This window comes from Deinococcus wulumuqiensis R12 (assembly GCF_011067105.1).
GTDB lineage: Bacteria > Deinococcota > Deinococci > Deinococcales > Deinococcaceae > Deinococcus > Deinococcus wulumuqiensis.
Genome location: NZ_CP049357.1, coordinates 2,135,001 through 2,248,495, shown reverse-complemented (window position 1 = coordinate 2,248,495; position 113,495 = coordinate 2,135,001). Strand labels below are relative to the sequence as shown.

At 66.7% G+C, this 113,495-nt stretch carries 104 protein-coding genes, 1 tRNA gene and 1 riboswitch (2 of these 106 cut by a window edge); of the genes, 53 read left to right on the top strand and 52 right to left on the bottom strand.

What is annotated here, in order from left to right; all coding sequences use genetic code 11:
- From G6R31_RS10890 to G6R31_RS10880, 3 genes are all read left to right on the top strand, one after another.
- Positions 1-712 carry the 3' portion of a YdcF family protein gene (locus G6R31_RS10890; protein ID WP_017869685.1) on the top strand. The gene continues 116 nt to the left of window position 1, outside the view, so only the last 712 of its 828 coding nucleotides appear in the window; the start codon falls outside the window, past its left edge; it ends in the stop codon at positions 710-712.
- 221 nt (positions 713-933) lie between these two features.
- Complete coding sequence (trmFO, locus tag G6R31_RS10885; protein WP_029732931.1) at positions 934-2,334, top strand: methylenetetrahydrofolate--tRNA-(uracil(54)-C(5))-methyltransferase (FADH(2)-oxidizing) TrmFO; 1,401 nt, start codon at positions 934-936, stop codon at positions 2,332-2,334.
- Positions 2,335-2,396: 62 nt separating this feature from the next.
- Positions 2,397-2,618, top strand: a complete 222-nt coding sequence (locus G6R31_RS10880; protein ID WP_017869687.1) for a hypothetical protein — start codon at positions 2,397-2,399, stop codon at positions 2,616-2,618.
- Positions 2,619-2,640: 22 nt separating this feature from the next.
- Here G6R31_RS10880 and G6R31_RS10875 read toward each other — a convergent pair whose 3' ends face one another.
- The 4 genes from G6R31_RS10875 to G6R31_RS10860 form a co-directional block, all read right to left on the bottom strand.
- Positions 2,641-3,357, bottom strand: a complete 717-nt coding sequence (locus G6R31_RS10875) for a Dph6-related ATP pyrophosphatase (protein WP_017869688.1) — start codon at positions 3,355-3,357, stop codon at positions 2,641-2,643.
- 9 nt (positions 3,358-3,366) lie between these two features.
- Complete coding sequence (locus G6R31_RS10870) at positions 3,367-4,284, bottom strand: ABC transporter ATP-binding protein (RefSeq protein ID WP_017869689.1); 918 nt, start codon at positions 4,282-4,284, stop codon at positions 3,367-3,369.
- A gap of 87 nt (positions 4,285-4,371) precedes the next feature.
- Positions 4,372-5,283 carry an ABC transporter permease gene (locus G6R31_RS10865; protein ID WP_152423511.1) on the bottom strand — a complete coding sequence of 304 codons (912 nt, stop codon included), beginning with the start codon at positions 5,281-5,283 and terminating at the stop codon, positions 4,372-4,374.
- Positions 5,280-5,996 carry an ABC transporter permease gene (locus G6R31_RS10860; RefSeq protein WP_017869691.1) on the bottom strand — a complete coding sequence of 239 codons (717 nt, stop codon included), beginning with the start codon at positions 5,994-5,996 and terminating at the stop codon, positions 5,280-5,282. The genes G6R31_RS10865 and G6R31_RS10860 overlap by 4 nt, the downstream gene beginning before the upstream one ends.
- A gap of 488 nt (positions 5,997-6,484) precedes the next feature.
- Here G6R31_RS10860 and G6R31_RS10855 point away from each other — a divergent pair, with 488 nt between their 5' ends.
- Entirely contained in the window at positions 6,485-7,234 is a 750-nt protein-coding gene (locus G6R31_RS10855; protein ID WP_017869692.1) for a DUF937 domain-containing protein, read from the top strand.
- A gap of 148 nt (positions 7,235-7,382) precedes the next feature.
- On the opposite strand, the gene G6R31_RS10850 is transcribed toward G6R31_RS10855, so the two are convergent.
- Positions 7,383-7,844: an Lrp/AsnC family transcriptional regulator gene (locus tag G6R31_RS10850; RefSeq protein ID WP_017869693.1), complete on the bottom strand. Its 462-nt coding sequence runs from the start codon at positions 7,842-7,844 to the stop codon at positions 7,383-7,385.
- A gap of 119 nt (positions 7,845-7,963) precedes the next feature.
- Between G6R31_RS10850 and G6R31_RS10845 the strand changes: the two genes are divergently transcribed.
- The 6 genes from G6R31_RS10845 (at position 7,964) to G6R31_RS10820 (ending at position 13,365) form a co-directional block, all read left to right on the top strand.
- Positions 7,964-8,254, top strand: a complete 291-nt coding sequence (locus tag G6R31_RS10845) for a YbaB/EbfC family nucleoid-associated protein (protein ID WP_017869694.1) — start codon at positions 7,964-7,966, stop codon at positions 8,252-8,254.
- Positions 8,255-8,644: 390 nt separating this feature from the next.
- Positions 8,645-9,244, top strand: a complete 600-nt coding sequence (recR, locus tag G6R31_RS10840; RefSeq protein ID WP_017869695.1) for a recombination mediator RecR — start codon at positions 8,645-8,647, stop codon at positions 9,242-9,244.
- Between the two features lie 19 nt (positions 9,245-9,263).
- Positions 9,264-9,878: a GNAT family N-acetyltransferase gene (locus G6R31_RS10835; protein ID WP_025567583.1), complete on the top strand. Its 615-nt coding sequence runs from the start codon at positions 9,264-9,266 to the stop codon at positions 9,876-9,878.
- Between the two features lie 29 nt (positions 9,879-9,907).
- A complete protein-coding gene (locus G6R31_RS10830; RefSeq protein WP_017869697.1) occupies positions 9,908-11,806 on the top strand; it encodes an aminodeoxychorismate components I/II in 1,899 nt (632 codons plus the stop codon).
- Positions 11,807-12,511, top strand: coding sequence for an aminotransferase class IV (locus tag G6R31_RS10825; protein WP_017869698.1), 705 nt, complete (start codon positions 11,807-11,809; stop codon positions 12,509-12,511).
- Positions 12,512-12,669: 158 nt separating this feature from the next.
- Positions 12,670-13,365 (top strand): zinc metallopeptidase, encoded by a 696-nt coding sequence (locus tag G6R31_RS10820; protein ID WP_017869699.1) that lies wholly within the window; start codon positions 12,670-12,672, stop codon positions 13,363-13,365.
- A 58-nt stretch (positions 13,366-13,423) separates the two neighbouring features.
- Here G6R31_RS10820 and G6R31_RS10815 read toward each other — a convergent pair whose 3' ends face one another.
- From G6R31_RS10815 to G6R31_RS10805, 3 genes are all read right to left on the bottom strand, one after another.
- A complete protein-coding gene (locus G6R31_RS10815) occupies positions 13,424-13,771 on the bottom strand; it encodes an FUN14 domain-containing protein (protein WP_017869700.1) in 348 nt (115 codons plus the stop codon).
- Positions 13,772-13,780: 9 nt separating this feature from the next.
- Positions 13,781-14,458 (bottom strand): NUDIX hydrolase, encoded by a 678-nt coding sequence (locus G6R31_RS10810; RefSeq protein ID WP_017869701.1) that lies wholly within the window; start codon positions 14,456-14,458, stop codon positions 13,781-13,783.
- A 159-nt stretch (positions 14,459-14,617) separates the two neighbouring features.
- Complete coding sequence (locus G6R31_RS10805) at positions 14,618-17,104, bottom strand: amylo-alpha-1,6-glucosidase (protein WP_017869702.1); 2,487 nt, start codon at positions 17,102-17,104, stop codon at positions 14,618-14,620.
- A gap of 138 nt (positions 17,105-17,242) precedes the next feature.
- On the opposite strand from G6R31_RS10805, the gene G6R31_RS10800 reads away from it, so the two are divergent.
- Complete coding sequence (locus G6R31_RS10800; protein ID WP_029732799.1) at positions 17,243-18,418, top strand: M48 family metallopeptidase; 1,176 nt, start codon at positions 17,243-17,245, stop codon at positions 18,416-18,418.
- A gap of 209 nt (positions 18,419-18,627) precedes the next feature.
- On the opposite strand, the gene G6R31_RS10795 is transcribed toward G6R31_RS10800, so the two are convergent.
- Positions 18,628-19,515, bottom strand: coding sequence for an SDR family oxidoreductase (locus G6R31_RS10795; protein WP_017869704.1), 888 nt, complete (start codon positions 19,513-19,515; stop codon positions 18,628-18,630).
- Between the two features lie 356 nt (positions 19,516-19,871).
- On the opposite strand from G6R31_RS10795, the gene G6R31_RS10790 reads away from it, so the two are divergent.
- Positions 19,872-21,458: an APC family permease gene (locus G6R31_RS10790; protein WP_017869705.1), complete on the top strand. Its 1,587-nt coding sequence runs from the start codon at positions 19,872-19,874 to the stop codon at positions 21,456-21,458.
- 333 nt (positions 21,459-21,791) lie between these two features.
- Here G6R31_RS10790 and G6R31_RS10785 read toward each other — a convergent pair whose 3' ends face one another.
- Complete coding sequence (locus G6R31_RS10785; RefSeq protein WP_017869706.1) at positions 21,792-22,550, bottom strand: enoyl-CoA hydratase/isomerase family protein; 759 nt, start codon at positions 22,548-22,550, stop codon at positions 21,792-21,794.
- Positions 22,551-22,769: 219 nt separating this feature from the next.
- Here G6R31_RS10785 and G6R31_RS17040 point away from each other — a divergent pair, with 219 nt between their 5' ends.
- Positions 22,770-23,861: a collagen-like domain-containing protein gene (locus G6R31_RS17040; protein ID WP_017869707.1), complete on the top strand. Its 1,092-nt coding sequence runs from the start codon at positions 22,770-22,772 to the stop codon at positions 23,859-23,861.
- 509 nt (positions 23,862-24,370) lie between these two features.
- Here G6R31_RS17040 and accC read toward each other — a convergent pair.
- The 5 genes from accC to G6R31_RS10755 form a co-directional block, all read right to left on the bottom strand.
- Entirely contained in the window at positions 24,371-25,708 is a 1,338-nt protein-coding gene (gene accC, locus G6R31_RS10775; protein WP_017869708.1) for an acetyl-CoA carboxylase biotin carboxylase subunit, read from the bottom strand.
- 224 nt (positions 25,709-25,932) lie between these two features.
- The gene (gene accB, locus G6R31_RS10770) at positions 25,933-26,442 is read right to left on the bottom strand and encodes an acetyl-CoA carboxylase biotin carboxyl carrier protein (RefSeq protein WP_017869709.1); all 510 of its coding nucleotides are present in this window, start codon (positions 26,440-26,442) and stop codon (positions 25,933-25,935) included.
- A 169-nt stretch (positions 26,443-26,611) separates the two neighbouring features.
- Positions 26,612-27,169 (bottom strand): elongation factor P, encoded by a 558-nt coding sequence (gene efp / locus G6R31_RS10765; RefSeq protein WP_017869710.1) that lies wholly within the window; start codon positions 27,167-27,169, stop codon positions 26,612-26,614.
- A gap of 106 nt (positions 27,170-27,275) precedes the next feature.
- Entirely contained in the window at positions 27,276-28,361 is a 1,086-nt protein-coding gene (gene dprA, locus G6R31_RS10760) for a DNA-processing protein DprA (protein ID WP_017869711.1), read from the bottom strand.
- Positions 28,362-28,565: 204 nt separating this feature from the next.
- Positions 28,566-29,723 (bottom strand): tetratricopeptide repeat protein, encoded by a 1,158-nt coding sequence (locus tag G6R31_RS10755; protein ID WP_017869712.1) that lies wholly within the window; start codon positions 29,721-29,723, stop codon positions 28,566-28,568.
- A gap of 143 nt (positions 29,724-29,866) precedes the next feature.
- Here G6R31_RS10755 and G6R31_RS10750 point away from each other — a divergent pair, with 143 nt between their 5' ends.
- On the top strand, positions 29,867-30,718 hold the full coding sequence (locus G6R31_RS10750; RefSeq protein ID WP_017869713.1) for a metalloprotein: 852 nt from the start codon (positions 29,867-29,869) through the stop codon (positions 30,716-30,718).
- Positions 30,719-31,051: 333 nt separating this feature from the next.
- Here the strand turns inward: G6R31_RS10750 and G6R31_RS10745 are convergent, their stop codons facing one another.
- Together G6R31_RS10745 and G6R31_RS10740 are read right to left on the bottom strand one after the other, a co-directional pair.
- On the bottom strand, positions 31,052-31,651 hold the full coding sequence (locus G6R31_RS10745) for a phosphoribosylanthranilate isomerase (RefSeq protein WP_017869714.1): 600 nt from the start codon (positions 31,649-31,651) through the stop codon (positions 31,052-31,054).
- Complete coding sequence (locus G6R31_RS10740) at positions 31,644-31,928, bottom strand: hypothetical protein (RefSeq protein ID WP_051056470.1); 285 nt, start codon at positions 31,926-31,928, stop codon at positions 31,644-31,646. The genes G6R31_RS10745 and G6R31_RS10740 overlap by 8 nt, the downstream gene beginning before the upstream one ends.
- Before the next feature lie 224 nt (positions 31,929-32,152).
- Between G6R31_RS10740 and G6R31_RS10735 the strand changes: the two genes are divergently transcribed.
- On the top strand, positions 32,153-32,569 hold the full coding sequence (locus G6R31_RS10735) for a CBS domain-containing protein (protein ID WP_017869716.1): 417 nt from the start codon (positions 32,153-32,155) through the stop codon (positions 32,567-32,569).
- A 236-nt stretch (positions 32,570-32,805) separates the two neighbouring features.
- On the opposite strand, the gene G6R31_RS10730 is transcribed toward G6R31_RS10735, so the two are convergent.
- The 8 genes from G6R31_RS10730 to G6R31_RS10695 all read right to left on the bottom strand — a co-directional run bounded on the left by G6R31_RS10730 (position 32,806) and on the right by G6R31_RS10695 (position 42,066).
- Complete coding sequence (locus G6R31_RS10730; protein WP_017869717.1) at positions 32,806-33,312, bottom strand: GNAT family N-acetyltransferase; 507 nt, start codon at positions 33,310-33,312, stop codon at positions 32,806-32,808.
- Between the two features lie 60 nt (positions 33,313-33,372).
- On the bottom strand, positions 33,373-34,302 hold the full coding sequence (locus G6R31_RS10725; RefSeq protein WP_017869718.1) for a DnaJ C-terminal domain-containing protein: 930 nt from the start codon (positions 34,300-34,302) through the stop codon (positions 33,373-33,375).
- Between the two features lie 30 nt (positions 34,303-34,332).
- The gene (locus tag G6R31_RS10720; RefSeq protein ID WP_051056468.1) at positions 34,333-35,121 is read right to left on the bottom strand and encodes a VF530 family DNA-binding protein; all 789 of its coding nucleotides are present in this window, start codon (positions 35,119-35,121) and stop codon (positions 34,333-34,335) included.
- 81 nt (positions 35,122-35,202) lie between these two features.
- Entirely contained in the window at positions 35,203-35,856 is a 654-nt protein-coding gene (locus G6R31_RS10715; RefSeq protein ID WP_026138697.1) for a nucleotide exchange factor GrpE, read from the bottom strand.
- A gap of 111 nt (positions 35,857-35,967) precedes the next feature.
- Positions 35,968-37,854, bottom strand: coding sequence for a molecular chaperone DnaK (gene dnaK / locus G6R31_RS10710; protein WP_017869721.1), 1,887 nt, complete (start codon positions 37,852-37,854; stop codon positions 35,968-35,970).
- A 171-nt stretch (positions 37,855-38,025) separates the two neighbouring features.
- Entirely contained in the window at positions 38,026-39,207 is a 1,182-nt protein-coding gene (gene hemW, locus G6R31_RS10705; protein WP_017869722.1) for a radical SAM family heme chaperone HemW, read from the bottom strand.
- Between the two features lie 121 nt (positions 39,208-39,328).
- Complete coding sequence (locus G6R31_RS10700; RefSeq protein WP_017869723.1) at positions 39,329-41,083, bottom strand: E3 binding domain-containing protein; 1,755 nt, start codon at positions 41,081-41,083, stop codon at positions 39,329-39,331.
- A gap of 182 nt (positions 41,084-41,265) precedes the next feature.
- Complete coding sequence (locus G6R31_RS10695) at positions 41,266-42,066, bottom strand: polyphosphate kinase 2 family protein (RefSeq protein WP_017869724.1); 801 nt, start codon at positions 42,064-42,066, stop codon at positions 41,266-41,268.
- A 304-nt stretch (positions 42,067-42,370) separates the two neighbouring features.
- On the opposite strand from G6R31_RS10695, the gene G6R31_RS10690 reads away from it, so the two are divergent.
- Entirely contained in the window at positions 42,371-43,279 is a 909-nt protein-coding gene (locus tag G6R31_RS10690; protein ID WP_017869725.1) for an EamA family transporter, read from the top strand.
- Between the two features lie 664 nt (positions 43,280-43,943).
- On the opposite strand, the gene G6R31_RS10685 is transcribed toward G6R31_RS10690, so the two are convergent.
- Genes G6R31_RS10685 through queF form a run of 3 tightly spaced genes read right to left on the bottom strand, consistent with a single transcriptional unit; the run spans position 43,944 to position 45,313 of the window.
- Entirely contained in the window at positions 43,944-44,297 is a 354-nt protein-coding gene (locus tag G6R31_RS10685; protein ID WP_017869726.1) for an ArsC/Spx/MgsR family protein, read from the bottom strand.
- Between the two features lie 57 nt (positions 44,298-44,354).
- A complete protein-coding gene (locus G6R31_RS10680; RefSeq protein WP_017869727.1) occupies positions 44,355-44,861 on the bottom strand; it encodes a VUT family protein in 507 nt (168 codons plus the stop codon).
- Positions 44,858-45,313 carry a preQ(1) synthase gene (gene queF, locus G6R31_RS10675; protein WP_017869728.1) on the bottom strand — a complete coding sequence of 152 codons (456 nt, stop codon included), beginning with the start codon at positions 45,311-45,313 and terminating at the stop codon, positions 44,858-44,860. Before queF ends, G6R31_RS10680 begins: the two co-directional genes overlap by 4 nt.
- 451 nt (positions 45,314-45,764) lie before the next feature.
- Here queF and hflX point away from each other — a divergent pair, with 451 nt between their 5' ends.
- The 4 genes from hflX (at position 45,765) to G6R31_RS10655 (ending at position 52,649) form a co-directional block, all read left to right on the top strand.
- Positions 45,765-47,474: a GTPase HflX gene (gene hflX / locus G6R31_RS10670; RefSeq protein ID WP_017869729.1), complete on the top strand. Its 1,710-nt coding sequence runs from the start codon at positions 45,765-45,767 to the stop codon at positions 47,472-47,474.
- Between the two features lie 273 nt (positions 47,475-47,747).
- Positions 47,748-51,668, top strand: a complete 3,921-nt coding sequence (locus G6R31_RS10665) for a beta strand repeat-containing protein (RefSeq protein ID WP_020381052.1) — start codon at positions 47,748-47,750, stop codon at positions 51,666-51,668.
- 92 nt (positions 51,669-51,760) lie between these two features.
- The gene (locus G6R31_RS10660) at positions 51,761-52,516 is read left to right on the top strand and encodes a TatD family hydrolase (RefSeq protein WP_017869730.1); all 756 of its coding nucleotides are present in this window, start codon (positions 51,761-51,763) and stop codon (positions 52,514-52,516) included.
- 56 nt (positions 52,517-52,572) lie between these two features.
- A tRNA-Arg gene (locus G6R31_RS10655) sits at positions 52,573-52,649 on the top strand.
- Positions 52,650-52,712: 63 nt separating this feature from the next.
- On the opposite strand, the gene G6R31_RS10650 is transcribed toward G6R31_RS10655, so the two are convergent.
- From G6R31_RS10650 to G6R31_RS10640, 3 genes are all read right to left on the bottom strand, one after another.
- Positions 52,713-54,566 (bottom strand): type ISP restriction/modification enzyme, encoded by a 1,854-nt coding sequence (locus G6R31_RS10650; protein ID WP_164993980.1) that lies wholly within the window; start codon positions 54,564-54,566, stop codon positions 52,713-52,715.
- Positions 54,463-55,446, bottom strand: a complete 984-nt coding sequence (locus G6R31_RS10645) for an IS4 family transposase (RefSeq protein ID WP_164994000.1) — start codon at positions 55,444-55,446, stop codon at positions 54,463-54,465. Before G6R31_RS10645 ends, G6R31_RS10650 begins: the two co-directional genes overlap by 104 nt.
- A gap of 209 nt (positions 55,447-55,655) precedes the next feature.
- Positions 55,656-57,017 (bottom strand): N-6 DNA methylase, encoded by a 1,362-nt coding sequence (locus G6R31_RS10640; protein WP_017871300.1) that lies wholly within the window; start codon positions 57,015-57,017, stop codon positions 55,656-55,658.
- Between the two features lie 47 nt (positions 57,018-57,064).
- On the opposite strand from G6R31_RS10640, the gene G6R31_RS10635 reads away from it, so the two are divergent.
- Entirely contained in the window at positions 57,065-57,559 is a 495-nt protein-coding gene (locus tag G6R31_RS10635; RefSeq protein WP_152423736.1) for a hypothetical protein, read from the top strand.
- A gap of 42 nt (positions 57,560-57,601) precedes the next feature.
- Here the strand turns inward: G6R31_RS10635 and G6R31_RS10630 are convergent, their stop codons facing one another.
- From G6R31_RS10630 to G6R31_RS10615, 4 genes are all read right to left on the bottom strand, one after another.
- Positions 57,602-60,349, bottom strand: coding sequence for a valine--tRNA ligase (locus G6R31_RS10630; protein WP_017871302.1), 2,748 nt, complete (start codon positions 60,347-60,349; stop codon positions 57,602-57,604).
- Positions 60,350-60,443: 94 nt separating this feature from the next.
- Entirely contained in the window at positions 60,444-60,956 is a 513-nt protein-coding gene (locus G6R31_RS10625) for an NUDIX domain-containing protein (RefSeq protein ID WP_017871303.1), read from the bottom strand.
- A 359-nt stretch (positions 60,957-61,315) separates the two neighbouring features.
- Positions 61,316-61,735 carry a YybH family protein gene (locus G6R31_RS10620; protein WP_017871304.1) on the bottom strand — a complete coding sequence of 140 codons (420 nt, stop codon included), beginning with the start codon at positions 61,733-61,735 and terminating at the stop codon, positions 61,316-61,318.
- 168 nt (positions 61,736-61,903) lie between these two features.
- Positions 61,904-62,431 carry a DUF4388 domain-containing protein gene (locus G6R31_RS10615; RefSeq protein ID WP_017871305.1) on the bottom strand — a complete coding sequence of 176 codons (528 nt, stop codon included), beginning with the start codon at positions 62,429-62,431 and terminating at the stop codon, positions 61,904-61,906.
- Positions 62,432-62,574: 143 nt separating this feature from the next.
- Positions 62,575-62,789, top strand: a riboswitch (FMN riboswitch).
- A 36-nt stretch (positions 62,790-62,825) separates the two neighbouring features.
- Here G6R31_RS10615 and ribD point away from each other — a divergent pair.
- The 11 genes from ribD to G6R31_RS10560 all read left to right on the top strand — a co-directional run bounded on the left by ribD (position 62,826) and on the right by G6R31_RS10560 (position 74,579).
- Positions 62,826-63,911, top strand: a complete 1,086-nt coding sequence (gene ribD, locus G6R31_RS10610; protein WP_017871306.1) for a bifunctional diaminohydroxyphosphoribosylaminopyrimidine deaminase/5-amino-6-(5-phosphoribosylamino)uracil reductase RibD — start codon at positions 62,826-62,828, stop codon at positions 63,909-63,911.
- 186 nt (positions 63,912-64,097) lie between these two features.
- Positions 64,098-64,766 carry a riboflavin synthase gene (locus tag G6R31_RS10605; RefSeq protein ID WP_017871307.1) on the top strand — a complete coding sequence of 223 codons (669 nt, stop codon included), beginning with the start codon at positions 64,098-64,100 and terminating at the stop codon, positions 64,764-64,766.
- On the top strand, positions 64,763-65,980 hold the full coding sequence (locus G6R31_RS10600) for a bifunctional 3,4-dihydroxy-2-butanone-4-phosphate synthase/GTP cyclohydrolase II (RefSeq protein WP_017871308.1): 1,218 nt from the start codon (positions 64,763-64,765) through the stop codon (positions 65,978-65,980). The genes G6R31_RS10605 and G6R31_RS10600 overlap by 4 nt, the downstream gene beginning before the upstream one ends.
- Positions 65,981-66,131: 151 nt before the next feature.
- Positions 66,132-66,983 carry a hypothetical protein gene (locus tag G6R31_RS10595; RefSeq protein WP_152423737.1) on the top strand — a complete coding sequence of 284 codons (852 nt, stop codon included), beginning with the start codon at positions 66,132-66,134 and terminating at the stop codon, positions 66,981-66,983.
- Between the two features lie 183 nt (positions 66,984-67,166).
- Entirely contained in the window at positions 67,167-67,841 is a 675-nt protein-coding gene (locus tag G6R31_RS10590; RefSeq protein WP_017871310.1) for a CsgG/HfaB family protein, read from the top strand.
- Between the two features lie 118 nt (positions 67,842-67,959).
- Positions 67,960-68,454, top strand: coding sequence for a 6,7-dimethyl-8-ribityllumazine synthase (ribH, locus tag G6R31_RS10585; protein ID WP_017871311.1), 495 nt, complete (start codon positions 67,960-67,962; stop codon positions 68,452-68,454).
- A 241-nt stretch (positions 68,455-68,695) separates the two neighbouring features.
- Complete coding sequence (locus G6R31_RS10580) at positions 68,696-69,727, top strand: Glu/Leu/Phe/Val dehydrogenase family protein (RefSeq protein WP_017871312.1); 1,032 nt, start codon at positions 68,696-68,698, stop codon at positions 69,725-69,727.
- On the top strand, positions 69,724-70,356 hold the full coding sequence (gene udk, locus G6R31_RS10575) for a uridine kinase (RefSeq protein WP_025567460.1): 633 nt from the start codon (positions 69,724-69,726) through the stop codon (positions 70,354-70,356). The genes G6R31_RS10580 and udk overlap by 4 nt, the downstream gene beginning before the upstream one ends.
- Positions 70,357-70,559: 203 nt before the next feature.
- The gene (locus G6R31_RS10570; protein ID WP_229659292.1) at positions 70,560-72,431 is read left to right on the top strand and encodes a DUF5693 family protein; all 1,872 of its coding nucleotides are present in this window, start codon (positions 70,560-70,562) and stop codon (positions 72,429-72,431) included.
- Complete coding sequence (csaB, locus tag G6R31_RS10565; RefSeq protein WP_017871315.1) at positions 72,428-73,408, top strand: polysaccharide pyruvyl transferase CsaB; 981 nt, start codon at positions 72,428-72,430, stop codon at positions 73,406-73,408. Before G6R31_RS10570 ends, csaB begins: the two co-directional genes overlap by 4 nt.
- A 271-nt stretch (positions 73,409-73,679) precedes the next feature.
- Positions 73,680-74,579 carry an endo alpha-1,4 polygalactosaminidase gene (locus G6R31_RS10560; protein WP_017871316.1) on the top strand — a complete coding sequence of 300 codons (900 nt, stop codon included), beginning with the start codon at positions 73,680-73,682 and terminating at the stop codon, positions 74,577-74,579.
- A 64-nt stretch (positions 74,580-74,643) separates the two neighbouring features.
- Here G6R31_RS10560 and G6R31_RS10555 read toward each other — a convergent pair whose 3' ends face one another.
- Positions 74,644-76,629 (bottom strand): S9 family peptidase, encoded by a 1,986-nt coding sequence (locus tag G6R31_RS10555; protein WP_017871317.1) that lies wholly within the window; start codon positions 76,627-76,629, stop codon positions 74,644-74,646.
- A 51-nt stretch (positions 76,630-76,680) separates the two neighbouring features.
- Between G6R31_RS10555 and G6R31_RS10550 the strand changes: the two genes are divergently transcribed.
- Positions 76,681-76,935 (top strand): acyl-CoA-binding protein, encoded by a 255-nt coding sequence (locus G6R31_RS10550; RefSeq protein WP_017871318.1) that lies wholly within the window; start codon positions 76,681-76,683, stop codon positions 76,933-76,935.
- A 54-nt stretch (positions 76,936-76,989) separates the two neighbouring features.
- On the opposite strand, the gene G6R31_RS10545 is transcribed toward G6R31_RS10550, so the two are convergent.
- Complete coding sequence (locus tag G6R31_RS10545) at positions 76,990-77,361, bottom strand: hypothetical protein (protein ID WP_017871319.1); 372 nt, start codon at positions 77,359-77,361, stop codon at positions 76,990-76,992.
- Positions 77,362-77,620: 259 nt separating this feature from the next.
- Positions 77,621-79,057 carry an IS4 family transposase gene (locus G6R31_RS10540; protein ID WP_081608361.1) on the bottom strand — a complete coding sequence of 479 codons (1,437 nt, stop codon included), beginning with the start codon at positions 79,055-79,057 and terminating at the stop codon, positions 77,621-77,623.
- A 49-nt stretch (positions 79,058-79,106) separates the two neighbouring features.
- Here G6R31_RS10540 and G6R31_RS16780 point away from each other — a divergent pair, with 49 nt between their 5' ends.
- On the top strand, positions 79,107-80,204 hold the full coding sequence (locus G6R31_RS16780) for an IS1 transposase (protein WP_152423749.1): 1,098 nt from the start codon (positions 79,107-79,109) through the stop codon (positions 80,202-80,204).
- A gap of 46 nt (positions 80,205-80,250) precedes the next feature.
- On the opposite strand, the gene G6R31_RS10530 is transcribed toward G6R31_RS16780, so the two are convergent.
- Positions 80,251-80,472, bottom strand: coding sequence for a helix-turn-helix domain-containing protein (locus G6R31_RS10530; protein ID WP_017871398.1), 222 nt, complete (start codon positions 80,470-80,472; stop codon positions 80,251-80,253).
- Between the two features lie 125 nt (positions 80,473-80,597).
- On the opposite strand from G6R31_RS10530, the gene G6R31_RS10525 reads away from it, so the two are divergent.
- The 4 genes from G6R31_RS10525 to folK all read left to right on the top strand — a co-directional run bounded on the left by G6R31_RS10525 (position 80,598) and on the right by folK (position 83,240).
- On the top strand, positions 80,598-81,389 hold the full coding sequence (locus tag G6R31_RS10525; RefSeq protein WP_017871397.1) for an ImmA/IrrE family metallo-endopeptidase: 792 nt from the start codon (positions 80,598-80,600) through the stop codon (positions 81,387-81,389).
- Entirely contained in the window at positions 81,386-82,270 is an 885-nt protein-coding gene (gene folP / locus G6R31_RS10520; protein ID WP_017871396.1) for a dihydropteroate synthase, read from the top strand. Before G6R31_RS10525 ends, folP begins: the two co-directional genes overlap by 4 nt.
- A 119-nt stretch (positions 82,271-82,389) precedes the next feature.
- Complete coding sequence (gene folB / locus G6R31_RS10515; RefSeq protein ID WP_017871395.1) at positions 82,390-82,746, top strand: dihydroneopterin aldolase; 357 nt, start codon at positions 82,390-82,392, stop codon at positions 82,744-82,746.
- Entirely contained in the window at positions 82,743-83,240 is a 498-nt protein-coding gene (gene folK / locus G6R31_RS10510) for a 2-amino-4-hydroxy-6-hydroxymethyldihydropteridine diphosphokinase (protein ID WP_017871394.1), read from the top strand. Before folB ends, folK begins: the two co-directional genes overlap by 4 nt.
- A 77-nt stretch (positions 83,241-83,317) precedes the next feature.
- On the opposite strand, the gene prfB is transcribed toward folK, so the two are convergent.
- A protein-coding gene (prfB, locus tag G6R31_RS10505) for a peptide chain release factor 2 (protein ID WP_152423748.1) occupies positions 83,318-84,413 on the bottom strand; the annotation gives its coding sequence in 2 pieces (ribosomal slippage) (positions 83,318-84,367 and positions 84,369-84,413; 1,095 coding nt in all).
- A gap of 317 nt (positions 84,414-84,730) precedes the next feature.
- On the opposite strand from prfB, the gene rplM reads away from it, so the two are divergent.
- The 5 genes from rplM to G6R31_RS10480 all read left to right on the top strand — a co-directional run bounded on the left by rplM (position 84,731) and on the right by G6R31_RS10480 (position 88,382).
- Complete coding sequence (rplM, locus tag G6R31_RS10500) at positions 84,731-85,171, top strand: 50S ribosomal protein L13 (RefSeq protein WP_017871392.1); 441 nt, start codon at positions 84,731-84,733, stop codon at positions 85,169-85,171.
- 2 nt (positions 85,172-85,173) lie between these two features.
- Entirely contained in the window at positions 85,174-85,575 is a 402-nt protein-coding gene (rpsI, locus tag G6R31_RS10495; RefSeq protein WP_010886821.1) for a 30S ribosomal protein S9, read from the top strand.
- Positions 85,576-85,654: 79 nt separating this feature from the next.
- Positions 85,655-87,055 (top strand): D-alanyl-D-alanine carboxypeptidase/D-alanyl-D-alanine-endopeptidase, encoded by a 1,401-nt coding sequence (locus G6R31_RS10490; protein WP_025567306.1) that lies wholly within the window; start codon positions 85,655-85,657, stop codon positions 87,053-87,055.
- A 60-nt stretch (positions 87,056-87,115) separates the two neighbouring features.
- Entirely contained in the window at positions 87,116-87,715 is a 600-nt protein-coding gene (gene rdgB, locus G6R31_RS10485) for an RdgB/HAM1 family non-canonical purine NTP pyrophosphatase (protein ID WP_017871391.1), read from the top strand.
- Between the two features lie 91 nt (positions 87,716-87,806).
- Positions 87,807-88,382: an RNA polymerase sigma factor gene (locus G6R31_RS10480; RefSeq protein ID WP_025567304.1), complete on the top strand. Its 576-nt coding sequence runs from the start codon at positions 87,807-87,809 to the stop codon at positions 88,380-88,382.
- A gap of 275 nt (positions 88,383-88,657) precedes the next feature.
- On the opposite strand, the gene G6R31_RS10475 is transcribed toward G6R31_RS10480, so the two are convergent.
- Positions 88,658-90,124, bottom strand: a complete 1,467-nt coding sequence (locus tag G6R31_RS10475; protein ID WP_017871389.1) for a glutamate synthase subunit beta — start codon at positions 90,122-90,124, stop codon at positions 88,658-88,660.
- Between the two features lie 127 nt (positions 90,125-90,251).
- On the bottom strand, positions 90,252-95,069 hold the full coding sequence (locus G6R31_RS10470; RefSeq protein ID WP_017871388.1) for a glutamate synthase-related protein: 4,818 nt from the start codon (positions 95,067-95,069) through the stop codon (positions 90,252-90,254).
- A 440-nt stretch (positions 95,070-95,509) separates the two neighbouring features.
- Between G6R31_RS10470 and G6R31_RS10465 the strand changes: the two genes are divergently transcribed.
- From G6R31_RS10465 to xseA, 3 genes are read left to right on the top strand one after another with little or no spacing between them, the layout of a single operon-like run.
- Entirely contained in the window at positions 95,510-96,343 is an 834-nt protein-coding gene (locus tag G6R31_RS10465) for an enoyl-CoA hydratase/isomerase family protein (RefSeq protein ID WP_017871387.1), read from the top strand.
- A 38-nt stretch (positions 96,344-96,381) separates the two neighbouring features.
- On the top strand, positions 96,382-96,762 hold the full coding sequence (locus tag G6R31_RS10460) for a fluoride efflux transporter FluC (RefSeq protein WP_017871386.1): 381 nt from the start codon (positions 96,382-96,384) through the stop codon (positions 96,760-96,762).
- Positions 96,759-98,012 carry an exodeoxyribonuclease VII large subunit gene (gene xseA / locus G6R31_RS10455; RefSeq protein WP_017871385.1) on the top strand — a complete coding sequence of 418 codons (1,254 nt, stop codon included), beginning with the start codon at positions 96,759-96,761 and terminating at the stop codon, positions 98,010-98,012. Before G6R31_RS10460 ends, xseA begins: the two co-directional genes overlap by 4 nt.
- Before the next feature lie 13 nt (positions 98,013-98,025).
- Here the strand turns inward: xseA and G6R31_RS10450 are convergent, their stop codons facing one another.
- The 4 genes from G6R31_RS10450 to G6R31_RS17100 are packed head-to-tail and all read right to left on the bottom strand — an operon-like array spanning position 98,026 to position 99,732.
- Positions 98,026-98,631, bottom strand: a complete 606-nt coding sequence (locus G6R31_RS10450) for a SanA/YdcF family protein (protein ID WP_017871384.1) — start codon at positions 98,629-98,631, stop codon at positions 98,026-98,028.
- Positions 98,628-99,137 (bottom strand): GNAT family N-acetyltransferase, encoded by a 510-nt coding sequence (locus G6R31_RS10445; protein ID WP_017871383.1) that lies wholly within the window; start codon positions 99,135-99,137, stop codon positions 98,628-98,630. The genes G6R31_RS10450 and G6R31_RS10445 overlap by 4 nt, the downstream gene beginning before the upstream one ends.
- 35 nt (positions 99,138-99,172) lie before the next feature.
- Positions 99,173-99,592 carry a TlpA family protein disulfide reductase gene (locus G6R31_RS10440; protein WP_318825953.1) on the bottom strand — a complete coding sequence of 140 codons (420 nt, stop codon included), beginning with the start codon at positions 99,590-99,592 and terminating at the stop codon, positions 99,173-99,175.
- On the bottom strand, positions 99,502-99,732 hold the full coding sequence (locus G6R31_RS17100) for a hypothetical protein (RefSeq protein WP_318825952.1): 231 nt from the start codon (positions 99,730-99,732) through the stop codon (positions 99,502-99,504). The genes G6R31_RS10440 and G6R31_RS17100 overlap by 91 nt, the downstream gene beginning before the upstream one ends.
- An 89-nt stretch (positions 99,733-99,821) precedes the next feature.
- On the opposite strand from G6R31_RS17100, the gene G6R31_RS10435 reads away from it, so the two are divergent.
- The 4 genes from G6R31_RS10435 (at position 99,822) to G6R31_RS10420 (ending at position 103,423) form a co-directional block, all read left to right on the top strand.
- Complete coding sequence (locus tag G6R31_RS10435; protein WP_017871653.1) at positions 99,822-101,060, top strand: aminopeptidase; 1,239 nt, start codon at positions 99,822-99,824, stop codon at positions 101,058-101,060.
- A 26-nt stretch (positions 101,061-101,086) separates the two neighbouring features.
- On the top strand, positions 101,087-101,659 hold the full coding sequence (locus G6R31_RS10430) for a peptidylprolyl isomerase (protein ID WP_017871652.1): 573 nt from the start codon (positions 101,087-101,089) through the stop codon (positions 101,657-101,659).
- 94 nt (positions 101,660-101,753) lie between these two features.
- Positions 101,754-103,001: a class I SAM-dependent RNA methyltransferase gene (locus G6R31_RS10425; protein ID WP_017871651.1), complete on the top strand. Its 1,248-nt coding sequence runs from the start codon at positions 101,754-101,756 to the stop codon at positions 102,999-103,001.
- Complete coding sequence (locus G6R31_RS10420; RefSeq protein ID WP_017871650.1) at positions 103,001-103,423, top strand: hypothetical protein; 423 nt, start codon at positions 103,001-103,003, stop codon at positions 103,421-103,423. Before G6R31_RS10425 ends, G6R31_RS10420 begins: the two co-directional genes overlap by 1 nt.
- A gap of 163 nt (positions 103,424-103,586) precedes the next feature.
- Here the strand turns inward: G6R31_RS10420 and G6R31_RS10415 are convergent, their stop codons facing one another.
- The 5 genes from G6R31_RS10415 to G6R31_RS10395 all read right to left on the bottom strand — a co-directional run bounded on the left by G6R31_RS10415 (position 103,587) and on the right by G6R31_RS10395 (position 108,750).
- Entirely contained in the window at positions 103,587-104,405 is an 819-nt protein-coding gene (locus G6R31_RS10415; RefSeq protein WP_017871649.1) for a Cof-type HAD-IIB family hydrolase, read from the bottom strand.
- 171 nt (positions 104,406-104,576) lie between these two features.
- Positions 104,577-106,520 carry a biosynthetic arginine decarboxylase gene (gene speA / locus G6R31_RS10410; RefSeq protein WP_017871648.1) on the bottom strand — a complete coding sequence of 648 codons (1,944 nt, stop codon included), beginning with the start codon at positions 106,518-106,520 and terminating at the stop codon, positions 104,577-104,579.
- Positions 106,521-106,883: 363 nt separating this feature from the next.
- Positions 106,884-107,717: a peptide chain release factor N(5)-glutamine methyltransferase gene (gene prmC / locus G6R31_RS10405; protein WP_017871647.1), complete on the bottom strand. Its 834-nt coding sequence runs from the start codon at positions 107,715-107,717 to the stop codon at positions 106,884-106,886.
- Positions 107,718-107,723: 6 nt separating this feature from the next.
- Positions 107,724-108,305 (bottom strand): Jag family protein, encoded by a 582-nt coding sequence (locus tag G6R31_RS10400; RefSeq protein WP_017871646.1) that lies wholly within the window; start codon positions 108,303-108,305, stop codon positions 107,724-107,726.
- 49 nt (positions 108,306-108,354) lie between these two features.
- Entirely contained in the window at positions 108,355-108,750 is a 396-nt protein-coding gene (locus G6R31_RS10395) for a 4'-phosphopantetheinyl transferase superfamily protein (protein ID WP_017871645.1), read from the bottom strand.
- A gap of 94 nt (positions 108,751-108,844) precedes the next feature.
- Here G6R31_RS10395 and G6R31_RS10390 point away from each other — a divergent pair, with 94 nt between their 5' ends.
- A complete protein-coding gene (locus G6R31_RS10390) occupies positions 108,845-109,582 on the top strand; it encodes a HepT-like ribonuclease domain-containing protein (protein WP_017871644.1) in 738 nt (245 codons plus the stop codon).
- Here the strand turns inward: G6R31_RS10390 and G6R31_RS10385 are convergent.
- Positions 109,562-110,557 (bottom strand): aldo/keto reductase, encoded by a 996-nt coding sequence (locus G6R31_RS10385; protein ID WP_017871643.1) that lies wholly within the window; start codon positions 110,555-110,557, stop codon positions 109,562-109,564. The genes G6R31_RS10390 and G6R31_RS10385 overlap by 21 nt on opposite strands.
- 81 nt (positions 110,558-110,638) lie before the next feature.
- Between G6R31_RS10385 and G6R31_RS10380 the strand changes: the two genes are divergently transcribed.
- A complete protein-coding gene (locus G6R31_RS10380) occupies positions 110,639-112,624 on the top strand; it encodes an ABC transporter permease (RefSeq protein ID WP_017871642.1) in 1,986 nt (661 codons plus the stop codon).
- Positions 112,624-113,495: the 5' portion of an ABC transporter permease gene (locus G6R31_RS10375; RefSeq protein WP_017871641.1), read on the top strand. Its footprint extends 40 nt past the window's final position; only the first 872 of its 912 coding nucleotides appear in the window; it begins with the start codon at positions 112,624-112,626; the stop codon falls past the right edge of the window. Before G6R31_RS10380 ends, G6R31_RS10375 begins: the two co-directional genes overlap by 1 nt.

The following is a 113,495-nucleotide window of genomic DNA, read 5'->3' as shown; positions in this document are numbered from 1 at the left end:
ACTCCGGGCGACGGGGCCGCTGCTGCTGACCGTGCTGGGGCTGGGGGGGCTGGCGGGGGCATTTTCGCTTTCCCGGCGCCTGCTGCTCGGCGGGGCGGGGGTGCTGGCGGGTGTGCTCGCCGCGTGCCTGCTGACCCCGGTGCTGCGCGGGCCGCTCTCGGCGCTCGTCGTGTCGCAGCCGCCCGTGAAGGCCGACGCCATCGTGGTGCTGGGGGCGGGGATTCAGTGCGGGACGGGCAGCATGAACGGCGCGAGCCTCTCCCGCCTGACGCGGGGGCTGGAACTGTGGCGGGCCGGGTACGCGCCGCTGCTGACGGTTTCCGAGCAGTCGGGGCGGCTGGGACCGAGGGACTGCCCCAAGCTCAGCACCCTGCAACGCGCCGAAGTGGCCGCGCTGTACGGCGACCAGGGGCCGAAGCTGCTGACCCTGCCCAGCGTGACCACCACCCGCGACGAGGCCGCCCGCGTGCGCGGCCTGGCGCGGCAAAACGGCTGGCGGCGGGTGCTGCTGGTCACGTCGCCCTGGCACTCGCGCCGGGCACAGGCGCTGTTTCGGGGCTACGGCGTGGACGCCGTGAGCGTTCCGGCGCGGGAAACGGGCTTCGACCTCACCCTGCCCACGCCCGCTGACCGCCTCTACGCCTTCCGGGTGCTGACCTACGAGGGGCTGAGCCGGGTCAAGGCGGCGCTGGGCGGCACGCCGGAAAGGTGATGGACGACGGAAAAAGAGAGGGAAAGCGGCGGCTTTTACGGATTCCGATTGAATCTGGTAGTTTCAGATTCAATCCGAGCGGATGCGAGTAGGAAAAAATACGGATTCTGCGATATGGATGCACAGGCGGCGCTTTCCCGACTGTGCAGGAATGAAGCGGAATCCGTATTTGGCATCTGCCTCGCCCTCTCTTTTCCCCTCTCCCCTCTACACTTCCCAGCATGACTGACCTCCCCACCATTTCCGTGATCGGCGCGGGGCTTGCAGGCTCCGAAGCGGCGCTGGCCGCCGCCCGCCTCGGCGTACGCGTGCGACTGTTCGAGATGCGCCCGCAGAAGATGACCCCCGCGCACCGCACCGCGAACTTTGCCGAACTTGTCTGCTCGACCAGTCTGGGCGGCGAGGGCGAGATGCAGAGCAAGGGCCTGCTGCAAGCCGAAATGCGCTCGGTGGGCGCGGCCATCGTGACCTCCGCCGACGAGAGCCGCGTGCCCGCCGGAAACGCGCTGGCGGTGGACCGTGACGCCTTCAGCGAGCGCGTGACGGCGCGGGTCAGGAACCATCCCCTCGTCGAGGTGGTGGAGGGCGAGGTGGAGGCCGTGCCGGAAGGCATCTGCGTCGTCGCCTCCGGGCCGCTGACCTCGGACGCGCTTGCCGCCGATCTCATCCGGCTGACCGGCAGCGAGCGCCTGAGTTTCTACGACGCCGCCGCCCCCGTCATCGACGTGGACTCTATCGACATGAGCGTGGCGTGGCGGGCCGGGCGCTACGACCAGAGCGCCGATTACATCAACTGCCCCTTTACGAAGGAAGAGTATCTGGCGTTTTTCGGGGCGCTGGAACAGGCCAGGAGCCACACGCCGCACGACTGGGAAAAGCTGGAATTCTTCGAAGGCTGCATGCCGATTGAGGAAATCGCCCGCCGGGGGGTGGACACGCCGCGCTTTGGCCCGATGTCGCCCAAAGGTCTGGACGACCCCAGGACCGGGCGCTGGCCCTACGCGGTGGCGCAGCTCCGGCAGGAGGACAAAGAGGGCCGGATGTGGTCGCTGGTGGGCTTTCAGACCGGGCTGAAATGGGGCGACCAGCAGACCGTGGTGCGGCTGATTCCGGGCCTGCAAAACGCCGACATCGTGCGCTACGGCGTGATGCACCGCAACACCTACCTGAACGCGCCGGAAGTGCTCGACTCTACGCTGCAACTCCGCGCCGACCCGCAGAAACTGGTGGCGGGCGTGCTGGCGGGCACCGAGGGCTATCTGGAATCGAGCGCGACGGGTTGGCTGGCGGGCACGAACGCGGCGCGTTTGGCGTTGGGGCTGGCGCCGCTGACCCCACCCGCAGAATCCATGCTGGGCGGCCTGACGCGCTACCTCGCTTCAGCCAACCCCAGGGGCTTCCAGCCGATGAACGTGAACTGGGCGCTGGTGCCCGAACTGCCCGCCGAACTCAACCCCAGAACAGGCAAGCCCAAAAAACTCGGCAAGCGCGAGAAGCGTCCGCCCCTCTTTCGCCGGGGCCTCCAGGCCTTTATGACATGGGCAGGGGAAGACATGGGCCTGGAGGTCACGCCGCCCGCCGTGCCGCAGCACCCAAGTGACGAGGTGCCCGCGATTCGGTGACAGGCCGGGAACCTGTGGCGGGGCGAGCGCGTACTGGCTGCACAGGACAAAGGAGGCCAGAAATGAACGTTCTGCTGTGGTTCGCTTTGCTGATGCTGGTGCTCGGAATCCTCATTTTTCGCGCGTTGGGCCGCACTGCTCGCCCACGCGTGCCGGTCAGAGGTAAGCGGGGCGCCGGGGACATGGAGATGGCGAACGTCTTTCTCTTCAGTGCCGCCGACACTTCCGCAAGCTGCGACATGTCCCAGGGCAGCGCAGGCAGCTGTGACACTGGGAGCAGTTGATCCCCCCCGCTTTTCCTGAAGCCTACCGACTCCTGAACCCTGGGCCAGCACCGGAGAACGGCAGCTGGCTCAGCTTCACCTCCAGCGTGGTCATGGCCCAGTCGCCTTCGCCGCTGCGCGAGGTGGCCCCAGGCTGGAGCCGCAGCGGGGCGCTGAACAGCGGGTGGGCATAGAGAACCGTGTGGTACTCGCCGTTCTCGCCGCAGGGGTCGGCCCCCAGGCGTTCGAGTTCGCCCAGCAGCGGCGCGTCCAGCGTGCGGCCCAGCAGGTCGGCGGGCAGGGAAGCGTCCCGCACGGCGACAATCATGGCCCGCAGGCCGAGGCGCAGCCCTTCTTCCACCAGTTCGCGGCGTGGGCGTTCCCACAGCGGCAGATGGACGGTGAGTCCAGCGGCCCCGCAGACCCGTTCCTCCCAGGCGCGGTGCTCGGCGAGGTCTATGTCGCCAAACACGACCTCGGTGGCGCCTGCTTCCCGGCCCCGCCGCAGCAGCGCCGAAAATGCCTCCTCGTAGCCCGTCCAGCCCGCGCGCCCCTGCCACAGCGGAACGCCGAGGGCCGCCGCCTGCGCTTCGAAGATTTCGGGCCGCAGACCGTGTGCCCCGGAGCGTTCTCCCGTCTCGTTGAGCATGCTGATGAGCGCGAGGGGCCGCCCAGTCCGGCAGGCGTGCCAGTAGGCGAGGGCGCTGTCTTTGCCGCCGCTCCAGGAGGTCAGAAAAAGGGGCGCAACGGGTGTGGACATGGCCCGATGCTACGACGGCGTGTGAAGCAGTCCGCCCTCGTAAATCCGCCGAATGGTGGCCTCTATGTCCGGCTCCCGCACCGTGATGTCGCGCACGGGGGCCAGCGCCGTGACCCGCGCAATCGGCTCCGCTGCTGGCCCACGAAAGCCGTAGCGGAGGCGGGGGCCGCAACTGGCGAGCACCCGCAACCCGGCCACATCGGAACGGGCGGGGGTTTGCTCGAACTCCACCCACAGCTCACGCTCGCCGCCGTACTGCGCTTGCAACTGCGCCAGCGGCCCGTCGAACAGCAGCCGCCCCACGTCGATCATCATCACCCGCCGCGAGAGCCGCTCCACGTCCCCGAGGTCGTGGGTGGTGAGCAGCACGGTCACGCCGCGCTCGGCATTGACCGCCCGGACGAACTCGCGGATGCGCTCCTTGGCGACCACGTCCAGCCCCACCGTCGGTTCGTCTAAAAAGAGCAGTTCGGGGTCGTGCAGCAGCGCGGCGGCGAGGTCGGCCCGCATCCGCTGGCCCAGCGAAAGCGAGCGGGCAGGCGTGCCCAGAAACGGCCCCAGCTCCAGCAGTTCGGTAAAGTGCGCCAGATTCTCGGCAAAGCGGCCAGCGGGCACGCGGTAAATGTGTCGCAAAAGCGCCAGCGACTCCTGAACGGGCAGGTCCCACCACAGCGTCGTGCGCTGCCCGAACACCGCGCCCAGCCGCGCCACATGCTGCCGCCTCTGTTTCCAGGGCACCAGCCCGCCCACCGTCACCGCGCCGGAATCGGGCACCAGCAGCCCCGTCAACACCTTGATGGTGGTGGATTTCCCCGCCCCGTTCGGCCCCAGATACCCCACGATTTCGCCGCGTGGGATGGTGAAGGAAACGTCCTCGACGGCAACTTTGCGGGCGAATCGTTTGTGGAGATGGTGGACTTGAATCATGGGTGGCTCCTTTCAGTCGCCGCAGAGGGCGGATGGCAGATGGCTTTTGGCCTTCTGCCATCTGCCATCTGCCATCTGCCTTCTGCATCAACTTCCCGTGCCCACATACCGCCGCACCCCCAGCCGCCAGAACGCGAAGGCCAGCGACAGCACCAGCAGGCCGGCGGGCAGGGGCAAAAAGGCCGCCCAGTGGGGTAAACCGTCGGGCAGGGGGCGGCCCAGCAGGTGCAGCACCGGAAAGCAGGAGAGAAAGGCGGCGGGCAGCACGTAGGTAAAGGTCTTGCGGAGAAACGCGCCGTAAATATCCATCGGGTACGAAATCAGCGAGCGGCCCCCGTAGGTCAGCACGTTCATGGCCTCCACGCTGTCCACCGTCCAGAAGGTCAGCGTGCCGCCGACGACGAACAGGCCGCCGAAAAAGGCAATCAGACCCAGCAAAGACCCCAGGAGCAGCCCCACCGTTTCCGGCGTGAAAGGCAAGTGCAGGCCGCTCAGCGCGTAACCGACGATGCCCAACGCCAGCAGCACACGGGTCACGCGCCGCAGCGCGAAGTCCGACCCGAACACTTGCAGCGCCAGCGGCGCGGGCCGCAGCAGAAAGGTGGAAAAACTGCCCGTGCGGACGTGCTGGGACAGGTTGGGCGCGTCGAAGCCGCCGAACAGCAGGTCCATGACCACGAAGCCCAGTTCCGCCAGCCCGTACAGCAGCGAAATCTCGGGCAGGGACCACCCGCCCAGGCCCCCGAAACGTGGCAGCACCAGCACGAACGCCATGTACTCGGTAAAGGTGATGAGCGCGGCGGCGAGCGCGTCCAGCGCGAAAGACACCCGGTAGACCTGCTGAGAACGCATCTGGGCGCGCAGGAGCAGGAAGTAGAGGTGCAGATGGCGGATGGCCGATGGCAGAAGGCGTTGTTGCTCCCTCCCCACCTGCGGGGGACTCGTATGAGCTGCTTGCAGAGGGTCGGGGAGGGGGGGCGACCCGGAAACCTTCTTCATCCTCCGGCCACCTCCAGACGTCGCAGCCCGCGCCGCAGCACCCACGCGCACAGCCCGAACAGCGCCAGCGTCCAGCCCGCTTGCAGGGCGAGCGCCTGCCAGACTTCCGCGCCCATTTTCAGGCCCAGCCACAGTTCCACCGTCGTATTCAGCATGTGCGGAAAAGGCGTGTAGGCCAGCGCCGCTTGCAGCGGGTCGGGAAACAGGCGCAGCGGCATCAGAAAGCCGCAGCCCAGCCCCAGCAGCACCCAGGCAAAGCGCCCGATGCCCACCGCGTCGGGGGACCAGAAGGCCGCGCAGTTGACCAGAAAGCGGTAGCCGAAGCCGCAGGCCCACGCCAGCACCGCGCTCAGCGCCGTGGGCAGCGGGTCGGCGGGCAGCCTCGCGTCCCACAGCAGCGCGAACAGCAGCAGCATCGGCACCCCGCGCAGCACGAACTGTCCCGCCGCCCGCCCCGCGTCCTGCGCGGTCCAGAACCCCAGCAGCGGCAGCGGGCGCAGCAGGTCGGTGGCGACCTCGCCCCGGTGAATCGTCCGCATCAGGTCGGACCAGCCGAACAGCGCGAACGACGCGATAAAGGTCTGCGTCAGGGCCACATACGTGACCGCGTCCGCACCCGTCAGCCCGGCCACTTGTGGCCTGCCGTCAAAGAGGGCCAGCAGAATGGAAATTCGCAGCGCCCCGAAAAACAGGTTGGTGACCAGCCCCCACACCGCCGCTTGCAGATAGGCGAACTGCCGCCGGAATCCCAGCCGAAAAAGTGCGGCGTACAGTGCCGAAGGGCCTACATCCAGAGCATTCAGAATCCACCTCCACCCCGTTATGCCGAACAGGAGAGGGGAGGATAGAGGCCAGCGGCGGCGCGGCGGTATAGGCACAATGGCGGAAGGCTGAAGGCCAATTGCAGATGGCAGATGGCTTGCCTCAGCTGGAGCCAGAGCGGGCCATCGGTCCTCTGCCCTCCGCCTCTAATACGGATTCCGCTTAATTCCTGCACAGTCGGGAAAGCGCCGCCTGTGCATCCATATCGCGGAATCCGTATTTTTTCCTACTCGCATCCGCTCGGATTGAATCTGAAACTACCAGATTCAATCGGAATCCGTATAAACAAACCCGCAACCCGGCCTGGGCCGTTTCGGTCCGGTTGTGACCTAGCCTGAACACCACTTCACCCAGAGCGTCACCCAGGAGGACACCCACCATGATGGACATTTTCAACATGCTCGGCGGTATGGGCCAGGCCCAGCAGCAGGTCAGCAACCAACTCGGCACCGACCCCCGCCAGACCGAATCGGCCCTCGAAGCCGCCGTGCCCCTGCTTCTGGGCGCGATGACCCGCAACGCCGCGCAGCCCGGCGGCCTCGACGCGCTCGCGGCGGCGGTCAACCAGCACGACGACAGCGCCATCCTCGGCTTTCAGCAGGGCCAGATGCCTGACCTCAACGAAGGCCAGAAGATTCTGGGCCACGTGTTCGGCGGCCGGCAGCAGGCGGCGGCCAACGCCCTGAGCCAGCGTGCCGGCATCAACCCCCAGATGGCGATGCAGATTCTGATGATGGTCGCCCCCCTGATCCTGAGCTACCTCAGCAACCGCTCCCGCGCCCAGGGCGGGCAGATGGGCGGCAACATGGGCGGTCAAATGGGCCTGCCCGGTGGCATGGGCGGCCAGATGGGTGGCCTCGGCTCCATCCTCGGCGGACTGCTGGGCGGGATGCTCGGCGGCGCTCAGCCCCAGGGCCAGCCTTACCAGCAGACTCAGCCCTACCAGCAGCCCCAGAGCAGCGGCGGGGCCATGTTCCCCGGCTTCCCCGGCGGGCAGGCGCAGCCCCAGATGGGCGGGCAGATGGGACAGGCGGGCGACCTGCTCGGCACCCTCAACCGCACCCTGGACCGTGACGGCGACGGCAACGCGCTGGACGACCTGATCGGGATGTTCGGGGGACGCCGGTAAGGGCAGATGGCAGAGAGCAGATGGCTTAAAAGCTTTTGCTTGATGCCGCTGCTCTGAGCTTCACCCCAAAGTCAAAGGCTCTTTGGTCTACGTGCGACTGGAGAGCCTTCAGCTTTTTGCCATCAGCCATCGGCCTTCTGCCATCCGCCTACTGCGGCGGCAACAGCAATTTCCCCTCCAGCGGCGTGCTCAGCACGATGGACGTGTCGCAGGTAAAGCCCAGGTCGATGAGTTCGCCCAGCAGTTCTTCCAGTTCGGCCACGTCGGACACGGCCACCTTGAGCATGCAGGAGTTGTCGCCCGTGACCGAGTGGCATTCGAGCACGCCGTCGCGGTCTTTGGCCCAGCGAATCAGCGCGGGGTCGTTGCGGCCCGAGTCCTTGACGCCGATAAAGGCGCTGATGGAGCGGCCCAGCGGCTTGGTGGCGACGCGCACGCCGTAGCCCAGAATCACGCCGGCGTCTTCCATGCGGCGCACCCGCTCGGTCACGGCGGGGGCCGACAGCCCGATGCGCCGCCCGAGTTCGCGCATGCTCAGGCGCGAGTCCTGCTGCAATTCCTGCAAGATTCGCTCGTCGAGGGCATCCAGACTGTAGGCCAGGGACTTCATCCCGCTCAGCTTAGCATTTGACAGGTCAGGCGCGGTCTCGGGTTTCACTTGCGGTCCCGGCCCAACCGTGCTGTGTGTCCTGCCGGCAGGGGAGAGCAGCCGCTAGACTGTGCGGACGTATGGACATGAAGAAGCTGATGAAGCAGATGCAGCAGGCGCAGCTCGCCGCCACCAAGATTCAGGACGACCTGGCCGCGCAGACGGTGGAAGGCACCGCCAGCGGTCTGGTGACGGTCACCATGAACGGCCACGGCAAGGTGCAGACCCTGAAAATCAAGCCTGAAGCCGTGGACGGCGACGACGTGGAAGCTCTTGAGGACCTGATTCTGGCCGCCATCAACGACGCCGCCGAGAAGGCCGAGGGCCTGCAACGCGAGGCGACGGCGGGCCTGGGCATTCCCGGCTTCTGAGCACTCGCTGACGCTCGGCTGTCTAAGGGTCTAGAGCATTTGACAAAAAGACGCAACGTCTTTTTGGCGAGCGGAGCGAGTGCAAAACACTGAGCAGGGCGGACTTGCAAAGCTCCGCAGGAGAGAATGCAGTGATGCGGGGTGCCGTTCCGCGCATCACGTAATTCGGAGAACTGCTCTAGGAGTCTAAGGGTCTAAGAAGACTTCCCTTAGACTCTTATACGGATTCCGATTGAATCCAGAAATCTGCTGGATTCAATCCGACTGAAAGGAGTAGGAAAAGATACGGATTTCGCGATATGGATGCACAGGCGGCGCTTTCCCGACTGTGCAGGAATTAAGCGGAATCCGTATTAGACCTTTAGACCCTTCGACCTTCAGAGGCAAACCATGAAATATCCTCCTTCCCTCGTTTCGCTCATCCGTGAACTCTCGCGCTTGCCGGGCATCGGCCCCAAGAGTGCGCAGCGGCTCGCCTTTCACCTGTTCGAGCAGCCGCGTGAGGACATCGAGCGCCTCGCTTCGGCGCTGCTGGAAGCCAAACGTGACCTGCACGTCTGCCCCATCTGCTTCAACATCACCGACGCCGAGAAATGCGACGTGTGCGCCGACACCAGCCGCGACCAGCAGACCATCTGCGTGGTGGAAGAACCCGGCGACGTCATCGCCATCGAGCGCAGCGGCGAGTACCGGGGGCTGTACCACGTCCTGCACGGCGTCCTGAGTCCGATGAACGGCGTCGGCCCCGACAAGCTGCACATCAAGCCGCTGCTGCCGCGCGTGCAACAGGGCATGGAAGTGATTCTGGCGACGGGCACGACGGTGGAAGGCGACGCCACCGCGCTTTACCTTCAGCGCCTGCTCGAACCGCTGGGGGCCGACATCAGCCGCATCGCCTACGGGGTGCCGGTGGGCGGCTCGCTGGAATACACCGACGAAGTCACGCTGGGCCGCGCCCTGATGGGCCGCCAGAAGGTGAGCCGGACCTGACCGGACCTATCCTGGGGACATGCTGCCTGCCCATCCCGCTCCCGCCCAGGAATGGACGCGCCCCATAGAGATGCGGGGCCGCTTCGTTGTCCTGGCGGCCCTGACCACCGCCCACGCCGCACGCATGGCCGCCGCTGCCGACACGCAGACGGTGGAATTTCTGGCGCGGGGCGGCCCGCAGCAAAACACGCCCGAGGCGTGGGCCGAGCACATCGAGCGGCTGAACGCGGCGCCGCACCGCGTGAACTGGGCGGTGCTGGGGCCAGCGGGCGAGGTGCTGGGGCGCATCAGCTACAGCGAGGCCCGGCCCGACGACCGCTGGGTGGAGGTCGGGACCATGCTGCTGCCGCCGGGCCAGGGCACCTTCGCCAACCCCGAGGCCAAACTGCTGCTGCTCACCCGCGCCTTCGAGGTGCTGGGCGCGGGCCGGGTGCAGTTCAAGGTGGACAGCCGCAACGCCCGCAGCCTCCGCGCGGTGGAAAAGCTGGGCGCGGTGCGTGAAGGCACACTGCGCCAATACCAGGTGCGGCCCGACGGCTACGCCCGTGACTCGGTGGTGTTCAGCGTCCTGAGCAGCGAGTGGGCCGGGGTCAAGGCGGGGTTGGAGCGTCGGCTGACCCCTGACGGAAGCTGAGGCCGGGGCCTACCCCTTACCCTTGCTCTGTGCTTTCCCCCGCCGACGTTCTCCTGCGCCTGCGCGCCGCTGGCCTGCCCGGTCTCGCCCTGCTCGAATCGCTGGGGCCGGTGCTGCCCTACGCCCGCTTTTCGTTCCTGAGCGCTGCTCCTACCCTAATCCAGCACACCCTCCCCGAACGGCCTGACACGGGCACCTTTTTTCCCGCGTGGCTCGGTGGCCTGAAGTACGAAGCCGCCCGCGAGTTCGGGCTGGCCGCGCACCCGCCTTCGGGGGCGGCGCAGTGGTGGGGCTGGTATCCCTCGGGGCTGGTCTGGGACCGGGAAGCCGGGACGCTGGAAGTCGTCGGGGAGCCGCATCTGGACTGGGACGCCCTGCTGAAAAGTGCCCCTGCACCCCGGCCCACGCTGACGGTGGGCGACTTCGGCGCGGACGACGTGGACTACGTGAGCGGCGTGCGGCAGATTCAGGAACTGATCCGGGCGGGCGAGGTGTATCAGGTCAACCTTTCACGCGGCGTGGCGGCCCCGGCGCAGGGCGACCCGCTGGCGGCGTATCTGCGGCTGCGCGAGGTCAATCCCAGCCCGTTCATGGCCTTTTTCGACCTGGGCGCAGAAGTGGTGGTGTCGTGCAGCCCGGAGCGGCTGGTGGACTGGGAGGAGGGGAGCATCAGCGCCCGCCCGATTGCCGGAACGCGGCGGCGCGGGGACACGCCCGCCGAGGACGCCGCCTTTGAAACCGAGTTGCGCGGCAGTCCCAAGGAAGTGGCCGAACACACCATGCTGGTGGACCTCGTGCGGCACGATCTCGGCGCGGCGGCGGCCCCCGGCACGGTGCATGTGCCCGACCTGATGCTGGTGGAGCGTTACAGCCACGTCATGCACCTCGTTTCCGAAGTGCGGGCGCGGGCGCGGCCAGGGCTGACCCTGCGCGAACTGCTCGCCGCCACCTTTCCCGGCGGCACGATTACGGGTGCGCCCAAAGCCCGCGTGATGGACGCGATTGCCGCACTCGAACCGGGACTGCGCGGCTGGTACACGGGCGGCGTCGGGCTGGTCAGCGGGCGGCGGGTGGACGTGAATATTCTGATTCGGACGGCGGGGTTTGTGGCGGATGGCAGAAGGCGGATGGCAGATGGCCTTGAGTCCCTCCCCACCTGGACGGTTACTGTCCGGGCGGGCGGGGGCACCGTCATAGATGCCGACCCCGCCCGCGAAGCCCGCGAGACGGTCCACAAGGCGCAGGCCCTCCTGAGCGTGCTGGCGGGGGTGCCGGGCAGACCGGCGCAGGCGGGGCAGCCCCCGGTGCCGGGTGTGCCCTGGCACTCGCCTCCCGCGCCTGCGCGAACGCCGCTGCGGGTGCTGCTGCTCGACAACCGCGATTCGTTTACCTGGAATCTCGCCCACGACCTGCTGGCGCTGGGGGCCGAGGTGGACCTGCGCTCCCAAGACGAAGAGGCTGACGCGCTGCTTGCCAGCCACCCAGACGCGGTTCTCGTCGGCCCCGGCCCCGGTACTCCGCAGACGAGCGGCTGCACGCTGGACCTGACCCGGCAGTGTCTGGAACGCGGCGTGCCGCTGCTGGGCGTGTGCCTGGGGCATCAGGCGCTGGGCGAGGTGCTGGGCGGGCAAGTCGAGCGGGCCGGGCCGGTGCATGGTCGGCCCGAGCGCGTGCAGCACGGCGGCACTGGACTCTTTGCGGGAATCGAACCCGGCGCGGCTTTCGGGCGCTATCACTCGCTGGTGGTGCGCGGGCTGCCGGAGGAGCTTGTCACCGCCCGCAGCGGGGACGGCGAAGTCATGGCGCTGGCGGTGCCCGGCAAACCCGCCTGGGGCGTGCAGTTTCACCCCGAAAGCGTGCTGAGTCCGGCGGGGCGGGTGCTGCTGGGCAACTGGCTGCGGCTGGCTCGGGAAGGTACGGAGAGCTGAGTGTTTTCCCTCCCTCCCAACCTCCAGACGCCCGCTGCCCTGCACGGCGCTTCCGCCTTCACCACTGTCCGCGTTCAGGGCGGCGCGGCGCTGCTCTGGCCCGAACACTGGGCGCGGCTGTCCGGGACTTGCGCGGTTCTGGGGCTGCCTGACCCCGCTTCCGAACTTCCTGCCTTTCCCCCCGGCCTGCACCTGCTGCGTGTCACCGTGACCGACGACGGCACCTTTCACAGTGTCCGGCCCCTGAACCCCGGCCCCCGGCCCGCAGGCGGCGTGTCCGTCGTTCTCACCGACTGGCAGACGCACCCCCAGCTCGCCGCGCACAAGACCGGGAATTACCTGCCCTACCGACTGGCGGGGGCGCAGGCACAGGCGGCGGGGGCCTTCGAGGGGTGGCTGACGGACGCGGGCGGGTTTCTGACCGACGGCTCGCGCACCTCGCCTGTGTTGGAGATTGCTGGGCAGGAACTCGGTGGGCGGCTGGTGGTGCCTGTGGGCGGACTGCCGGGAACCACACGCTCTCTCTGGCTGGCCGGGCAACCCCACACCGAGCGGCCCGTTCACGTCTCCGAACTGCCGCAGGTCACGCGGGCCTGGATCTGCGGGGCGGGGGTGGGGGTGGTGCCGGTTTCCGAACTGAATGGGCGAGCGTTGCCGGTTCACTGGCCCGCCGTCACCCATCCGGCGCTGGGGTGGCCGGAATAAACCCTGAATCAACCGGCCCGGGGTTTTTCTCACCGGAGTTGAGTGGGGGACGCTAAGATTTCAGTGTCTCCTCGACCCGTCTGGGGGAGGAACGCCTTTCTGACTCGTCAACTCGCTGAGTTGCCTGAATCTCTGGCCCCCGAAGGAGGCTTACCGGTATGGACATGTTCGCTTTCATGGGGCCTTACGGCCCACTGATTCTGCTTATTTTCGTCGCCTCGATGCTGATTCAGGGCTACCTGAGCAGCACCTACAGGAAGTGGGGCAACATTCGCAACCCCCGCAACCTGACCGGCGCCGAAGTCGCCCGGATGATGCTGGACGAAAACGGCCTGCACAACGTCCCGGTCGAGATGGTGCCGGGGCAGCTCAGCGACCACTACGACCCGCGCCAGAAGGTGGTGCGGCTGTCCGAATCCACCTACGGCGTGCCCAGCATCGGCGCGATAGCGGTGGCGGCTCACGAGGTCGGTCACGCCGTGCAGGACAAGGTGCGGATGCCCGCGCTGGTGCTGCGCGGCCAGATGGCCGTGCCGCTCAGCCTCGGTATGAACCTCGCGCCGCTGCTCCTGATGGTCGGCGTGGTCATCAAGATGTCGGGCCTCATCTGGCTGGGTGCGGTCCTGTTCGGCGCGGCGCTGCTGTTTCACCTCGTGACCCTGCCGGTAGAGTTCGACGCCAGCCGCCGGGCGCTTCAGTACCTCAAGGAGCGCGGCATCAGCGGCGGCGGCGAAGCCCAGGCCGGAGCGCAGAAGGTGCTCACTGCCGCCGCCCTGACCTACGTGGCGGGCTTTGCGATGGCGCTGGCGCAGTTCCTGAACGTGCTGGGCATCGCCCGCAGCAGCGACGACTGAACCGGCAGACGAGGAAGGAGGCCGAGGCAACACGCTTCGGCCTCCTTCTTTTGCCCCCTTACCTCATCCGCAGGCCCAGCAAAAACCCCACCGCGAACGACCCGGCAAAGGGCAGGTTGGCGAGAAACACGCGCGAAAACCATTCTCCCAGTCCTTCGCGGCCCTGGCGAAACCAGGGTTCGGTCAGCGTCTGAAGTTGCAGCCAGTCCACCGTGACGATGCCGAAGTGCGCCAGAAGCTGCACGAGGATAAACGCGAGGCCGATGACCAAGAGGGCCACGCGGCCCACCACCCGGACGGCGTAGCCCGCCGCCACGCCCAGCAGCCCCCCGAGGCCGATGTCGGGCAGCAGGCTCTGAAATCCGGAGGCCACCTGGCCAGCGGGGTCGTCGACGGGGGTGCTCACCGGCCCATGCTACAGCGCCGCCGTGCGGGTGCCCTTGGCGCGGCGGTAGAGCTGAGCGGGTCGGCCCACGCCGCTGCGACGCTCGCCGCAGGGGGTCAGGATGCCGGCCGCCAGAATGCGTTTGCGGAAGTTGCGCTTGTCGAGTTCGCGGTGCCCGATGGCCTCGTAGACCGTTTGCAGTTCGGGCAGGGTAAAGGTGTCGGGCAGAAATTCGAGCGCGAGGTTGGCGTATTCGAGTCGCAGTTGCAGCCGTTTGATGGCGCGGTCCAGAATCGCCTGGTGGTCGAACGCCAGCGCCGGGGGCGTGTGCGCGGCCAGCCACTCGGCCCCCACCGTGTGCCCCCCGGCCCGCGCCTGCACCGTGCCGTGTGGCAGCACCGCCAGATGCGCCACGCTGACGATGCGCCCACGCGGATCGCGGCCCACCTCGCCGAAGGTAAAAAACTGCTCCAGGTGCCGGGGTTCCAGGCTGACGCTCGTTTCGGTGCGCAGTTCGCGCAGCGCCGCCTCGTGAAGTTCCTCGCCCGGCTGCACGAAGCCGCCCGGCAGCGCCCAGGTCTGGGCGTGGGGCAACTCGCCGCGCCGGATCAGCAGCACCTGCAACTCGCCCGCGTGCATGGCGAAGGCCGCCACGTCCACCGCCAGCCCCACCTGGGTGGCCTGCGGGGGAAGAATGAGGGGAGACATCCAGGCGATGCTAGGGTTGGTGTCCCGGCGACGTCAAGAGAATAAGTGTCCCGGCCTGCCCGGAAAAAAGGCCACCGGACGCTTTTCCCTCAGCGGCTTTGTGTTTTTCGGTGTTTACCGGCGTTGTGTTTACCGGCTCTGTGTTTACCGGCGTTGTGTTTATCGGCTCTGGGTCTGCCCGGCGAGCCTCTGGCGGGCTTCTTCCTGCACCTGCATCTCACTGAGGCTGACCAGCACGTGCGCCCGCAGCAGTTCGGCCACGCTCCAGGCCTGAAAGGGACAGCCGCCCGGCGCGAGCGTGTCGCCGCTGAACACCTCCGAAACGTGCCCGATGCCCGCTTCCCAGACGTGCCCGGTCAGCCCGGCGAGCGCGGCGCGGGCGCGGTTGATTTCGCCCCGTGAAAGCAGCAGCTCGACATAGGACGCCAGCGGCCAGGGCCACACCGTTCCCTGGTGGTAGGCGGCGTCGCGCAGCAGTTGCGGGCCGCCGTAGTTGCCCAGATAACGCGGGTCGTGCGGCGAGAGGGTGTGCAGGCCCACCGGGGTGAGCAGTTCGCGCTCGGTCTGCGCCAGCACCGCGTCGAGCTGCTCGTCCACCACCGGGGTGTCGGCCAGCGCCAGCGCGATGACCGCGTTGGGCCGCACGGCGAGGTCCTGTTCGCCCCCCGCGCCCACCACGTCGGCGAGCACCGCTGGCTGAGCAGGGGCCGTGCCGGGGCGCTGGCCTACGCCCAGCCCGTTGCCCCCGGTCACGGCCTGGCCTGGCCCGGAGAGTGACCCAGGGAGTGGCCCGGACACGGGAGTGGGCGCCGAGGAGGGGGCGGTGGTCAGCAGGGCACCCGACGACGAATCGCGCAGCAGGTCGTCTTCCAGCACGAAGTCGCCGCTCAGGGCGTCACTCAGCGCCCCGCCGAGCGAGGTGCCGAGCTGTCCCAGGCCCAGCAGCGTGGCGGTGGGGGCGGCGGTCAGGTCCGCCGAGTGGTTCCAGAACTGCGCCTTGAACGAGTGGTGGGCGCGTTCGAGCACCTCGGCGTAGCGCGGCGGCTCGCCCAGGGCCTGCGACAGCCGCAGCTCGGCCCCCAGCGCCGCGAGCCACAGCGCCTGAATCTCCACCGGCTTGCCGTGACGCGGGGTGACCACCCAGTCGTGAATCTTGACGTCCATCCAGGTCAGCTGCACGCCCGGTTCCCCGGCCCGCAGCAGCGCGTCGGCGGGGTCCATGCCGATGCCGTAGTCGGTGCCCTGCACCAGAGCGCCGAGCATCTCACGCAGCGCGGGCAGCGTCTGACGCACGAACAGCGCGTCCCCGGTGGTGCGGGCATAACGTTCGAGTGCCACCGCCAGCCACAGCGGGGCGTCCACCGTGTTGTACCCGGCGCCGCGCCCGGATTCGTCGAAATGGTTGGGAATCAGCCCCCGGCGCCGCTGGCCCAGAAAGGTCAGCAGCAACTCGCGGGCGTCTTCCAGTCGGCCCGTCACCAGCGTCAGGCCTGACAGGGCGATCATGGCGTCGCGCCCCCAGTCGGCGAACCAGGGATACCCGGCGATGACGCTCAGGCCGCGTGCTTCCCCGCGCCCGGCACCGCGCCGAACGAGGTAGGCGTCGGCGGCCACCGCCAGCGTCGCCACCAGTTCGTCACGCACGCCGGTGGTCTGCCAGGCCCGCTCCGCCAGCGCCCGGCGACGGGTCCGCTCGGCCTCGAAAGCGGCCCAGGGGTCGGAAAACTCAGCGGGCTGCGCCGTGCCCGGCCCCGTCATGCCCGGCCCCGTTACGCCCGGCCCGGTCACGCCCGGCCCCGTCATGCCCGGCCCAGTCACGCCCTGCACCACCAGCGCGACCTCGCCCCCGCCCGGCGGCAGCGTGACCGACCACAGCGGGCAGCCCAGCGTCACGTCGTGCGTCGTCTCACCCCGGGCGGCGTCGGCGCGGTAGTACACCCGCTGCGGCGCCGGGTGCGGCGTGAGCGCCTGAATCAGCGGCTGGCCCAGGGCACGGCCCGCCGAGTCCTGCCGGGTGTGAAGCGTGACGCGGGTGCTGCGCTCACCGGCCACCCGAACCTCCGACCCGTGCGGCGTGAAGTGCAGGCGGGGGGCCGACGTATGAACGGCGTGCATGTCGCGGTCCACGAAAAACCCGCCGAGGGTCAGGGTCACGCTCTGGCGCGAACGGACCTCGTAGAGCAGCACCAGGGCGCCCGAGTCCTGCGGCATACAGGCGTGCCGCCGCACCCACACCCCGCGCCAGAGCTGCTCACGCTCGGGCAGCAGGTCCCAGACCGTCGCCCCGGTCAGCAGGTCCAGGCCCCGGCCCTCGAACACGCCGGGCGCGACCTCCAGCGCGTGCAGGTCCACGCTTTCGCCGCCGACCTCCAGCCGTTCGAGCGGCGAAACGAGGTGGCAAAAGCGCGACACCGGCGGCTGCTGGCTCACCACCAGGCCCGAGTAGCAGCGGGTGGGCACCCCGGCGAGGCTGCTCTGGGCAAAGCCCCCCTGACCGTCGGTGAGCAGCACCTCCAGGTCGGGATTGCGGGCGGCCTGAGGCCCGTAGGTGTAGGCCGAGGCCGAAGTGACGGGTCCGGGTGTGACAGGCGCGGGTGTACCAGCGGCAGAGTTGGCTGGCACGGTATTGAGGGGCGCAGAGGTCATACGGCTGCCAGCATGGCAGATTTCGCGCCTGGTTTCCGGTGCGCTTGGCTTCCACTGCATCTGGCTTCCGGTGCGGGTTGGCCCCCCGCTCACCCCGCTGCGGGGCCGGGTGCCGTACCGTAGGCAGTGGAGGCCACCATGACCACGCCCACGCCGACCCCCTCACCGTCCCGCCCGCCGACCCATCTGCCCCCCGCGGCCCCCCTCACCGGGGTCATCGAAGGCGTGTACTTCGATGGGCGCAGCAGCCGGGACCGGGTCGCCACCTTGCGGGTGCTGCGCGGCGGTGAAGACCTGGCGGTGCTGCGCGTGCAGGCGGAAGGCGACGCGGCGGGCAGCGAGCAGCAGTGGCCGCTGCGGGCCTTGCACTTCGACCCCCCGCTGCCGGGGGTGCGCCGGGTGGTCAAGTTGCCGGACGGGGGCCGCTTCGAAACGGTCGATGACGCGGCCATCACGGCGCTGGAAGCCGCCGGAGGACGCAACCGGGGCCCGCGTGGGGTGCGGCGCCTGGAATCCAACTGGCCGCTGACCCTGGGGGCGGTAGCGACCCTGGGGCTGTTCGTGTGGGGCTTTCTGACCTACGGCCTGCCTGCCGTGGCCCGCAGCGCCGCCGCCGCCACCCCGCGTTCCGTGCTCGCATCTTTTGACCGCAGCGCCACCGAAGTGCTCGACAACGGCAGCTTCATGGGCCAGACCCGCCTCGGCGCGGCCCGGCAGCGGCAGTTGCAACAGGGCTTTCGGGACGTGACCCGCTGGGCCGGGGGCGGCTACCCGTACCGCCTGCTGCTGCGCGACGGCGAGCCGGAAGGCAGCATGGGCGCAATCGGCACCAACGCCTTCGCGCTGCCCGGCGGCACGGTGGTGATGACCGACCAACTCGTCAGGCTCGCCCGCGACGACCGCGAACTGCTGGGCGTCCTGGCGCACGAAGCCGGGCACGTCACCGGGCGCCACAGCCTGTCGGGGATCTATCAGGGGCTGGGGCTGACGCTGCTGACCACGGCCGTGACCGGCGACCTCGTGAGCGCCAGCACCTTTGCGGCAGCGGTCCCCACCTGGCTGCTCAAAAACGGGTACTCACGCCAGGCCGAAACCCAGTCCGACGAGGTGGCGGGCCGCTTTCTGATGGAGCGCTACGGCACCACCAAGCCCCTGCGCGACGTGCTGGCCCGGCTGGACACCGAGGACGCGGAGGCCGACGAAAACAGCGTCACCCAGGACGACCCCGGCTCCTTCTTGCAGACCCACCCCGGCACCGCCGAGCGCATCCGGCACCTGCGCGAAATCGAGCAGAACTGGGGCAAGAAACGCTGACACCGGCGTTCCGGGCGGCTCCCCGGCTCAGCCCTGCCGCTGCCCCGCCTGAGTCTGATACGGATTCCGCTTAATTCCTGCACAGTCGGGCCTATACAGTTGGGAAGGCGCTGCCTGTGCATCCATATCGCGGAATCCGTATTTTTTCCTACTCGCATCCGCTCTGCTGCGCAGCTTTGCAAGTCGGATTGAATCTGAAACTACCAGATTCAATCGGAATCCGTATGAGCCGCCTTCTCCTGGGCCGCCTTCTCCTGGGCCGCCTGCATCTGGAGGTACATCTGGTACTGCGGCGCCCCGCCGAGCATGTTCTGGCCGCCGTCTACGGGCAAGATCACGCCGGTCACGTAGCTCGCGGCGTCGCTGACCAGAAACAGCGCGGCGTTGGCGATGTCCTGCGGCACACCGAAGCGGCCCAGCGGCACGGTGCGGGTAAACGCGGCGCGGGCCTTTTCGTCGGGAGCGAGGCGGGCCATGCCCTCGGTGCCGTCGATGGGACCGGGAATAATCGCGTTGACGCGCACCCCGCGCAGCCCCCACTCCACCGCAAGGGTCTGGGTCAGGGCGTCCACCCCCGCTTTGGCGGCGACCACGTGCGCCTGCATCGGCACCGGCACCCCGTAGGCGCTGATGCTCAGGATGTTGCCCCCCGGCACCTTCAGGCGCGGCGCGGCGGCCTTGATGGTGTTGTAGGTGCCGAGCAGGTCGATGTCCACCACCGTCTTGAACCCGTTGGGGCTGATGCCGTCCACGGGCGCGGGAAAGTTGCCCGCTGCCCCCGCCAGCACGATGTCGAAGTCACCGAATTCGGCGGTGGCCGCAGCCACGGCGGTTTCCAGCGCGGCAAAGTCGCGCACGTCGGCACTGACGCCCATGGCCCGCCCGCCCGCGTCCACGATGCCTTTTGCGGCGTTCTGCGCCTTTTCCAGGTTGCGCCCCAGGATGGTCACCGCGCAGCCGTGGGCGGCGAAACTCTGGGCGATGCCGAGGTTGATGCCGCTGCCACCCCCGGTAATCAGCGCGTGCTTGCCCGCGAGCAGGTCAGGGCGAAAGGTGGTGGCGGGGTCGGCGGGGCGGTTGGCAGCAGTCTGGGTCATGGGGAAACCTCCGGGCAAGAGACGGTTGGCAATCGAAAAGTGCAGTCCTGATAAAGCCTTGAATCTTGCAGGCGTCTGCCCATACAGAACAGCCGTTTGAAGGCCGCTGGCCTCCTGCAAAGAAGCGAAGGACCGCTCCAGTAGAGAACTCGTTGCCCTTTATATACCCCGTCCAAGTTGTTCACGCCCCGTCCAGGGCTTTGGCGGTCATCTATACAGCCTGTACCGGGCAACTGTTCGGGACGGGCACGGCTCTATACCGTGCTGGGCAGCCTGCCGGGACACCCGCACGGTCGGGGGGGACTGCGGCGCACAGGCGGCTGAAAGCAAAGACAAGATCCAAAGGAGAACCCACAATGACGACGAGCGCGACAGGAGCGCGGCGCAGCATCACGCCGCTCGCCCTCCTGATGACCTGTTTGGGGTCCATCATCGGTTCCGGCTGGCTGTTCGGGGCCTTCAACACGGCCAAAATTGCCGGACCGGCGGCCATCCTCGCCTGGGTCATCGGCATGGTCATGATGATGGCGATTGCCCTGACCTACACCGAGCTGGGGGCCATGTTTCCCGAATCCGGCGGCATGGGCCGCTACGCTGGGTACTCGCACGGCCCCTTTGCCGGGGTGCTGGCGAGCTGGTCCAACTGGCTGAGCATGCTCGCCATTCCGCCTATCGAGGCGGTCGCCAGCGTGCAGTACATGAGCGGCTGGGCCTTTCCCTGGGCGCGGGGGCTGGTGGAGGGCGGCACCCTCACGACCAGCGGCCTGATCGCAGCCACGGCCCTGATGCTGCTCTACACCCTGCTCAACTACTGGACGGTGGCCCTGTTCGCCAAGAGCAACACCGCCATCACCCTGTTCAAGCTGGTGGTGCCGCTGCTGGCCGCCGTATTTCTGATCGCCTACGGGTTTCACCCCGAGAACTTCACGGCCGCCGCCAGCGGGGGCTTTGCGCCCTACGGGTGGGCCGCCGTGTTTACTGGGGTCGCCACCAGCGGCATCGTGTTCAGCTTCAACGGGTTTCAGGCCCCCATCAACCTCGCGGGCGAGGCGCAGCGTCCGGGCCGCAGCGTGCCGTTTGCGGTGGTCGGCGGCATCCTGCTGGCAGGCGTGGTGTACGTGCTTCTTCAGGTCGCCTTTATCGGCGCGGTGGCACCCGCTTCGCTGGCCGGGGGCGGCTGGGCCGGACTGAAGTTCGAGTCGCCCTTCGCCGAACTCGCCGTGGCGCTGGGGCTGAACTGGCTGGCGCTCACGCTCTACGCCGACGCGGTCATCAGCCCCTCGGGAACGGGCATCACCTACGCCGCCACCACGTCCCGCGCGTTGCAGGCCCTGGCCCGCAGCGGGTACATGCCCGCGTTTCTGGGACAGCTGCACCCCACGCTGGGCGTGCCGCGCCGCGCCCTGCTCGTCAACCTCGCCCTGAGCCTGCTGGCGCTGTACCTGTTTCCCAACTGGGAAGCGCTGGCGGCGGTGGTCAGCGTGACCTGCGTGGTGGGCTTCCTGACCGGCCCGGTCAGCGTGGCGAGCCTGCGCCGCACCGCTCCCCAGGCTCCGCGCCCGCTGCGGCTGGCTGGCCTGCCCCTGCTCGCGCCGCTCGCCTTCGTGTTCGCCAGTCTGCTGGTGTACTGGAGCCGCTGGCCGCTCAACGGGCAGATCATGCTGCTGGTGCTGCTGGGCCTCCCGATTTATGTCGCTGTGCAGGCCCGCCGTGGCTGGGAAGGCACCGCCCGGCACCTGCGCAGCGGGCTGTGGCTGCCCGCCTTCCTGCTGACCCTGACCCTGGTGTCCTTCCTGGGCAGCCGCGAGTTCGGCGGGCGCGGCGTGCTTCCCTACGGCGTGGATATGGCGCTGGTCACGGTGCTGGCCCTGGCCTTTTACTTCTGGGGGGTACGCAGCGGCGACCCCGAGGCGATGGAAGAAGTGCCGCAGGACGACGACTGATCTGGCCCTGAAACCCAGGCCTCATACGGATTTCGCTAAATTCCTGCACAGTCGGAACTACACCGCCTGTGCATCCATATCGCGAAATCCGTATCTTTTCCTACTCCTTTCAGTCGGATTGAATCCAGAAATCTGCTGGATTCAATCGGAATGCGTATCAGCCCCGTTCGGGCGGAGGACAAGTGGAAGGCCCCGTGAGACTGGCGGGGCCTTCCCTTTTCTTGGCCTCCATCCCCCGGTATGAGGTAAGGAGGAAGTGCGGGTTTCGGGAGATGAAGCCACAGGCGGTGTCGTCTCGCCTCTGCCTCTGGGGGAATCGGACAGAGGTCCGGCTCAGCCTTTCCTGGCGGCGGCCTGAAGCGCTTCCTGGGTCATGTGCTCGGCGTTCCAGCGCACGGCGGCGGCGAGGCTTTCGGCGTGGGGCAGGCCGTCGTTCAGGGTACGTTTGGTGCCTTCCAGGGCCGCTGCCGGGAGGGAAGCGAGGTGTTCAGCCAGGGCTTCGGCACGCGCAAACAGGGCGTCCTGGTCGGGCAGCACCTCGGTGACCAGACCCCAGCGCTCGGCGGTGGCCGCGTCGATCGGTTCGCCGGTCAGGGCCAGGTGAGCGGTCCGGCCCCGCCCGATCAGGTGGGGCAGGCGCTGCAAGCCCCCCAGGTCGGCGGTAATCCCGAGCTTGACCTCCGGCAGCGAGAAGCGGGCGTCCTGGCTGCACAGCCGCAGGTCGGCGCCCGCGATCAGTTCCAGCCCGGCGCCGATGCACCAGCCGTGCACCGCTGCAATGACCGGCATCGGCAGCGCGGCCAGCCCCTCGGTCACGGCGTGCATTTCGTCCACGACAGCTTTGAAGGCGGCGGGGTCGCCCAGCGCGGGCACGATGGCGGCGCCGTTCGACTTGATGTCCAGCCCGGCGCTGAAGACCTGCTCGCCGCGCACGATCAGCACGCGGGTGTCGCCCAGCCCGGCGAGCGCCTGCGGCACCTCCTGCCAGAAGGCTGGCCCCATGCTGCCCATCTTGGCGGCGAGGGTCAGGGTCGTGAGCTGGCCGCCCTGGGACAGGGGCCGCTGAGTCAACCGAATGCTCTGGAAGGTCATGCGCCGAGTCTAGCGCCCCCGTTTTCTGGTGGTCAGGTAAAGGCAGGATTAACACTCTGGTCAGATGTGTTTTTCATGTCTGACGTGAGAACCCTCACAATGGAGACAAGGGTGGGAAGTTGGGTCGCCTGCTGCGCTCAGGTGCAGCCGGTCTCCGCTCCCACTGTGCTCAAACCATCAGAGAATGCGCCCCGACCGGGCGCTGCTCCAGGAGGATTTATGAAGTATCTGCGTGCTCTGCCGACTGTTTCCGTTCTTGCCCTCAGCTCGGCCCTGGCGCTGGGCGGCGCTGCTCAGCCCCCCATCCAGACCACCCCGGCCCCCGTGCAGACGGCCCCCGCGCCCAAGCCCGCTCCTGCCGCCTGCACCCAGGGCGCCTGGGCCAAGGCCGCCATCGACCTCGTGACCCAGAAGGGTCTGTTCATCGGCTACCCCGACGGCAGCTTCGACTGGTGCAGCAACATCACCCGTCAGGAAGTCGCGCAGGTGCTGGCCCGCCTGCTGGCCCAGATGCCCGAGAACACCTTCGACGCCGCCGAACTCGACGTGCTGCGCAGGGGCACCGCCGAGGCGCTGGCCGGACTGGAGGAGCTGCGTGCCCAGCTCGCCGAGCAGAACAAGTCCATCGAAGACCTGCGTGCCCAGATCGACGAACTGCGTGCGGCGCTGAATGCCCTGCCCACCGCTGGCGCGGGTGAAGCCGGAGCCGTCGGCGCGGCTGGCCCCCAGGGTCCCCAGGGTGAGAAGGGCGAAACCGGCGCGGTCGGTCCCCAGGGTCCTGCCGGTGCGACTGGCCCTCAGGGTCCCGCAGGTCCTCAGGGTGAGGCTGGCCCCGTCGGCCCCCAGGGTCCCCAGGGCGAGCGCGGCGAGAAGGGCGATCCTTACATTCCCCCCGCCGATCCCTTCCGCTACGGCAACTACGTGGGCGCCGCCTACTACAGCATCCTCCAGCAGAACGTGGGTCAGATGGTCCGCCTCACCGCCGGCAACGACCAGATCTATGGCGGCTTCGGCGTGCGCGTGACCGGCGACGTGACCCTGCGCGGCGAAACCCCCGGCAACAGCCTGAGCGGCGCCGTGACCTACCGCGGCACCACCGGGCGCTTCGACGGCATCCTGGGTGTGGGCGCGGGCTACAACTTCAGGAATGCCTCCACCTTCGGTGAGCTGTCCATCGGCGTGGACTACCGCGTCGTGGACCGCGTGGCGATCTTCGCCGAAGCCCGTCAGCACTACTACTTCAACGGCAACGTCAACCCCAACTCGCGCAACCTCAGCTCCATCGCTGCGGGTCTGAAAGTCCGCTTCTAAACGGGCTGCTCGAAAGGCGCTCCCCTCAGTGGGGGCGTTTTTCTTTTGGTGCAGGGAAAAGGGGAGAGGGTGAAGGGAGACATGACGCTCACCCCTTCACCCTCTCCCCTCCACGCCTTTAGAGCATTTGACAAAAAGACGCAACGTCTTTTTGGCGAGCGGAGCGAGTGCAAAACACTGAGCAGGGCGGAGAATGGAGTGATGCGGGGCGCTGTTCCGCGCATCACGTAATTCGGAGAACTGCTCTAAGTAGCTCCCGGCTACAGTTCCGCGTATCCGGGAAAAGCGCCCGAATCCGCTCCACTTCCGCCCAGAGCTACTTTTGCCTACTCGCTCCGCTCGGGGCGATGACCTATACGGATTCCGCTTCATTCCTGCACAGTCGGGAAAGCGCCGCCTGTGCATCCATATCGCAGAATCCGTATTTTTTCCTACTCGCATCCGCTCGGATTGAATCTGGTAGTTTCAGATTCAATCGGAATCCGTACTAGTCATCACCCGGCAGCTACTTACATCTCCATGCGCGTTTTCAGGAAGTTGGTCATCACGGCCCCGCGTTTGTAGAACGGGTTGTCCATGATTTTGACGTAGAGGGGGATGGTCGTTTTCGGCCCCTGAATCACGGTTTCTTCGAGGGCGCGTTTCATGCGCGAGACGGCCTTGTCGCGGTCCTCGTGCCACACGATGAGCTTGCCGATGAGGCTGTCGTAGTGCGGCGGAATCGAGTAGCCGCTGTAGACGTGGGTGTCCACCCGCACGCCCGCGCCGCCCGCGAAGTGCGCGTCGTCGATTTTGCCTGCCGCCGGGCGGAAGTCCTTGTCCGGGTCCTCGGCGTTGATGCGGCACTCGATGGCGTGGCCGTGCAACTTCACGTCCTCCTGCTGGAGCTTCAGGCCCAGCCCGGCGGCGATTTCGATTTGCAGGCGCACGAGGTCGAGGTTGGAAATCATTTCCGACACGCAGTGCTCGACCTGAATGCGGGTGTTCATCTCCATGAAGTAGTAGTTGCCGTCCCTATCCATGATGAATTCCAGGGTGCCTGCGCCCGCGTAGTTCACGAACTTGGCGAGGCGCACCCCGGCGTCCAGGATTTCCTGCCGCAGGCTTTCGGGCAGGGTGGAAGGCGCTTCCTCGATGAGCTTCTGGTTGCGGCGCTGAATCGAGCAGTCGCGCTCGCCGACATGGATGACGTGCCCGTTGCCGTCCCCGACGACCTGCACCTCGATGTGCCGGAACTCCTCCAGGAATTTTTCCATGATGATGGCGGGGTCACCGAAGTACAGCCGCGCTTCTTCCTGCGCCTGCGCGAAGCCTTTTTGCAGTTCTTCCTGGGTGCGGATGACCTTCTGCCCGCGTCCGCCGCCGCCCGCCGACGCCTTGAGCAGCACCGGGTAGCCGATCTGCTTGGCGGCGAGGAGAGCGGCGTCCACGTCCTCCAGCACGCCCGTGCCGGGCACGGTGGGCACGTTGCTCTGCGCGGCGATTTCGCGCCCGCCCGCCTTGCTGCCCAGCGCCCGCATGGATTCGGGGGTGGGGCCGATAAAGACGATGCCGTGTTCGCGGCACATTTCGGCAAAGTCGGGGTTCTCGGCCATGAAGCCGTAGCCGGGGTGAATCGCCTCGGCCCCGGTCATCAGCGCCGCCGAGAGGATGTTGGGGATATTCAGGTAGCTCTGATTGGAGGCGGGCGGCCCCACGCAGACCGATTCGTCGGCGAGCAGCACCGGCAGGCTCTTTTCGTCGGCGGTGGAGTACACCACGACCGTCTTGATGCCCATTTCCCGCGCAGTGCGGATGACGCGCAGGGCAATTTCGCCACGGTTGGCGATGAGGATTTTCTTGAACATGGTTTGCCTCCGGCAAATGTCGAAGAGTCTAAGGGACTAAAGGTCTAAGAACGGTCTTAGACTCTTCGACCCTTATACGGATTCCGCTAAATTCCTGCACAGTCGGAACTACACCGCCTGTGCATCCATATCGCGAAATCCGTATCTTTTCCTACTCCTTTCAGTCGGATTGAATCCAGCAGATTTCTGGATTCAATCGGAATCCGTATTAGACCCTTAGACGTTTACTCAATCATGAACAGCGTCTGGCCGTACTCCACCGGCTCGGCGTTTTTCACCAGAATTTCGCGGATGACGCCGCTCTGCTCGGCTTCGATTTCGTTCATCAGCTTCATGGCTTCGATGATGCACAGTACCTGCCCGGCTTCCACGCGGTCACCGACCTTGACGTAGGGGGCGGCGTCGGGGCTGCTCGCCGAGTAGAAGGTGCCGACGATGGGCGCCTTGACCGGCGTCCCGGCACTGGCGGCGGGGGCCACAGGCGCCGCTTCCTCGGCGGGCTTGGCGGCGGGAGTCGCTTCGGGAGCGGGCGCCGCTGGGGCGCTGGGAGCCGCAGGTACAGCGGGCGCGGGGGCAAAGCTGCCCGTCATCTGGGGGGCGCTGGGCGCGGCAGGGGCAAAGGCCTGGGGACCGCGCTTGAGGGCGAGGTCGAAGCTGCCGGTCTTGAGCGTAAATTCCCGCACGTCGGCGTGGGTCAGGGCGTCGAGCATTTTCTTCAGGTCATCCGGGTTCATGGCCCCTCCTTGTGTCTCTGGGACTGGGTTGCACTTGAGCGGTTCCTATCATGCCCCTTTTTGCGGGCGGCGGGGTGTCACCGTGAACCTAACGCTCGTTTGGTTGAACGCGGTTCAAAAAAATGCCGCCCGAACACACGGTCCGGGCGACAGATGTTGCACACGGGTCTTAGGCGCGGCTGAGGTACTGCCCGGTGCGGGTGTCCACCTTCACGTCGGTGCCCTGCTCCACGAACAGGGGCACCTGCACCACGGCGCCGGTTTCCAGGGTGGCGGGCTTGGTGCCGCCGGAGACGGTATCGCCGCGCACGCCGGGGTCGGTCTGGGTGATTTTCAGGATGACCTGGTTGGGCAGGGTGATGCTCAGGGCCTTGTCGCCGTACATCGCCACTTCCACGTCGGTGTTTTCCTTCATGAACTTGGCGGCGTCACCGACCAGCACGGGGGGCAGGTGCACCTGCTCGAAGGTGTCCATGTCCATGAACACGAAGTCGTCGCCGTCCTTGTACAGGTACTGCATCTTCTTGCCTTCCACGAAGATGTCCTGGAGCTTTTCGCCGCTGTTGAAGGTGCGGTCCACGATGGAGCCGGTTTCCATGTTGCGGAACTTGGTGACGACCTTGGCGCCGCCGCGTCCCATCTTGAGGTGGGAGTATTCGAGGCACTCCCACAGGCCGCCGTCCATCTGCACCTTGGTGCCGTTCCGCAGTTCAGTTACGCTGATCATCAGAGAATTCTCCTTGTTTGGTCCGGGGCCTCGGCCTGCCTTGAAAACAGGGGGCCACTCGGCAACAGGCAAGAGTTTAGCAAAAGGCACCCGAAACACCACAGCTTTAGCGGCTCCAGCGCCCGCCGACCTCGTACACCAGCCCCTGCAGCTGAAGCATGACCAGCGCGGTCTGCAAGTCCGGCACGCTCAGGCCCGTCGCCGCCTGCAGGTCGTCGAGGGTGGCGGGCGTTTGCAGCGCCGCCAGCACCCTCGCCTGCTCGGGCGGCAGGTCGGGGGAAGGGGCGGGCGCGGTCTGCCCCCAGCCGAGTTCGGTCAGGATGTCCTGCGCGGTTTCGGTCAGCACGGCCCCGTCACGGAGCAGGGCGTGCGGGCCACTGGCGCGGGGGTCGCCCGCCCGCCCGGGCACGGCGAACACGGTGCGCCCGCATTCCAGGGCGTGGGTGGCCGTGATCAGCGACCCCGATTTGCGCTCGCCTTCCACGACCACCACGCCCGCCGACAGCGCGGCAATCAGCCGGTTGCGGCTGGGGAAATGGTGCTGCGCCGGGCCGGTACCGAGCGGATACTCGCTGACGACCACCATTCGCCCGGCGAGGTCGTGGTTTTCACGCGGATAAATCACGTCCACCGCGCTGCCCAGCACGCCGATGGTGGGGCCACCCGCTTCCAGGGCCGCCGCGTGCGCCGCCGTGTCCACCCCCCGTGCCAGCCCGCTGACGACCAGGACGCCCGCCGCCGCCAGTTCGCCCGCGACGGTGCGGGTCAGCGCCAGCGCATGCGGACTCGCCGCCCGCGTGCCGACGATACCGATGGCCTGCGGCACGGTGTCCAGTCCGGCGAGCACCTCCGCACCGCCTGCCCCCTGCACCCACAGCACGGCGGGCGGGTCGCTCAGGGCGTCGAGCGCCGCCGGGTAGCCCGGCAGGCCACGTCCGAGCAGCGTCACGTTTCGCTGCGCCGCCTTGCCCAGTTCCGCCTGGGCCGACTGCGCGGCTTTTTCCCCGCCGATGGCCGCCACCGAGCGGGCGTCCAGGCCCTCGACCTGTCGCAACTGGGCCAGATTCGCCCGCAGCGCCGCACCCGCGCTCCCAAAATGCCGCCGCAAATGTTCGATACGCCTCGGCCCCAGCCCCGGCGTAAAGCGCAGCGTGAGCAGGGCCAGCAGTTCGGCAGCGGGGTCAGGGGTCACAGGGAAAAGTGTAGAGGGTGGAAGGCAGAGGGTTTTTACCCTTCACTCTCTACCCTCCACCCTCCGCCCTTATACGGATTCCGATTGAATCTGGTAGTTTCAGATTCAATCCGAGCGGATGCGAGTAGGAAAATATACGGATTCTGCGATATGGATGCACAGGCGGCGCTTTCCCGACTGTGCAGGAATTAAGCGGAATCCGTATTACTTGCCCTGCTGCGCCAGTTTCAGGAAATAGGCGCTCGACTTGTCGTTCGGGTCGAGGGCCACGGCGCGGCCATAGGCTTCGGCGGCTCCGGCGTAGTCCTTGCGCTCGTAGCGCACGCGGCCCAGCCAGGCCCAGGCTTTGGCGTAGGTCAGGTTCTCGCCCGTCGCCTGAAGGAACCCGGCTTCGGCCCCGGCCCTGTCGCCCGCCGCGTACTTGCTGTAGGCCGTGCGGAAGGTCTGCACCGCTTTCAGGCCGTACTGCTGGCCTTCCTGCGCCAGAGCGAGGTTGTAGCGGTCGCTGGCGGTCGCGCCCGGCAGCGCGGTCAGGGCCTGATACGCGCTCAGGGCGGCCTGGGTGTCCCCCAGTTCGAGGGCCAGTCGGCCCGCTTCCCGCTGGGCTTCGGGGAAGTTGGGGGCCGAGCGGGCGGCCTCCTGGAATCCGGCGAGGGCCTCGGCCCGGCGCCCGGCGTCCAGGCTGGCGTAGGCGCGGCTGAACGCCTGGGTCGCGGCGGGGCCGTAGGTGCCGGCGTTGCGGGCGACCAGCGCGAAATAGTTCAGGGACTTGTCCTGCGGCGCGAGGCTGAGCGCCTGGGCATACAGGGTTTGCGCGAGCGCGTAGTCGCCGCTTTCGAGCGCAGTGCGGGCGGCCCACGTCGCGCAGGGCACGCTCTGGGGGTCCAGCGTCAGGCAGGCCTTGAAGTACGCGGCGGCCTGGGTGGCCTGGCCGCGCGTGTACGCCGCGTAGCCGAGGTTGTACTGCACGTTGCCGGCGGCGCGGGCCTCGTTCTGCCCGGCGGCCACCGGAGCCAGGGCGAAATAGGCCCGCCAGCCCGCCTCGGCCTGTTTCCAGAAGCCGACTTCGGTGTAGATCTGGGCGCGAAGTTTGAGGATGTCGGGGTTGGCGGGCGCGGCGCCCACGGCGGCCTCGGCCCGCTCGGCGGCCTGTTTCCACAGCGGCTGGTCGATGCTGGCGCTGCCCGCCGGATACGCGGCGCGGGCGCGGGCGGCGAGGTCACGGGCTTCGGCGGCGAGCTGCGCGGCGTTGGTGGGGGCCAGAGCCGCTTGCGGGGCCGGGGCGCTCTGGGCAGTCTGGGCGAGGGCCGCGCCGCTTACGGCCAGGGCAGCGGTCAGCAGGACATTCAGGGCACTTTTCATGGAAAACCTCCGGTCAGGTAGGAGCGACAGGTCGTCAGGACAGCGTGTTCGCCTCTCATTGTTCGCAGGTGGGGGCGACCGGGGCGTGGGTTTGCCATGAGGAAGCCTTCAGGCGGGTAAAGGTCCGGCGTACCCTGCGGAGCATGAGCGGCATTCTCTGGCTGGCCCTGGACGGGGTGGGGCACCCTCAAGACGCCCCGCCCGGCTCGGTGTGGGAGCAGGACCTGCCGACGCTGCGGGCGGTGGTGGACGCCGGTCTCGCGCTGGACGCCACGCTGGGGGTGCCGGGGCTGCCGCAGTCGGGCACCGGACAAAGCTGCTGGCTGACCGGCACCGACGCGGTGCGCGTGATGGGCGAGCACTTCGGGCCGGTGCCGGGGCCGACGCTGCAAGCCCTGCTGCGTGAACGCGGGTTGCCCCGGCGCCTGACGGAGGCCGGGGGCCGCGCCGCACTGGTCAATGCCTACGCGCCCGCGTATCTGGCCGGGGGAGGGCGGCGCAACCGCCTGGGCTGCTTTCCCTACGCTTTCCAGGCGGCGGGGCTGGCGCTGAACCCGCCGGACGTGCCTGCACTGGAGCCGGGGCTGGGGCTGGCCTACAGTTCGCCCTGGACGCCGACGGGACCGGAGGAACATGTCCTGCGCCTGGGTGAGGCGTTGGCCGGGGCGCTGGGCGCGTATGACCTGCTGGTGGCCGACCTGTGGCTGGGCGACCTGCTGGGGCACCAGGGCCGCGACGGGGCGCCGCCCGAGGTGCGGACTGCCGGGCGGGCCTACCTGCGCCGGGTGGACCGGCTGCTGACCGGTGCGGTGCAGGCCGGAGCGCGGGTCGTCCTGAGCAGCGACCACGGCAACCTGGAAAACCTGAACGTCAAGTCGCACACCCTGGCCCGCGTGCCCCTCGGCGCGGTGGGGCTGCCCCCCCTGCCCCATCCACCAGTGGCCGACATCGTGCAGGGCGGAGAGCAGGTGGGGCGCTGGCTGGGGCTGCCCTGATACGGATTCCGCTTAATTCCTGCACAGTCGGGAAAGCGCCGCCTGTGCATCCATATCGCGTAACCCGTATTTTTTCCTACTCGCATCCGCTCGGATTGAATCTGAAACTACCAGATTCAATCGGAATCCGTATGACCCCTCTACTCAGCGAGCCGCGCCAGGACGAATCTTTTCCACAGGGGGTGTGGACCGCTGGCAAAGCCCCCGTTTTCCCTTCCCCGCCTGGAACCACAAAAAGGCCGTCCAGCAGCTTGAAAATGCTGAACAGCAAGGCTCGTTCTTCGTGTCCGAAAGTTATCCACAGTGAAACGCGGGCCTGTGGATAACCTGGGTTCAGGCGTGTTTCACAGCGTCCACGAACGCTTTCACGGCCTGTGGATTCTTGATGCCGGGCGAGGCTTCCAGTTTGCTCACCGCGTCCACTCCGCCGGGGCGCAGGGTGGCGACTGCCCGCGCCACGTTCTCGGGTCCCAGGCCGCCCGCCAGCCAGCCGCCCGGAGGGAAATGGGGGACCAGCGCCGACCAGTCCAGCGGCTGTCCGCTGCCCGGTTGCGGGGCGTCGAGCATCAGCGTGACGCCGGGGACCGCCTGCACGTTCCCGGTCCGGAGGTCTTCCGGTCCAAGAACGCGCAAGACGGGATAATACGCGGCCACCGCCTCCACGTATACCCCCGGCAGCGGCCCGTGAAGCTGCACCGCGCTGCACCGCGCCGCCTCTGCCGTCCTCAGCACCTCGTCGAGCGGCTGTCCCATAAAGACGCCGACCCGTGCCACGCTCGGCCCGACGCTCAGGCCCACCTCCCGCGCCACCTGCGCCGTCACCCGCCGTTTGCTGACCGGCGCGAAGATAAAGCCCAGCGCGTCGGCACCCGCCTCTGCCGCGTGCAGGGCGTCGGGCAGATTGGTCGTGCCGCAGATTTTGACCTTAACCACGGCGGCCCTCCAGCGCGGCGAGACGTTCTTCCAGCTCGCGGTTTTTGCGCAGCAGGGCCACCAGAATCAGCGCGTAGTGGTCGTAGAGTTTGGGCCGTTCCAGTTTCGTCTCGTTCGTCATCCAGGCCAGCAGCAGCCGCTCGGCCTCGCGCAGCACCTCGTCGTCGGGCACTTCGCGAAAGGCGCGGTCTTTCAGAATGGTGCGGGCAAAATTGAGTTCGCGGTCGGGGTCGAGTTCGTGGGTCGGTTCTTCGGCGGGGGCGTGGCGGCGGAACATGCCCCACATTCTGAACCAGGTGCAAAGTTGCACCCCCTTGAGCGCCTCTTCAGGGCTTTCCCACGCCCTCCTGACAAAGCATCACTAGAGCAGTTCTCCGAATTACGTGATGCGCGGTGCCGTTCCGCGCATCCCTCCATTCTCCGCCCTGCTCAGTGTTTTGCACTCGCTCCGCTCGCCAAAAAGACGTAACGTCTTTTTGTCAAATGCTCTAGGCTGCCTCCATGACCATTCTCAAAGACATCATGACGCGGGACCTGACCACCGTTTCCGGCAGCGCCACCCTGCGCGAAGTCGCCCAGAAGATGAAGGCCGAGGACATCGGCAACGTGCTGATTCTGGACGGCGACAAGCTCACGGGCATCATCACCGACCGCGACATCGTGATTCGGGCGGTGGCCGACGGCGAGGATGTCGGCAACCCGGTCAGCCAGTACGCCACCCAGGACGTGTTCACCATGCACTGCCACACCGACGTAAAAGAAGCGGCCGGGGCGATGGCTGAGCGGCAACTGCGCCGCCTGCCCGTGACCGACCACCAGTCCGGTGAACTCATCGGCATCGTCAGCCTCGCCGACCTGTCCACCCGCACCAGCGGCGGGGCCGACGAGAAGGCGCTGGAAGGCATCAGCCAGCCCTGAGCCGCCCCCAGACCGACGGTGAAATCATACGGATTCCGATTGAATCTGGTCGTTTCAGATTCAATCCGACTTGCAAAGCTGCGCAGCAGAGCGGATGCGAGTAGGAAAAAATACGGATTCCGCGATATGGATGCACAGGCGGCGCCTTCCCAACTGTACAGGCCCGACTGTGCAGGAATTAAGCGGAATCCGTATCAGCCCCAGCCTGCCCGGTTGGGGTTGTTCGTTTTCGGTGGTCAGGGCAGGCCGTCCCACACCATCCGCACTTCGACCAGTTCGCCGTCCACCTTTTCGCCCGCTTCACTTGCGCCTTGCGCGGCGTACCACTGGCGGGTCGGGTTGGACGCCAGCACCCACAAAGCCAAGGTGTCGCCGCCCTGCCCGCGCACCTGCGCCATGACCGCCCGCAGCAACCCCTGGCCGATGCCCTGCCCCTGCACCCGTTTCAGGGCGTAGAGCGTCATCAGTTCATGCGCGTAGCCGGGATGGTCACGCGCCGGGCCGACGGAAGCGAAGGCCACCACCTCGCCGCCCTGCTCAGACACGAACACGTCTTCGCGCTGCTGCGAGATGGTCGCCTGCCAGCTTTTTTCCCGGTGTTGGCGGGCGCTTTCGTCGGTCATGCGGCCCAGAAAATCGGGAGCAATCAGGCCCGTGTACGTCTCGCGCCAGCTCTGGACATGAATTCCGGCGATGGCCGGGGCGTCGGCCAGTTCAGCGCGGCGAACGAGAAAAGGGGCCATGCGTCAGTGTAAAGACGCTCGCCCCCCTTTGCCCATCGGCACTTCGGCTTATCTGTGCGGTTACTTCTGTAGGTCGCGCAACTTGGCGTACAGCTCTTTTTCCTCGTCGCTCAGTTCCTTGGGCACAGTCAGATTCAGGCGCACGTACAGGTCGCCGTGGCCGCCGCTCTTTTTGGGCCAGCCCTGCCCGCGCAGCCGCATCTTGCGCCCGCCGCTGCTGCCTGCCGGGACGTTGAGGTTGCCCGATTTGCCGTTCAGGAGCTGCACCTTGACCTCGCCGCCGAGCGCCGCCACGGGCGCGGGCACGTCCACGGTGGTGGTCAGGTCGTCGCCCTCCAGCTCGAAATTGGCGTCTTCCAGCACGCGGATGGTGAGCAGCACGTCGCCGCCGCCCGGCCCCTGCCCGGCCAGCCGCAGCCGTGCGCCGTCGCGGGTTCCGGCGGGCACGCGCAGCGAGAGGCGCTTGCCGTCCACATTGATGACCTCGTCCGAGCCTTCCAGCGCCTCGCGCAGCGTGACCTGCAATTCGCCTTCCACGTTCTGCACGAAGCGCCTGCTCTGGCCCGCCCCGCCGATGCCGCCCGCCGCGCCGCCGAACAGGTCTTCGAGGTTGATTTGCCCGCCCGCAAAGCCGCCGCCCGCGCCGCGCCCGCCCGTGCGCCCGCCGAACATCTGCTGGAAAAAGTCGGAAAACTGCCCCGGGTCGAAGCCCGCCGTGTCGCCGCTGAAACCGCCGGGAAAGCCGCCGTCGCCGTAGCCGGGGGGCACCTGCCCGGTGTGGCCGAACTGGTCGTACATCTTGCGTTTTTCCGGGTCGGACAGCACCGCGTAGGCTTCGCCGATTTCCTTGAATTTGTCGGCGGCTTTTTCGTCACCCGCGTTCTTGTCGGGGTGGTACTGCTTGGCGAGTTTGCGGTAGGCGCTCTTGATGTCGGCATCGGACGCGGAGCGGGGGACGCCGAGGGTGTCGTAATAGTCTTTGTAAGCCATATTGCCTCCCTTGGGTCGGCGGTCTGAGGGTCAAAGAGTCTGAGGGTCTGCGGGTTCCACTCGTGACCTGACTGGAGTGGGCGACAGCTTATTCACCGCTGCCTTCAATCCATACGCCTCCGCGATGCTCCGCGCCGTGTGGCCCCGCGAGTCCTGCACCTGTGGGTCGGCCCCGTGCGAGAGCAGCAAATCCAGAATGTCGGTGCGGGGGGCGCGGGCCTTGCTCTGGTAGGCCTGCCCTTCCACGTCCACCGCATGCAGCAGCGGCGGCCAGAAACGCGGGTCGTTCACGTCCGCGCCGCGCCTGAGCAGTTCAGCCACCACGCCCGGCTCGTAGTCGCCCTGTCCCAGCGCCGAGCGGTCTATGGCGAGATTGAGCAGCGGCAGAGGTTCCGAGTCCGGCCAGAAGTTCACGTCCTGAATGGCGGCGAGGGTCGGCAAGAAGTACAGCTTGAGGTTCTGCGCGTTCTGCTCGGTGTGCCGCAGCATCCAGCCCAGCGCCGCGTGAATCTTGGTCTGGCTGACGCCGGTGAAGTCCAGCGCCTGCCCCCGCTTGAGGGCGTCAATCAGCGGGTTGCTGTCCTCGCGGCGGGCCAGCTTGACGTACTCGCCTTCCACCTGCTCCCGCGCCCAGGGCGTTTTGCGCAGAAACTTGAGGCTGCTGCCCACGCTCGGCTCGTTCTGAAAGCACTTCACGGGCACGCGGCGGGCGAGTTCATCCCAGCCGTATTCGTCGTGCAGGTGCGTGACGATGCGTTCCAGGGTGACGCCATGTAACGGTGATAGATGATGGATGATGGTTGATGGAGGCTTTGGCATCAGCGCTGGCTCCTGCAATGGTTTATGGACATCAATTCCTCGCTCTGAATATCTTTTCTATCAACCATCAACTATTAACCATCAACCCTTGCGGCTCACGACCACCCGCGCAGGCCGCACCAGCTTGTCGCCCATCTTGAAGCCGAGTTGGTAGGTCTGCACGATTTGGTCGTCCTCATCGCCTTCGACCACCTGAATCGCCTCGTGCCACTGCGGGTCGAAGGTTTCGCCCTCGCGTCCGGTGACTTCCAGGCCCAGCGTGCCAAAAATGGTCAGAATCTTGTTCTGCACGGCCTGCATGCCCGGAATCAGCTTGGCGGGGTCGTCCACGCCGACGCTGACGGCGCGTTCCATGTCGTCGTACACGGGCATCAGGGCTTCGGCGGCCTTACTCACGCCTTTGCTCTGGGCTTCGGCACTCTCCTGGGCGGTGCGGTTGCGGTAGCCCTCGAAGTCGGCGGCGAGGCGGCCCAGCTTGCCGCGCAGGTCGGCGTTTTCCTTTTCCAGCTCGTCCACCCGCTCCAGCTTCGCCATCATTTCCTGCACCTGCCCGAACATGTTCTCGTCCATTTCGGGGAAGCCTTCGGGCATCTCGAAGTCGGTGTCCGTGTCGGCTCCGTCTACCGTTTCGGCGTCAAACTTGATGTTCTCGGCGGCTTCGTTTTCGGTGTCGTGTACGGTCTTTTTCTGGTCGTCGCTCATGTCTTTTTTCCTTCCAAACGGGTTGGTGAACATGGCCTTAGCTTAGGCGCTCGGTGTGTAGACGAAGGGAGAGGGGGCTGTGGGCCGTCCTCTCCCCGTGTGGGCTTGAGCTGTGCTGTTCCCTCCTGGGGAGAGGAGAGAGGATTACTCCGCAGGCTTGAAGTCGGCGTCAATCACGTCGTCGTCGGCCTTGTTCGCCTGGGCCTGCGCGCCTTCCGGCTGGCCCTGCGCCGCGCTCTGCTGCGCGGTCATGAAGGAGCGGAGTTCTTCTTCCAGCTTCTTCTGGGCGTCAGCAATCTTGGCGTCGTCGTCGCTGCGTACGGCTTCTTCGGCTTCGTCGGCAGCGGCCTTGAGCTTGTCCTTGGCGTCCTGCGCGGCGCCTTCGTTTTCTTCAAGCTGCTGCACGGCCTGCACGCGCAGGGAGTCGAGGTTGTTGCGCTTCTCGACCTTCTCCTTGCGGGCCTTGTCGGCGGCGGCGTTTTGCTCGGCTTCCTGCACCATCCGTTCCACGTCGCTCTTGTCGAGGGTGGTGGTGTTCTCGATGCGGATGCTGCTTTCCTTGCCGCTCGTCTTTTCCTTGGCGGTGACGTGCAGAATGCCGTTGGCGTCGATGTCGAAGGTCACTTCGATCTGGGCGCGGCCTGCGGGCATGGGGGGAATGCCTTCGAGCTTGAAGCGGCCCAGGGACTTGTTGTCGGCGGCCATCGGGCGCTCGCCTTGCAGCACGTTGATTTCCACGCCGGGCTGGTTGTTCTCGGCGGTGGTGTAAATCTCGGTCTTCTTGGCGGGGATGGTGGTATTGCGCGGAATCATCGGGCCGACCATGCCGCCCTTGACCTCCACGCCCAGGGTCAGCGGGGTCACGTCCACCAGGACGATGTCGCCGAGGTTGGAATCCCCCTGGATGATGCCCGCTTGCACCGCGGCACCGAGCGCCACGGCCTCGTCCGGGTTCACGGACTCGTTGGGGGTCTTGCCGATGAGTTCCTGCACGATGCGCTTGACCGCCGGAATGCGGGTGCTGCCGCCCACCAGAATCACTTCGTCGATCTTGCTGGCGTCCAGTTTCGCGTCGGCCAGCGCCTGCTCGACGGGCTTACGCACGCGGCGCAGCAGGTCGGCGGTCAGTTCCTCGAACTTGGCGCGGGTGAGCGTCTTTTCGAGGTGCATGGGGGTGCGCGTTTCCGGGTCGAAGGTGATGAACGGCAGCGAGATGGTGGTCTCGGAGGCGTTGGAGAGGTCGATCTTGGCTTTCTCGGCGGCTTCGATCAGGCGTTGCAAGGCCTGCTTGTCCTTGCGCAGGTCGAAGTTGTGCTCCTTCTGGAATTCGCCTGCCAGCCAGTCCACGATGCGGTGGTCGAAGTCTGCGCCGCCCAGGTGGGTGTCCCCGGCGGTGGATTTCACCTCGAACACGCCGTCGCCCAGTTCCAGGATGGTCACGTCGAAGGTGCCGCCCCCCAGGTCGAAGACCAGCACGGTCTCGTTGCCTTTCTTCTCCAGGCCGTAGGCGAGCGCGGCGGCGGTGGGTTCGTTGATGACGCGCAGCACGTTCAGGCCCGCGATTTCCCCGGCCTGCTTGGTGGCTTCGCGCTGGCTGTTGTCGAAGTAGGCGGGCACGGTGATCACGGCGTCGGTGATCTTCTGGCCCAGTTTGGCAGAAGCGTCACTGACGAGTTTGCGCAGCACTTCGGCGCTGACCTGCTCGGGGGCAAGGTCTTTGCCGTTCACTTCAATGCGTACGCTACCGCCGGGGCCTTCCTTCACGGTGAAGGGGCTGCGTCCGGCTTCTTCCTTCACTTCGTCCCAGCGCCGTCCGATGAAGCGCTTGACCTCGAAGAGGGTGGCGGCGGGGTTCAGTGCGGCCTGGCGGCGGGCGATCTGCCCGACCAGGGTTTCGTCGCCCTTGTAGGCGACCACGCTGGGGGTGGTGCGCCCGCCCTCGGCGTTCACGATGACTTCGGGGCGTCCGCCTTCCATGACGGCGATGACGGAGTTGGTGGTGCCCAGGTCGATTCCAACAGCTTTGGCCATGATGTGACTCCTTGAATGCGTGAGAATGTGCTACCACACGGGCAGCAGTCTTGAACTGCCCATAGCATAGGCCCACAGTTCCGGATTGTCAATAGACTTGAGTGCCTAAGACTCAAGTTTGCTGGGACTCAAGTTTGCTGGCGGCTTCAAGAAAAGCTGAAGGCGCGAGGGTCAGGGCGTCTCGTGCGCGTCCACTTCTTGCGCGTCCACTTCCATCCACTCACTGACGATGCGGTTGAGGACCCACCACCCGTGAGCGGTGGCCCGCACGACCGCTCCTTCCTGCTCCAGCAGGCCACGTCCGACCTGCCGCTCGATGACCGGCCCGTAACGCCCCGCCACGTCCACCCCGCTTCGGCGCGAAAGGTCGGCAAGGTCGAGGCCCCGGCGCAGTCGCAGGCCCATGAACAGGGCGTCGGTGACGTACTCGTGCGGGTCGATGGGCAGGCTCTCGCCCTCCTGCCCGGCCAGCCAGTCGTGCAGGTGCGGGTTGGTGCGCCGGAGGGTCAGCCATTCAGGCGTCGGCGGCAGCGCCGGATAGTGCCCCGCCGCCCCCGGTCCCAGCCCCAGATAGGTTTTGCCCTGCCAGTAGGCGAGGTTGTGGCGCGATTCCTGACCGGGGCGGGCGTAGTTGCTGACCTCGTAGCGGGAAAAGCCGTGTTCGGTCAGCAGTTCCTCGCTGCGTGTGAAGCCCTCGCGCTCGGCGTCCTCGTCCACCTGCACGCCCCGGCGGGCGAACTCGGTGCCCGGTTCGATGGTCAGGGTGTAGGCGCTGACGTGTCCCACGCCCAGTTCGACGAGGCCGTGAATGTCGCGTTCCAGCGGCTGCCCTGGCACCGCCGTGATGAGGTCGCCGCTGACCCGGAAGCCCTGCGCGATGAGCCGGGTGACGGCTTCCCGCGCCTGCCGGGCGTCGTGGCGGCGGCCCAGGAACTTCAGCGTGGCGTCGTCGAGGCTCTGCACGCCCACCGAAGCGCGGTCAAAGCCCAGTGCCCGCCACAGCGCCGCCCGCTCGGGGCTGACGGTGCCGGGGTTGATTTCCAGCGTGTTTTCCACCCGGCCCCAGCCCAGATGCCGCTGCACGCTCTCCACCAGAAAGCGCAGTTCGTGGTCGCGCAGAAAACTGGGCGTGCCGCCGCCGAGGTACACGGTGTCGAGGTCCACCGGGTAGGTCGCCGCGAGCTGCGCCGCCTCCTGTTCCAGCCGTTCCAGATAGCGCTCGACCAGCCCCGCCTGCCGCGTCAGCACATGAAAGTCGCAGTAGGGGCAGATGCTGGGGCAAAACGGCACATGCACGTACAGGTGCCGCACGGTGGGGTCGAGGTCACGGGGGGGCAGGGCGGGCCGGGTCACGGCGGGCAGTGTAGTCGGTGGAGCCGGACCAGCGCCGGGCAGACGGCACAAAAAGCTCCCCCGCCGCGACGGGCAGGGGAGGGGACAGACGAGGGAACAGACGAGGGAACAGACGAGGACTTCAGACGAGCAGGATAATCGGCTTTTCCAGCGTCTGCGCCACGCTCGCCAGGAAGCGGGCGGCTTTTTCGGGGTCCACGTCGCCTTGCAGACTCAGGGCGGCGCGTCCGTCCTGCACGCGGCCCACGCTGAGGGTCAGGGTGTCGGGGTAGTGCAGGTCGTCCATGTCGAGCGCCCCGGCGTCCACCACCAGCAGGTCGGGGGTGCCGCCGAAGTCCTGGTCGGTGACCTTCAGCGCGTCGCGCAGGCTCACGCTGCCGCCGACCTCGCCGCCCATCTGCCGGGTCAGGCCCCGGTCCATGTCGCGCAGGGCGATGCTTTCCAGCCCCAGGGCGGCGGCGTGGCGCTGCGCGGCGCGGGCCACCAGCAGGCCGAGGGGCACTTCACGCTCCAGCGCCTCGCTGAGCTGCTGACGCAGGTCGTGGAGCTGGGCCACCTGGGCGTCACGGCGCAGGTAGGTGCCGAACCACACGGCGTCACGCGGCGCGGCGGGGGCAGACGCCGCCGGGGCCACAGGGGCAGGCACCGGAGCGGCCACCGGCTCGACCGTTTCCACGTCGGCCTTCGCGTCGGTCACCATGTCCACGTCGGCCTCTGTCTCCATATCGGCCACGGTTGCTTCGTTCTCGGCCACGTCGGTGCGGTCCAAATCGGTGTGGGCCATGTCAGGCGCGGCCCGGTCAGGCACAGCGGCGAAGGAGTCCTGAACCCGGTCCTGGGACGCAGCGAGGGGCGCCGCCTGTTCGGGGGTCACCTCGTCCGCATCCACCTGCGCCGTCATGGGGGCCGTCTGCGGGGCCGTCAGGTCGGGCAAGGCGGGGGCCTGCTTGTCGCTCAGTGGGGCCGCGTCGCGCAGTTCCACCGGGGGCACGTTGAAGGGCGAGGTGGGGGAAGTCACGGGGTCGCTGCCGAAGCTGCCTGCACCGGAGCGGGTCGTGTCCGTGCTGCCCGCCGCGCTGCCAGCGCCCAGGCTGGCGCTGCCCAGAGTGCCAGTGCCCAGCGTGTTTCCGGGAGTCCCGAAGCTGCTGGGGCGGGGTTCGGGGGTGACCGGGGCCGGAGCGGCAGGCCGGTCGCCGTCTTTCTGGTACAGGCGCGAGAGCAGGTTGCCCAGACCGCCCGCCGCCGGAGCTTTGGCTGTCGGGGCCGTGGCTGCCGGGACTGGCGCTGGCGGGACTGGCGCTGGCGGGACCGGAGCTGCCGGAACTGTGGGAGCCGCCGGGGCAGGAACCACCTGGCTCTCCGGCACGGCGCCGAGTGCCGCAGGACTTTCCGGAATGCGGTTGATCGGGCCGGTGCTGACCGGAATCGGGTCCGTCGGGACAGGGCCGGACGAGAACGACGGCGTGGCGGGGGCCACCGGCGGGATGTCGAACGGCGAGGGGGAACGCGGAGCAGCGGGAGGCGCGAGCAACTGGTCGTCCTGGGCGTCGTCGAGTTCGAAGTCGTCCTGGCTGAGCGTGGCACCGCCTGGGCGCGACTTTTGCACGAAGTCGGCGATGTCGCTTTCGACCCCGGCCTGGCTGAGCATCTGGGCGTCGAACATGCCGCCGCCGGGCAGGTCCTCGCCGTTCCAGTCGGGCGGCGGGGCGTCGACGGGCGTCGAAGGCGGCTCGGCCTCACCACTCATCACGCGCGACAGATAGTCGAGAATGTCCTGCTCGACGATCATGCCTCCGGCACCCGTGCCGTTGAGCTGCTGCCACTCGATACCGTTCGCTTCAGCCAGGATCTTGGCCAGCGGCGCAATCCGTTCCATCGTTTTCCCCCTTTGGAGCCATCTTTGGAGCCATTGTAGAGATGAATCTTGCTTTCCGGCTGCGGCACACCGGAAACCGAGGGCGGCAGCGGGGAATCATCGTGTCTCAGCGTGACCGGGCGGCTCTGACAGCCTTCTTTCAGGGCGGGTGTCCAGCGGCGCCGGGTCAGGCGAGGGGCGGGTCAGGAGATGACGACCTTCTTCGGGTCGTAGTCGATCTCGGGATACTGCGGGTCCATGTCTTTGAGGGCGCCGAGCAGAATGCGGCTCAGCACGAGGTCGCGGTACCACTTGCGGTCGGCGGGAATCACGTACCAGGGCGCGTCGTCGGTGCTGGTGGTCAGCGCGTCCTCGTAGGCGCCTGTGAACTTGTCCCAGTTCTCGCGGTCCTTGAGGTCGCTGGGGTTGAATTTCCAGTTCTTGCCACTCTCGTCGAGCCGCGCCTGCAAGCGTTCCTTCTGCTCGTCCTGGCTGATATGCAGGTAGACCTTGACGATGCGGGTGCCGCTGTCCGTGAGCAGCTCCTCGAAGTGCCGGATGTGTTCCAGCCGCTTTTTCGCCGTCTTGTCGTCGATCATGTCGTAGACGCGGGTCACGAGCACGTCCTCGTACTGGCTGCGGTTGAACACGCCGACGTAGCCTTTGGCGGGCGCTTTCTGGTGAATGCGCCACAGGAAATCGTGGCTGAGTTCCTCGGCGCTGGGCTGCTTGAAACTGGTGATCTGCACGCCCGCCGGGTTGAAGGCCCCGATGACCTTTTTGACGGCCCCGTCCTTGCCCGCCGCGTCGCGCGCCTGAAGGATGAGCAGCAGCGACTGCTTGCCTTCCGCGTACAGCCTTTCTTGCCACTCGGCCAGTTCCTCGGCGAGTTTGGCGGTCTGGGCCTGGCCTTCCTCCTTGGTCAGCCCGGCGTCGTCGTCGGTCTGCCAGTCGCTGAGCTTGACCCGTTTGCCGGGCTTCACGAGGTATTTGTCGATGTCCATGTGGGGGAGTGTAGTGGGAGCGCGGGGCCGGGCGCCTAGAACGAGCCTTGAGCGTGGGCGCCTGCGCCGTTTTGTGCGGCGGGCGCTGTCAGACGTGTGCGCAAATTCGGGAGCCGAAGAAGCCTAGAGCATTTGACAAAAAGACGCAACGTCTTTTTGTCGAGCGGACTGGGACAGCTCGAAGAGAGCGAGTGCAAAACACTGAGCAGGGCGGACTTGCAAAGCTGCGAAGCAGAGAATGGAGTGATGCGGGGTGCCGTTCCGCGCATCACGTAATTCGGAGAACTGCTCTAGACTCGCCCGCATGTCCGCCCCCGCGCCCGGCCTGCCCCCGCTCAATGCCCGCAGCCTGGGGCTGGCGCTGCTGATTACCCTCATCTGGGGCGTCAATTTCGTGGTGATCAAGTGGTCGGTGGCGGGGGCCTCGCCGCTGCTCGTCGCCGCGCTGCGCTTTTTGCTCGCCGCCGTGCCCGCCGTGTTGTTCGTGCCGCGCCCCGACATCGCGCCCCGGCTGCTGTGGGGCTACGGCCTCGCGGTGGGCGTGGTGCAGTTCGGGCTGCTCTACCTCGCCATTCAACTCGGCATGAGCGCGGGCATGGGCAGCCTGCTGATGCAGACGCAGGCGTTTTTCACGGCGCTGCTCGCTGCCCGGTTCTTCGGGGAAAAGGTGATGCCCTGGCAGGCGGCGGGCATGACGCTGGCCTTCGGTGGGATGGCCCTCATCGGCCTCGCGGCGGGTCAGGACGTGCCCTTTTTTCCGCTGCTGCTGACCCTGACGGCGGCGCTCGGCTGGGCGGTGAGCAACCTCATCGTCAAGGCGGCGCCGGGCGCCAACAGTTTCGGGCTGGTGGTGTGGAGTGCGCTGATTCCGCCCCTTCCGCTGGCCCTGCTCGCCGGGCTGACCGCCGGGTGGGGGTCGGTGGCGCACACGCTGACCCACAGCGACCTGAAGTTCTGGGCCGCCGTGCTGTTTATGGGCCTGGGCAACACGGTGCTGGGCTTCGGCGTGTGGTCGAGCCTGATTCAGAAACACGGCGCTTCACGGGTGGCCCCGCTCTCGCTGCTCGTCCCGGTGTTCGGGATGCTGGCGAGTGCGCTGGTCTTTCAGGAAGGCTTTCCGCCCGGCAAGGTGCTCGGCGCGGCCTTGATCGCCGCCGGGCTGGTGCTGCATGTGTTCGGGGGGCGCTGGTGGCGGCGCAAACCCGCCGTGTAAACGCCAGCCCGCCCCACCGGAGTCATGCTCATACGGATTCCGATTGAATCCAGCAGATTTCTGGATTCAATCCGACTGAAAGGAGTAGGAAAAGATACGGATTTCGCGATATGGATGCACAGGCGGTGTAGTTCCGACTGTGCAGGAATTTAGCGGAATCCGTATCAGGCGGATTCGGGACTCCTGAACCAGTGGAGGCGACCACAGCGTTCACAGGCGTAATAAGTGGCATTCGGCTCCCACCCCTCCAGTCCGAAGAGTGTGGCGACCTGGGAGTGCAGTTGCGCTTCTCCCTGGAAAAACAGGTCGTGAGCACAGTGGTCACACTTGAGGTCGATGCCGGCACGTTGCACCGCCTGAGCTTGCGGCGGCTTACTGGAAAAAAGTCCCATGTCCTGAGGTACGTCCTGGAGAACGCAGGGGTTCCGGTTCCGCGTGGGCGGGCCGCCGAAGGAACCGGGAACTGCCGAGCAATGTCGGTTGGCGCGTCGTCATGCGGAGGTTCGTCTGATACGGATTCCGATTGAATCTGGTCGTTTCAGATTCAATCCGACTTGCAAAGCTGCGCAGCAGAGCGGATGCGAGTAGGAAAAAATACGGGTTACGCGATATGGATGCACAGGCGGCGCTTTCCCGACTGTGCAGGAATTAAGCGGAATCCGTATCACTCCAGCATCTTCCCCCACGCCTCCTGGTCCTCGCCCACGCTCAGCACCTTGCCGCCGCGCACCAGCGGCAGCCGCAGCAGACCGGGGTCGTCGAGCATCTTGGCGACGACACTGTCCTCCGTCGTCCTGAGGTAAGCGAGGTTGGCGCGTTCATACGCCTTGCCCTCCGTGTCGAGCAGCGCGTTGACGCCGAACTTCTGCACGAAGCGGGTCAGCTCGCCCTTGCTCATCGGCTTGGCGGACACGTCCACGAAATGCACCTTGACGCCGCGTTCCTTGAAAAACCGCTCGGCGGCGCGGGTGGCGCTCGATTTCTTGGTGCCGAAGATCTGAATCTGGGGGCCGCTCATGGGTGCATGTTGGCAAAAAAAAGCCCCCGCTGTGGGGGCCTTCTACGCGGGGGAGGTTCAGATGGGGGCCTGCACGCCATGCCCGCGCCGGACGTTCAGAATCAGGCTCCAGACCAGCCCGCCCAGCACCTTTGCCAGAAACTGCAGGCCGATGATGGCGAGCGGAAACCCGCCGAACGCCACCACCGGAAAAATCACGCTGTCCACCGCCGCGCCGAGCAGGTTGGAGGTGTTGGAGCGTTCGAGGTAGGGCCGGTGACGCCGGGCGTGGTAGAGCAGCGCGTAGGCGCTTTCGCTGAGGGCAAAGGCCAGCACGCTCGCCAGCGCCACCCGGCCCGCTCCGGCGTTGAGCGCGTAAGAAAGGACGCCCCCGGCGAGAATCAGCAGGCCCATGTTCTGCGCGACCTTGCCGCCCCACAGGTCATGCAGGCGGTCACGCAACGCCAGATTCAGGCCGATGAAGGCAAAAGCGACGTAGGGCGCGGCGCTCGCCCCGAAGTGCGCGATGGTGAGGTTGGCCCCCACGACAGCGGCGAGGTAGACGCCGACCAGCACCGGCATCATGGCTGCCCGGCCTGCTGGTCTTCGGCGACGTAGCGCACGGTGCAGACCGTGTTCAGCCCGCCGCGCATGCCGTAGTCGCAGCGGATTTCCAGCCTCAGCGGGTCGAGCAACCCAACGAGGTCCGAGAGCAGGCGGCGGGTGGCGTGCTCGTGGTAGATGCCGACGAAGCGGTAGCTGGTCAGGTAGTACTTCAGGCTCTTGAGTTCCACGCACTTTTCGCGCGGCTGGTAGCGGATTTCCAGCCGTCCGAAGTCGGGCAGGCCGCTCCAGGGACACACCGGGCTGAACTCGTCGGTCACGATTTCGATGTCCATCGGGCTGCCGACGTAGGGCGCGGCGTCGTCCTCGCGCACGTAGGGAAAGGTGTCCAGCACCGCTACGTCGATGGCGTCGAGGCCCTGCACGTCGTAGCGGCGGTCAAAGCCTGCCTGGTTGGGGGGTGGGGTGGTCATAGATGTTCCTCCTCGGCTTCCCGGCGCTCGGCCAGGGCCAGACCAGCAAAACAGGCCAGTCCACGAAAAGCCTATCCGAAACCACCCTGCAGCCCAGCCCACCGACTCCTTCCCCTTTAAGCCTTAAGCCATTTCACCGATGCCGCGGCCCCGACCCCCGCGCTAAGGTCGGCGCACGATGAAGACCTTTATCTGAATGCACACGTTCTGTCCGGGGCGAAACGCTACTCTGAGTGCGATGCCTGAACGTGTCTTTTGGCCGTCCCCACGATGTCTTTGGGCTGCATCTGCCCTGAGCGCACCCGGCCACAGGCAGCCCCACCGGCACAGGCAGCACCGTCAACCCAGCCGCTGACCCCGCGCGTCGAGTCGAGCCACGCTCCTCCGCCCACAACGCTTTTTGATTTCCTGGCCTCTCCCTTTCAGAAGGAAGTGAATCGACATAGATAAAGTGCATGGCAACCTGTCGGGCCTGCGCCCGGCCCAGAAAAAGGCCCTCGAAAACCTCTACCGCCGCCGCATCGAGCCGGGGCGCGTCGGCTCGCCCGAACTGGCCCGCAACCTCGCCGAACTGTCGCATGACGTGCGGCGCGAAGTCGGGGTGCTGATCGACCGCCGGGGCCGCGTGATTTCGGTCAGCGTGGCCGACGCCAAGGCCACCGAGTTTCCCGACCTGCGACTGGGCGAGCACCGTCTGTCGGGCTTTCACCTGCTCCACGCCCACCCACGCGGCGGGGCGCTGAGCAAGGGCGACCTGTCCACGCTGTTTCTCAGGCGGCTGGACGCGGTGTCGGCCATCGAAGTCGGGCAGGATGGTCGCCCCGGTCTGGTTCACACCGCGCACCTGACCCCCCCCGGCACGGTGGGCGAGGAAGAAGACTGGCGCATCCTGCCGCCGGTGCAGCCCTTCGAAATCGACGAGTTCGACCTCGGCGCACAGGTGTCGGCGCTGGAAGAAGAAATTGCCCGCGCCGCCCGCACCCGCGAGGCGAAAAAGGACCACGAACGGGCCATTCTGGTGCAGATCGACCAGGGTGAATTCGACGCCGAGGAACGGCTCGACGAACTGGGCGAACTTGCCCGCACCGCTGGCGCGGAAGTCGTCTACAAGGAACTGATTTACCGCCGCAACCTCAAGCCCGGCACCCTGGTCGGGGCGGGCAAGCTCGAAGAACTGACCTCCAAGGCGTACCACCTCGACGCCGACCTCCTCATTTTCGGCCAGGAACTCGGCCCGGCCCAGGCCCGCGAAATCGAGGCCGCGACGGGCCTGAAGGTGATTGACCGCACCCAGCTGATTCTGGACATCTTCGCGCTGCACGCGCAGGGCGTCGAGTCGCGGCTGCAAGTCGAACTCGCGCAGCTGCGTTACATGAAACCCCGACTGCTGGGGGCCGGGGCGCAACTGTCGCGCATCGGCGGCAGCGGGGGCAGCGCGGCAGGGGGCGCCATCGGCACGCGCGGCCCCGGTGAAACCAAGCTGGAGCTGGACCGCCGCCGCATCAACGACCGCCTCAGCTTTCTGGAAAAGCAGCTCGAAGGTGTATCGGCCCGCCGCGAGGAACGGCGCAAGAGCCGCGAGCGCAACGACGTGCCGGTGGTCAGCATCGTGGGCTACACCAACGCGGGCAAGTCCACCCTGCTCAACTCGTTTACCCACGCCGCCGAGGAACCCCGGCGCGTGCTGGCCGAAAACAAGCTGTTCGCCACGCTGCGCCCCACCAGCCGCCAGGGGTACATCGAGGGCATCGGGCAAGTGATTTTTACCGACACCGTGGGCTTTATTCGTGACCTGCCCAAAGACCTGACGCGGGCCTTCCGCTCCACGCTGGAAGAAATCGGGGACGCTGACGTGCTGCTGCATGTGGTGGACGCCGCTTCGCCGGGGGCCGATCAGCGCCAGGGCGCCGTGAACCGCATTCTGGACGACCTCGGCTTTGCCGACATGCCCACCGTCGTCGCGCTGAACAAGGCCGACGCCGCCGACCCGGACACGCTGGGGCGCGAGCAGGAGCGCACGGGGGGCGTGCCTGTCAGCGCCCTGAAAAACGTCGGTCTGACCGAACTGAAAGAGGCACTGGGCGACGCTGTGGCGAGCGTGCAGCGGGCTGAACTCGCCCGGCAGGAGCAGGCGCGGGCGGCGCGGCTGTCTCTCGGCTGAACTGACGGACTGTTGCGCCTGCGCGGTCGTTTTCCCCCATCTTGCCCCCGGATGGGGGCTTGTTGTTGCGGCGCCGGTCCCCAGACCTCTCCAAGCTGGCGGCCCGCCGGATGTAAGTCCCCTGATAGTGGTTTGCCCTGAGAATCTGAAGCGGCGGCACTGCCTTGACCCCTGCCCTGCAGTGCCGGGGCGGGCAGGGTCCTTTACGGACGGAGGTCGGCTTCCGCACCGCGCCACAGTTTCTCTATCCACTTGTGCCAAAGGCGGGACATTATGAACAGTCTTTTGAAAATAAAGCAACACTGCCGCTGGGCTCTGGCTGCCGCGCTGGGTCTGTGGAGCAGCGCCGGCGCGGCGGGCCTCGATCTCCAGTTCATTGGCGGCACGAACCCCAGCACCGGGGCAGCGTGCAGCCTGACTCTCGACAGCCGCTGCCGGTTCAACAATGTGGTTGTCGGTGCGGACGGCACGTCTTACCAGCGAGACATCATCGTGACGGTCACGAAGCTGACGAATGCCACGCTCACGACGGCGTTCGACAATGCCTCGCCGCCGCTCCAGGGAACACAGACCCCCAGGGCGACGGCCAGCCAGTTTTTCTCTCCCACGGTGCAGCCGCCTCAGAACGTTGCGAACACCATCGGCTGGGCCGAATTCACCTTCGACGTGGTGCCGTCCGGGGGAGCCGTGCCGACCGTGGGCGGCGGTACGGCGGCCCTGCCAGGAACGTTCTGGGTCAGCAGCTTCGACACCGACGGGGACAGCAGCGCTCTGAGAGAATTTGTGGAGTACCTCAGCCCTAACGCCACGGGTCTGTCACCGAACACCACGCTGACGGCAAGCACGGCTGTGAACGGAGGCACCCAGTTTCAGGGCAACGTGGCCGGCCAGACCAGCATCAGCACCGACGACCCCTACAAGTCGACGGCGCTCTACGACAGCCCGCGCACCTTCAGGCTGGTCTACGGTGCGCGCATCGGGGGCACCGCGTCGAGCACGGGCGGGCGCCTGACCGCGTTCGATTTCTTCCGGCCGGACGGTGTGATCACGCGGAGCATCGTAGAGGGGTACAAGTCCGTGCAGTTGACCACCGATGCCGACGCAAGCGGCTCGGTCAGCCCGGGTGATACGGTGACGTACTCGGTCGTGTACGCGAACACCGGCAATGCGGCAGCAAGCAACTTCCAGATCACCGATACCCTCCCGAGCGGCCTCGCCCTCACAGCGACCGGAGCTCAGAATGTCTATGTCAACGGCACCCTGACGAGCAGTGCCCGCAACACGGGCTACACCGGGACCGCGGCCAACAACGCCCTGCTCGCTGCCGGGCAGACCCTCGTGGCGGACGGAACCATCCGGGTGGACATCCCTGCCAGGGTGACCCAGGCCACCGCCGGAAGCCTCAGCAACCAGGCGAGCGCCTCGACCACCAGTTCGGGCACGCTGGTGGCCCAGACCGAAGCGGTAGACAGCGCGAGCACCTTTCCGCCGACCGTGACGGGTGCGGCCGGCTGGCGGGCCATTCCCAGCGCCAGTGTGGCCCAGACCGCCCTGACCGGCGCCCAGGACCCGACGGTGCTGAACGTGGTGCTTCCCCCGCCTGTCCGCCTCTCCATCACCAAGACGGACAACGGAGCGACCTTCTATACCGGGAGCACCGCGACGTATACCGTGACCGTGACCAACACGGCGGCGGGGTCAACCTCCAGTGGGGCCATCAATGTCCGCGACGCGCTGCCCAGTGGCCTGACCTTCAACAGTGTGGCCGTGTCGGGCGGGGTCGGCGGCACCATTTCCAACGCTTCGGCGGCGAACACCGGCGGCACGGTGGGCTGGGACTTCACGCCCAGCTCGGCCATGACTCAGGGCCAGAGCGCCACTTTCATCCTCACGGTCAACGTGGGGGCCGCCACGCCCACCGGTACGAACAGCATCACCAACTACGCCTCGGTGGGGGGGGGCGGCGGCAGCGCGGCTCCCACGCCGAGCAGCACGTGCACCACGCAGTGCGGCAGCGACTCCACCACGGTGGCGTCAGCTCCCACCGGTACCAATCCACCAGCCAGGAACCAGACCACCTTTCCAGCAGTATGCGACGTGGTGGACTGGTCCAAATCGGGCATCACCGGAACAGCGGTGGGGCAGAGCGGCACTAAGACCTTCAACTCCGGCAAAGGCCTGGGCCTGGCGGTGGGCCTGAGCCCGGCGACCAGATCGGGCAACGGCATTGTGGGGCTGAACACCAGCTTTACCAACTACGGCTCTTGGTATGCGGTGCGGGCGGTGAGCACCAGCATGTCCCCGAGCAACACCTCGCCCAACTACGGCGGGGCGTTTGTGACCCGTGCAGGGGGCGACAGCCTGCTCAATACCATCACGGTCACCTTCCCGCATCCGGTCATCAACGTGCGTTTCGGAATAACCGACCTTGACGCGGTGGGCGGAAGCAGCAACAGCGACCAGGGCGACTGGATTCGCGTGACGGCGGGGTACGGCGGCAGCACCTTCAACCCCGACACCCTGATTGCCCACGGCCATGCCCTGGTGGTCAGGGGCTACACCACCAGCGGTACGGGGATTCCCGGCACGGCGGCTTCCGGCGCCAGCATGACCGTGGCGGTGCCGGGACGCGGCAACAGCTCGATGGGTGCGGGCAGCACCTCCAACGTGTACAACACGCTGATGGGTACGGACACGGGTTACGGCACCCAGGTAACCGACCCGGACGCAGGGGGAGCTGCCGTCAACCGCCAGGGCCAGGGCGTGGCCTACTTCAAGGGACCACTGACCACCCTGACCATCGTGACCGGGTCCAAGAAGACGGGCAGCGGCAACGCCATCGCCTTCGGCAACATCGACTTCTGCTCGCCCAGCATGGCGGTCAGCAAGGCGGTGGGCACGCCCAGCCTGCAAAACGGCGACGGGTCGTACAACATTCCCTACACCCTCACCTACCAGAACACCAGCTACAACCAGGGCCTGTTTCCCGACGCGACGGTGCGGGACAATCCCTTCCAGCCGTCGTTCGCCACGCCCAGCGGCCTGGACCCCTGGGCCGACCTCAAGCCGCAACTCTCGGACAACGTGGTTCCGCAGCTGCTGGCCAACAGCAACATTCAGAGCGCAACGGTCACCGGCTCGCCCAGGGTGACTTTCGCCAATGCGGTGGGCACGCGCAACCTCGACAGCACCGACGTCAACCCGTCGTTCGACGGCACGGCGGGCAACCCTACCCTGATGACGAGCGGCACCGACGCCAGGGTGTCGGCGGGCGGGGCCTTCGACGCCAAATTCACGGTGAACGCGGTTATCAAGGCCGGGGTGACGGCGCAGCAGACGGTGAGCAACAGGGCCAGCGCGAGCGGCAGCCTCAACACCGCCTCGGCGACCCTGAGCGCCAGCAGCGCCACCGTGTCGGCCACCCTGACCCCGGCGGTCAAACTGACGCTGAGCAAGACGGTGGACCAGAGTTACGTCAAGTACCTGGGCGACCCGGTGACCCCCAACTTCGCCGAGCTGAACTACACCCTCAGGGTGACCAATCCCGACACGGCGACGGCGGCCAGCGGCGTGGTCATCACCGACACCCTGCCCGCGCAGGTGAGCTATGTCAGCAGCTCCCCGGCGGCCAGCGTTTCGGGCCAGACCCTGACCTGGAACGTGGGCACGGTGGCGGCGGGCGGCAGCACGACCGTGACGGTCAAGGTCAAGGTGCCGCTGGCAAGCGCGGTGGAAGCCAGCCAGCCCCAGGCCACCTGGACGAACACGGCGTCGGTGTCGGGGTCGAACACCACCTCGGCGAGTGCCAGCGCCAGCACCGACACGGTGTACACCAGGCTGTTCAAGCAGGTCCATAACCTCGGCACCAACCCGCCAGCCGAGGTGCCGCAGCTTGCCCCGGCCTGGAGCAGCAGCGGGCAGGGTCTGCCGGGTGACGTGCTCGAGTACTGCATCGACTTCCGTAATTACGGCTCGACCACCCTGGCGAATTACGTCGTTTCGGACACTGTGCCGACCAATACGACCGTCGTCGCCAACAGCTGGGTGCTTAACAGCGACGTGATGAGCAGCGGCGTCCGCACGCCTTACAGCGGCGGCTCGGTCGGCTACTCGGGCGGCACGGTGCGTGGCACGGTCGGCTCGTTGGCCCCCGGCGGCAAAGGCAGCATGTGCTTCCGGGTGCGAATCAACTGAGACCACTTCGGAGTCCAGGAAAGCAGCCAGGTCGAGAGGGGCAGCGGGAAACCGCCCCCCTCTTTTTCGTCGGGCGCCGTACCCTGTTCCCCATGTTCGACTCGCACACCCATCTCGACTATCTCGACGACCCGGCCTCGGCACGCGGCGAACTGGGCCTGAGCGGCATGGTCTGCATCGGGGCCAGCCCGGAACATGCCCGCAACGCTGTGGCCCTGGCCGAACGGTTTGACGACGTGTGGGCCACCGCCGGGCTGCATCCCACCGACGCCGCGCAGGACTCGCCCGAGGCGCGGGCGGCCATCGAGAGCCTGCTGGACCACCCCCGTGTGGTCGGCATCGGGGAAAGCGGCCTGGACGACTACTGGGACGAGACGCAGCGTCCGGCGCAGCAGGCGGCCTTCGAGTGGCAACTGGGCCTCGCCCGGCGCACGGGCAAGCCGCTGGTCATTCATACCCGCGACAAGCCGGGGCAGGACTCGGCCCACCGCGGCGTGATAGACACCCTGCGCGACTGGCCCGACGTGCAGGTCATCCTCCACTGCTTCAGCGGGCACGCGGGGCTGCTCGCTTATGGCCTGGAACGCGGTGCCTACTTCGGCTTTGCGGGCAACGTGACCTACAAGAACGCCCGCGAGGTGCAGGACGCGGCCCGGCAGGTGCCTCTGGACCGCCTGCTGGTCGAAACCGACGCGCCCTTTCTGGCCCCGGTGCCCAAGCGCGGCAAACCCAACCGGCCCGGCTACGTGCGGCACACGCTGGACTTCGTGGCGGGGCTGCGTGGTCTGGACGTCGCAGAACTGGAACGCGTCACCGACGAGAACACGCGGCGGGTCTACGGCATTTGAAAGGGCCAGGATTTGCAAGGGATTTGCGCGGAGTTGCTATACTGCTCCGCGCGAGCGCACTCGTAGCTCAGATGGATAGAGCGGCCCCCTCCTAAGGGGCAGGCCACTGGTTCGACTCCAGTCGAGTGCACCACCGGACAAAGGCCCCGCAGTCAGCGGGGTTTTTTATGTTCTGCCGAGCGGGAAAACAGGCCCGCTACATCGTCTCTGCCGGCATCTCGCCCACAATCCGCACCGTTTCCACACTCACCGTCGTCACGCGGGCCAGCAGGTCTATCACCCGTTCCTTGTGGTCGGCAAAGCGGTAGGTGTTGAACTTCTCGCGGATGGTCGCATCCTTGGGGGTCGTTTCCTTGTGGCGCTCCAGCACCCATTCCAGCGCCGAGCGGTTGCCCAGTTTGTAGGCCCAGGCCGCCGCTGGAATCCCCGCAAGCGTCGTCAGTCCGTCGAGTTCCACCGCTCCCGTCGGCTGCTTGGCCGCGTCACGCTGCACCTTCAGCCGCGCCTTTTTCGCCAGCGCCAACGCTTCGGGCGTGTCGTTTTTGGGCGGCTCGTCGGTGCGTTTCAGGGGGTAAGGCGCCACCGACTCGAACCCGATGTGCAGTGCCATGAGTTCGCGGCCCCACGCCGCCCAGCTCCCGAACTCCGGGTAAAAGGGAATGCGCGGAAACTCCTGGCGCAGGTTCAGCGCGTACTTTTCGCGGTAGGCCGGGTGGTGCAGCACCGCGTAGACGTAGTGGAAAATGTCCTCGCGTGAAATAGATGTGTCGGCGTAATGGGTTTGGAAGGCTTTAAGTGCATAGTCGGTGATGTTGTTAAGACGTTCGCCGTTCATTGTATAACGGTAGAAGGGGAGGCATTGGGTTTTTTCCAGAAGGTCAAGTGACGGCAGAATGTCAGTGGCTAGAACTTGGAAAGGTTTTGCAGCGGGCGAACCAGACAAAGCAATCACCACATTTTCGCCTACACCCTTTGGGAAAACTGATGGCATCTGATACTGCATTTCGTTCAAATTCTTTGAGAAGTACATTTTGAGCACATCAAAAGGTCTATAGAGTGATGGAACTATGGAATTTTTTTCCAGGGAATAAGACTTTCTGCTCTGGGCATCTGCAATGGTTGCCCGCGTCATTTTGATATCTCCTTCCCAGTTCCTTGACATTAGGTCGCCGAGTGGAAGTTTGATTATCTCGTTGTATCGCCCGATAAAATATCTGACCTTATCTGCTAATTCATCTTCTGCACGACTGTAAACCCATTCATCCCGATTCGTAACGACGCCGAGCGAGTAAAGTTTGAATATCGCCCGCTCTTGGCCCAAGCTTTTTGCTTGTTTGGTGTCCTTATCCGCCACGGGCAGGAACTCGTTCCAATCATTTTCTTCGTCAACCTGGCCCAACCAGTTGTGTTTGGCGTCGGGGCGAATGTGGTCAAATTCAATGTCTTCAAACTTGGTGGTCTTCAGCCATTCCAGCTTTTCGCGGGCCCGCCAGAAATCGGGGACGGCGTGATACCAGATTTTGGTGTCTTTGGACTTGCGCTTGCCAGCGGTAGAACGCACCAAGAAATATACTGCCACGCCGACTTTGATTTGGTCGTTGAAAACGTTGCCGCCTTCCCGCTTGCGCCGCTCGCCGCTGGTATTGGCGTTGCCCTTCATGTCCAGAATGTAGATATGGTCAAAGTCCTTGACGACCTCTTTTCTGAACCCGTCAAAAGTGCGGCTGTCAATAAAGGAGCTGTTAGAGACAAAGGCGACGATGCCATCTTCCTTGAGCCGGTCGGTGGCCCAGCGCAGAAAGCGGGAGTACATGTCGTACAGCTTGGTTTTCTGAGCGGTACTGGCGGCGACGTAGGTGGCCTTGATCCGGCGGTCGATTTCCTTGTACTCGCGGTTTTTGTTGTTGTCGTTTTCGTTGGCCTGGTTGGCGCGGTAGGGCGGGTTCTCAGTAGGTGACAACTTCGTCTCCAGCCGCGCCTGGCGGGCAGAAAGGACGGGTGAGCAGTTCCAGGAAAGCCCTGCATCGTTCGGGTTTCCAACGCAGGGCATCCACGAGATGCTGAGCACCGTGACGCACCAGGCTGACCGCTCTGCGACCATGTTTCAGGACGGGAATGGGATGGGTCTGGCCGAGCCAGACCCCCAGCTGCAAACAGAACATCCAGGCCAGCGTCACCAGACCAAAGAGCCGTTGTAGACGGCTTTTTTCTGTAATCCCCGTTCGCTCCAGGTCGAAGCCTCGCGTTTTGAAGCTGCTGAAGGTGCACTCAATTGACCAGCGCTGCTTGTAAAGCTTCCAGGTCTTCCGAGCATTGAAATCGGTAGCGATGATGATGAGGTCACCCACAGGTGACCTCGTCGCCACCACCCGCATCAACTCCCCGAACACAAACACCTTTTCGCTGATCTCGTGAAAATGACCGTGCTGGACATGCTCAAACCACTCTTTCCCGCTCATATCGTCCAGCATGTCGCTGTGCCGAATGCGGATGGCCCGCTTGATGCCCTGACGACGGAGAAAACGGAACCATTCCGCACCGATGAACTCACGATCAGCCACTAGGCCCAGCCAGCGTTTCGCTGGCAAGGCCCGAAGCAGCTTCAACACCAGCCACATCCGGGCGTACGTGTGACTGTTCCCGGACTCGTCGAGGGGCACCCAGATCAGGGGCAGGGTGAAGCCGTGGACCACGGCTCCAAGCACCAGAAAGTTGATGGGCGTCTCCCCGTGTTCCCAGTTGGTGCGGTCCAGACTCAGCAAAACCTTTCCTGGTGGCAGGTGGGCGACGAGCAGGGCGATGAAAAAGCCCATGTCCAGCTGCTCATCCCGGAAGGTCCGGTCTGCTCGTCTCTTCTTGCCCTGCGGGGTACTCATCCCTGGCATATGGGCACTCAGATCGTGATGATTGACGCTTCTCGCGGCAATCATCGCCAGGAGGACGTCAATGAGCCGCTGGAGCGTGTCGATGCGGAGATGACTGGCGTGCGCTTTGAAGTGCTGTGTGAGTACGGTAGCTTGTTGAGCAGTGGATTCTGTCGATTTCACACTCCCAGGAGACCGCGAACAGTCGGCCCCATCAAGCTTGATGGGGCCGACTGTTGATTTTTCCCGTCTGGGACGACATCGAACTGAAGTTGTCACCTACTGAGGGGCGGGTTGCCGATGATGACGCGCACGGGGCGGGCATTTTGCCGCTTGGCCCGCTCCAAGTTCTCGGCGGTGACGCTGCCGAATAGTCCGCTTTGCTGGCCGTGAACGCCAAAGCCGGTGTTGTCCAGGGTATCCACCAGCACGATGTTCCTGAATTCCTCGTAGCGGCCCATTTTCTGGGCATAGGTGGCCTCGATGTTCAGGTTGGCAATGTAGTAGGGCAACAGCGCCAGCTCGTTGCAGTGCAGTTCTTCGCGGTATTTTTGTTCTAGCTTCGCTTTGGGCAAAAAGTCAATGAGTTCGGTGATAAAGGTGCCCGTACCGGTGGCCGGGTCCAGGATTTCCACGCCCTTGTCGGCCAGTCCCTTCTGGAAATGCTTTTCGAGCAGCGTGTCCGTGGCCTCGATCATGAAGCGCACGATTTCGCCGGGGGTGTAGAAAATGCCCAGCCGCTCGGCCCCGGCGGGGTTGTAGGCGCGGTAAAAGTTTTCGTAGAGGGCCTTGAGAAAGCGCTGTTTTTCGTGGTGGTCGGCAATCTGCGCGGCGGCAGCCTGAATGGCCCCGTAATAGCGCTTGGTGCGCTCGGCAATGTCACGCTTGACCGGCCCCTTGTAAAAGGTTGCCGCGAGCTGTTGCAGTTGCTGGGCGATGTTGTTGTCTTCGTGGTACTGAGCGTTGTCGAAGACGCTGGTAAACAGGTCGCCCGTCAGGATGTGCTGAATCAGCATCTCGCGGGCGTCTCTGGGCGAAAAGTCGGGGTTGATGGCTTCTTTGGCAATCTCGACAAAGTGGTCGCGTTCGCCTCTGTAATCGGCCTTTTGCTCGGCGGCGTCGGCGGCCTCACGCAAAATCTTGAGCAGGTGAGGCATCTCGTCCTTGAAATGGTCCACCGCTTTGCGAAACTCCAGCACCTGCGGCGGCTCGAATTCAAAAAAGAGCTTGAGCAGGCCCGCGAGCGCCCCGGCGTCGCCCATGTCCACCCGCTGCACCTCCTCGCCGTTTTGCATCAGGACGGCCAAGCGCGAGTCTTCGAAAATGATGTTGTCGCGCGGGTAGCCCTTGGCGAGTTTCTTCTGGATTTCGTCGTCCAGGGTATCGGCTTCGTCTTTGCTCTCCCAGTAGCCGCGTGACTGCTGCAAAGAATCCTTGAGCGTGCCGTCGGGCCGGACGTTGTTGCCGGCCACCGCTTTCTGGGTAACTTCGGTAATCAGGCGCAGGCCACTGCCCTCGGCCCAGTCGCTCAGCAGTTGTTGAAAGGCGGCGCGGACACTGCTCTCGTTGCGCGTGCCCCCGTAGGCCACGATGTCTTCCAGCCGTTTCTGAAACTTCTTGACCAGTTGTAGGGACATGGGGCAATACTAACGATTTGCTGATAGATACGCTTATTCTTGACATCATGACGCCTAAAATGCGCCCGGAATGGTACGAGCTTTTGAAAGGGGTTCACTATCTCGGCTACCACACGGAGAGAACGATGTCTTACGCCTACGACAAGGCGCGGGATTTTACGCTGGCAACGACCAATGAAAGCGAAATCAAAGAGATTCGTGACCTCATCAGGCGCGGGGGTATGAAGGGCGTTATTTGGGTCATTGAAGGCCGGGGAAGTGAAGACGGCTCTACCGCCTATTATCTGCGCGAGGTTTTTCACCCCGACCACATTCGTAAGGCTGTGAGGGGTGACACGCCAGGGGCGCGGAAAAAATTTGAGTACATCCTGGAGGGCAAAGGGCAGACCTTTGGGAAAGGAATACGGCTTGACCATCACGTCTGGTTCCCTGACTTCCTTGAGGCGAATGGGAACTTTGGTTTCGGCTTAGATAATCTGCGCGACGACACTGCGAAAGCCAGTTTCCTTGATATGGCCCGGCCATTTTTCATCCTGAAATGACATGGGGCGGCCCCCGCAAGAGCCGCCCCATGCCATCCCCTTTTACTCAAACTGCCCCAGAACCCCCTCCAGCCGCTCCTTCTGCGCCCCGAAGTCCTCCACGCGGCGTTTTTCTTCCTCGATCACCTCGGCGGGGGCGCGGGCCACGAAGCCTTCGTTGCTCAGCTTGCCCTGCGCCTGCTTGATTTGCTTGTCGAGTTCGGCCAGTCGCTTTTGCTGCTTTTTCACCCAGTCGGCGATGTCCACCGTGCCTTCCAGCGGCGCGAGGATGGTCACGCCGGGGGCGACCTGCGAGAGGGTGCGGCCTTCCAGGGCGGGCACGAGGCTCACGCGGGCAATGCTTTCCACCACGCGGGCGTTTTCCGTGACGCTCTGGCTCAGGTCGCCTTCCACCACGACATTCAGGCGGTCCTGCGGCGAGAGGCCCAGTTCGCTCTTGAGGCTGCGGGCGCTGTCTACCGCCGTCCGCAGGGCGTCGAAGGCTTTGGTGGCTTCCGCGTCGTGCAGCGCGCCGTCGGGCTGCGGCCAGGTGTGCACGGCAATCTGGCGGCGGTGCCCCAGCGCCCCGTACAGCTCGGAGGTGATGAACGGCATAAACGGGTGCAGCAGCTTGAGCACGTGCTCCAGCACCACCTTCAGCGTCGCCATGGTGCCGAGGTTGCCTGCCGCGAGTTCGGGCTTGGCGGCCTCGATGTACCAGTCGCAGAACTCGTCCCAGGTGAACGAGTACAGCGTGCGGATGGCGGCCCCGATGTCGAAGGCGCCCAGCTGCGCGGAGGCTTCGGCAGTCACGGCGTTCAGGCGCGAAATAATCCAGCGGTCGGCCAGCGTGAGGTCGTCGCGCTCCTTGAGTTGTGTCAGCACGTCCCGGCTCCGCAGCAGCACGCCCTCGGGCGGCGTCACGGCGGCGCGGACGTAGGCGGAGAGGTCGTCCGTCCCCTCAATCTGCGCCTCGCCCAGCCGCATCAGCGCGAAGCGGGTGGCGTTCCACAGCTTGTTGGCGAAGTTGCGCCCCTGCTCGAAGCGCCGGGCGTCGTGCTTGATGTCCTGCCCGCCCGTCGAGAGGAAGGTGAAGGCGAAGCGGCAGGCGTCCACCCCGTACTGGTCAAACAGTTCCAGCGGGTCGATGCCGTTGCCCTTGCTCTTGGACATCTTCTGGCCCTTGGAATCCAGGTACAGGCCGTGCAGCATCACCGTGCTGAACGGCGCTTGCCCGGTCAGGCCGTAGCCCGCCATCTGCATCCGCGCCACCCAGAAAAACAGGATGTCGTAGCCGGTGACGAGCACCTGGGTCGGGTAGAACTTGCGGAAGTCCTCGCTGTCGGTGTCGGGCCAGCCGAGCGTGGAAAAGGGCCACAGGTTGGAGGAAAACCAGGTGTCGAACACGTCGGGGTCACGGCGCAGGTTCAGGTGCGCGTAACGGGGGTCCTGGTCGCAGTCGAGGTCGGGATTTTCCGGGTCGGGCACGTAGATGTTGCCTTCCTCGTCGTACCACGCGGGAATCTGGTGGCCCCACCACAGCTGCCGGGAAATGTTCCAGTCGCGGATGTTTTCCAGCCAGTCGCGGTTGACCTTGCCGTAGCGCTCGGGGGTGAGTTTGATTTCGCCTTTGTCGAGACCCTCCAACACTTGGTCGGCGAACGGTTTCATCTTCACGAACCACTGCTCGCTGATGATGGGTTCGACGGGCACTTTGGTGCGCTCGGACAGGCCGATGGCGGTGTCGTGGTCTTTTTGCTCCAGCAAGTCGCCGCCCTCTTCCAGCGCTTTGACCACCGCTTTGCGCGCGGCGAAGCGTTCCAGGCCCTGAAACTCGGCGGGCACCAGCTCGTCACGGGTCAGGTTGCCGTTCAGATCGATCACGCTGGGGCGGTCCAGGCCGTGCCGCTCGCCCACCTCGAAGTCGGTGGGGTCGTGCGCGGGGGTGATTTTCAGTGCGCCCACGCCGAAGTCCATCTCCACCGCCTCGTCGGCGATGATGGGCACCCAGCGGTCGGTGAGGGGGATGCGGGCCTTCTTGCCGACCAGATGCTTAAAACGGTCGTCTTCGGGATGCACGGCAATCGCCTGGTCCGCGAAGATGGTTTCCGGGCGCACGGTGGCGATCCGGATTTCGCCGGGCTCGCCGTTGCTTTCACGCTCGGCGGGGTTTTCCAGCTTGTAGGACAGCGTGTACATCTTGCCCTTGCGGACTTCGCGGTCGATTTCCAGTTCGGAAAGGGTGGTCTGCGAGGCGGGGTCCCAGTTGACGATGCGCTCGCCCCGGTAGGCCAGCCCCTCGTGGTAGAGCTTGACGAACTGCGCCCGCACTGCCCTGCTCAGGCCCTCGTCCATGGTGAAGCGCTCGCGGGTCCAGTCGGCGCTCACGCCCAGGCGGGTGAGCTGGTCGAGAATCATGCCGCCGGACTTGCCTTTCCATTCCCAGACTTTGTCCAGAAACGCCTCGCGGCCCAGGTCGTGACGGCTGGTTCCGGCGTCCTTGAGTTGCCTCTCCACGACCACCTGCGTGGAAATCCCCGCGTGGTCCATGCCTGGCAGATACAGCGCCTCGAAGCCCGCCATGCGCTTGTAACGAATCAGGGTGTCAATGAGGGTGTTGTCCAGCGCGTGCCCCAGGTGCAGGTTGCCGGTCACGTTGGGCGGCGGAATCACGATGGTAAAGGGGTCCTTACCGCTGGTCGCATCGGCGCGGAAGGGTTCGTTTCGCCACTTGGCGGCCCATTTCGGCTCGATGCCACTGGGGTCGAACTGGGTGGGGAGGGTGGTGGGCTCCTGGGTAGGGTCGGTCATTTCGTTTGTCTCCTTTGTGGCTTGAGCTTGAGCGGGTTTACCCCTCCGTCCCTGCGGGGCACCTCCCCTAAAAAGGGAGGCTATTTGGCTCCCTTCAAGGGGACTTGCAAAGCTGCGTAGCAGGGCTGTCAGCAAGGCTGACTGAGGGGTAAAACTGCCGAAGCACAGGCAACGCCGCCCCCATCTCCCAGTCCAGCCCAGGCGATTGCAGGTCGGCCCAGCGGAAGGAAAACAGATGCCCGTCGGCGTGGTGCTGCCAGATGTCGGGGAGGTCGGCGGGGGCGCTAAAAGCGTAAGCGTGGGCGATTTGTACGGGGGACTTGAACGCTTCGGGCGGTTCGCCGTGCCAGAGGTAGGAGCAGAGGTAACGTGGCTCGCTCAGACTCAGGCCCGATTCCTCCCACAACTCGCGGATGGCGGCAGCTTCGGGGAGTTCATTCTGCTCTACGCCGCCCCCGACGACCTGCACCCCTGCACCTCCATCTGGAATGTGGTCAAAAACCAGCAACTTACCACCGCGCACGACAAAGCACAGCACTTTTTCGCGCAGCCCATCGGCTTTCGCGGCGGCCCGCGCCTGCTTTTGAGTGTCGTAGAACGTAATCACAGCTTCACCGCCTCTCCTTTGCCTTCTGCCATCAGCCATCGGCCTTCTGCAACAACAAAAACGCCTCGCCCGCACGGATGACTCCGTATGCGGACGAGACGTGAGGCCTTCACTGTCCCGCGTTACCACCGCGCTTCCTGCATGTTCATGCAGGCACTCGCTTTGCGCTATGTCGGGCGCACCCGGACGGGTCTACTCTCGCTGGCGCGATTTCTTCCGTTCTCGCTCACGGGCGACTTTCTCCGGGGCGCATCTGCTCAGGCTTTCAGCCATGACCTGAACTCTCTACTGAGGCGCTTCTCCGGGTACTCCTCCCGGTCACTGCTGCCTGGCAGTGTAGGCCGGGGCGAGGGCGGTTTTCAATCCGCCGTTTCACCTGCTGTGCCGAAACCGAGGGGGGCAGACGTGTGCTGGTGCGTGACCACCCAGCCGCCAGAGAGCCGCGCGAGCACCCAGGTCACGCGCTCCTGCACGGCACGCAGCGGCTGGCCGTCCGTGTTCACGGCCTGAAACTCGATGAAAGCGTGGAGCGTGGCGAGATCGGCGCTTTCGGCGCTGTGCAGCTCCCGGCAGGTGACGACCACCCGCTCGTCGCCCAACGAGCCGAACCACTCGGCTGCCATGTCGCGGAACGCTGCCTGACCGTTCAGGGGCGCGGCACCCCAGGTGTCGAAGGCGTGAGCGTCCGGGGCGTACAGGGCCGTGAAAGCTTCCACGTCCTTCGCATAGACGGCAGCGGCGTAGGCTTCAGGCCATTGGCGGGGGTCGGTCAGGGACATGTCCGATGGTAACGTCAGTAACGTAAACCCTTCAAGAGTTCTGTTGTCTGCAAAACGGGTGTTCAGTTCGGGTCGTGGGAAGCTCCACCTCCGGGCCGCGCGGCGCCAGCGGCCCGGTGGCGGGTTTGTTTTCTGGAAATGCCGCTCAGGGCAGGCCAATCAAGACACTCAGGCGTCGCCGAATTCCAGCAGGCCATTGCCCACCAGGGGCGCGTACAGCTCGGCGGCGGTGCGGGGGGGCAGGCCGGTTTGCTCGACCAGCATCCTCAGCGAGCGGTCCGGGGAAATCAGGCGCAGCGCACGGTACTGGTGCCGGTTGACGGGGTGCTGGTCGGTCCAGCGGGCCGTGAAGCGCAGCGGGCGGGTCCAGTCGGGCAGGGTGCGAATCAGCGGTGCCCAGGCGTCGGCCTCGCCAATCAGCCAGTGCAGCGCGGCGTCCTGCCGCAGGCCCAGGGTGCGTTCCGGCGGGGACAGGCCCGGCTCGAAGGTAAAGGTGCCGCCGTCGAGACTGGCGAGCAGTTGCAGCGCGGCCTCGCCACTCAGGACGCCGCTGCGGGCGTGCAGCAGTTCACCGTGCCCAAACCACAGCTCGCCGCCGCGGGGGTGGTCCACCGTGAGCTGTCCTCCCTTGCCGCTCGCCAGCAGCATTTGCAGCACCGGCAGCAGGGGAAAGACGCTCAGGTCACCACTCATCATGTCAGGTCAGTTTAGCGGGTGCCCCAGCGAATGCGTATCGCCCTGCCGGGGGAAGGTTCCAGTCCATTGGAGAGACCTGGGCGAACAGAAGCACACTCTGGGCCGCCGCCATGCCTTACCCTGACCCCGGTCCTGCGGGACCGAACCTCTTTCGGGGCGGGGCGAAATTCCCCACCGGCGGTGAGTTCTGCTGTGGGCTGGAGCTTTGGCTGTTCTTCGCTCCGCTCAGGTCTGTCAGGGCGGCCTGCCAGACCGCAGCGAACAAGCCCGCGAAGCCCGCGCAAATCGCACCACGCGCCGGCCCGATGCCGTGAGACTCGGCAGCCGACGGTTACAGTCCGGATGAAAGAAGGAGGAGACGCTCAGCTTGCCCCCCGGCGAGCGGCGTTGCCGTATGAACGATTCGGAATACATGGCCCTGGCGCTGGCCGAAGCGCAAAAGGGCGTAGGCCGCACCAGCCCCAACCCGCCCGTCGGTTGCGTCATCGTCCGCGACGGTGAAGTGGTGGGGCGCGGCTTTCACCCGAAGGCCGGAGAAGCCCACGCCGAGGTCTTCGCGCTGCGCGAGGCGGGCGAGCGGGCCAGGGGCGCCACCGCTTACGTGACCCTGGAACCGTGCAGCCACTTCGGGCGCACGCCCCCCTGCGCCGACGCCCTGATTGCGGCGGGGGTGGCCCGCGTGGTGGTGGCGGCGGGCGACCCCAACCCGCAGGTGAACGGGCGCGGACTGCAAAAGCTGCGGGCGGCGGGCATCACCGTGGAAACGGGCGTGCTGGAAACCGAAGCCGAGGCGCAGCAGGCCGGGTTTCGTTCGCTGGTCACGCGGGGCCGTCCCCACGTCGTCTACAAGTACGCGATGACGCTGGACGGCAAGGTCGCCGCCCTGAACGAGGGCAACGGCCCGGTGAGTGGCCCCGAAGCCCGCGCCCGCGTGATGGCGTGGCGGAACGAATGCGACGCCATCGCGGTGGGCGCCCGCACCGCCCTGCTCGACGACCCGCAGCTCAACGTGCGCGGTCTGGAAGGTGGACGCGACCCCCGCCCGGTGCTGTTCGACCCCGAAGGCCACGTTCCCCCCACCGCCCGCGCCATCCGCGAGGGCACCGTGCTGGTGCTGCGCGAGGGCCGCGCCGCGCCGCTGGAAGGTGACCCGCGCGTGACCGTCCTCCGCGCCCACTCGCTGCCGCACGCGCTGGAACAACTCGCCGGGCTGGGCATTTCGACCCTGCTGCTCGAAGGTGGCCCCACCCTCGCCAGTGCCTTTTTCGAGGCGGGTTTGATCGACGAACTGCGCGTCTTTGTCGCCCCCAAACTCCTCGGCGCGGGCCTCTCGCCGCTGCTGTCGCCTGTGCGGAGCATGCACGCGGCGCAGGGACTGGCCGTGCGGAGCGTGGACGTGCTGGGGAACGACGTTTTGATTGTTGCGGATGGCCGATGGCAGAAGGCAGAAGGCGAAAGCTCTTATACGGATTCCGCTTAATTCCTGCACAGTCGGGAAAGCGCCGCCTGTGCATCCATATCGCAGAATCCGTATTTTTTCCTACTCGCATCCGCTCTGCTGCGCAGCTTTGCAAGTCGGATTGAATCTGAAACTACCAGATTCAATCGGAATCCGTATTAGCCATCTGCCATCTGCCATCCGCCATCTGCCGCACCGGAGGTGCGAATGTTTACCGGAATCATCGAACAAATTGGCCGCGTCACGCACGCCGCCGAACAAAATGGCAACCTCACCCTTCGCATCGCCCCCGCGCAGATGTGGCCCGACCTTCAACTGGGCGAGTCCATCGCCTGCGGCGGCACCTGCCTGACCGTGACCGGCTGGGACGACCAGAGCTTCAGCGTTGACCTCTCCAAAGAAACCGTCAGCAAAACCGCCGACCACTGGCAAGTCGGGCGCGAACTCAACCTCGAACGCGCCATGACCGCGCAGGCCCGTTTCGGCGGTCACATCGTCAGCGGGCATGTGGACGGGGTGGGCGAACTCCTGGAGGTGCGCGAGGAACCCGGTGCCTACACCATGCGCGTGCGGGCGCCGCGCCACCTCGCCCGATACCTGACGCCCAAAGGCAGCGTCACGGTGGACGGCGTGAGCCTCACACTCGTGGACGTGGGCGGCCCCGCCGGAAGCCGCAGTGAGTGGCCCGCCGAGGAGTTCACCCTCTGGCTGGTGCCGCACACGCTGGAAGTGACCACACTGAAGCACTGGCGGGCCGGTACGCGGGTCAATCTGGAGGCCGACCAGGTGGCGAAATATGTGGAGCGGCTGCTGGCGCTGACGGGTGCAGAAGGCGGAAGGCAAAAGGCAGAAGGCCAAGTAGAGGGGCAAGCATGAGCGACTCCATCAACCATCGACCATCAACCATCAACCTCTCCGACATTCCTACCCTCCTTGCCGAACTCCGCGCGGGCCGCCCGGTCATCCTCGTGGACGACGAAGGGCGCGAGAACGAGGGCGACCTGCTGATGCCTGCCGCGACCGCCACGCCGCAGTGGGTCAACTTCATGGCGCGGGAGGGCCGGGGGCTGATTTGCGTGACGCTGACCCCCGAGCGTGCCGAGCGCCTCAACCTGCACCCGATGGTGGGCAGCAGCACCGACCCCAACGGCACGGCGTTTACCGTCAGCGTGGACCACAAGACCAACTCCACCGGCATCAGCGCCTACGACCGCGCCGCCACGATTGCCGCGCTGCTCGATGACACGGCGCAACCCGCCGATTTCCGCCGTCCTGGGCACATTTTTCCGCTGGTGGCGCGGCCCGGTGGGGTGCTGCGCCGCGCCGGACACACCGAGGCCGGGTGCGACCTCGCCCGCCTCGCCGGGTTTGCGCCTGTGGGGGTCATCTGCGAAATCATGGGGGACGACGGCGAGATGAGCCGCCTGCCCGACCTGCTGGCCTTCGGGGAAAAGCACGGGTTGAAGGTGGGCAGCATCGAGGCCCTCATCGCCTACCGCATGGAGCACGACCCTTTCATGGAACAGGTGGCGCAGGCCCAGCTGCCCACCCGGTTCGGGGACTTCCGCATCGTGGGCTTTCAGGACACCCTCAGCGGGGCCGAGCACGTGGCGCTGGTGATGGGTGACGTGACCCCGGAGCCGCTGCTGGTGCGCGTGCATTCCGAGTGCCTGACCGGAGACGCCTTTCACTCGCTCAAGTGCGACTGCGGCCCGCAACTCGACGCGGCGATGGAAGCCATTGCCGCCGAGGGCCGGGGAGCCGTCATCTATCTGCGGCAGGAAGGCCGGGGCATCGGCCTGCTCAACAAAATCCGCGCCTACGCCTTGCAGGACGGCGGGGCCGACACCGTGGAAGCCAACGAACGCCTCGGCCTGCCCGTAGACGCCCGCGACTTCGGCATCGGGGCGCAGATGCTGCACCTGCTGGGCGCACAGAAACTCCGCATCCTGACCAACAATCCGCGCAAACTGCACAGCCTGTCGGGGTTCGGCCTCGAAGTCGTGGAGCGCGTGCCGCTGCATGTGGGCGAAGACCCGCACAACGCGGGGTATCTGAAGACCAAGCGGGAGAAACTGGGGCATCTGTAGACGGTGGGCCGTAGCAGGGAGCCGCTTTATCAGCGGTTTCCTGCTTCTCCTTTCTCAAGTCTTACAGCAGAAAAATTTCACCGGATTTATGCGACGGGGGACCCCCATTTGCACCTTGTCAGCAAGGCAAACATCCTGTCAAATAAGAATCATGACGACGAGGTTAAATCAGTTCGGGGGGTGGAGACGCGGCGGCGCTGGGTTGCTGCTCGCTGCGGCGCTCTTTGGTGTTCCGGCGGCGGCCCAGGGCTTGCCCGCACCGCTGCCTCAGGTGCAGCTGGCGCCGCAGGTGGCACAGGCCCGGTTCGCGGTGCTGATTCCCGAGGTGATCCTGCGGCGGCCCGTGCCCGATCCGGCAGCGGAAACCGAGATCATGCGGGCGCTGATCGGCACCGGCTACCGCGTCGTTGATCCTGGCACCCAGAAGCGCAACGCCGAACGCAACCTGCTGCGCGGCCAGGATCTCAGCGCTCTACCGGACCTCAAGTCCCGGCTGGACGCCGATTATCTGGTCACAGGTGAAGCTTTCGCCGAGGAGTATGGCCGGGTCGCCGGGGACCTGCGCGGTTACACGGCGCGGCTTGAAGTCAAGGTGATTGATCTCGCCAGTGGTCAGGTGGTCTTTAGCGAGGCTTTCCAGGGCAGTGGCGTGAGCACCACCGACGCCGTGGCCGGTAAGACGGCCCTGATGAATGTCGGGCGTCAGGCCGGGCAGAAGCTGCCTGCGCTGCTCAATCAGGTGCTCCAGGGTCAGACCGCCGTGGCGCAGCGGGCCTATATGGTCCGGATTCTTACGCCTGCCAGCTTTACGCAGGTCAGGGCACTCTCTACCCGCCTGAAGGCTGCCGGAGCGCGTGAAGTCATGGTCCGCTCGGTGGACGCGGGCGGTGCCCTGCTCGAAGTCGTGGCCGATGGCGACGCCTCCGATGTGGCGACCCTGCTCGAAAGCCAGGGCCTGAGCGTGACCGGCCTGACCGGCAATGAAATCTCCGTCCGCTACTAAGTAGGTCGAAGTTAATCTTTAGATTGACCGAGCGAAGCGAGTACCCGAAAAAAGTACGTCGAACCGGAAATGAAGCGTTTTCGGTTCTGTTCTGAAAATGCGAAATGTTAGGTTCGATGTACTTAACAGTCCCCGGACGCCGCCCTCCCCACCCGCTCTGCCGCTTGTCCCCAGGAGAACTCTATGAAAAACCTGCTGATCGCTTCCGCCCTGCTGTTTTCCGCCTCCGCCCTCGCCCAGACGGCTGCGCCCGTCGCCCCCGCCACTCCGGCCCCTGAGACTCCCGCGCCTGTGACCCCGGCCCCCGCTTCCGCCGCGCCCGTGTCCGTAAGCCCGGCGCTGCCCAAGCAGGTGCACATCGTGGTGGGTGACTTTCAGTGCGGGTCCTACAGCTGCAACGGTCAGGTGCTGGCCGACGCCCTGACCAACGCCCTGATGCAGTCGGGCCGCTTCGCCGTGTATGAGCGGGCACAGCTCAAGCAGGGCCTGAATGAAGGCTTTATCGGTGGTGCCGATGCCGGAACCCAGCTTCAGGGTGCCGACGTGCTGGTGCTGGGCACCGTTTCGGCCTTCGGGCAGAACGCTGGCGGCGGCAACGCCTGCTTTATGGGCGTCTGCATGGGCGCCAAGACCGAGCGCATCACCGCCAACCTCCGCATCTTCGATGTGAAGACCAGCCGCATCATCGGCACCGCGCAGGTCGAAGGTCTGAGCACCGGGGCTTCCGGCTCCCTCAGCATTGCCGGTCTGCAACTGGGCGGCAGTCACAGCAGCGGCATGGACAAGGCGATTGCCGTGATGCTGAACGACGCCGTGCAGAAGCTGACGGCCACCATTCCGGCCCCCTATTACCGCTGAGTTTTCGCCCTTGCCTCTGGCCCGCCTCACCGAGGAGCGGGCCAGTCTCTTGTTCTCTATGCTGAGAAACCCGTGGCAGGTAGCCTGCCCTGAACATTTGCCGTTTCCAGGAGACTCCATGCAAAGAATCGAAGCCACCCTTCTCGCCCACGACCTCAACTTCGCCATCGTCTCGACCCGCTGGAACCACCTCATCGTGGACCGACTGGTGGAAGGGGCCGAACTCGCCTTCGTGCAGCACGGGGGCAAAACCGAGAATCTCGACCATTACCTCGTTCCCGGCTCCTACGAAGTGCCTCTGGTTGCCCGCAAACTCGCCGAGTCGGGCAAGTACGACGCCGTGGTGTGCCTGGGGGCCGTCATCAAGGGCGACACTGACCACTACGACTTCGTGGCGGGCGGCGCGGCCAACGGCATTCTGAACACGTCGCTGCACACCGGCGTGCCCGTGGCGTTCGGCGTGCTGACCACCGATACGGTGGAGCAGGCCCTGAACCGCGCCGGCATCAAGGCAGGCAACAAGGGCGCGGAGGCGGTGCTGGCGATGATCGAAACTGCCAACCTGCTGCGGCAGATCGGGCACCCAAATAAATCGGGCGCTGAGCAGGCATAAAAAATCCGCCCTCTCGGACGGTGATAAGAAAAGAATAGCGCCGTATACAGCCGCTGTCAACCCTATGCGGGCGGCCTGAGACACCGTGGCAGAGGGCGGGATTCTGAGGCGAGGGGAGAAGCGGGCGGGGGACGTGCCTGCTTCTCCCCTCCGCTTGCTTTCCTCTGTCTGCCTTCCGGCTCGCTGCGCTACCCTACGGCGCGAAAAGCAGCGGCACCCGGTGGTGCCCGGAGGAACAAGAATGCTGATTCTGGATGAAATGCAGGCGCGCGGCCACGAGAGCCTGAAGCTGCTGCACCACGCGCCGAGCGGGCTGCGCGGCGTCCTGGCGGTGCACTCGCGGGTGCTGGGGCCAGCCATCGCGGGCGTGCGGCTGCGCGAGGGAGACGAGGAACTGGCGGTGCGCGGCGCCCTGGCCCTTTCCGAGAGCCTGACGCTCAAGGCCGCGCTCGCCGGGCTGAACTACGGCGGCGGTGCCTGCGTGCTGCTGATGCCCGAAACCGGGGTGGAAGACCCGCACGCCCGCGAGGCGCTGTTCCGGGCGCTGGGGCGGCAGGTGCAGCACATGAACACCCGCGTGGTGCTGACCGAGGACATCGGGGTCACGCCCGCCGACATCGCCTTTGTCGCGCAGGAAACGCCCGCCACGCTGGGCATGAACACCGATACCAGTTCGGTGACCGGTTACGGCGTCTACCGGGGCATGAAGGCGGCGGCCAAGCACGCGCTCGGTGCCGAGAGCCTGCGCGGGGTGCGGGTGGCGGTGCTGGGGGTCGGCGCGGTGGGGCGCACCCTGGCGCAGCACCTCAGCCGCGAGGGGGCCAAACTGACGGTGGCCGATTTCCGCCCCGACCGGGCGCGGGCGCTGGCGGAAGAACTCGACCACGTGACGGTGGTGTCGGTGGAGGAACTGTTCGACGTGCCCTGCGACGTGCTCGCGCCCTGCGGCTACGGGCACTCCATCCCGAGCGCCGAGGTGCCCCGGTTGCAGTGCCGCCTGATCGCGGGCGGCGAACACCACCCCCTGACCCGGCGCGGCGAGGAGGCGGTCAAGGAAGCCGGCATCCTGTACATGCCCGACTTCGCCATCAACTCGGCGGGGCTGATCGCGGCGGCCACCGGGGTCAACATGGACCAGGCCGGGGAGCGGGTCTATCAAACGGTCAGCCGCATCATGAGCGTCGCCACGCAGTACGGCAAGCCCCCGCACGTGGTCGCCCGCAAGATGGCCGAGCGCCGTATCGACCTGATCGGCAGTCTGGTGCACGTGTGAGCGGTCCCGGAACACCCTTCGTCATCGGGGTGGCGGGCGGCTCGGGGTCGGGCAAGACCACCGTGACCCGCCGGGTCATCGAAACCGTGGGCACGGGGGGCGTGGCGGTCCTCAACCAGGACAACTACTACCGCGACCAGTCCGATATCCCCCTCCAGTCGCGGCTGCACACCAACTATGACCACCCCGCCGCCTTCGACTGGGCGCTGCTGCGCGAGCAACTCGGCGCGCTGCTGGCCGGGGTGCCCATCGAGATGCCCGAGTACGACTTTACCCAGCACACCCGCGCCGACCACACCACCCGCGTGCTGCCGGGGCGCGTGGTGGTTCTCGAGGGCTTTTTTGCCCTGTACGACGAAGAAATTCGCTCTCGCATGGGCCTGAAGGTGTTCGTGGACGCCGACGCCGACGTGCGCTTTATCCGCCGCCTGCTGCGTGACACCCAGGAGCGCGGGCGCACACCCGAGAGCGTCATCGAGCAGTACCTCGGCTTCGTGCGGCCCATGCACCTGAGTTTCGTCGAGCCGACCAAGCGCTACGCCGACGTGATTATCCCGCACGGCGGCATGAACGAACCCGCGCTGGAGATGCTCGCCGCCCGCATCCGGGTGATGGCGCAGCGCGAGTAGGCGAGTCGAGCAAGGGGGCCACATGCGCCTTTGGTTTGATGTGCATTTCATTCAAGTCGGCTTAGAGCATTTGACAGAAAAAGCGTAGCGTTTCTGTCCGAGCGGAGCGAGTGAATTTCGACGAGCAGGATGGAGAATGGAGCGAGTGGCGGTGCTGTTTCCGACGCACGCGGAATTCGGAGAACTGCTCTAGGATAGGCGGCGTGACCGATTCTGTTCGCTCCTCTGCCCCGGCCGCGCCGACCGGCTCCGGTGGGCCGGGTCTGGTGCCGCCCCCCAACTGGCACCCCCGCACGCCGCTGCTGCTGGGGCTGGTGTTTCTCTCGCTGATTCCGGCGCTGATTCTGACCTTTCAGCGCGTGCAGTTCGAGCAGTCGCGCAAGGTCACGGCCCTGGTGATGGACTACCCGGCGCTGGTCATTCAGGCGCGGCGCTACGGCCTGGAGCCGCAGGCACTGCTCGACAGGTACAAGGCGCTGGGCGTCAACGGCATCGCCCTGTACGAAGACACCATCGCCAGCTTGCAGCAGCGCGGCGAAGTGCTGCTGAAAAACGGCTACGACCTCGCCGACCAGTTTCCCGGCGCCCCGGTGAGGCCCAACGCCGTGTACATGCGTTCGGTGGTGCCCGGCGTGGCCGAGGCGCTGCCTGCCCGCTACACCATGCCCACCAGAACGGTCACGGTGGGCGGCAAAGCCTGGATCGAGTGGCCCACCGACCCCAGCTACCTGCCCGCCGGTCCCAACCGGGCGCAGGTGGCCGAGTTCCAGCGGCAGGGCATGGTCCTCGTCTACCGCCCCTACAACGACGAGGCGCGGCCCATTGCCCAGGTCGGCACCGACTGGCCCGACGTGCCTTTCGTCGCCTTTACCGACGACGCGGTCATCGGGGCACGCACCCCCGAACTGCTCGAACAGGTGGACCGGGCGATGGGCAAGCGCATTCCGGCGGTCATCGAGGGCAACATTCAGGACGGCCTGGAAGACCTCGTGCTCTCGCACGGCGGCGTGCGTCTCTTTGCGCTGGCCCCGAGCTGGCAAAACCAGTTGACCCCCGAGGAAATCGCCAGCAAGTACAACCTCGCCGCCCGCGAGCGCAGCCAGCAACTGCTGTACCTGCGCCCCTTTCCCACCATCAACGAAACGGGCGACATGCTGACCCGCCTTCAGGGGCTGCTGAACAATTCCGGCATCAAGGTCGGCCTGCCCGTGACCACCACCTTCGAGCCGAATCCGCTGCTGCGCTGGCTGAGCGTGGTCGGGCCGCTCTCGGCGCTGCTGCTCGCGGGCCTGAGCCTGCCCCTGCGCCGCCTGGGGCTGCTGGGGGCGGCGGGTACGCTGCTGCTGTGCCTGGGCCTGAACTACGCCACGCCGCTGGCGGGCTTCGCGCTGGTCGCCGCCGTGACCTTCCCGGCGCTGGGGCTGCTGCTGCGGCGCTCGCGCGTCACCGACTGGTTTATCGCCACGGGCCTGAGTCTGGTGGGCGTGGTCTTCGTCTCGGCGCTGGGGGCCACCCCGGACTCCATGCTGGGGCTGCACCCCTTCCGGGGCGTGGGCCTGACCCTGCTGCTGCCGCTGGCGATGGTGGCGGCGAGCTTCCTGCCCAAACAGGACATCCGCAAAACGGTCAGCGACGTGTACAACGCGCCCATCAAGCTCGGTGACATCGCCGTGATGGGCCTGGGGCTGGCGCTGCTGGGGCTGGTGTTCTCGCGCCGGGGCAACGCGACGGGCGGCAGCGTGACCGAGTTCGAGGCCAGCCTGCGCCAGAACGTGCAGGACTCGATGGTCCGCCCGCGCTTCAAGGAAGTCGCCGCGCACCCGCTCGCCATTCTGGGTCTGAGCGGCAAGCTGCCCGGTTACTTCAGCGCCCTGATGCTGCTCGGCGGCGCGATGGGGCAGGCGAGCATCCTCAACACCTTTTCGCACTTCCACACGCCGTTTCTGATTTCGGCCATTCGCTGTTTCCTGGGGCTGGGCCTGGGCCTGCTCATCGGTCTGGGGCTGGTGTGGGCCTTCGGCAAGGTGCTGGAGCTGTGGAACGCGCATGGCGAGCCGCGCCGGGTTCGGGCATGAAGGCCGTCATCAGCGGCTACTACGGCTTCGGCAACACCGGCGACGAGGCGATTGCCCTGGCGATTACCCGCGAGCTGAAAAAGCAGGGCATGGAGCCGCTGCTGCTGTCCAACGACCCGGCGCAGAGTGCCCGGCTCTATGACTGTCAGGCGGTGCCCCGGATGCAGCCGCTCGACGTGGGCCGCGCCCTGCTGCGCTCGAACCTGCTGCTTTCGGGCGGCGGCGGCCTGCTTCAGGACAAGACGAGCAGTCGCACCCTGACCTATTACCTCGCCATCATCCGTATGGCGAAGCTGATGGGCAAACGGGTCTTTGTCTTTAACCAGAGCGTCGGTCCGCTGAGCGAGGCCGGGCGACGGCAGGTGCAGCGCAGCCTGCGCGGGGTGGACGTGATCGTGCGTGACCGGGGCAGTCTGGAACTGCTGACCCAGCTCGGCGTGCCATCAAGGCTGGGCGGCGACCCGGCGCTGCTGCTGCGGCCCTCGGGGGACCTGACACGCGACGTGTCCACGGTGGTGATTGCCCCGCGCGGCGACGTGACCGCCAGCCTCGACCCGCTGCGTGAAGTGGCGGCGCGGCTGCGGGCCAGGGGCCGCCGGGTGGTCGCCCTGAGCTTCATGCCCGGCCACGACGACGAAGCCGCCCACAGCCTCGGAGCCGACGAGGTCATCAGCACCCAGGACCCGCAGCTCGCGCTCGACACCATCGCCCGCAGCGGCTTTGTCATCGGGGTGCGGCTGCACGCGCTGATTCTGGCCGCCGCCGCCGGGGTGCCGTTTGCCGGGGTGGCCTACGACCCCAAAGTCCAGGGCTTTTGCGACGACGCCGGGGCGCGGGTTCACCCGGTGTCGCCCGACCCGAGTGTGCTGGCGACCCACGCCTACGAGCGGGCCACCCCCGACTGGAGCGCGGTGGAAGACATGAAGTTCCGCGCGATGGAAAGCTTCGCCTGGCTGTCGCAGCGGGGTCGGTCCTAAAAGGTGGGCGCAGAGGGGCGGGTGCAGAAGGCATGAGTGCAGTGCTCCGTCTCTTCGACCCTCCTCCGCTTCGGGACACGCTTTGCCGCTGAGTTTCGCGCTTCCGGCTTCACGCCCTGGCCGAAAGACTTACGGGTTCTGACTAACAACGTCCCCAGGCTCCCGTGCCGTCGTTGCCCGCTGGGACGGGAACTATTGCCCCAACATGAAGGCGTGCGTCCGCTCCGGCGTGGTGCCGAAACGGTGAGAGGCCGTTTCTTAAGGTGCCTTCATGCGTCTGCCCCTCACCGCGTTCCTGTCCGTTTCCGCCCTGCTGCTCGCCTCCTGCGGGGGTGCGCCCGTGCCCCCGGCCACCCTGACGGGCGTGGCGACTCCGGCCCTGGGTGCCCAGAGCGTGCCCGGCGTGCGTCTGCCCCCGGCGGGCACGCTGGCCTGGGACTGGCAAATCGGCGCGGAAACCGAAGCGAAAGTGGCGGTGCCTGCGGGCGTCACCCTGATGGACCTCGACGGCTTCGAGACCTCGGCGGCCAAAGTCGCTGAGCTGAAGGCGCAGGGCATCTACACCGTGTGCTACCTCAACGCAGGCAGCTACGAGAGCTACCGCCCCGACTCGGCGGAGTACCCCGAGTCCCTCAAGATTCAGACCGACCCCAACTGGCCCGACGAGAGCTTCGTGGACATCCGCGACGTGTTCCGCGAGGGCAGCGTGCTGGCGGGGATCCTGGACCGCCGCCTCGCCATGTGCGCCGACAAGGGCTTCGACGCGGTGGAACCCGACAACCTGCAAAACGACCAGAACGTGACCAGCGGCGTGATTACCCGTCAGGACCAGCTCGACTTCAACGGCTGGCTGGCTGACCGCGCCCACGCGCACGGACTGGCGATTTTTCAGAAAAACGGCCCCGACTACGTGCTTCAGGCCGACCGCCAGGGCCGGCTGATGGTGGACCTGTTCGACGGCACCCTCAACGAGAGCTGCCAGCGTTACAGGGAATGCGGCCCGCTGGCCGAGTACGTCCGCCGGGGCAAACTCGCGCTGAACGTGGAATACCGCAAGGCCGACCTGAACTGCGCGGCGATGAACAGCCTGGGCGTCAATTCGATATTCAAGGACCTGTATCTGGTCGGCAAGCTGCAAAAGGCCTACAAGCGCGTGAGCTGCACCGGCTGAGCCACATCCCCTGAATGACCTGCGCCCCCGGCCTGAAGCGCGCGGGGGCGTTCTTTCTGTGGGTTCAGCCCTTCAGCCACTGCTCCAGCCAGCCGAAATACTCGTTCAGGCGCGTCAGCCGTCTATCGGGGCGGCCCGAGCGAGAGAGTTCGTGGTCTTCGCCGGGAAAGCGCACGAAGCGCACCGGAACCCCCAGCTTGTGCAGCGCGGCGTACCACTGCTCGGCCTGCTCGATGGGGCAGCGGTGGTCAAGGACCGAGTGGATGATGAGGGTCGGCGTCTCGACCTGCTGCACGTATTTCAGCGGCGACATCTCCCACAGCCGCAGCGCGTCGTCCGGGCGGGTGAAGTCCAGCCCCAGTTCGTCGTCCCAGAAGCGCAGGCCGATGTCGGAGGTGCCCGCAAACGAAATCAGGTTGCAGATGGAACGGTCGGTGATGGCCGCCCCAAAGCGGGTGGTGTGCCCGGTGAGCCAGTTGGTCATGAAGCCGCCGTAGCTGCCGCCCATCACGGCGGTCTTTTCGGCGTCCAGGCGCGGCACCGTCTCCAGGCAACTGTCGAAGAAATTGAGCAGGTCAGCGGCGTCCACCGTGCCCCAGCGTCCGTGAATGGCGTCCACCCACGCCTGCCCGTAGCCCACCGAGCCGCGCGGGTTGGAGTAGCACACGCCGTAGCCCCGCGCCGCCATCAGTTGAAACTCGTGGGTAAAGCCGTAACCGTAGTCGGTATGCGGCCCCCCGTGAATGTTGAGCAGCGCCGGAACCTGCGCCTCCCCCTCCGGCAGCAGCACCCAGCCTTCGCCCTCGCCGTGTTCGGTCTGAAAGGCCACGCGCTGCGGCGTCTGCACCGCGAAGGGAAAGCGGGCGTGCAAGTCGGTCACGCGCTTGCCGTTCAGTTCCACCTCGGGAAAGCGGGTGGCCGACTCCCGAATCAGGGCGACGCCGTGTTCGTTGGCGGTAAACGCCGAAATGACGCCCTGCGGGTCATGGTCGTGCGCCCTGACCTCGCCGCCGAGGGTCGCCGTGAACAGGCCCACGCTGCCGCGCACGGTGGAGGAAAACAGCAGCCGCTCGCCGTCGAGCCAGGCGGGCCGCTCGGGCATGGCCCCCACATGGCAGTCGCCGCCCACCGCGCCGCCGACCGGGTGGTCGTGGCCTTCGTCCAGGCGGCGCACCTGCTCGCCGTCCACCAGATACAGGTGCGCGTGTTCGGTGTTGCCCTGTCCGGCAGGGCGGCCCACCAGTGCAAACCGCTTGCCGTCGGGGTGCGGGGCCAGGCCGTGCGCCGCCGAGTTCCAGTCCAGAATCTTCTGCGGCGCGGCGGGTGCGTCGGCGGTGGGCCGCGGCAGGTCGTACACGTCCTGCTGCCACTGGCTCGCCTTCCAGTGGTTCCCGCTCTGGGTCAGCAGCACCCCCCGCGAGTCGGGCCACCACGCCAGCGCCCCGATGCCGACCTCCGGCGCGTACCACTCGCGCAGCTCGTCCTGCTCCACGTCGTAGAGCCACAGCGCGGCGGGCTGTTCGGGCAGCCAGTCGGCCCCGTTCGCCCGGTACACGGGCCGGGTAATCACGCGGGCCTCGCCGCGTTCGTCGCGCTTGTCCTCCCGGTCGCCCCCGGTGAAAAAGGCGAGATAACGCCCGTCGGGACTCCATTGCAGGCCGCTGACGCCGTTTTTGAAATGCGTGACCCGCCGCGCCTCGCCCCCGCCCAGTGGGAGCAGCATCAGCGCCGCCTTGACCTCGCCCACGCTGCGGACGAAGGCGAGCGTCTGGCCGTCCGGCGACCAGCGGGGGGACGAGTCGCCGCGCCCCGTTTCACCGTGCGTCAGTTGCCGCGCCGCGCCGCCGTCCGAGAGCCACAGGTGCGAGCGGTAGCGCGGGCGGGTGAAGTCCGGGTCGGGCTTTTGCCGGTCTTCTTCCTCCACCTGCGCCAGCACGAAGGCCACCCGCCCACCGTCGGGCGAGACTTGCGGGTCGGAGGGAAAAGCGAGCGCGAGCAGGGTCTCCGCACCGGGCACGGTGGGGCGCGGGGCCGTTTCCGAATTGTTCATCCGGCGTAGTCAAGCACAACTGCGCCGCCCGTGCCGAATTACACTGGGTCCATGAATTTCGAACAGGCCCAGCAGGAAGTGAACACCCTCTCCAAAAAACCCGGCAACGACGTGCTGCTCAAGCTCTACGCCCTCTACAAGCAGGGCAGCGTGGGCGACGTGGAAGGCAAGCGTCCCGGCGGCTTCGACTTCGTGGGCGGCGCCAAATACGACGCCTGGGCCGGGCTGAAGGGCAAGACCCAGGAGCAGGCCCAGCAGGAATACGTGGCGCTGGTCGAAGAATTGAAGGCGAAAGACGGGCAGTAAGTCCTTTTCGACTTCGGCAGAGCGGAGGCTTCCTGCGGGAGGTCTCCGCTTCTGCTATTCCGCCCCCAGAAAGGAATCCAGCCCGCGTGAGATGCCGCGCGCCTGCACCTCTGGCCCCAGGCTGCCCGCGAAGCCCAGCACGGCGAGGGTGCAGCGCTCGCCCTGCTCGCTGATGCCCTCGGCAGCGGCTTCGGACAGCAGGCGGCTGAGGTCGCGGGCGAGGCGGCGATACCGTTCGGGCGTCAGGTGCAGCGTGAGCATGTCGGCGTGGGTGGGGTGGGGAGCATCCGAGGGAAGAGGCGGAGACGGCACGAGGTCGGCGGGGCGCTGTGGGGTTCCGAACCCGAACACGTCCTCCTCGCCCGCTCGCGTCTGCGCCCAGCATTTTTCGTAGGCCCGCAGAAAGCCCGCGCTCAGGCGCTTCATGGTGGCCTCGCCTGGAAGTTCGCCAGCGGGGAGCAGATGACTCGGCACTCTAAATTCCCAGGTGGCGAGCTGGTAAAAAAGTTCCGATTGATTCGGTGCTTTTCCGAGACAATCCGAGCGGATGCGAGTGGGAAAGAAAAGCGTTCCGGGCGTGGAGTCTGCAAGGCAGTTCTGTTCTGGCTTGGGTAGTTGGGTGGAACTATGACCGACAGGGGTTGAAAAGGGAGCGCCCGGAGTCTATCTCTTGTCATTCCCCAAATTAGGTGCGAGCTAACTTATACCCCTCGACATAGACCTGAAGCATATTCATTCCCTCCCACAAGGCCTGCCACCCTGGCAGGCCATCGCTTTTTCGGTTCATATGTCCTCCCAACCTTCCCAATGCCAAAATGACGTCCTGCACAGTCTTCAGTTGCCGTTTCAAAACCTTGCTCAGCACCTGAAGTTCGACGGCACTCAACCCAGCGCTCTGAGCTGGATCATTTGGGCGTTCTCGTGAATCCTCGCGTAGCGCGAGTAACCTTGTGGCCACCACACTCATCATCGAAATCATGGCTTTGAGACGCTGACCCGCTTCCAACTGGAGCCGCTCTGCTCCCAGGCCCGTCTTCAACCCTTTATGAAACTCTTCCACCAGCCAACGGGCCTGGTACTGAAGCGCCACTTCGTGCGCTTCCTCAAAGGTCTCAATGTCGGCATCCGTGAGCAGCATCCATTCCAACGGTTCTTTCACGTCATCCGAAGGCTTTTCTGCCACACGAACAATGCTGACCCGTATCCCTTCCTGACGAGGTTTACCTTGACCACCCGCCATTGGTGTCGGCCAAAGGTACGCACGAACAACACTCACTTCAACGTGTGCAGCACGTGCTTTCTGACCTTTTCTCCCTCGAAGGTCTATGGTGTAACTTCCAAGCGGCGAGGCAGCCCTGGCTGCCTCAAAGACATGCCCAATGCACTCCCGTGTGCGGGCATTCGGATCAAGAAGCCGCCGGTTTTGGGCTGCCCTGACAACGAAACCCTGTCCTTGAGCGATGACGCCACGCATAAAGACCTCAATATCTGCCCCTCTGTCACAGACTCTGACCCATCGAACGTCTTGGTCGTCCGGCCCTTTTCCGATGCGTTCAGTTGCTCTTGTCCACAACGCACTTTCCTTGTTTTCCCGCTGGCGTCGCTCAGCGTCGCTCTCTGACGCTGTGGGTGCGGGTTGCCGGAGGTAATACTCCTGATCGAGTATGCCCAGAACCTGAACGGGAAGCCGTTGCCCACTTTGCTGATGGGGTTTTTGCCATTTCACAGCAAGTGTCGTGTGGAGGGTAAACCCCTGCCGAACCGGGGATCTGAGATCCCCGGTCCGCCCAAGGCCGGGAGTCTCCTGATGTCGTGACCAGATGAATTCGCTGCTGTCTTCAAGCAGCAAGAAGGTTCCTGCCTGCCCCAGTGCTGCGCGTACATGGTTGCGGTGAGGTGTTTGAAGGCGCTCAGGGGTTGCCTCCTTGCGTGACATGAAGGTATACGCCGCTTTGACATCTGCTCTACGGTCAAAAAGCTTGGGGATGGACTTCCCGGATCGGGAAGCCATCCCCTGCGCAATGCGTACTGCTCGTTGATTTCTACGCCGATCTCCAAGATCCACAGCACCAAAGTGCTTCAGTGCCCATTGCTCTGCCTGTAGCGGGTGAAAGGTCGTCACCTACATAGACTGCCTCAATTTGGGGAATGACAAGAGTCTATCTCCGGGCGTGTTTTCATCTCTCCCGCTCGACAGTTTCGTGTGTCAAACCCCTCATTGTCCAGACTTCCATCAGTCAGGGCGTGACAACGTCAGGCTCAAAAAGCTCTATGGCCCTGAACAGCGTCGTCTCCTCCGGTGTCGTACCTGTGGCACCAACTTCAGCGAGACCAAGGGGACACCGTACTGGGGAAGCAAATTGTCTCCTGCACGTGTCGACAGCATCGTTGACCATCTCACTCACGGCAATTGCTTTTCATCCACAGCATCCCTCACCGGCTGTCATCGCACGACCGTTGCTCGAATCATGCGTCAAGCTGGTGTCCACTTACAGCAGTTCCATAACCAGCATGCTCGTGACCTCAAGGTCACGAGCATGCAAGCCGACGAGCGCCATAGTTTCGTCGGTGAGAAAGCCGAGCAAGCCTGGGATTTCACCGTTGTAGACCCCAGAAGCAAGTTCGTCATTGAAGGGCAGGTCGGCACGAGGACGACCGAATTGACGAAGATTCTGCTGATCGGGGCAAAGGAACGGCTTGCCGCTCCCCAGAATCTCGTGCTGTTCACAGATGGATATTTGCCCTACCAGAGCTTATTTCCAGAACTGTTCGGCACGGCGTGGCAACCACCGAGACAGGGAAAGCGTGGACGCTTTCCACAGCAGGCTTACCGAATCCCACGGCGTCTGGCCCACGTCCGCATCATCAAGGAGTACAGCGGAAAACGGGTCGTGGGCGTGAGGACAGAAGTTGCGGCTGGAACGCAGAAACGGGTCAATCAAGAGTTACAGAGTCTCGGTTACACGACGCCAAATACCTCAGCGGTGGAGCGCCAGAATGGAACAGCCCGGCGAATGAACCCACATCTGGCGCGCAAAAGCCTCGCGTTTGCGAGGCTTCCCTTTCATCGAGTCACATTGGCTGGGCTGGTTCAGGGCGTCTACAACTGGTGCAGGACGCAAAGGGGACTGCGCCAGTCGCTGGTAAAGCCAGTAGGACGACGAAAATATGCTCAGCGCACACCAGCGATGGCGATTGGGTTGACTTCGCGGTGCTGGACAATCCGAGAACTGCTCAGCCTGCCCTGTGGTGCTGCCTGTCGGTCATAGTTCCAGCCAACTACCCTGGCTTGCGGACGGAACAGACGGAATGCTGCTAAAAGACCTTGCCTCCCTCGCGCCGCTGTTCTTGCAAGAGGCCCAGGTCAGCCAGCTTGCGGGCGTGGTGGTGGGCCAGATTCGCTGCCATGCCTGCCCTTTGTGCCACGTCCGAGGGCGAAACGGGAGCGGTAAACAGCGACAGGAAAGCGGAGTCCTGCCGCAGAGCGCGGGCGGCGGCGGGGTCGGTGACGGTCAGATGGGCGGGAAGGTCAGTCATGCGGCCCAGTCTGAACCGCACGGTTTCAGCGGGCCAGGGCGCAGGCTGAAGGCCCCGACCTGCCGCCCCTGTCCTGTTAATCTGCCCGCATGACCCCCGACCCCTTCTCGGCTGCCAAAGTCAGAATGCGCGAGTTGGCGGCGGCATACGGGGCCGGGTTGCCGGGACGCGACACCCACAGCCTGATGACCGGGCTGCCGGGGGTGGAACTGCGGTTTCTTTCGCTGGGCTGGCGCGACGGCGCGTTCGACCCGGAACACAACGTCATCGTCATCAATTCGGACGTGCGGCCCGAGCGGCAGCGGTTTACCCTCGCCCACGAAATCGGTCACGCGCTGCTGCTGGGTGACGACGACCTGCTCTCCGACCTGCACGACGCCTATGAGGGCGATGAACTGGAGCAGAAGATAGAAACGCTGTGCAACGTGGCGGCGGCGGCGATTCTGATGCCTGAACCCGTCGTCGCCGAGATGCTCGAACGCTTCGGTGCCACAGGCCGCGCCCTGGCCGAACTTGCCAAGCGGGCCGAGGTCAGCGCGTCGTCGGCCCTCTACGCGCTGGCCGAGGCGACCCCGGAACCGACCATCTACGCGGTGTGCGCCCTGGGCAAGCCGCCGCGTGAAGCGCTCCCCGCCGACCCGGACTCCCCGAGCGGCGAGAAAGTGCTGTCGGTGCGGGCCAGCAGCTCGACCCGCGACGTGAAATACACCCTGGCGAGCGGCACCCCCATCCCGGGCGACCACCCGGCAGCGGTGGCCTTCGAAACCGGCATGGAGGTCAAGGAAAGCAGCTACGTGCCCTTCCGCTCGGGCAAAAAGATGAAGGCGTTCGTGGCGGCCTACCCCTCGCGCGGCCTCGTGACGGTCAGTTTTCAGCTCGACGCCGCCAGACTGGGCAAAAAGGAAGACCGGGCGTGAACTGGGCGCAGCGTCCCCACCGGCTCACTTTCGGTTTTCCCGTCCCCGGCGCAGAAAAAACTGGGGAAGGCTGGGCGCTGCGCTGGGCGGGCTGCCGGGTGATGGGCATCCTCAACGCCACGCCCGACAGTTTCAGCGACGGCGGGCGACACCTGGGGCTGGACGCGGCCCTCGCCACCGCCCGCCGGATGCGTGACGCGGGCGTATTCATGCTCGACATCGGCGGCGAAAGCACCCGCCCCGGCGCGGAACCGGTGGACGCCGCCACCGAGCTTGACCGCGTATTGCCGCTCATTCGCGCCCTGACAGGCGAAAACGTCCTGCTCAGCATCGACACCATGAAGCCCGAAGTGGCTGCTGAGGCCCTGAAAGCCGGAGCACATCTGGTCAACGACGTGACCGGGCTGCGCGACCCCGACATGGTGCGGGTCTGTGCCGGGGCGGGGGCCGCCGCCTGCATCATGCACATGCAGGGCGAGCCGCGCACCATGCAGCACCAGCCGACATATGGCGACGTGGTGGCCGAGGTTCACGGTTATTTGCGCCAGAGGGCCGCCGAGGTGAAGGCGGCGGGCGTGCCCTCGGTCCTGCTCGACCCCGGCATCGGCTTCGGCAAGACGCTGGAACACAACCTCAGCCTGCTGCGGGCGGTGGGCGACCTCGCCAGCGGCCCTGACCCCGTCTTGATGGCCGCCAGCCGCAAAAAGACCATCGACCTGATTGCGGGGGTGCCGAACGCCGCCGACCGCGACCCCGGCAGCTTCGCCCTTCATCTGCACGCGGCCCGGCAAGGCGCGGCGCTGGTGCGGCTGCACGCGGCGGGGGAGATGGTGCAGGCGCTGCGGGTGGAAGCGGCGCTGGCGGTTGATGTTGAGAGTTGACGGTTCCGCTTCGCTGATGGTCGATGGAGCGGGCAACCCAACATCTTTGAGTGCAGAAGCTGGGAAGGGAGAGGAAATGTTCCCTTTCCCCTCTCCTCTTCACCCTCTACCCTAACCTCATGTCCAAAATCGTCCTGCAAGGTCTGGAATTTCACGCCCATCACGGCGTTTTTGCTACCGAAGGTGTGCTGGGGGCGCGGTTCGTGGTGGACGCCGAACTGCACTACCCCTTTGCCGGAATAGCCGACGACCTGGACGAAGCGGTGAACTACGCCGCCGCCTACGTCGCCATTCGTGAGGAAGTGACCGAAAAGACCCACCAACTGATAGAAGTGCTGGCCGACCGCATCGCTGACCGCCTGCTGAGCGACTTCCCGAAGCTGGAGCGCGTGCGGGTGCGGGTTCACAAGCCCTTTGCGCCGCTGCCGGGGATTTTCCGCGACGTGTGCGCCGAAATCGAAAAGGGACGCGAATGACCACCGCATTCATCGCGCTGGGGGCCAATCTGGGCGAGGCCGAGGCGACCTTGCGCGCCGCGCTTACCGGACTCCGCAGCCTGGGCGAAGTGCGCGGGGTGTCGGCCCTTTACCGCACCGCTCCTGTCGGCGGCCCCCCCGGACAGCCCGACTACCTCAACGCCGCCGCCGAACTCGAAACCGACCTCTCCGCGCCCGACCTGCTCGCCGCCCTGCACGCGCTGGAGGCCACCGCCGGACGCACCCGCGAAGTGCGCTGGGAGGCCAGAACCCTCGACCTCGACCTGATCGTGTACGGCGACCTGACCTCGGACGACCCGGCCCTGACCCTGCCGCACCCCCGCGCCTGGGAGCGGGCCTTCGTGCTGGCCCCGCTGAGCGACCTCGCGCCCTCCCTCGCCCACCCGCGCACCGGGGAAACGGTGGCCGACGCCCTGGCCCGCGCCAATCCCGAAGGCATAGAACGCCTGAGCGACCACTGGGCCGATGAATAGCCATAAAAAACCCCCCAACAAGGGGGTCTTTCTTCTTGCCCTCTGCCTTCAGCCTTCAGCCATCGGTAGCGTCAGCCTTATTCGTCGTCCCCCGTTTCCTCCGCCACGCGCTTGCCCGCCATCCATTCCAGACCCGCCCACATCAGCTCGTCGAGGTCGCCGTCGAGCACGTCGTCGGGGTTGTGGGCCATCAGGCCGGTGCGGTGGTCCTTGATGTACTGCTTGTCGAGCACGTAGGAGCGCATCTGGCTGCCCCACTCCACCTTGGCCTGCTGACCACGCGCGGCGAGTTCTTCCGCCTCGCGCTTTTTCATCTCGATGTCGTACAGGCGCTGCTTGAGGATTTGCAGGGCGAGTTCGTGGTTCTTGATCTGGCTGCGGGTAATCTGACACGCCACCGCGATGCCGGTGGGCAAGTGGGTGAGACGCACCGCCGAGTCGGTGGTGTTCACGCCCTGCCCGCCCGCGCCCTGCGAGCGGAACACGTCGCGCCGCAGGTCGGAATCGGGAATGTGGATGTTGATTTCTTCTTCCGGCACTTCCGGCACCACGTCCACACTGGCAAAGCTGGTCTGGCGGCGGTTGTTGGAATCGAACGGCGAGACGCGCACCAGCCGGTGCACCCCGTGTTCGGGGGCCATCATCCCGAAGGCCTTTTCGCCCCGGATGATGAATTCGATGCTCTGGTATCCGGCCTGGTCGCCCGCCACCTCGTCCAGAATGTCCACCTTGTAGCCCCGGCGCTCGGCCCAGCGCATGTACATGCGGGCCAGCATTCCGGCCCAGTCCTGCGCCTCGGTGCCGCCCGCGCCGCCCTTGACGCGCACGATGGCGGGGGTGTCGGCGTGCTTCATGGTAAAGAGCGTCTCGCGGTAGAGGTCGTCCACGCGCTTTTGCAGCCCGGCCTGCTCCTCTTCCAGCATGGCCCGCTCTTCCTCGTCGGCGAGTTCCAGCATCTCGCTCAGGCCCTGGGCGTCGGCGCTCAGGCCGCCGTATTCCTCCACGATTTTGCGCACACTCCCGGCTTCCTGCGTGACCTGCCGGGCGCGGTTCTGGTCGTTCCAGAGGTCGGGGTCGCTGAGTTCGCGGTCGAGTTCGTTCAGCCTGCGCGTTTTGCCGGGAATGTCAAAGGTACTCCCGGAGCGACGCGAGTTTTTCCAGCAGTTCTTGCATGGTGCGTGTCTCCTTTCCGCGCGGCCTGTGTTCGTAGGCGTAACCCGTTGGGCGGGGTGCGGACTGTGCCAAGCGGACAGTATAGCCGCCGGGCGCCTGCCGGGACGGTGCCGCCGCCGCTTTCCCCGCCGCTTTCCCACGCCGCGAGTGCTCGCGTGGCCCTTGCCCCCAGCACCGGATGTCTGGTACCCTGACCTTTAGTGTCTCGCGCTTGGTAGGGCCGAGATGACCGGGTGGCTTTCCCGGACACGGACGTTCTTCCCCCCAGAAGCGGGCCGTCGTCGCCAGCCAAATCCCCCTTTTTACGGAGTCTCAAGGTGAAAACCTACATCCCCAAAAACGACGAGCAGAACTGGGTCGTGGTGGACGCCTCGGGCGTGCCCCTCGGCCGCCTCGCCACCCTGATCGCTTCGCGCATTCGTGGCAAGCACCGCCCCGACTTCACCCCCAACATGATTCAGGGTGACTTCGTGGTGGTCATCAACGCCCAGCAGGTGGCCCTGACCGGCAAGAAGCTGGACGACAAGGTCTACACCCGCTACACCGGCTACCAGGGCGGCCTGAAGACCGAAACCGCCCGCGAAGCGCTGGCCAAGCACCCCGAGCGCGTCATTGAGCACGCTGTGTTCGGCATGCTGCCCAAAGGCCGTCAGGGCCGTGCGATGCACGCCCGCCTGAAGGTCTACGCGGGTGAAGCCCACCCCCACAGCGCCCAGAAGCCGCAAGTTCTTAAGACGCAGCCGCTCGAGGTCAAATAATCATGGCGATTCAGCAACCTGAACAGTACTACGGCACCGGCCGCCGCAAGGCCGCTGTCGCCCGCGTGTTCCTGCGCCCTGGCGAAGGCAAGATCGTCGTCAACGGCAAGGAGTTCCAGACCTACTTCCGTGGCCTGCTGCGTGCGGTCAACGCCCTTCAGGGCTTCCGTGAAACCGGCACCGCTGGCCGCTTCGACGCGGTCATCACCGTGACCGGTGGCGGCCCCAGCGGCCAGGCCGACGCGATCAAGCTCGGCATCGCCCGCGCCCTGCTCAAGGTCAACCCCGACTTCCGCGCCCAGATGAAGCCCAAGGGCCTGCTGACCCGCGACCCCCGCGAAGTCGAGCGCAAGAAGTACGGCCTGAAAAAGGCCCGCCGCGCCCCCCAGTTCAGCAAGCGCTGAAGCTCGCTGCCCCCATGGCCCCTTCCCAACCGGGAGGGGGTTTTTTGTGGTCCGCCTGCCGCGCGTTAAACTGCGTCTCGTGCGCCGCCTCCTGCTTCTGAGCTTCCTGCTGCTGCCGGTGGCCCGTGCCCCGCAGGCCCAGTCCGCACCGCCGGTGGTCCCGACCGTGACCCTGGAACGCGAACCGGGGCCGACAGGTGCCCTGGCCCGGACCCTGACCGGGGTGCCGAGCGGCGTCCGCACCGCCCTGCTGGTGCGCGACCTGAACACCGGAAAGGTGCTGGCCGCGCTGGAACCCGACCGCCCCCTGATTCCGGCGAGCACCATCAAGCTGGTCACGGCGGCGGCGGTGCTGTACGACCGGGGCGGCGCGGGCGGCTGGTGGAGCACCGAACTGACGGTTCCGGCCACCGAAGCGGGGAGGAGCCGGGTCACGGTGCTGACCCTGCGCGGCAGTGCCGACCCCACCCTGAGTGTGGAAGGCACCCCCAACAGCCTGCGGGCGCTGGCGGAGCAGGCCCGCGCACGCGGCGTCCGGGCGGTGGGCGCGGTGCGCATCGATACCCTGCCGCTGGACGCGACCAGTTTCGAGGCCACCGAACTGGGCCTGCCCATGCCCGCCGTGCGGCTGCGCGAGTGGGAAGACCGCCCCCCCACTTCCGCCGCCGAGGCCCGGCGCCGCCTGGGGGCCACCCTGATCGCCGAACTGCGCCGCGTGGGCATCACGGTGGGCAGCGAGGAGGTCACTTCGGCCCCGGCGTACCGGCCTTATGTGCCGCCCCCCCGCCAGGACGAGAAGGGACGGCCCCTGGCGCCCGAATTGCTGATTCCGCTGGAGCGGCGCCCCGAACAGGGGGTGGCGAGTGTGCGCAGCGGTTCGCCGTTCGCTTTCCTCGCCTCCACCCTGCGCCCGAGCGACAACCTGCGGGCCGAGGCGCTGCTCGCCACCGTCGCGGTGCGCCCTGGCGAGACCGGCACGCTCAGGAGTGCCCTGAAGCGCGAGCGGGCCATCTTGCAGCGCATGGGCCTGGACCTGTCCGGCGCGGTGCTGGAAGACGGCAGTGGCCTCGGGCGCGGCAACCGCCTGACCCCCCGGCAACTCACCGGCCTGCTGGGGGTGATGTACGTCCTGCCCTATCCCGTCGCCGGAAAACAGGGGCGCACACTGCCCCCGGCGCTCTACCGCGCCCGCCACAACGCCTTCGCCGAGGCGCTGCCCCAGGCCGGAACCGGCGAGGACGTGCCGGGGCGCGAGGGACGCGGCGGCACGCTGGCCCTGCGCCTCCTGGGGTCGGGGCTGGACGTGCGCGCCAAGACCGGCACCCTGCCCGGCGTGAGTACGCTGGCGGGATACATGACGTCGAAAAGCGGGCGCCCGCTCGCCTTCGCCCTGATGATGAACGGCCCGGAAGACAGCCCCATCCTGACGCTGAGGGCCTTGCAGGACCAGGCGGTGCGCGACATCGCCGCCGCCTTCTGAGGGCCTCTGCCGGGTTTCCGACACGGAGCAAGCACCTCTTGACCTACACTGTCAGGCAAGATGCAGCGGGAAACGGGGCGGGGACGGCAAATCAGGCGCGTGGTGGTCGCGACGAGCAATGCAGGCAAGGTGCGCGAGCTTCAGGAGGCGCTCGCGCCGCTGGGGTGGCAGTGCGAGGGCCTGGGGTCGGTCACGCTGCCCGAGGAAACCGGCAGCACCTACGAGGAAAACGCCGCCCTCAAAGCCTGCGCCGCCGCGATGGCGACCGGCCTGCCTGCCCTGGCCGACGACTCGGGCATCGAGGTGCTGGCGCTGGGAGGGCAGCCGGGGGTGTACTCGGCCCGTTTCGGCAACGTGGGCAGCGACGTGGAGCGCAACGTCCTCTTGCTCGAAAAGATGCGCCACAAGACCGACCGCCGCGCCAAGTTCGTGTCGGTGCTGGTCCTGGCCTACCCCGACGGCAAGCTCGAAGAGTACCGGGGCGAGGTGACAGGCCAACTGCTCGAAGGCCCGCGTGGGGAGGGCGGCTTCGGCTACGACCCGCTGTTTCTCCCCGACGGCTCCGCGCTGAGCATGGGCGAGATGACGCTGGAGCAGAAGCAGGCCATCAGCCACCGGGGCCGGGCGCTCGCGGCACTGCTGGCCGCCCACGGCGCATGAAGGCCGGTGCGCCGAACGCTTTGTCAGCTAACATAGACCGACTGTGAACACCCCCCCCGACCTGTCCCCGCCCGATGTGGCCCCGCCGGAGCTGTCTGCACCCGCCGACCTGCTCACGGTGGACGTACACGCGCAGTTGCTGGCAGGCGACGAGGCGGCGTGGCACCGCTTCATCAGCGAGTACGAGGGCCGCATCTACGGCTACCTCTACCGCCTGGAGGGCAACAGCGAGGATGCCCTGGACCTCACCCAGGAAGTGTTTTACCGGGCGTGGCGCTCCATTCGGACCTTTCGCCCCGGCGAGCGGGCGCTGCCCTGGCTGTACCAGGTCGCCCGCAACACCCAGATCGAGTCGCACCGCCGCAAGCAGCACGCCCGCTTCAGCCTGGAAGAAGCCCGCGAGGACATCGGCTTCGAGGTGCCCAGTGACGCCCGCTCTCCGGTGCAGGCCGCCGAGAGCGAGCAGGCCCAGGACCGCGTGCAGCGGGCGCTGATGCAGCTGGCCCCCGAATACCGCGAAGCGGTGGTGCTGCGCTTTGTCGAGGACCTCACCTACGACGAAATCGCCCGCATTCAGGGGGTCGCCACCGGCACCGCCAAGAGCCGCGTGTTCCGGGCCAAAGAACAACTCGCCGACCTGCTGGCCGACGTGTCGGACGTGCACTGATAAGTAGCTCCCGGCTACAGTTCCGTGTGTCCGGGAAAAGCACCCGAACCCCCTCCACTTCCGCCCAGAGCTACTTTTGCCTTCTCGCTCCGCTCGGGGCAATGACCTAGTCATCACCCGGCAGCTACTTACCACTTTGAAAAATAGATTGCCTATAAAATCTATTTTTCCGAGCAAGGCGAGTGGAAGAGAAGGCGCGGATGCACTTCGGGTTCTGGCAAAGAAAAAGAGCAGAGAAGCCTTTGCCTCGGCTCCCTGCTCTCTTCCCTCTTTCCTCAGCGCGGCAGCACGCTCGTCCCCATCAGGAACTCGTCCACCGCCCGCGCCGCCTGCCGCCCCTCACGGATGGCCCACACGACGAGGCTCTGGCCCCGGCGCATGTCGCCCGCCGCGAACACGCCCGACACGGTGGTCGCGTAGCCGCCCTCGACTTCGGTGCCCGCCAGCGCGTTGCCGCGCGGGTCTTTTTCCACGCCGAAGGAGTCGAGCACGCTCTGCATGGGGTTGGTAAAGCCCATCGCCAGCAGCACGAGGTCGGCCTTGTGGGTTTCCTCGGTGCCGGGCACTTCCTCCAGCTTGCCGTCTTTCAGCTCCACGCGCACGGTCTTGACGCCCGTGACCTTGCCGCCCTTGCCGATAAATTCCTTGGTGGCGATGGCGAATTCGCGCACCGCGCCTTCCTCGTGGCTGGTGCTGGTGCGGAGTTTCATGGGCCAGTAGGGCCAGGTCAGCGGCTTATTTTCCTGTTCGGGGGGCTGGGGCATCACCTCGAACTGGGTCACGCTGGCGGCCCCGTGGCGGTTGCTGGTGCCCACGCAGTCGCTGCCGGTGTCGCCGCCGCCGATGACCACCACATGCTTGCCGTCGGCGCGCAGCTGACCTTTCAGTTTGTCGCCCGCGTTGACGCGGTTTTGTCCCGGCAAAAACTCCATCGCGAAGTGAATGCCGCCGAGGTTGCGCCCCGGTGCGGGCAGGTCACGCGGGGTTTCCGCGCCGCCCGCCAGCAGCACGGCGTCAAATTGCCCTTGCAGTTCGGCGGGGGTCACGCGCTCGGTGCTGAGGTTGGTGACTTTGCTCGCTTCGTCCCAGTCGCCCACCAGCACGCCGGTGCGGAAGGTGACGCCCTCGGCCTTCATCTGCTCTACGCGGCGGTCGATGTGCGACTTTTCCAGCTTGAAGTCGGGAATGCCGTAGCGCAGCAGGCCGCCTGCGCGGTCGTTTTTCTCGAACACGGTCACGTCATGCCCGGCGCGGGCGAGTTGCTGCGCCGCCGCCAGCCCAGCGGGGCCGGAGCCGACCACAGCCACCTTTTTCCCGGTTTTGACCTGCGGGGGTTCGGGCGTGACCCAGCCTTCCTGCCAGCCGCGCTCGATGATGGCGAGTTCGATGGACTTGATGCCCACCGGGTCGCCGCTGATGTTGAGCGTGCAGGCCGCCTCGCACGGCGCGGGGCAGATGCGCCCGGTGAATTCGGGGAAATTGTTGGTGCTGTGCAGCGTCTCCAGGGCCGATTGCCAGTCGCTCGCGTAGATCAGATTGTTAAAGTCGGGAATCAGGTTGTTCACCGGACAGCCGTTGTTGCAAAAGGGAATGCCGCAGTCCATGCAGCGGGTCGCCTGCAAGCGGGCCGAGGCCGGGTCGAGCGGCAACATGAATTCGTGGTAGTGCTTCAGCCGGGCATCGACGGGCGCGTACTGCTCCTTGATGCGGGGTTGTTCCAGAAAACCGGTGATTTTGGACATGTGGTGTCTCCGGGGTGGAGAGGTGAGCGGGTCTGGACGCGCCCCCCTCCCCAAGCTTTTGCAAGGCCCTCCCCACCTGCGGGGGAGGGTAAAAACTCTGAAGTGGCGGTTTGTGGAGAGAGGGGATTTACTTCGTCAGTGTTCCCTTGCCGCCGTACTTGTTCTCCGGCTGGCCGGTCTGCATGCGGGTGGTGTCTGCGGCCTGCACGGTTCCCTCGTGGGCCTGGGTGCGTTCCTTCAGGGCGCGGGCGTACTCGTGGGGCATCACCTTCACGAATTTCGTCAGGGCGCTCTCCCAGTCGTCGAGCAGGTCGCTGGCGGTTTGCGACCCCGTCCAGCGGTGGTGCTTTTCGATGAGTTCGCGCAGTTGGGCTTCGTCGGCGCGGCCCATGTGCAGTTGCCAGGGAATCGCGCTCTGCATCTGCTCGTCTTGGGGCTGCACGCGCTCCAGGCCGACCATGCTGAGGTTGCAGCGTCGCTCGAAGGTGCCTTCGGGGTCGTAGACATACGCCACGCCGCCCGACATGCCCGCCGCGAAGTTGCGTCCGGTGGGGCCGAGGACCACCACCGTACCGCCCGTCATGTACTCGCAGCCGTGGTCGCCTGTGCCTTCGACGACCGCCGACGCGCCCGACAGACGCACCGCGAAGCGTTCGCCCGCCACACCCCGGAAGTACGCTTCGCCGCTGGTCGCGCCGTATAGGGCCGTGTTGCCGATGATGATGTTGTTTTCGGCCTTGCCCCGGAATTCGATGCTGGGCCGCACCACCACGCGCCCACCGCTCAGGCCCTTGCCCGCGAAGTCGTTGGCGTCGCCAATCAGGTAGAGCGTCAGGCCCGGAGCCAGGAACGCGCCGAAGGATTGCCCGCCCGTGCCTTCCATCTGGATGAACACCGTCTGGTCGGGGAGGCCCTGGGGCCGGTGGCGGATGAGTTCGCCCGAGAGCATCGCGCCCACCGAGCGGTTGACGTTGCGCACGTCCTGAAGGAAATGGACGCGCTCGCCCCTTTCGATGGCGGGGCGGCACTTCTCGATGAGCGTCAGGTCGAGTGCCCGGTCGAGTTCGTGGTCCTGCGTGGTCAGGTGACGCGTGCCGACCTCGGCGGGCACTTCGGGGCGGTAGAACACGCGGCTAAAATCCAGCCCCTGCGCCTTCCAGTGCTCGATTCCGGCGCGGGTGTCGAGCAAATCCGAGCGGCCAATCAGCTCGTCGAAGGTGCGGATGCCGAGCTGCGCCATAATCCGCCGCGCCTCTTCGGCCACGAAGAAGAAGTAGTTGATGACGTGTTCGGGCTTGCCGGTAAAGCGGGCCCGCAGCACCGGGTCTTGCGTCGCCACCCCCACCGGGCAGGTGTTGAGGTGACACTTCCGCATCATGATGCAGCCTTCGGCGACCAGCGGCGCCGTCGCAAAGCCGAATTCGTCGGCGCCCAGCAGCGCAGCGATGACCACGTCGCGCCCGGTCTTGAGCTGCCCGTCGGTTTGGAGGCGGACGCGGTCACGCAGGCGGTTGAGCACCAGCGTCTGCTGCGTTTCGGCCAGGCCCAGTTCCCAGGGGCTGCCCGCGTGCTTGATGCTGCTCCAGGGACTTGCGCCCGTGCCGCCGTCGTGCCCCGCCACCACGATGTGGTCGGCCTTCGCTTTCGCCACGCCCGCCGCAATCGTGCCCACGCCGACTTCGGACACCAGCTTGACCGAGATGTCGGCCCTGGGGTTCACGTTCTTGAGGTCGTGGATGAGCTGCTTGAGGTCTTCGATGGAGTAGATGTCGTGGTGGGGCGGCGGCGAAATCAGGCCCACACCCGGCACCGAGTGACGCAGGAAGCCGATGTACTCGCTGACCTTGCCACCGGGAAGCTGCCCGCCCTCGCCGGGTTTGGCCCCCTGCGCCATCTTGATTTGAATCTGGTCGGCGCTGCTGAGGTATCCCGCCGTGACCCCGAAGCGGCCCGAAGCCACCTGCTTGATTTTGGAGCGCAGGCTGTCGCCGCTTTGCAGCGGGTAGTCCACTTCCACACGCTCCTGGCCCAGGATGCTCGCCAGGGTTTCGCCCTCGCCCAGCGTCTCGCCGCGCATTTCGCGCTCGTAGCGGGCGGGGTCTTCGCCGCCTTCCCCGGTGTTGCTCTTGCCGCCGATACGGTTCATGGCGACGGCGAGGGTGGCGTGCGCCTCGCTGGAAATGGAGCCGAGGCTCATCGCGCCCGTCGCGAAGCGCTTGACGATTTCGGCGGCGCTTTCGACTTCCTCGAGGGGCACCGGGGTCGCGCCCGCCGTCTTGAACTCGAACAGCCCGCGCAGCGTCATGTGGCGCTTGCTCTGGTCGTTGATGATTCGGGCGTACTCCTCGTAGGTGCTGAACTGCCCGCCGCGCACCGCGTGTTGCAGCTTGGCGACGGCGTCGGGCGTCCACATGTGCTCCTCGCCGCGCGTGCGCCAGGCGTACTCGCCGCCCGCGTCCAGGTTCTTTTCGAGCAGCGGGTCTTCGCTGAAGGCCGCCTGGTGTGTCCGCAGGGCTTCTTCGGCCACCTCGAAGATGCCGATGCCGCCCACCTGACTCGCCGTGCCGTAGAAGTACTTCTGCACGAAGCTTTCTTGCAGGCCCACCGCTTCGAACAGTTGAGCGCCGCAGTAGCTCATGTAGGTGCTGACGCCCATCTTGGACATGATTTTGCTCAGGCCCTTGCCGATGGCCTTAATGTAGTTGTAGATGGCCTTTTCCGGCGTAATCGCCGAGAGGTCGGGCATCCCCGGAATCGGCGCGTGCAGGTCGGTGACGGTTTCCAGCGCGAGGTAGGGGTGAATCGCCTCGGCCCCGTAGCCCGCCAGCGCCGCGAAATGGTGGACTTCGCGGGCGTCGCCGGTTTCGACGACCAGCCCGGCCTTCATCCGCAGCCCCTTTTTGACGAGGTGGTGATGCACGCTGGACAGCGCCAGCAGCGCGGGAATCGCTACGCGGCTGCGGTCCACCCGCTTGTCGGTCAGGATGATGATGTTGTGGCCGGACTCGATGGCGTCCACCGCCCAGGCGTTGATGGTCGCCAGCTTGGCCTCGATGCCGCGTGCGCCCCAGTCGGCGGGGTAGGTGATGTCGAGGTCGAAGGCCTTGAACTTGCCCCGGGTGTGCGCCTCGATGTTTCGGACGCGGGCCATGTCGTCGAAGTCCAGAATGGGCTGCTCGACTTCCAGGCGCATGGCGGGGTTGACCGCGTTGATGTCGAGCAGGTTGGGGCGCGGCCCGACGAAGGAGCGCAGACTCATGACCACCGATTCCCGGATGGGGTCGATGGGCGGGTTGGTCACCTGCGCGAACAGCTGCCGGAAATAGTTGTACAGCGGCTTGGAGCGGTGCGAGAGCACGGCCAGCGGGCTGTCGTTGCCCATGCTCCCGATGCCTTCTTCGCCCGTCTTCGCCATCGGCCCCAGCAGGAACTTGAGGTCTTCCTGGGTGTACCCGAAGGCCTGCTGGCGCCGGAGCAGCGACTCGGCGAACTCGTCCACCGTGCCCGTTTCCTCGGAGTCGTCGAGGCGCAGCCGGGTGTTTTCGACCCACTGGCGGTAGGGCTTGGCCTGCGCGAACTGCATTTTCAGCTCGTCGTCCTCGACAATGCGGCCCTGTTCGAGGTCGATCATGAACATCTTGCCGGGTTGCAGGCGCCACTTCCTGACGATTTGCGACTCGGGAATGGGCAGCACGCCCGACTCGGAGGCGAGCACCACCAGCCCATCGCGGGTCTGGAGGTAGCGGGCAGGGCGCAGGCCGTTGCGGTCAAGCATCGCGCCCACCTGCCGCCCGTCGGTAAAGACCATCGCGGCGGGGCCGTCCCAGGGTTCCATCATGGAGGCGTGGTACTCGTAAAAGGCCCGGCGGCGGTCGTCGAGCAGCGTGTTCTGCTCCCAGGCCTCGGGAATCATCATCATCGCGGCCTGCGCCATCGGGTAGCCCGCCAGGGTCAGCAGTTCCAGCGCGTTGTCGAAGGTCGCCGTGTCGGACTCGCCCTCGAAGGAAATCGGGTAGAGCTTGTTCAGGTCGTCGCCGAACACCGGGCTGCTGAGAATCCCTTCGCGTGCCCGCATCCAGTTGAAGTTGCCCTTGACGGTGTTGATTTCGCCGTTGTGGGCGACCATGCGGTAGGGGTGCGCCAGCCGCCACTCGGGGAAGGTGTTGGTGGAAAACCGCTGGTGAACGACCGCCAGCGCCGACACGACCCGCTCATCCTGCAAATCGAGGTAGTACTCGCCCACCTGGTCGGCGAGCAGCAACCCCTTGTAGATGATGGTGCGGCACGACATGGAGGGCACGTAGTATTCCTGCCCGTGCGTGAAGTTCAGGCCCAGAATCGCGTTGCTCGCCCGCCGCCGGATGACGTACAGCTTGCGCTCCAGCGCGTCGGGCACCAGCGTGTCCGGCCCGGCACCGACAAAAATCTGCCGGATGACCGGCTCTTTTTCCTTGACCGCCGGACTCATGGGCATGGCGTGGTTGACCGGCACGTCTCGCCAGCCGAGCACCACCTGACCTTCCGCCACCACCGCCCGCTCCAGTTCCTGCTCGCAGGCGCGGCGCGAGGCGATTTCCTTGGGCAGGAAAATCATGCCCACGCCGTAGTCGCCGGGGGGCGGCAGTTCGACGCCCTGCGCCTTCATCTCGGCGCGGTAAAAGGCGTCGGGAATCTGAATCAGCAGGCCCGCGCCGTCGCCCATGAGGGGATCGGCGCCGACGGCTCCGCGGTGATCGAGGTTTTCCAGGATTCTCAGGCCCTGCGTGATGATGTGGTGCGACTTTTGCCCGCCGATGTGGGCGACCATGCCCACCCCGCAGGCGTCGTGTTCGGCCCCTGCATACAGCCCGCGCTGCGCGGCCCGTGCAATGCTCTGAGGCGAAATCGAAATGTCGTGTGGTTGCGGTCCCGCTGCCGGGGTTCCCCGCTGGTCGTGTGTCTCCATGTCTGCACCCCTCGCGTCGGCAACTCGCCTGAAGTCCTCGCAGGCTGTTAGACTCAGGTTACCCACCTTGCAACTTCATGCAGCGCCGTTGTTTATAACGCGGCGGAGTTGACCCCTGTTTTTCGACGAAAACTCGGCATTTTTCCGGATATACGGATTCCGATTGAATCTGGTCGTTTCAGATTCAATCCGACTTGCAAAGCTGCGCAGCAGAGCGGATGCGAGTAGGAAAAAATACGGATTCCGCGATATGGATGCACAGGCGGCGCCTTCCCAACTGTATAGGCCCGACTGTGCAGGAATTAAGCGGAATCCGTAGATACCTCTCCAGGCACAGGGGTTCCCCGCGTTGGGGAGACGGGGCTGTCTGCACAGACGGTGCATAAAGATGTAAACGGGCAGGTATAAATGGGGGTTGGGGCAGTGTTAGGCTGCCTGATATGAACACCGACCACCTCACGGCTTCCGGCGCGTATCCCGGCCTTCTGGTCACGCTGCACACCGAAGGCGAAAACAGCGGGGTTCTGGAAATCGTCATCCGCAACGAAAAGACGCTCAACAGTGTGGACCGCCAGGGGCACGCGGCCCTCACGCAAATCTGGCGTGACATAGACGCGGCGAGCGGCGTGCGCTGCGTGCTGATTCGCGGCGAGGGACGCGGCTTTTCGTCGGGCGGCGATTTCGCGCTGATTGAGGAAATGGCGAGCGACTTCACCGCGCTGGCCCGGGTGTGGAAAGAAGCCCGCGACCTCGTGTACAACGTGGTCAACTGCGGCAAACCCATCGTGAGCGCCATTCACGGTCCCTGCGTGGGCGCGGGGCTGGCGGTGGCGCTGCTCGCCGACGTGAGCGTGGCGGCGAAGTCAGCCCGAATCCTCGACGGCCACGTGCAGCTCGGCGTGGCGGCGGGCGACCACGCGGCCATCATCTGGCCCCTACTGTGCGGGCTGAACAAGGCCAAATACCACCTGCTGACCGGCGAGAGCGTGAGCGGCGAGGAAGCCGAGCGCATCGGGCTGGTCAGCCTGTGCGTGCCCGACGAGGAGCTGCTCGACCGTTCGTGGGCGGTGGCCCGCAAGCTGGCCGCCGGCAGCCCCACCGCCGTGCGCTGGACCAAGTACGCCCTGAACAACTGGCTGCGGGCGATGGGACCGACCTTCGACGCCTCACTCGCGCTGGAATTCCTGGGCTTTACCGGCCCCGACATCCACGAGGGGCTGGCCGCCAAACGGGAAAAGCGCGAACCGAAGTTCATGGAGGACGCGCCGATTTGAGGCCTGCAGCTCTCCCCACGCGCACTATCCTGCCTTTCATGTCGTTTTCCCTGTGGCTCTGGGTGGCGCTCGGCGGGGCCGCCGGAGCGGTGTGCCGTCAGGCGACGGTGCTGCTGCTCGCGCCGCTGGTGGCCCGCAGCGGGTTTCCGGTGGCGGTGCTGCTCATCAACGTGCTGGGGTCTTTCCTGCTGGGCCTCACGCTCAGTCTGGTCGGGCGCGGCGTGTGGCCCGACGCGGCGCGGCTCGCCTTCGGGACCGGGGTGCTGGGCGCGTTCACCACCTTTTCCACGTTTGCTGGCGAACTCGACGCCCTGCTGCTGCGCGGCCAGGGCGGGCTGGCCCTCGTCTACGCGGCGCTCAGCGTGGGCCTGGGAGTGACGGCGGCGGTGGCCGGGCGGCTGCTGGGGGCGCGGCTGTGACCGATTCCAAGTCGCCAGCGAAGAAAAAACGCGCCGGGCGCAAGAGAGCGGAGGCGGCGCGCCCGCCCGAGCACTTTCTGGAACTCTCGGAACTGCTCGACTACGTGGGGCAGGTCATCGCGCGGGGGGTGCCCGGCGGCGTGTGGGTGCGGGCCGAAATCGCGTCGCTCACCGACCGGCGGCACCTGTACCTCGACCTCGTGCAGGCGGGCGAGAGCGGCGAGGTCGCCAAGTGCCGGGCGACGGTGTGGGCGCGCGAGCGCTTCGCGCTGGAGGCCAAATTCCGGGGGGCGACGGGCGGCGCGGCGCTGGGCGCGGGGCTGAAGGTGCTGCTGTTCGGGACCGCCGAGTTTCACCCGCAATACGGCTTTTCTTTCAACGTGCTCGACATCGCCCCCGAGTACACCCTGGGCGACGCGGCGCTGCGGCTCGAAGCGATGCGGGCCGAACTGGTCGCCAGTGGGGTCTACGGCCTCAACCGCCTGCTGCCCGTGCCCGGCGACTTTGCGCGGGTGGCGGTCATCGCCCCACGGGAAGCGGCGGGCCTGGGCGACTTCCGGCGCGAAACCGACCCGCTGGAAGCCGCCGGGCTGGTGGAGTTTCATTACCTCGAAGCCACGTTTCAGGGCCGCGAGGCGGGCGCGAGTCTGCTGCGGGCGGTGCAGGCGGCGCGGGCACTGCACGACCAGGAGCCGCTCGACGCCCTGTTCGTGATTCGCGGCGGAGGCGCGGTGACCGACCTCGCGTGGCTCAACGACCTGCCGCTGGCCCGCGCCCTGGCGACCTTTCCCGCGCCCGTCGTGACGGGTCTGGGCCACGCCCGCGACGACACCCTGCCCGACGAGGTGGCCTGCGTCCGCACCGACACGCCGAGCAAGGCCGCCGCTTACCTCGTCCGGACGGTGGTGGAGGCCGCCGCGCAGGCGCAGGAGGCCGCCCGCACCATTCGCGCCGAGGCCGCCCGCGTGCTGGTGGAGGCCAGGGCCGCCGCCGACTGGGCACGCGACCGGGCACGGACGGGAGCGGTGCGCCGCCTCGACGCCGCCGACGCCGAGGTGGACGCCCTGATGCGGCAGGCCCTGGGGCTGACCCCGCAGCGCACCCTGGCCCGGGGCTACGCGCTGGTGCGGAGCGCGGCGGGCCAGCCGGTGACGCGGGCAGCGGGCGTAGAAGCAGGCGAGCGGCTGACCCTGGAATGGAGCGACGGAACCGTGACCGTGCAGGTGGACGCCCCGCGCCCGAACCCCTGACCCTGCTGCGCCTTCAGCCGCCCCTGAGCACGTCCAGCACCGCCCGGACGCGGGCCAGGACTTCGCGCCGCTGTACCTTCAAGCCGCTGCGGCCAGTCACGTCGCGGGCGTTCAGGCCCACGACGTCGAGGCCGCGTGCCCGCGCCAGGAACATGGCCCGCTGGTTGTGAAACGGCTGGCTGATGACGGTGAATTCCCGCAGCCCGAACACCTCGTCGGCGCGGGCCACGCTGTCGAGGGTCCGCAGGCCCGAGCGGTCGAGCAGCAGCCGCTCGCCGGGTACGCCGCGTGCGGTCAGGTCGCGGTACATGGCCCCCGGCTCGTCGTAGCCGTCGCTGCGCCCCTCGCCGCTGAGCAGCAGCACCTGCACCTTGCCTGCCCGGTACGCAGCTTCGGCGGCGTCTATGCGGTAGAGGTAGTAGCGGTTCGGGCGCCCGCTCGCCAGCACGTCACTCGTGCCCAGCACCAGCCCGACCTGCCTTGCCGGGAGGTCTTCCGGGCGGGCAAACAGCCGCCCCCGCGCCGACAGCGGCACCAGCACCTGCGGCAGCAGCGCCCCGGCGAGGAGGAGGCCCGCTCCCCGCACGGCCCAGCGCCCGCCCGGTGCTCCGCGCTTCACGGCCCCAGCCGCCGCTCGAACCGGGCGACGAGCCAGGGACCGGCCTGCACCACGTCCACTTCCCGGAAGCCCGCCGCCGCGTACAGCGCCCGCAACCGGGGCCGCGCCGCCGCCGTGTCGAGCCGCAGAAAGCTCCGGCCCAGGGCGCGGGCCTCCGCCGCCGCATGGTCGAGCAGCGTGCGCGAAAGGCCCTGGCCCTGCCACGCGGGATGGACACCCAGCTTGTGCAGGTACGCCGCCTCGCCGGGCGGGTCGTCGGGCCAGAAGAAGGGGTCGGTCATGAGCAGCGCGTAGGTGCCGACCACCTCGCCGCCCTGCCGGGCCACCCGCCAGCTCTCGCGGGGAGAGTGCCGCTCCAGACGCTCGGGCGTCAGGCTCTCTGCGGACCACAGGTCCTCGCCGCGCTCTTTGAGGTCCCGCGCCACTTCCCGCCGCAGCGCCGAGGCCGCGTCCAGGTCGCCCTGGGCATAGCTCAGACCCTGGCCCGTCTCCCCCTGGCCCGTCACGCCCAGACCCCTACCACCCCGGCGCCCTCACACCCTCACAGCCCCGGCACACCGATTTTGGCGAGTCCGGCATTGAACCGCGCCGTGTCCAGCCCGCCCTGGTCGATGTGGCGCACCACCCCCTGCGCGTCGATAAAGACGGTGCGCGGAATCCCCGTGACCTGATAGGCGATGGCCGTTGCCACGCCGGGGTCCTGGAGGTTGGGGTACGTCAGGCCGTACTGCCGGGCGAAGTCGCGGGCGTCCTGTGGCCGGGTTTCGTTGAACAGGATGCCGACCAGCGCGGGCGCGTCCGGGCGGGCGGCGAGCTTGGCGAACAGGGGCGCTTCCTCACGGCAGGGGCCACACCACGACGCCCAGAAGTTCAGCACCACCGGGCGGCCCCGGTAGTCGGCCAGCGCCACCGGTTGCCCGTCCAGACCGGCGAGCCGGAACGCGGGCGCCGTCTGGCCCACCAGCGGCCCGCCCGCCGCCTGGTCTGCGGGCCGCAGCAGCGCCCAGCCCAGACCCCCACCAGCGCGGCGGCCAGCAGCGGCGGCACGGCGCGGGTCCAGGCGGGGCGGGCAGGCGGGGCGGGCGGGGCGGGCTGGGTCATGCTGTGGCGAGTCTACGGCGCGGGGGAGGGGGCAAACTGCCTTCCCGTTTCCGGGGCGGCCAAGGGCCGGGCAGAGTAGAGTCCGGAAGATGACTTCTTCCCCTTCTTTCGACGAACGCCTCGCCCGCTACGCCGAACTGCTGGTCAAGGTCGGCGTCAACCTGCCCGCAGGCGGCAAGCTGCTGGTCAACGCGCCACTCGACGCCGCGCCGCTGGTGCGTCTGGTCGCCCGCGCCGCGTACCGAGCGGGGGCGCTCGACGTGCGGGTGAACTACCACGACGAACACCTCGGCCTCGCGCTGTTTGAGGACGGTTCCGACGAAGCGGTGGGCTTTTTGCCTGCCTGGGTCGCCGAAGAAGCGGGGCACATGGTGGAGGACGGGTACGCCCGGCTCGCCATTCGCGGAGACGACCCCGCGCTGCTGCGCCACGTCAACCCCGAACGCATTGCCGAGCGCAGCAAGCGGACGGCCCAGGCCATGCGCGAGGTGTCGGCAGCGGTGAGCGGCTTTGCGGTCAACTGGACGGTGGCCGCCATGAGCACCCCCGCCTGGGCACGGACCGTCTACCCCGACCTGCCCGAAGCCCAGGCCGTCGCCCGGCTCTGGGACGACATCTTCAAGGTCACCCGCGCCGACCTGCCCGACCCGGTGGCCGCGTGGCAGGAGCATGTGGCGGCCCTCGCCCGGCGCTCGGCATACCTCAACGCCAAGCAGTACGCCGCCGTTCACCTGAAATCTGAGCTGGGCACCGACCTGACGGTGGGACTGGCCGAGGGGCACATCTGGCAGGGCGGCGCAGAGGAAGCCAAAAACGGCGTCGTGGGCGTGCCCAACCTCCCCACCGACGAGGTGTTCACCATGCCGCGCCGCGACCGGGTGGAAGGCTGGGCCGTCGCCAGCAAGCCGCTGAGCGTGCGCGGGCAGGTCGTGGAGGGCATCCGGGTGCGTTTCGAGAACGGCAAAGCGGTCGAGGTCAGTGCCGAGAAGGGCGAAGACACCCTCAGAAAACTGATCGCCACCGACGAAGGCGCCGCGCACCTCGGGGAAATCGCGCTGGTGGCCGCCTCCGCGCCGGTCGCGCAGACGGGAACCTTGTTCTTCAACACCCTGTTCGACGAGAACGCCGCCAGTCACATCGCCCTGGGGCGCTGCTACGCCACCAACGTGCAGGGCGGCGAAGACCCGGAGCGGCTGAAGGCGGCGGGCGGCAACGACAGCCTGATTCACGTGGACTGGATGATCGGCACGCCCGGCACCGACGTGGACGGCGTGACCGCTTCCGGCGAGCGCGAAGCCCTGATGCGCGGCGGCGAGTGGGTCATCTGAGAGCAGGTGCGGCTACAATGCCTGCTATGAGCGACCTCTACGCCGCCGACGGGTTTACCCAGACCCCCTACCTCAGCACCGAGCGCCAGACCAAGTTCACCCAGGCCCCCGAACTGGGCGACGCCATCGAGCCGGGCAAGGCCTACCGCGCCGTGCTGGAAACCAGCAAGGGCCGCATCGTGGTGGAGCTGTACCCCGACGAAGCGCCCGTGACCGTCAACAGCTTCGCGTACCTGCTGCGTCACCGCTACTACGACGGCATCAAGTTCCACCGCGTCATCGACGGCTTCATGGCCCAGACCGGCGACCCCACCGGCACCGGCATGGGCGGCCCCGGCTACCGCTTCGAGGACGAGTTCGCGGGCAACCCCCACCGCCACAGCGGCAAGGGCGTGCTGAGCATGGCGAACGCCGGCCCCGGCACCAACGGCTCGCAGTTCTTCATCACCTTCACCGCCACCCCGCACCTCGACGGACGCCACACCGTGTTCGGCAAGGTCGTGGAAGGGCTGGACGTGCTCGACCGCCTCACCCGCATTCAGCCGGGCATGGGCGGCACGCCCGACGTGATCGAAACGGCGTACCTCGTCGAGAAGTGACCTACTCCCCGGCCAGCAGGCTCCGGCACGCGCCGGGGCTTTTTCTTTTTGTCGCTTGGTCCTTTTCCCTGTCCCCTCCACTACACTGGCCCTCATGTCAGACGCACCTCTCACGCTGGAAATTGAAAAACTCGTTGCCGGGGGGCTGGGACTTGCCCGCGACGAACGCGGCGTGGTGCTGGTGCGCGGCGCCCTGCCCGGCGAGCGCGTCACCGCCGACGTGCGCAGCGGCAAAGGCGTGCGCCAGGGCACGGTGCGCGAAGTGCTGCGCCGCAGCCCCGACCGGGTGGACGGCCCCGAGCTGCCCACCGCCGACCTTGCCTTCGCCTCCTACGCGGCGCAGCTCGGGTACAAGCGGGCGTTCGTGGAAGAAGCCCTCTCGCGCATCGCCAAGCTTCAGGCCCCGGTGGGAGAGACGGTGCCGAGTCCCGAGCAGTGGCACTACCGCAACACGGCGCAGTACCTCGTGACGCCCCAGGGCCTGGGCTACCGCGAGCGCCGGGGCCACAGCGCCCAGCTGTTTCAGGGTGACCCCCTCGTGATGGAAGAAATCGCCGCTGTCGTCGCCAAACTCGACCCCGAGCGGCTCGACCCCGCTGGCGAAATCGCCTTTCGCGCCAGCCGCCTGACCGGAGAAGTGGTGGCGGCGCTGATCGGCACCGGGGAGCCGCGTGATTTTCTGCGGGCCAGTGACCACCTGCTCGACGCGGGCGTGGTGGGCGTGTCGCTGGCGCAACCGGCGGGCCGCCGCTTCAGCGCGGGCGTGCGTCTGATCGCGGGCGAAAGCGAGATTCAGGAGAGCTTCGGCGACGTGCAGGTCAGCATCAGCGCCACCGGATTCGCGCAGGTCAACCCGGCGGCGGCGGGGCTGGCCTACCGCCGGGCGGCGGCGCTGGCAGGCCGGGGCGAACACGCGGTGGACCTCTACGGCGGCGCGGGCGCGATTGCCCGGCACCTCGCGCCCCAGTTTCGCCGCGTGACCGTGCTGGACACCTCCGCCGAGGCGCTGAGCCGGGGACGGCAGGACGTGGCGCGGGGTGCGGCGCAGGGGGCAGGCGAAAAGAACGTGTCCTTCCGGCAGGGCGACGCCTCGCGCCTGGGTGACATCGGCGCCGACGTGCTGGTCGTGGACCCGCCCCGCGCCGGACTGGACGACGAGGTGCGGGGCGAGATTCAGGACAGCACCGCCGACCGCCTCGTGTACGTCTCCTGCGACCCGGCGACCTGGGCGCGGGACGTGGGCGACCTCGTGCGCCGGGGCTGGAAGCTGGGCGAGGTCACGCCGCACGACTTTTACCCCCAGACCTCGCACGTCGAAATCGTGAGCGTGCTGGAGCGCTGATGCGGGGGCTGCGGTTGATGCGGGGGCTGTGGCTGCTGCTGCCGCTGCTGCTCACCGCCTGCCAGGACCGCGAGGCCCGCGCCCAGAACGCCGAACTCTCGCGCCGGGTGGCGGCGCTGGAAGCCGAGGTGCAGGCGCTCAGAAAAGACCGGGCGTCCCCGCCCGCGCTCACCCCGCCCGCCGACGCTGCCGCCGTGACCGCCCGCGCCGCTGCCCGCAACTGCGCCACCCAGCTCGCCCGCACGCTGGAGGACTACCGCCGGGGCAGCCTGGAAGGGCGATACCCCGGCGCGGCGGAGGTGTCCCTGCCCCCGCCCTGCCAAAACCAGACGGTGCGCTGGCAGACCCGCACCGCCCAGGCCTATGCCTTCAGCGTGGTGGGTGAGGACGGGCAGGTGCTGGCGGGGGGAGAGGGGCCTTAGAGCAGTTCTCCGAATTACGTGATGCGCGGAACGGCACCCCGCCTCACTCCATTCTCTCCTGCGGAGCTTTGCAAGTCCGCCCTGCTCAGTGTTTTGCACTCGCTCTCTGCGAGCTGTCCCAGTCCGCTCGCCAAAAAGACGTTACGTCTTTTTGTCAAATGCTCTAAGCCAACTCCGCCAGCACCCGCTCGACGACCACCGCCACCCCGTCCTCCTCGTTGCTCAGGGTCACTTCATCGGCGGCGGCCCGCGCTTCGGGGTGGGCACCTCCCATCGCCACGCCGCGCCCGGCCCAGGCCAGCATCTCGGCGTCGTTGGGGGCGTCCCCGAAAGCCAGGGTGTCGGCCTGCGCCACGCCCAGTTTCCCGCACAGCAGCGCCAGCCCCGCCGCTTTGGTGAGGCCCTCGGCGGCCACTTCCACGAACGCCGCGCCGCTGTGGGTGGCGTGAAAGCCGCCCAGTCCCAGCCCGCGCACGGCGGCGAGCAGCTCGGGCGGGGAAACGTGGGGGTGACGCAGCACGAATTTCAGGCTGGGGCCGCTTACCACTTCTTCCAGCGCGTAGCGGCCCATCGTCGCCGGGTCGCGCTTGTGGTCCGTCTCGGCGGCGAGGTCGGCGTAGTCGCCCTGCGCGTAGAAGCCCTCGCCCGCTTTCCGGATGCTGGCGAACACCGTGCCCGGCACCGCTTCGCGCATTGCCTCGGCCAGTGAACGCTGCACCTCCGGCGCGAGGTGGCGCTCGAACAGCACCTCGCCCGTGCCCAGGTGAATGCCGAGCGCCCCGTTGCTGCACAGCGCCCAGCCGCCAAAACCTGCGCCCTCGGCAATCCGCCGCACACCGATCGGCTGCCGCGCCGTGACGGGGACGACGTGGATTCCCGCCGCCCGCGCCGCGTCCAGCGCCCAGCGGGTACGGGGGCTGACGCTGAGGTCGTTTCGGAGCAGGGTGCCGTCGAGGTCGGACGCGATGAGGCGCAGGGGCATGGGGATTACGCTACCGCTCACCCCGGCAGATGACATACAGACCCACTCCAACGAAATCTCATCCTGTTGCGCCCCGGAGAGAACACAGAGATGGAGAAACCCCCGCCTGCCGAGCTTCGGCCCAGGCAGCGGGGGTGGTGACGCGCGGCAGCGGCGCAGCCCGGCTCAAGCTCAGCCCTCGCTGTCCACCTCGTTCTCGTATTCCAGGTAAGTGTAACCCAGCAGTTCCTCGCCGTAGTCCTCCAGCAGCTCGTGCTCCTGCTCCTGGGTCAGCGTGCCGCGCCCGATGGCGGCGTCGGCCTGGTCCTCGATGGCGTCGCGCAGCATCGGCTCCTCGTAGCCCATGGACTCGATCATGCGCCGCGCCTTTTGCCCACGCACGAACAGGTCGATGTTGAACTTGCCGCCGGGCCGCACCGTCACGTGCGCCTCGCTGACCTTGCCGAACAGGTTGTGGGCGCTGCCCAGCACGTCCTGGTACGCACCCATCAGGAACGCGCCGAGGTAGTAGGGGTCACTGCCGGGTTCGTGCAGCGGCAGGGTGGATTTCACGTCGCGCAGGTCGATAAACTTTTCGATCTTGCCGTCGCTGTCGCAGGTGATGTCCACCAGCGTGGCCTGCCGGGTGGGTTTTTCGTTCAGGCGGTCGAGCGGCACGATGGGAAACAGTGCGCCGATGGCCCAGTTGTCGGGGAGGCTCTGAAACAGGCTGAAGTTGCAGATGTACTTGTCGGCCAGCACTTTTTGCAGGTCTTCGAGTTCGTCAGGCACGTACTTTTCGCCCTGAATCAGCCTCGCGATCTTGCGCAGGATGGCGTTGAACAGCGCCTCGCCCTTCGCCCGGTCGCTCAGCGTCACGTACCCGAGGTCGAAGAGGTTGTGCAGCGTCTGTTTGTCGCCCACGGCGTCGTTGTACGACTCGCGGTAGTTGCGCATGGAGATGTTTTCCAGCGTCTCGTACATCTCGCGCACGATCTGGTGGCTGTCCTCGCCGGGCACCGTCAGTTCCTGGTCTTCGAGGTTGCGGGTCGGCCCGGTCACGTCCACCACCGGCAGAATCATCACGGCGTGGTGCGCGGTCAGGGCCCGGCCCGATTCGGACACGATGACCGGCTCGGGCACCTCGCGGGCCTTGCACACTTCCTGCACGGTGTACACGATGTCGGCGGCGTACTCCTTGACGGTGTAGTTCATGGAGGCGTAGAAGGTCGTTTTCGACCCGTCGTAGTCCACGCCGAGGCCGCCGCCCACGTTGAGGTATTTGAGGTCCGCGCCCGCTGCGATCAGGCCCGCGTAGGTCTGCGCCGCCTCGCGCACGGCGACCTTGACGCGGCGAATGTCGGTGATCTGCGACCCGATGTGGGTGTGAAGCATCACCAGACTGTCGAGCATGTTCTCTTCTTTCAGCCGCTCGACCACGCGCAGCAGTTCGTAGGCGTTGAGGCCGAACTTGGCCTGGTCGCCGCCCGATTCTTCCCACTGGCCCGAGCCGCGGGCGTGCAGCTTGAAGCGCACCCCCACCGCAGGCTTGACGCCCAGCGTCTTGGCCTGCTTGAGAATCCGGTCGAGTTCGGTGAACTTCTCGATGGTGATGACCACGTTCTTGCCCAGCGTGCGGCCCCAGAGGGCGAGCTTGATAAAGCCGTCGTCCTTGAAGCCGTTGCAGCACAGCAGCGCGTCGGGGTGCATCTTCTGCGCGAGGCACAGCGCGAGTTCGGCCTTTGACCCGGCTTCCAGGCCGTGTGCGTAGTCGTATCCGGCGGCGGCCACCGTTTCGACCACGGCGCGGCGCTGGTTGACCTTGATGGGAAACACGCCCTGGTAATGCCCGGAGTAGTTGTACTCGTTGATGGCGGCCTGAAACGCTTCGTTGAGGTGCTTGACCCGTCCGGCGAGCACCTGCGGAAAGCGCAGGATGACCGGCAGGCTCTCGCCCCGGTCCACGATTTCGTCCACGATGGCGCGGAGTGAGGCGTGCAGACCGGGGGCGGGCGTGGCTTCCATCAGGCCCTTGTCGGACACGCGGAACCAGCCGCCCGACCAGTTGGGCACCTGGTACAGTTCGGCGGCGTCGGCGGGGGTAAAGCTGATATTGAGCGGATTGGCAGTCGTCATAGCGCTCCTCCTGTGGGTAGGTAGGCTCGCCGTGCGCGGGGTTCGGAGTGCGGACAGCCCACTCAACAAAACGCCGTGCGAAACCGGGGGGCATGATAGGACATGGCGCGGGGGCCGCGTGTCAGAACTTTAACGTCTTGGCCGGATGGGGGGTCACCGTGAATCCGGCGCGGCGGGTGTGGCCCTGTTCCCAGCGGGTCAGCTCCTTATACGGATTCCGATTGAATCTGGTAGTTTCAGATTCAATCCGACTTGCAAAGCTGCGCAGCAGAGCGGATGCGAGTAGGAAAAAAATACGGATTCCGCGATATGGATGCACAGGCGGCGCTTTCCCGGCTGTGCAGGAATTAAGCGGAATCCGTATTACTCGGCCCGCCACGCCCGCACGAAGCGCTCGCGCCCGGTTAGGTCGGCGTGAACCTCCGTTGCCCAGCCCGCGCCGCGCAGCTCGGCGGCCAGCGCAGGCGCGTTGCGCGGGTCGAGTTCGAGCCAGAGCGTGCCGCCCGGAGTCAGCCGCGCCGCCGCTTCCGCCGCCAGGGGTCGGGCGAGGTCCAGGCCGTCCGGCCCGGCGTAGAGGGCCAGGTCCGGGTCGTGCCTCACTTCCGGGTCGGCCGTTTCACGGTCGGCGGACGGCAGATAGGGCGGGTTGGACACGATCAGGTCGAACGGCCCGTCCAGCCCGGCGAGCAGGTCGGTTTGCACGAAAGTCACGTCCAGCCCGTTCAGCGCGGCATTTTCACGGGCAAGCGAGAGCGCGTCGGCGCTGAGGTCGCTGGCGGTCACCTCGGCGTGCGCAAAGGCGGCTTTCAGGCCCAGCGCGAGCGCCCCCGTCCCGGTGCCCACGTCCAGCACGCGGGGCTGGGACAAAGACTGAAGCTGCTGCGACGCGAGGTGCAGCAGCCACTCGGTTTCAGGTCGAGGCACCAGAGCGCGGGCGTCGGATTTCAGGCGCACGCCGCCCCACTCCACTTCGCCCAGCAGGTGTTGCAGGGGGACGCGGGCGGCCCGGCGCTCTATCCGCGCCCAGACGCGGGCTTCGGCCTCCGGCGCGACTTCCTCACCGCCGCGCAGCAAAAGGGCGGTGCGGCTCAGGTTCAGGGTGTGTTCGAGCAGCAGCCGGGCGTCCGGCTCCGGGGAAGAAACGCCCGCTGCGGTCAGCCGCTCGGCGGCCCGGGTCAGCAGGTCGCGGAGCTGCACCGCCGCCTACCCGTGCCGGGGCCGGATAATCAGCCGCCGCGCCGCGCCCTCGCCCACGGACTCGCTCATCACGTCGGGGTTTTCCTTCAGGGCGATGTGAATCACGCGCCGCTCGGCCGGGGGCATGGGCTGCAACTCGTGCGCCTCGCCGCTCTTGGCGACCTGAATGGCGAGGCGCTCGGCCAGCTTGGTGAGGGTGTCGGCCTGCCGCTTGCGAAAGCCGCCCACGTCCACCCGCACCCGCAGGTCGCCGCGCCCGGCGTGCTTGGCGAGCACCGCGTAGGCGATGACCTCGATGGCCCCCAGCGTGCGCCCGTCACGTCCGGCGAGGCGCCCGGCGTTCTCACCGCTGATTTCGGCTTCCAGCGCGTCTTCGGTGTCGCGCACCTGAACCTTCAGGCTGGGGTCGATGCGGGCGATCAGCTCGTGCAGAAAGCGTTCGAGGACCACGCGGGGGTCTTCTTCCGTGCTGGGCAGCGGTGCCGACACCGGGGCCGCGTCGGGTGCAGGCGGCGGCAGGGCGCTCTCGTCGGCGTCGCTGATCCCCAGCCCCGCGAGGTAGTCGTCCAGGTTGGTGCGGTTGTCCATGAGAAGCAGTGTAGCGCCCTGTTCCCGCCCGAACCGGGCGTGCAGGCCCTCAGTCCTGCGGCCCGCGCTGCTCCAGCACCACCACCGCCGAGGCGTGCTCGCGGGTGTGGGTCAGCGTCAGGTGCACCACCCAGCCGCGTTCCTGCATCTCCCCGGCAATCGGCGGCGCGAACCCCAGCACGGGCGCCGCATAGGGAAAAGGCCCGTCGGGTGTGCGCTCCCGCTCCACCCACACGTCGCGCCAGCCGTGCGGACGGGGCCAGACCTTCTGAAAGGCTTCCTTGGCGGCGAAGCGGGCCGCCAGGCTCGGCGCGGGGTCGCTGTGGCGGGCGGCGTAAGCCAGTTCGCTCTCGGTAAACAGCCGCTCGGCCCGCTTGCCCTCACGCTCCAGCATCCGGCGAATCCGGGCAATCTCGATCAGGTCATGGCCGACAGCGACGATCACGCCGGGCAGTCTAGAGGCTAGGGCAGTACGTCTGGGCCTGCGCTCTGGGCCGCAGCCGTTCCCCAGGGGTACGGAGGGCCGATACACTCGGGTCATGACCGCCCCCCTCTTTCCCGACCTGCGCCTTCAGACGGTGGCGGCGCTGCTGCGTGGCGGGGCCGGGGACTGGCGCCCACTGGGGGTCACGCGGATTCGGGTCTTCGGCAGCGTGGCGCGGGGCGAAGCCGACGCCGCGTCGGACGTGGACCTGCTGCTCGACTTCGCGCCGGAGGCCGGGGTCGGCCTGCTGCACCTGATGCGGGTAAGGGCGGTGCTCGAAGACCTGCTTTCGCGCCGGGTGGACGCCGTGACCGAGGCGAGCCTGCGCCCTCCCCTGCGCGGTGAAATCCTGGCCGACGCGGTGGACGTGATGGACGTGCCTGCCGCTCCTGCCCCCACGCACCGGCCCAAACGCTGGCGCTGGCGGCTGTTCGACCTGCTCGCCACGCTCGACCGCCTGAGCGAGCTGACCGCGCCGCTGACCCTGACCACCTTCCAGATGCGGGGGGAGGTGCAGGACGCCGCACTGCTCGGGCTTCTGCGGCTGGGCGAAACGACCAAGTACATCCCCCAGAGCGTGCAGGACCGTCATCCCGAAGTGCCCTGGGCCTACCTGCGCGATGTCCGCAACCTCATCGCGCACGACTATTTCAGCATCGAGCCTGCGCTGGTCTGGCGCACCGTTCGCGAGGAATTGCCGGCGCTGCGCCCGCTGCTGCAAGCGCTGGCCGACAGCCCCGAACTGGACCTGATTCCTGGCCCTGGCCCGCGTTCAGGTCCAGGCGAGGGCTGAGCGTTCCTGCCAGTAGGTTTCCGGCGGCTGCGCGAGCGTCCCGAGGGCAGAAAGGTCCACGTCCAGCTCAAGTGCCCGCAGGTTCTCGCGCAGTTGCTCCGGCGTGCTCGCCCCGCTGAGCACCACGTCGGCCCACGGCTGGCGCAGCGCGGCGGCGAGGGCCACGGCGTCGGGGGTCACGCCCAGTCGCCCGGCTTCGGCGGCCAGTGGCGCGGGCACGTCGCGCCCCCCAGTCAGGCCCCGCGCACTCAGGCGCCCGTTGGCGACCCCTTCCTTGACCACCACCGTCCAGCCCGCCGCGTGCGCCTCAGCCAGCGCTGCTCCCGCCGAGGGGTCCAGCAGGTTCCAGGTCGCCTGCACCGCCTGAAAGGGGCACACGCCGCCTGTGCGCGTCTCCAGCGCCCGGCGCAGCGTCTCGGCCTGCCGGGGGCCACTCGTGCTCAGGCCCACGCGCACGCCCCGCGCGGCCAGTTCGGTCAGCCGGGCCAGCACCCGTTCGTCGTCCAGCACGCCGGTGTCCAGGGTGGCGGAGTGAATCAGGTAGAGGGCGGGAGCGCGCCCGAGGGCCTGGAGCGTTTCGGGCCACTGCCGCTCCAGCGTGGCGAGCGAGTGGTCCTTGACTTCATGGACCGGGGCGTCGCTGCGCCAGTCGGCCACGTAGGTGTAGCCCCATTTGCTGCCCACCGTCAGCGTGCCCGGCGTGTGTCCCCGTGCGCCCAGCCAGCCGCCCAGAAATTCTTCGGCGCGGCCATAGCTGCGGGCAGCGTCGAAGACCCGCACGCCCGCCGCCCACGCCTCGTCCAGCATCGCCCAGGTGTGCTCACGCAGGGCGTCCACGCTTTTTTCGGTGCCCGTCTCCTTGCCCAGGTCGGCGCCGTGCCCCAGGTTGAGGTATCCGGGGCGGCCCAGTGCGGCGAGGCCCAGCCCCAGACGGGGCGCACCCCGGCGAAAAGCGTCGGAAGGGGAGAGGGTCATGCGGCCATTGTGCCGGAGCACTCTTCGGGCGTGCCCGGGTGCTGCGCGTCTGCGGGCGAACCTGCCCATACAATATTCGGTGTGACCGACCTCTCTGATTCCCGCCCGTCGCGGACCGCCGCCAGGGTCGCGCAGGTCGCCAGCGGCGTGGCGCTCGCGGCGCTGCTGCTGACCCCGCTGGCCGCGCTGGGCCGCACCTTCGACGCTGCCCCGGTGCTGCTGCACCTGTTCGGTGGCCTGCTGAACCTGGGCAGCAGCACCGACCTTCGCCTGCCCGACGCCGGACCGACGCGGCTGCTGGGCCTCACGTCCTTCGTCCTGCTGCTCGCCACCTTCTTCGGGGCGCTCCGGCGCGAGCGCTGGTTCTGGATCACCGGCCTGCTCGCCACGCTGGCTTCGCTCGCCGCCGTGCTGCTGCTGGGCCGCGCCCTGGGCGACGAGGTGGCCCGCGTCGCCGCCGACACCACGCTGCGCCGCCCGGTCAGGATTCGCCTGCGCAGCTTCTACGAGGGCGGCGGCATGAACCTCGGTCTCTTTCTTTCGCTGCTGGGCGGGCTGGTCGCCGCCGGTGCCGGTCTGAGTGCCCGGCAGGTCTGGTGGGACCGGTTCAACCGGCTGCGCGGGCTGCTCGTGCCCGCCGCCGCCATTGCCCTCGCCATCGCGGTGGGCGCGGTGGTCGTGTTGCTGGTGCAGCCGCCGATCAACCAGACCGGCGCGGCGCTGGGGACCTGGGGGGCGTGGCTCTCGCGTACCGACCTGGTGTATTTCGTGTACTCCACGCTGTTTGCGCCGGTCACCAGCCTCAACCCCTTCCTGGACAGCCTCAAGCTCGCCACCCCGCTGATTTTCACCGGCCTGTCGGTGGCCTTTGCCTTCCGCACGGGTCTGTTCAACATCGGCGCTCCCGGTCAGCTCACCATGGGGGCCATCGCCGCCATGCTGGTGGGGGTGTACGCCCCGGCGAGCCTGGGCTGGCTGCTGCTGCCGCTGTCCGTGATCGCGGCGGGTGCGGGCGGGGCGCTGTGGGGCGCGATTCCGGGACTGCTCAAGGCCCGCTTCGGGTCCAGCGAAGTCATCAACACCATCATGCTCAACTACATCGCCGCCGGGATTTTCGTGTTTCTTATCGGCTCCAACGAGTTTCCGTTCCTCGGCAAGACGTACAACCTGCCGTTCAAGGCTGAGGGCTACGAGGCCCAGAGCGCCGAGCTGCATGAGGCGGCGCGGCTCCCCACCATGCTCGACCTGCTGAACGTGGGCAAGGACGGCGCGACGGTCATGAGCCTGGGGTGGCTGTTCGCGCTGGGCGCTTATCTGGTGGCCCGGTTGCTGCTGCGCCGCACGCCTCGGGGTGGGCTGCTCGCGCTGGCGGCGGCGGCGCTCGTGGGGTTCCTGACCTGGCGAATCGGTGTGCCGATCAACATCGCGGGCAGCCAGCTCAACGCTTCTTTCCTGCTGGCGCTGGTGTGCGTGGCGCTGTTCGGCACCCTGATGTGGCGCACCGCCACCGGCTACGCGCTGCGGGCGGTGGGCCTGTCGCCCCGCGCCGCCGAGTACGGCGGGATCAGCGTGGCACGCGGAACCATTCTCGCCATGACCATCGCCGGGATGTTCGCGGGTCTGGCGGCCACCCACTACGTCCAGGGCGGAGCGCTCGACGACTACCGCCTCAAGCAGAATATTCCGGTCAACGTCGGCTTCGACGGCATCGCCGTGGCCTTGATGGGCCAGAGCACCCCGGCAGGCGTGGTCGCCTCCAGCCTCCTGTTTGGCACTATCGACACCGGGGGCATCGACGCCGACCTGCGCCTCGACGCGATCAACAAGGACATCGTGACGGTGCTCAAGGCGCTCATCGTGCTGTTCATCGCCGCCGGGGGCTTCCTCTCGCGCCGGTTGACCGATCCGCCGCCCCCGCAGCTCACCGGGCCGGGGGGCGCCGCGCCCAACGCGACCAGCAGCCTGCCCCAGGTTCCTCAGGCGGACCTGACCCAGACCGGCGGGAATCAGGGTCTCAACGGCCTGCACACTGACCAGACGTCCGCCGGGCAGAAGGGGAGCAACTGATGGACATCCTCAACCAGATTCTGAGCACCACCTTCCTGCTGATTTTCATTCGCAGCGTGGTGCCGCTGCTGCTCACGGCGCTGGGCGGCCTGTTTTCCGAACGCAGCGGTGTGGTCAATATCGCTCTCGACGGCCTGATCATCTTCGGGGCGCTGTCGGGCGCGGTCGTGACCCTCGCCACCGAGGAGCAACTCGGCAGCTTCGCGCCCTGGCTGGGCTGGCTGGCCGGGGCCGCCGTCGGGGGGCTGGTGGCCTGGATTCACGCGGTCCTGAGCATCAAGTACCGCGCCAACCAGGTGATTTCCGGCACCGCCATCAACCTGCTCGCAGCGGGGATGCCGCCCGTCATCCTTCAGGCCTTTTACGCCACGAGCACCGAGTCGCCCAAGGTGCAGCACGCGCTCCCGCTGTGGGGCATCGGGGACTTCAAGTTCTCCCCGCCCGTCTACTTCGCGTTTCTGGTGGTGGCGCTGACGTGGTACGTGCTCTACCGCACCCCCTACGGTCTGCGGCTGCGGGCCACCGGGGAGCAGCCCGGCGCGGCGGCCAGCATGGGGGTCAACGTCCAGCGCATGCGGTACTCGGCGGTCATTCTCTCGGGCATCCTGGCGGGGTCGGCGGGCGTGTTTCTCAGCATCGGCAACCTCAGCGCCTTCACCCGCAACATGAGCGCGGGCCTGGGCTTCATCGCCCTCGCCGCGCTGATTTTCGGACAGTGGAAGCCGCTGGGCGTGCTCGGCGCCACCCTGCTGTTCGGGCTGCTTCAGGCGATCAGCATCGCGCTGGGCGGCAAAGACCTGCTGCCTGATCCCCTGATCGGCGCTTTGCCTTACCTGATTACCATCCTGGCGCTGATTTTCACGGGCCGCAG

Coding starts and splice junctions, on each gene's coding strand:
- G6R31_RS10530 (WP_017871398.1), bottom strand. CDS start 80,472: ATGACTGACCTTCCCGCCCATCTGACCGTCACCGACCCCGCCGCCGCC.
- G6R31_RS10785 (WP_017869706.1), bottom strand. CDS start 22,550: ATGACCTTCCAGAGCATTCGGTTGACTCAGCGGCCCCTGTCCCAGGGC.
- G6R31_RS10635 (WP_152423736.1), top strand. CDS start 57,065: ATGACGCCTAAAATGCGCCCGGAATGGTACGAGCTTTTGAAAGGGGTT.
- G6R31_RS10430 (WP_017871652.1), top strand. CDS start 101,087: ATGAGCGACCTCTACGCCGCCGACGGGTTTACCCAGACCCCCTACCTC.
- speA (WP_017871648.1), bottom strand. CDS start 106,520: ATGACGACTGCCAATCCGCTCAATATCAGCTTTACCCCCGCCGACGCC.
- G6R31_RS10545 (WP_017871319.1), bottom strand. CDS start 77,361: ATGAAGCGCCTGAGCGCGGGCTTTCTGCGGGCCTACGAAAAATGCTGG.
- G6R31_RS10475 (WP_017871389.1), bottom strand. CDS start 90,124: ATGTCCAAAATCACCGGTTTTCTGGAACAACCCCGCATCAAGGAGCAG.
- G6R31_RS10460 (WP_017871386.1), top strand. CDS start 96,382: ATGTCGTTTTCCCTGTGGCTCTGGGTGGCGCTCGGCGGGGCCGCCGGA.
- G6R31_RS10755 (WP_017869712.1), bottom strand. CDS start 29,723: ATGAAAAGTGCCCTGAATGTCCTGCTGACCGCTGCCCTGGCCGTAAGC.
- G6R31_RS10690 (WP_017869725.1), top strand. CDS start 42,371: ATGTCCGCCCCCGCGCCCGGCCTGCCCCCGCTCAATGCCCGCAGCCTG.
- G6R31_RS10790 (WP_017869705.1), top strand. CDS start 19,872: ATGACGACGAGCGCGACAGGAGCGCGGCGCAGCATCACGCCGCTCGCC.
- G6R31_RS10845 (WP_017869694.1), top strand. CDS start 7,964: ATGGACATGAAGAAGCTGATGAAGCAGATGCAGCAGGCGCAGCTCGCC.
- G6R31_RS10875 (WP_017869688.1), bottom strand. CDS start 3,357: ATGTCCACACCCGTTGCGCCCCTTTTTCTGACCTCCTGGAGCGGCGGC.
- G6R31_RS10400 (WP_017871646.1), bottom strand. CDS start 108,305: ATGGACAACCGCACCAACCTGGACGACTACCTCGCGGGGCTGGGGATC.
- G6R31_RS10715 (WP_026138697.1), bottom strand. CDS start 35,856: ATGTTCACCAACCCGTTTGGAAGGAAAAAAGACATGAGCGACGACCAG.
- G6R31_RS10415 (WP_017871649.1), bottom strand. CDS start 104,405: ATGCCCCTGCGCCTCATCGCGTCCGACCTCGACGGCACCCTGCTCCGA.
- G6R31_RS10685 (WP_017869726.1), bottom strand. CDS start 44,297: ATGAGCGGCCCCCAGATTCAGATCTTCGGCACCAAGAAATCGAGCGCC.
- G6R31_RS10420 (WP_017871650.1), top strand. CDS start 103,001: ATGCGGGGGCTGCGGTTGATGCGGGGGCTGTGGCTGCTGCTGCCGCTG.
- folB (WP_017871395.1), top strand. CDS start 82,390: ATGTCCAAAATCGTCCTGCAAGGTCTGGAATTTCACGCCCATCACGGC.
- G6R31_RS10835 (WP_025567583.1), top strand. CDS start 9,264: ATGCTGCCTGCCCATCCCGCTCCCGCCCAGGAATGGACGCGCCCCATA.
- G6R31_RS10865 (WP_152423511.1), bottom strand. CDS start 5,283: ATGAAGAAGGTTTCCGGGTCGCCCCCCCTCCCCGACCCTCTGCAAGCA.
- G6R31_RS10560 (WP_017871316.1), top strand. CDS start 73,680: ATGCGTCTGCCCCTCACCGCGTTCCTGTCCGTTTCCGCCCTGCTGCTC.
- dnaK (WP_017869721.1), bottom strand. CDS start 37,854: ATGGCCAAAGCTGTTGGAATCGACCTGGGCACCACCAACTCCGTCATC.
- G6R31_RS10640 (WP_017871300.1), bottom strand. CDS start 57,017: ATGTCCCTACAACTGGTCAAGAAGTTTCAGAAACGGCTGGAAGACATC.
- G6R31_RS10800 (WP_029732799.1), top strand. CDS start 17,243: ATGACCACGCCCACGCCGACCCCCTCACCGTCCCGCCCGCCGACCCAT.
- G6R31_RS10820 (WP_017869699.1), top strand. CDS start 12,670: ATGGACATGTTCGCTTTCATGGGGCCTTACGGCCCACTGATTCTGCTT.
- G6R31_RS10555 (WP_017871317.1), bottom strand. CDS start 76,629: ATGAACAATTCGGAAACGGCCCCGCGCCCCACCGTGCCCGGTGCGGAG.
- G6R31_RS10725 (WP_017869718.1), bottom strand. CDS start 34,302: ATGGCTTACAAAGACTATTACGACACCCTCGGCGTCCCCCGCTCCGCG.
- G6R31_RS10620 (WP_017871304.1), bottom strand. CDS start 61,735: ATGTCCCTGACCGACCCCCGCCAATGGCCTGAAGCCTACGCCGCTGCC.
- G6R31_RS10680 (WP_017869727.1), bottom strand. CDS start 44,861: ATGATGCCGGTGCTGGTCGGCGTCTACCTCGCCGCTGTCGTGGGGGCC.
- G6R31_RS10465 (WP_017871387.1), top strand. CDS start 95,510: ATGAACACCGACCACCTCACGGCTTCCGGCGCGTATCCCGGCCTTCTG.
- G6R31_RS10880 (WP_017869687.1), top strand. CDS start 2,397: ATGAACGTTCTGCTGTGGTTCGCTTTGCTGATGCTGGTGCTCGGAATC.
- G6R31_RS10550 (WP_017871318.1), top strand. CDS start 76,681: ATGAATTTCGAACAGGCCCAGCAGGAAGTGAACACCCTCTCCAAAAAA.
- G6R31_RS10595 (WP_152423737.1), top strand. CDS start 66,132: ATGACGACGAGGTTAAATCAGTTCGGGGGGTGGAGACGCGGCGGCGCT.
- folK (WP_017871394.1), top strand. CDS start 82,743: ATGACCACCGCATTCATCGCGCTGGGGGCCAATCTGGGCGAGGCCGAG.
- G6R31_RS10700 (WP_017869723.1), bottom strand. CDS start 41,083: ATGGAACGGATTGCGCCGCTGGCCAAGATCCTGGCTGAAGCGAACGGT.
- csaB (WP_017871315.1), top strand. CDS start 72,428: ATGAAGGCCGTCATCAGCGGCTACTACGGCTTCGGCAACACCGGCGAC.
- efp (WP_017869710.1), bottom strand. CDS start 27,169: ATGATCAGCGTAACTGAACTGCGGAACGGCACCAAGGTGCAGATGGAC.
- G6R31_RS17100 (WP_318825952.1), bottom strand. CDS start 99,732: ATGACCCAGCCCGCCCCGCCCGCCCCGCCTGCCCGCCCCGCCTGGACC.
- G6R31_RS10630 (WP_017871302.1), bottom strand. CDS start 60,349: ATGACCGACCCTACCCAGGAGCCCACCACCCTCCCCACCCAGTTCGAC.
- G6R31_RS10855 (WP_017869692.1), top strand. CDS start 6,485: ATGATGGACATTTTCAACATGCTCGGCGGTATGGGCCAGGCCCAGCAG.
- G6R31_RS10615 (WP_017871305.1), bottom strand. CDS start 62,431: ATGATGAGTGGTGACCTGAGCGTCTTTCCCCTGCTGCCGGTGCTGCAA.
- accB (WP_017869709.1), bottom strand. CDS start 26,442: ATGAACCCGGATGACCTGAAGAAAATGCTCGACGCCCTGACCCACGCC.
- trmFO (WP_029732931.1), top strand. CDS start 934: ATGACTGACCTCCCCACCATTTCCGTGATCGGCGCGGGGCTTGCAGGC.
- G6R31_RS10720 (WP_051056468.1), bottom strand. CDS start 35,121: ATGCCAAAGCCTCCATCAACCATCATCCATCATCTATCACCGTTACAT.
- recR (WP_017869695.1), top strand. CDS start 8,645: ATGAAATATCCTCCTTCCCTCGTTTCGCTCATCCGTGAACTCTCGCGC.
- G6R31_RS10695 (WP_017869724.1), bottom strand. CDS start 42,066: ATGGACATCGACAAATACCTCGTGAAGCCCGGCAAACGGGTCAAGCTC.
- rdgB (WP_017871391.1), top strand. CDS start 87,116: ATGCAGCGGGAAACGGGGCGGGGACGGCAAATCAGGCGCGTGGTGGTC.
- G6R31_RS10580 (WP_017871312.1), top strand. CDS start 68,696: ATGCTGATTCTGGATGAAATGCAGGCGCGCGGCCACGAGAGCCTGAAG.
- G6R31_RS10650 (WP_164993980.1), bottom strand. CDS start 54,566: ATGCCCTGCGTTGGAAACCCGAACGATGCAGGGCTTTCCTGGAACTGC.
- G6R31_RS10735 (WP_017869716.1), top strand. CDS start 32,153: ATGACCATTCTCAAAGACATCATGACGCGGGACCTGACCACCGTTTCC.
- G6R31_RS10795 (WP_017869704.1), bottom strand. CDS start 19,515: ATGACCCAGACTGCTGCCAACCGCCCCGCCGACCCCGCCACCACCTTT.
- ribH (WP_017871311.1), top strand. CDS start 67,960: ATGCAAAGAATCGAAGCCACCCTTCTCGCCCACGACCTCAACTTCGCC.
- G6R31_RS10590 (WP_017871310.1), top strand. CDS start 67,167: ATGAAAAACCTGCTGATCGCTTCCGCCCTGCTGTTTTCCGCCTCCGCC.
- queF (WP_017869728.1), bottom strand. CDS start 45,313: ATGACCACCCCACCCCCCAACCAGGCAGGCTTTGACCGCCGCTACGAC.
- G6R31_RS10870 (WP_017869689.1), bottom strand. CDS start 4,284: ATGATTCAAGTCCACCATCTCCACAAACGATTCGCCCGCAAAGTTGCC.
- G6R31_RS17040 (WP_017869707.1), top strand. CDS start 22,770: ATGAAGTATCTGCGTGCTCTGCCGACTGTTTCCGTTCTTGCCCTCAGC.
- G6R31_RS10810 (WP_017869701.1), bottom strand. CDS start 14,458: ATGTCTCCCCTCATTCTTCCCCCGCAGGCCACCCAGGTGGGGCTGGCG.
- G6R31_RS10435 (WP_017871653.1), top strand. CDS start 99,822: ATGACTTCTTCCCCTTCTTTCGACGAACGCCTCGCCCGCTACGCCGAA.
- G6R31_RS10385 (WP_017871643.1), bottom strand. CDS start 110,557: ATGACCCTCTCCCCTTCCGACGCTTTTCGCCGGGGTGCGCCCCGTCTG.
- G6R31_RS10470 (WP_017871388.1), bottom strand. CDS start 95,069: ATGGAGACACACGACCAGCGGGGAACCCCGGCAGCGGGACCGCAACCA.
- G6R31_RS10425 (WP_017871651.1), top strand. CDS start 101,754: ATGTCAGACGCACCTCTCACGCTGGAAATTGAAAAACTCGTTGCCGGG.
- G6R31_RS10740 (WP_051056470.1), bottom strand. CDS start 31,928: ATGTTCCGCCGCCACGCCCCCGCCGAAGAACCGACCCACGAACTCGAC.
- G6R31_RS10390 (WP_017871644.1), top strand. CDS start 108,845: ATGACCGCCCCCCTCTTTCCCGACCTGCGCCTTCAGACGGTGGCGGCG.
- G6R31_RS10600 (WP_017871308.1), top strand. CDS start 64,763: ATGAGCGACTCCATCAACCATCGACCATCAACCATCAACCTCTCCGAC.
- accC (WP_017869708.1), bottom strand. CDS start 25,708: ATGTTCAAGAAAATCCTCATCGCCAACCGTGGCGAAATTGCCCTGCGC.
- G6R31_RS10850 (WP_017869693.1), bottom strand. CDS start 7,844: ATGAAGTCCCTGGCCTACAGTCTGGATGCCCTCGACGAGCGAATCTTG.
- ribD (WP_017871306.1), top strand. CDS start 62,826: ATGAACGATTCGGAATACATGGCCCTGGCGCTGGCCGAAGCGCAAAAG.
- G6R31_RS10750 (WP_017869713.1), top strand. CDS start 29,867: ATGAGCGGCATTCTCTGGCTGGCCCTGGACGGGGTGGGGCACCCTCAA.
- rpsI (WP_010886821.1), top strand. CDS start 85,174: ATGGCGATTCAGCAACCTGAACAGTACTACGGCACCGGCCGCCGCAAG.
- G6R31_RS10660 (WP_017869730.1), top strand. CDS start 51,761: ATGTTCGACTCGCACACCCATCTCGACTATCTCGACGACCCGGCCTCG.
- G6R31_RS10805 (WP_017869702.1), bottom strand. CDS start 17,104: ATGACCTCTGCGCCCCTCAATACCGTGCCAGCCAACTCTGCCGCTGGT.
- G6R31_RS10645 (WP_164994000.1), bottom strand. CDS start 55,446: ATGATTGCCGCGAGAAGCGTCAATCATCACGATCTGAGTGCCCATATG.
- G6R31_RS10665 (WP_020381052.1), top strand. CDS start 47,748: ATGAACAGTCTTTTGAAAATAAAGCAACACTGCCGCTGGGCTCTGGCT.
- G6R31_RS10730 (WP_017869717.1), bottom strand. CDS start 33,312: ATGGCCCCTTTTCTCGTTCGCCGCGCTGAACTGGCCGACGCCCCGGCC.
- G6R31_RS10525 (WP_017871397.1), top strand. CDS start 80,598: ATGCGCGAGTTGGCGGCGGCATACGGGGCCGGGTTGCCGGGACGCGAC.
- G6R31_RS10605 (WP_017871307.1), top strand. CDS start 64,098: ATGTTTACCGGAATCATCGAACAAATTGGCCGCGTCACGCACGCCGCC.